The organism is Kribbella sp. NPDC004875 (assembly GCF_042873375.1).
In the GTDB taxonomy this organism is placed as follows: Bacteria; Actinomycetota; Actinomycetes; order Propionibacteriales; family Kribbellaceae; genus Kribbella.
In genome coordinates this window covers 263,562-378,279 of record NZ_JBIALI010000002.1, presented here as the reverse complement: position 1 = coordinate 378,279, position 114,718 = coordinate 263,562, and the positions used below count along the sequence as shown (strand labels likewise).

Genomic DNA, 114,718 nt, shown 5'->3' with positions numbered 1-114,718 from the left:
CTTCGCAGCACAAGGTGGTTCGGACGCCAGCCTCACGCCTGGGTACGTCGGTGTCTGGTCGTACCTGGAGCGCACATTCGGCCGCTGGACGATCGCAGGTGGATTCGGCGCGCTCGCGGACGCTCTGGTGCAGCGAGCGAGTGAACGGAAGATCACCGTTCGCACCCACGCGGAGGTGGTCGCCATCAGTACGTCGGACGGCGCAGTGACCGGCGTACGGCTCGTGGACGGTGAAGAACTGCCCGCGGACATCGTGGTGAGCGACGTCGATCCACGAGTGCTGTATGAGTCCTTCGTCGACGATCCGGCGGCGAGGAAGGTGCGCAAACGGATCCTGTCGACGCACCAGGCGCAAGCGGCGTACGTCGTCCATCTCGGGCTGAAGGACCCGGTGCCCGAGCTGCCGTTCGAGACCGTTCTGCACGGGACGCCGACCGTCGTCGTCCGGACAGGTGGCATCGCACCGGCCGGTCATCAGGCGTGGTCCGTGCTCGTCCACGGCTACCCGACGGACGACGTCCTCGACCTCCTGGTCGCGCGTGGCCTGCCGGTCCGGGAGAACGTGGTGTCCCGGCAGACGTCGCCGTCCTGGTGGGCCGGCGTGGCCTGGGAGGGCTACCGGACCGCCCGCCGCCGCGCCTCGAACGTCTCCCCCGTCAAGGGCCTGTACTGCGTCGGCGCGGGCGCGCACCCGGGTTCCGGCGTACCGTCCACGACGCTGGGCGCGGCGATCGTGGCGGACGCCATCGGGAAGGCCTGAGGCCCCGGTGGGGTTGGACACAGGAGCGAACTAAGATTGGTTGTTCCTGTGTTCTGAGTCGGGGCAGGCCCGGCCGTAGAGAGGACCTCGGTGGATCAAACCCCCACATCGGCCGATCACGACAACCACGCCGGCGGTGACACCAGTGACCGCAACGACAGCGTGGAGCGGGCTGAGCTGGCGGCTGAGCAACAACATGTCGACCGGGTGTACGGCCGGGTCGAGGAGGCCGCCCGGTCCGCGTCCCGGATCGCGGTCGAGGGCCACCAGCGTGGCCAGGCGCAGAACGTCGGGCGGGTCCGCGACGAAGAGCAGACCGGTCTGTACGAGCGGGACGTGCTGGTGTTCGCCGCCGCCCGCCGGATCGCCGAACTGGACGCCGAACACGAAGGCCTGGTCTTCGGCCGGCTGGACTCCGACCACGGCGACGACGAAGCCGCCGCCGGGTCCGCCGCCGAGCTCGAGAAGCTGTACGTCGGCCGGATCGGTGTCCGCGACGCGGAGTACGAACCGCTGGTGATCGACTGGCGCGCGCCCGCGGCGGAGCCGTTCTACCGGGCCACCGCGACCGACCGGCAGAAGGTCGTCCGGCGCCGCGTCCTGCGGAACAAGGGTTCGCGGATCGTCGGCCTCGAGGACGACCTGCTGGCGCCGGAGCGCGCGCCGGAGGACCTGCCGGTGATCGGCGAGGGCGCGCTGATGGCGTCGCTGTCCCGGGCCCGCGGGCACACGATGCGCGACATCGTCGCCACCATCCAGGCCGAGCAGGACAAGGCGATCCGGGCACCAGCTCGCGGAGTCACCGTCATCGGTGGCGGTCCGGGGACCGGTAAGACGGTCGTCGCGCTGCACCGGGCGGCGTACCTGCTGTACAGCGACCGCCGGCGGTTCGAGCGCGGCGGTGTGCTGGTCGTCGGCCCGTCGGCTGCGTTCATGGCCTACATCGAACGGGTCCTGCCGAGCCTCGGTGAGAACACCGTCTCGCTGCGGGCCGTCGGTGAGCTGGTCGACGGTGTGCGGGCCACCGCGGTCGACGAGGCCGAGGTGGCTGCGATCAAGGGTTCGCTGCGGATGCGCGGCATCCTGGCGCGGGCCGCCCGCGACCGCGTTCCGAACGCGCCGGCGACGCTGCGCGTCTTCCTCGGCGGCGCCGCGGTCGAGCTCGACGCCAACCAACTCGACAACGTACGCCGGAACGCGCTGCGCCGGACGGCACGCAACCGCGCGGCCGCCGAGGCGCGCAAGGGCCTGATCGCCGCGCTGTGGCAGCGCTTCCCCGAGGACCTGCGCAACGGTCCGCTCGGCGACCGTGAGGCCTTCGGCGATCGGGTCGCCGACACTCCGGCGTTCCGTACCTTCTTCAGCCAGTGGTGGCCGATCCTGACCCCGGAGTCGGTACTGCGCTGGCTCGGCGACCCCCGTCGGCTCCAGCGCTGGGCCCGGCACGATCTGACGCCGGCCGAGGTCGACGCGCTCGCCAAGGCGATCCGGACCACGGACGAGTTCACGATCGCGGACGTCGCGCTGCTGGACGAGCTGTCCACGTTCCTCGGTCGCCCGCCGCTGGTCGACAACACCGACGACGAGTTCGACTGGCTCGAAGGCCTGTCGGACGGCGTCAACGAAGTACTGACCAGCTCCGAGCGCCGGGCGCGTGCGCAGGCCGCGCGGGAGGCGGACGAGCCGGAGGAGTACGCGCACGTGCTGGTCGACGAGGCACAGGACCTGTCCCCCATGCAGTGGCGGATGGTCACCCGGCGCGGACCGCAGGCCAGCTGGACGATCGTCGGTGACCCGGCGCAGAGCTCCTGGCCGGACCCGGACGAGGCGCGTGCCGCGATGGACTCGATGCTGTCGCACCTGCAGCGGCACGCGTTCCGGCTGTCCACCAACTACCGGAACTCGGCCGAGATCTACTCGTTCGCCGGTGAGGTGATCCGGCAGTCCATCCCGGACGCCGACCTGCCGAACGCGGTCCGCAGTACCGGCGTGCAGCCCGAGCACCGGGTCTTCGACGACGGCAAGGTGGCCCAGGCCGCCGGTGACGCGGCCGCCGAGCTGCTGCAGTTGGTCGAGGGCACGGTCGGCGTCATCGTGCCCCCGGCGCTGCGGCCGGTCATCGACCCGGTCCTCGCCGAGCTCGACGACCCACGGGCCATCGCGGTCAGTCCGCTGGAGTCCAAGGGACTCGAGTACGACGCGGTGGTCGTCGTCGAGCCGGACCGGATCGTCAGCGACACACTGGGCGGCGTACGGGCGCTGTATGTCGTTCTCACCCGGGCGACCCAACGGATGATCACTGTGAACAGCACAACCGATTGGCTGCCCGGCCGCGCCTCTTGAGGCTCGCGGGCCCGGGGAGGATCTTGTGCCCGATTCGGGACAGGATCCTCCCCATCTGTCTGGGCAGATGGGGGGGAGCCAGCTGCCCGGGCGGGGTCAGCCGCGCGGGACGACGTACGAGACGAGGTCGGCGTCGTCGGCGGCCAGGTCGGCCCAGTGGGTGGTGAGGTGCAGGACCGCGAGACCGGTGGTCGGGTACTTCTGGGTGAGCTCGACGCGCTCCGGGCTGGTGCCGTCCAGCGTCAGTTCGTCGGCCAGCCACGGGATGCCCGGGGCGTGGCCGACGACGATCACGGTCCGGGCCTCGGCCGGGGCTTCGTGGATGACGTCCAGGATGCCTTCGGTGTCGGCGTTGTAGATGCGCTTGTCGTACCAGACGTCCTTGGCGGTGACGCCGGCCTCGGCGACGTACTTCCAGGTCTCGCGGGTCCGTTTCGACGGCGAGCACAGCACCAGGTCCGGTTCGATGCCCTGGGCAACGAGATACCGGCCGGCGGCGCTCGCGTCGGCGCGGCCGCGGTCCGCGAGCGGGCGCTCGAAGTCCGGCATCGTCTCCGGTGGCACCGCCTTCGCGTGCCGGAGCAGAACGAGAGTACGGTCGATCAACAGGTCCGACGGGTCAGCCATTGGGTCAGGATACGACCGACGACCGGAGGTTGAGGAACACCTGCCGGGTTGCCGTGGATCTGTTCAAGGTAATGAAATGAATGCCTGGTGCGCCGCCGGCAAGCAAACGTTCGCACAGCTCGGTGGCGATCTCGATCCCGACCTCACGGACCGCGGCCGGTTCGTCCTCGACGGCGAGCAGCCGGTCGGTGACGGCGGCCGGCAACGCCATGCCGGTGAGCTCGGCCATCCGCTGGATCTGCTTGATGTTGGTGACCGGCATGATGCCCGGCAGCACCGGCATCTCACAGCCGAGCGCGGCGGCGCGGTCGACCAGCCGGAAGTAGTCGTCCGCGCCGAAGAACATCTGCGTGATGGCGTAGTCGGCGCCGGCCTGGGCCTTCGCCGCGAGCACCTGGGCGTCGGCCTCCAGCGACGTCGCCTCCGGGTGCTTGTCCGGGAACGCCGCGACGCCGACGCAGAAGTCGCCGAGTGAACGGATCAGCTCGACCAGTTCGACCGCGTGGTTCAGGCCCTCCGGGTGCGCGACCCAGGGCTGGTTCGGACCGCCGGGCGGGTCGCCGCGCAGCGCGAGCATGTTGCGGACGCCGGCGCCGGCGTAGGCGCCGATCACCGAGCGGAGCTCGTCACGCGAGTGCGCGACGCAGGTCAGGTGACCGAGCGGGGTCAATGAGGTGTCCTGCGCGACCCGTTCGGTGACGCGGATCGTGCCGTCCCGCGTCGTGCCGCCGGCGCCGTACGTGATCGAGACGAAGGTCGGGCGGAGTTGCTCGATCTCCCGGATCGAACGCCACAGCACGTCCTCGGCCTCGGGGGTCTTCGGCGGGAAGAACTCGAACGAGAACGACCGGCCCCCGGACGCCAGCAGCTCACGGATGGTCGGCGCACCGCCGGGCAGCGTCGAGGGAAGTCCGTTCGCCATGGCGTTCAGGTTACCCGCGGTGGCGGCCGGCGTCTGCCCACCGACTACGCTCCGAGACGTGGACGGCGATGTGGATATTCCGGTCGAGATCCAGCGGGCGCTGAGTGGCTTCCTCGATCGGCAGGAGGCGCGGCTGGTGGCGATCGGGCCGGAGCTGGCCGAGGTCGTGCAGGCCGCGCGGGACGCGACGAGTGGCGGCAAGCGGTTGCGTCCGTCGTTCTGTTACTGGGGTTTCCGGGCCGCGGGCGGCGAACGGGACCTGCCGATCCTGACCGCCGCGGCGAGCCTGGAGATGCTGCACGTCAGCGCGCTGGTGCATGACGACGTGATGGATTCCTCCGACGTACGCCGGGGCGCGCCGGCCGCGCATCGCCGGTTCGAGGCGTTGCAGCGGGCCCGCACGGAGAAGACCGGTCACGGTGGCGATCCGGTCGGGTTCGGCGCCGGCGCCGCGATCCTGCTCGGGGACCTGTGTCTGATCTGGGCCGACGAGCTGCTGCACACGTCCGGTTTCGACGCGTCCGCGCTGGCGCGAGCGGAGCAGTACTTCGACGCCGTACGGGTCGAGGTGACGGCCGGGCAGTACCTCGATCTGGTGGCTCAGGCGAGTGGCACCTCGGACATGGACCTGGCGCTGCGAGTCCTGCGGTACAAGTCGGCGACGTACACGATCGAGCGGCCGCTGCACGTCGGCGCCGCACTGGCCGGCGGGGACTCCGCCCTGATCTCGGCCCTGTCCGGGTACGGACTGCCGCTCGGTGAGGCGTTCCAGTTGCGCGACGACCTGCTCGGCGTGTTCGGGGACCCGGCGCTCACCGGCAAGCCGGCCGGTGACGACCTGCGGGAAGGCAAGCGGACGGTCCTGATCGCGTACGCCGTGGATCACGCGTCGGAGGCGCAGCTGTCCGAGTTCGACCGGCTGTTCGGCCGGCCGGACCTGGACGACGACGAGATCCAGCTGCTGCGCGAGATCCTCCAGGACTCCCGTGCGGTCCAGGCCTGCGAGGACCTGATCACCGAACGGACCGAGGACGCACTCGACGCGCTCGACCGCGCACCACTGGCCGACGAGACCGCCCGCAAGGCACTGACCGACCTGGCGATCGCCGCGACGTCACGCGTGGTGTGACTGCTACTGGTCGGCCAGGAGGTTGATCAGCCGCAGCAGATCTGCCGTGGCCGGCAGGCTGCCGAGCACGATCACCTTGAGTACGGCGCGTTCCTCGTCGTAGATGGTCTCGGCCTTGAGGTGCACCGCCTCGGGCTGGTTGAGCGCGCCATGGATATGGGTGGTGAGGCGGTCGGCCGTCGCGCGGTCGACGGCGTCGATGTGCACGATGCTGGACGCTTCGACGTGTCGCGCGGAGCGATCGACCTCGACGACCGCGGCGGGCGCGCCGGTGAACGCCTCGAGATCCTCGCGGGTGATCCGGTACTGCTTCCCGATCCGGACGGCCTTCAGCCGCCCGTCGCGGACGTAGTTCCGGATGGTCCGAACGTGCAGGCCCAGGCGGTTCGCCACCTGCTCGACCGAGTACAGCTCCTGAGCCATCTGCTCAGCCTAAGGCCTTTCCTTAGAATTCCCTATAAATGCCCAGATAGGTACTCTTAGGGTATTTTGAGGAACATGGTGATGGTGGCTGGGGTTCAGGTCCATGTGAGTGACACGCCGCTCACCGAGGAGCGCGACGCCGTCCAGCAGATCGTCGACGCGTACTACGCGCACCAGGCCGAGTGGATCGCGTTCACGCCGGAGCAACTCGGCGACGAGTTCTTCGAACTGCGGACCGGGCGGGCCGGCGGGATCACGCAGAAGTTCGTGTCCTACCGGATGGGTCTCGCGGTGGTCGGCGACATCTCGGCGCGGATCGCGCGGAGCAAACCGCTGGCCGACTGGGTGCGGGAGAGCAACCGCGGCCGGAACCTGTTGTTCGCCAAGGATCTCGACGAACTGGCCGAGCACCTACAGCACAGGCAGTGAGCTCAGCAGGTCAGGTGTCGACGCTTCGTCGATGAGCACCCTGAGCTGTCCGGAGTTCGTGGTGTCCTCGGCGAAGATCTGCAGCGCGACGTCGACGGTGTCGTGGTCGTGCTCGAGCAGGTTCCGCAGGCCGGTCCAGAGCACGACCTCGGGTGATCCGGTCGACCGGTCACTCAGCGAGTCCGCCAGGGCGTCCCAGTTCCGGCCGAACCAGCGGGGCAGATCGAACGCGGTCGCACACAGGTCGAGGAAGCCGGCCTTGTCGTTGATCTCACTCGTGTCGAGCAACACGAACCCGAAGCCCTCGGCGGCGGCGTCCCGGCGTACCTCGTCCGCGGGGGGTGCCGACGGCCAGCGGTAGACGCCCGGGCGCAGTCCCTCGGCCAGCAACGCGCGCAGCGAGCTCATGACGTTCCCCCGTCCTCCGCGATCCGGCGGAACGACTTGTAGTGGTCATCGGTGTAGTACCGCTCCCCGGCGTTCCCGGTAACGATCCGGCGGGCACCACGGTCCTTCTCCCCCGGTGTCTTCACGGTGTACTCGTGGTAGTAGCCGCGGTCGTGCTTGGGCAGGATCTTCTCGAGATTGCCGAACACCACGCCGTCGCGGCTGTACGGGTACGGCCCACCCTGGTCGATCAGTTTCAGCGTGTCCTGAGCCTCCTTCGGGAGGTCCGCGACCGCGACGTACTTCAGGCCGCTCTCCTGATCGACAGCACCCGAACCGGTCTTCGTGTCCGCCGAGCACCCGAACAGCGACGCCGCGAGGGTGATCACCAGCATCGCGATCACCACGGCCGCGACGATCCGCGCGGCCTTCGGGTTGTTGATCACCCGGCCTCCCGCAGCCGCCGGGTGAACTCGGCAGCCGCCGCGCCCGGGTCGTCGGCCGCGGTGATCGCCCGTACGACGACCACTCGGGTCGCGCCCGCCTCGAGCACCTCGTCCAGCCGCTCCAGGTCGATGCCACCGATCGCGAACCACGGCTTCGGCTGCCGCCGACCCGCGGCGTACGACACCAGGTCCAGACCGGCCGCCTGGCGGCCCGGCTTGGTCGGCGTCTCCCAGGTGGGACCGACGCAGAAGTAGTCCGAGCCGACCTCGTCGACCGCGGCGTTCACCTGACTGAAGGAGTGGGTCGAGCGCCCGATGATCGGCGCCGGCCCGGTGATCGCGCGCGCGGCGTGGACCGGCAGGTCACGCTGCCCGAGGTGCAGTACGTCGGCTCCGGCCGCGAACGCGATGTCCGCGCGGTCGTTCACCGCCAGCAGCTTGCCGTGCCGCTTGCACGCGTCGGCGAACACCTCCAGCGCGGCCAGCTCGTCGGCGGCTTCCATCTCCTTCTGCCGCAGCTGCACGATGTCCACGCCACCGGCCAGCGCGGCGTCCAGGAACTGTTCGAGGTCGCCCTGCTTCTCGCGCGCGTCGGTGCACAGGTAGAGCCGTGCGTCGTTCAGCCGGTCGGTGTGCTCAGTCACACCGCACAGCCTGCCATGAGCCACCGGACGTAGGCTTTGGGCATGCCTGAAACGACGTCCGATGTGGTGGTGATCGGCGGCGGGCTGATCGGCTTGGCGACGGCGTGGCGGCTGGCCGCCGACGGTCTTCAGGTGGCGGTATGTGACCCGACTCCAGGCACCCAGACCTCCAACGTGGCCGCCGGCATGCTTGCTCCGGTCACCGAGGTGGAGTTCGGCGAGGACGACCTGCTGGCGCTCAACCTGGCCTCGGTCAACGCCTGGCCTTCTTTCGCAGCAGAGCTCGAGCAACTCACCGGACTGCCCGCGGGCCTGAACCAGACCGGCACTCTCGCGGTCGCGTACGACGTCGACGACGCAGCCGCACTCCGCAGGCTCGCCGACTACCAGCGTCGGCTGGGTCTCGAGGTGGAGGAGCTGTCCGGTCGTGACGCCCGTCGTCGCGAGCCACTCCTCGCCACAGGCGTCTCCGGCGCCGTCTGGGTTCCTGGCGACCACTCCGTCGACAACAGACAGGCAGTAGCCGCTCTCCTCCGCGCCGTGGACCTGTCCGGCGTCCAACTCATCCGTCAGCGCGTCACTCGCGTCATCACGTCCGGTACGACGGCAACCGGCGTACTGCTCGACAACGGTGACACCGTTCACGCCGGGCAGGTCATTGCCGCGACCGGGCCGTGGTCGTCGCAATTGGACGGCGTACCGGAGGAGTTCCGCCCGCCAGTACGTCCGGTGAAAGGTGAGGTACTGCGACTGCGGGTCCCCGAAGCGTACCGGCCGGCGCTCCGGCACACAGTGCGAGCGACCGCGCGCGGCTTCTCGGTCTACCTGGTGCCGCGGCCCGGTGGCGAGCTGGTGGTCGGCGCGACGACCAGCGAGCTCGGTTACGACACCCGTGTCCTGGCCGGCGGCGTGTTCGCGCTGCTGCGGGACGCGCGGACAGTGTTGCCGATCTCCGACGAGTTCGAGTTCGTCGAGGCGATCGCCGGACTGCGGCCCGCGACGCCGGACAACGCGCCGATCCTCGGCCCGTCCGGTCTGGATCGGTTGCTGTGGGCAACCGGACATTACCGGAACGGGGTGCTGCTGACGCCGGTCACCGCGCAGGTGCTCGCCGACATGGTGCGCACCGGCACCCTGCCGGATCTCGGGAAGCCGTTCCTCGCCGGCCGGTTCGCGCACTAGTTCACAGTTGCCCTCAGCAACCGGAACGCTTGTGAACGACAACAATGTAGTTCAGCCTTGAATTGTAAACATTGCATTACAGGCGTAACACCAACCCCAGTCGCCCCTGTTGTCACATCCGTACCAGCGCATACGGTCGGTTGACGTTCACACGGGGAGTTGGATGCGATGCGCAACGTCATACGAGTTCTGACCGGGGTCGCCGTACCCGTGCTGACCGCGGCCGTGATCACCGCCGGCTCACCCGGGTTCGGCGCGTACAAGGTCAAGCAGGGTGACACCCTCAGCCACATCGCGAACCGCCACGGCACGTCCGTCGCGCGGCTGGTTGCCCTGAACAACCTGCCCGGCAACGGCAACGCGATCTACGCCGGCGAGCTGCTCAAGGTCCCCACCCAGGGGCCGGCGACGACCAGCTCCCCCGCGAAGCGGTCCCAGCTCGGCCGGGTGACGTACGTCGTGAAGTCCGGCGACACCGTCTCCGGGATCGCGAAGCGCTTCCACTGCTCGCAGGCCAACCTGCTCGCCGCGAACGGGCTGAAGCCGAGCGACCACATCTACGCCGGCAAGCCGCTGCAGGTCCCGGTCAAAATCCGCCCGAAGGCGAAGCCGCGGACCGACAACACGTTCGCCGGCCGCACGTACGCCGACCACGTCGTCGCGCAGGCGAACCGCAACCGGGCGATCCTGAAGAAGCGCAAGCTGCCGACCCGGTCACACATGCGCTCACTGATCGTGTCCACCTCGAAGCGGTACGGCGTCGACCCGGAGCTCGCGCTCGCGGTGAGCTGGCAGGAGTCGGGCTGGAAGCAGCGGGTCGTCTCCCCCGCGAACGCGGTCGGGGCGATGCAGGTGGTCCCGTCGACGGGCAAGTACACCTCGGGCATCGTCGGCCGGAAGCTCGACCTGCTCGACCCGAAGGACAACGTCACCGCCGGAGTCGTCCTGCTGAGCCGCCTGACCGGCGCCGCCCGCCTCGACATCGCGGTCGCGGGCTACTACCAGGGCCTCGGCGGCGTGAAGAAGAACGGCGTCTACCCCGACACCAAGCTCTACGTCCAGAACGTCCTCCGCATCAAGGCGCAGTTGGAACGCGGGTGGGATCCGCTGCGGTGAGCCTGGCGCGGTGACGCTGAGCTGTTATCTACACTCTCTGGGCAGGACTGTTTGGGGAGAGGCGGCTCACCGCAAGTGACGGACGACGTGGACATGCAGGTCAGCGACCGCCTCGTCGGGCGAGTGCTCGACGGTCGCTACCGTGTCGGCGCGCGCGTCGCGAAGGGCGGGATGGCCACCGTCTACCAGGCGCTCGACATGCGTCTGGACCGGACCGTCGCGGTCAAGGTGATGCACGACGGGCTCGGTGACGACGCCCAGTTCACCCGCCGCTTCGTCGCCGAGGCCCGCGCCGCCGCCCGCCTCTCGAACCCGAACGTGGTCGCCGTCTTCGACCAGGGTGACGACGACGGCACGCTGTTCCTGGCGATGGAGTACGTCCCGGGCCGCACGCTGCGGGACGTGATCCGCGCGGAGGCTCCGCTCTCCCCCGCCCGCGCGCTGGACCTGCTGACGCCGATCCTGTCCGCGTTGTCGGCCGCGCACGACGCCGGCATCGTGCACCGCGACATCAAGCCCGAGAACGTCCTGATCTCCGACAAGGGCGCCGTGAAGGTAGCCGACTTCGGTCTGGCCCGTGCGGTCAGCGCGAGCGGCAACACCGCCACCCAGGGTCTCCTGATGGGGACGGTGTCGTATCTGGCGCCCGAGCTGGTCACCGACGGCAGTGCGGACGCCCGCTCGGACGTGTACTCGGCCGGCATCCTCCTGTACGAGATGCTCACCGGCAACAAGCCCCACTCCGGTGACACCCCGATCCAGGTCGCCTACGCCCACGTCCACGCCGACGTGCCCCCGCCGTCACTCGAGCAGCCGAACATCCCGCCGTACGTCGATGCGCTCGTGCAGCGCGCGACGGCGCGTGACCGGGACCTGCGGCCGACGGACGCCCGGGTGTTCAGCCGGCAGGTGCACCGGGTGCGCAGTGCGCTCGAGGAAGGGCTGCCGGACGACCCGGAACTGACCGGCGACCTGACCGTGCCGATCCAGCAGATCCGCCAGGACAGCGGGTACGACGACGGCTACACCCGCGGAGTCGCCGCTGAGCAGGGTGAGCTCCGCCACGACACAATCGTCGTACCGGTGGAGCAGGGACGCCCGACCGGCGGCCCGGCGACGACGGCACCGCCGCCCCGGACCCCACCGGCCGCACAGCAACCGCAGCAGCGCCGGTCCCGCGGACCGATCGCGCTGATCGTGATCCTGGCCGCGGCGATCGCCATCGGCACAGCGGCCTGGTACTACGGGATTCACCGCTACACGACGACGCCGGACCTGATGAACCTGTCGCCGGCCGCCGCGGCTGCCAGAGCCGGCGAGGCCGGTCTGCAGACCAGTCTGGACAACCAGGACTATTCCGAGGACATCAAACAAGGTGAGGTCATGCGGACCGATCCGGCTCCGGGCGACCGGATCCGGAAGGACGGTGACATCGGTCTCACCGTCTCCAAGGGGCCGGAGCGTTACCGCGTGCCACAGCTCGTCGGTCTGCAGCTCGACGCCGCTCAGCAGGCGCTGTCCCCGATCAAGCTGATCACCGGGCAGATCAGCGAGCAGTACAACGAGACCGTGCCGCAGGGCCGGGTGATCGCGATCAGCCCGAAGTTCAACACGGTTGTGAAGCCGGGGACCGCGGTGAATTTCGCGGTCAGCAAGGGTAAACGGCCGATCAGCGTGCCGGACCTGACCGGCAAGTCGTACCGCGAGGCGAACAAGGCGCTGCGCAAACTCGGCTTCACCGTCGCCCGCAGCACGCAGTACGACGAGAAGGTCGCCGAGGGCAACGTGATCAGCCAGAGCCCGAACAGCGGGACGTTGTTCGCCAAGGACAAGGTCTCGCTGGTGGTCTCCCTCGGGCCGCCGCTGGTCGACGTACCGGACGTGAAGCGGAAGACCACCGCGGAGGCGCAGAAGATCCTCGGGGACGCCGGGTTCGTGGTCCGGGTGGAGAAGGCGCCGTTCAACCTCGGCCTGAACATCGTCGCCGCCCAGAACCCCGGCGCCGGCAAGAAGGCGAAGCCCGGAAGCACGATCGTTATCACCGTGCTCTAAGTCACCGTTTTGCCTTTGGTGTAAGGCGTCTGGTGAGATGTCGGACGTGAACCACCCCCGCCTCGCCGTCCTGGCCCTGCTCGCGGTCGCGGCGGCCTGGGGATCGACGTTCTTCCTGACCAAGGACCTGCTCACCAGGATGGACGTCGCCGACTACCTGGCGTTGCGGTTCCTGATCGCGTCGGTCGCGCTGATCCTGGTCCACCCGCCCGCGATCGCGCGGTTGAGCCGCCTCGACCGCGGCCGCGCGGTGGCCCTCGGCGTCACCTACGGCATCGCCCAGCTGGTGCAGACCGAAGGCCTGCGGCACACGTCCGCGAGCGTCTCCGGCTTCGTCACCGGCATGTACGTCGTCTTCACGCCGCTGCTCGGCGCCGTGATCCTGCGGCACAAGATCGGTCGCTGGGCCTGGGTCGCGGTGATCCTCGCCACGGTCGGCCTGGGCGTGCTGTCGCTGCGCGGTCTCAGTCTGGGCAAGGGCGAGCTGCTCACGCTGGCCTCGGCGGGGCTCTATGCGTTGCACATCATCGGCCTGGGCGCCTGGTCGACCTCGCGGAACGCCTTCGGTCTGTCCTCCCTGCAGATGATCGTGATCACACTGGTCTGCGCGATCGGTGCGGTGCCTGGTGGGTTCTCCGTCCCGAGCACGGGCGGCGACTGGGTCGCAGTCGTGTACATGGCGCTGGTCGCCGGAGCGCTCGCACTGATCGTCCAGACCTGGGCGCAGGCACACCTCACTCCCACTCGCGCGGCGATCGCGATGACAATGGAGCCGGTGTTCGCGTCGGCGTTCGCGGTGCTGTTCGGTTCGGACAGTCTGACCTGGCGGATGCTGGTCGGCGGCGCACTGGTGGTGTCGGCGATGTATCTGGTCGAGCTGGCGCCACGGCATAAGTTCGAGGCGGAAGTGCAACACCTGGCCCAGTAGGAGTGCGAATGCGGGACGACAACGGGAGGCGCGGCCGGTGGTACCCGGTCGTCGTCATCGCGGTCCTGCTCGCGGTCCTGGCCGCCGGCGCGATCAGCAACCTCGTCGAGCACCCGCAGCCTCGCCTGGTCGCGGACGGCATCCCCGGTCGCCCGTCGGCGCTTCCAGCGTCGTCACGCAGTAGCGACAAGTACGACGACCTGGTCCGGCACGCACTGGCCGACCTCGACGGTCTCACCCTCCCGAACGGCGCCACGCTGGCCGGCTGGGACGGCCCATGGCGCTACGTCTGGCCGCGGGACGCCTCGTTCGTCGCCGTCGCTCGCTGCGCGACCGGCCAGTACGACGAGGCGCTCGCCGTACTGTCGTTCCTGGACCGCGTGCGGCCGTCGACAGGGCGATGGGAAGCGCGGTACACGGACAGCGGCGGTCAGGTCGGCGACGGTCGCGCGGCGCAGCTCGACGGCTCCGGGTGGGTGTTGTGGGCGACGTGGTTCTGCCGTGCGGGTGGCAAGTATTGGGATCTGGTCCAGGAGTCGGCCGACCAGATTGTCTCCGAGCTGGGCCCTGACGGGCTGCCCGCGCCGTCGCCGGACTACTGGGAGCGGCCCGAGAGGGAGCTGACGCTCGGCACGGTCGCACCGCTGCTGACTGGGCTCCGGTCGGCGGTCCGGATCGCCACCGACCAGCAGCACCCGGCTGAGGCCGCTCGGTGGCGGAGCGCCGCCGATACGTTGTCGAAAGCAACCGACCGGGTGTTCGGACCGGACTATCCGCGGACTCCGGCGCAGGCGACCAGCTTCGTCGAGCCGGGTGTCGAACCGATCAGCCTCGACGGCGGTGCGGATGCGATCGTCACGGTACTCGGTCCGCCGTTCGCTCCGGCGCGGACGGTCGTCACCACGGCCATCAACCGAGCTCACGCCGTACTGACACAGCCGAACGGTGGAGTGACGCCAGGCGAGGACTGGCGAGCCGACGGGGTGTCGTGGACACCGCAGACCGCGTTGTTCGCGCTGAGTGCGGCAGCACGCGGCGACAAGGCCACGGCGAACAGTCTGCTCTCGTGGCTCGATCAGCACCGGACGAAGACCGGTGCGCTGCCGGAGAAGGTCAATCGGGATCTGGAGCCGGCCGGCGAGGCACCTCTCGGCTGGACCGCCGCACTGGTCGTCCTCGCCGACACAGCTCTGCAGAACCCGCTGCCTATCCCCTAGTCAGCAGATCTCCATGACGTCGTGGGTCGGAGCCTCCGGGCGGGTGGTGCTCGTCTTGCCGGAGTAGAAGAACGCGGTCGACGAGATGTCGTCCTGCAGCGGCAGGTAGCGGCCGCCGGACCGCCAGCCGAGCGCCTGCACGTCGACGCGGAGCTTCTCCTTGAAGCGGATCGGGTCGGGCAGGTGGAAGCGGTACATGCCGAACCGCTGCTGGCTCTGGTACTGCCCGTCCGGCCGGATCACCTGCGGCATCCCGAGGTACGGCGTACTGAACTCGGTGTACCCACCCAGGTGGGGCACGTCGAAGTTCCACGCGCCACCGAAGTAGTCCTCGGTCCCGGTACCGCAGATGGTCGGGAACTCGTCGTCGCCGTCCAGGTAGAACTTCACCTCGCCCTCACCCCACCAGCCGGTGCTGTTGACGCCCCAGGCCAGGTAGGTACCGACGTAGTGACCAGGTCCCTCCACACCGTCCAGCAGCGTGTGCACCGTCGCGGACGGCAGTGGGTTGCTCCGCCGCCACTGCGTGTGCAGGTACGCCGACTTGTCGGGCACCGCGCCGAGCCAGTAGTCCACCTGGAAGTACACGACCACCGGCTCGTCGTGCGTGTTCTCCAGCGTCAGCGTCGCCTGCGACTGGAACGGCATCTCCCAGTAGCAGTTGAACCCGCCGTTCGGGTTCACGGCAACCGGGAGCGAGTTCACCTGGGCGAACTTGCCCCAGCCGGAGCAGAAGAAGTCACCGACCGGCGCCTCGATCGCCGGGGCGCTGTCACCGTCCCAGAACCCGCGCAGGACCAGGCGGCGCCAGTGGTCGACGTGCGTGGTGAGCCAGATGTGCGTGATACAGCCGGAGCCGGCGATGTCGGCCAGCGTCGCGGTCTCCCCCGGCCCGATCTCGATCGACGGCGAGACCTTCCAGCCCTGGCCGAGGTCCCGGGCCGCGCGCGCACCGGTCCCCTCGGTCCGCCGCCCACCCTGACCGGGCTCGCCGGTCGGGTTCTCCGCACTGATGGAGCGCGTCTCGACATCGGCGAGCGCGCTGATGCCGGTGAGATTCCCAAGAGTCATACCCGCGACCTTAGGCGCCACCAGGTCCCGCAAGAAATCGATTGCCCGCCAAGTGGACTCGGCGGCACGACGCCCAGACGGAGGAGCGGGTGGATCAGCAGGACCGGACCTTGGCAGTCAGGCCGGTGAAGGAGACGCAGGCCCAGGGGCGGCCCTGGTCGCGCTTGGCGCGGACGATGAGCGGGTAGGCGTCCGCACCGCGCACCTGTGGGTTCTTCTCGCTCGGCAGTGACCCCACCGCGCCCCCACGCCCCTCGGCCGCGGCCCGCACCTCGGCGACTGTGACGGCGCTCTCCGCTGCCTTCTCCGCCGCCTTCCGGGCATCTGTCGCGACCTGCAGGGCGAACGCGATCTCGGGCGGCTTCGACCACCTCGTCTGGGACACGGGGATGATCAGGCCGAACATCACCAAGCCGATCGCGGTGACGATCTGCCGGATCCGCCGGGTCTGGTCGGTCAGCAGCAGCCCGGCGCAGCAGATCGCCAGGAAGACCGTCAGCCCGCGCATCACCCAGTGCCGATCCAGTCGCCCGTCCACCGCGACTCCGGCCGCGACCGCGATCACCAGGCAGAGCACGGCCGCACCCAGCGCCCGGACCCGGGGAGACAGAGATTGCATGCCGCAGACGATAGACGGCAGGCCTTCAAAGGCCCTCAGGCGCCCGCCGTCCGCCGTACTGGACATGCGTCCAGGCTCCACCCCCGTTCTTCCAGAATCGCCGGCAGTCGGCCGCTGTCCCGCGACAGCCGTTCGGCGCAGGGTTGTGGCCGTTGGTCGCGGGACGCGCCGGTCAGGATCGTGCGACGCGGACGGTGCTGGCAGATTCGAATTGTCCCACCGCCCCCTAGGGAATGGATCCGGATCGTGGCTGATGACGTGACCGAGAACCCGGGCTCCTGGAGCATTTCGCGGCGTCGAGCACTGCAACTCGGCGGCGGTGCGGCCGCCGTCGGCGCCGTCCAGCTGCCGGCCCTGCCGGCCCTGTCGACCGGAGCCGCGCCCAGCGCGAATCAGGCCGTCCTCGCCGAAGGCACCAACTTCATGGTGTCGGTGTCGCCGGACGGGAAGTGGCTGGCGTTCGACCTGGTGACGGCGATCTGGGTGACGCCGGCCGCGGGCGGTACGGCGCGGCGCCTCACCGACGACCTGCAGGACGCGACCCGCCCACGCTGGTCGCCGGACGGCCGGTCCATCGTGTTCCAGTCGTACCGGGACGGGAACTTCCACCTCTGGTCGATCGCACCGGACGGTAGTGGCCTCCGGCAACTGACCTCCGGGCGCTACGACCACCGCGAACCCCAGGTCTCCCCCGACGGCCGGTCGATCGTCTTCTCGTCCGACCGCGGTGGCACCGGGAGCTACGGCGTACACCGGCTGGATCTTGGGAGTGGCGCGATCGTGGCGCTCACCGATGGCCCGGGGGAGGAAGCCGAGCCGACCTTCGCGCCGGACGGCCGCCGAGTCGCCTTCACCGTCGACACGAGCTCGATCGTGGAGCTCGACCTCGCGACCGGTGTGCGGACGACGGTGGTCGCGGCGCGGACGGGGATCACGGTGTTCGGGCCGTCGTACTCCCCCGCCGGGAAGCTGGCCTACGTACGGCTGACCGGGCCGACGTGCGATCTCGTGGTGGACGGTCAGCAGGTCACGACCGGCAAGGACGTGTTCGCACTCCCGCCGTCGTGGGTGTCCGCGACCGACCTGTTCTACAGCGCCGACGGTTCGGTGCACCGGTATCACGCCGGCGGCGGGCACACCGTCGTACCGTTCTCGGCGGCCGTTCCGGTGACGGCGAAGCGGCCGCGGCCGAAGGCGCCGGATCTCGAGTGGACGGCGAAGCGGCCGGTGCGCGGGATCGCGAGCCCGACCGTGTCGCCGGACGGGAAGTGGCTCGCGTTCCGGGCGCTGAACGCGCTCTGGCTGGCGCCGACCGACGGCAAGTCCCGTCCGTGGCAACTGGTCGCCGACGGCTACTTCAACTCCGATCCGGATTTCGCGCCGGACGGTAAGACGTTGCTCTACGCAAGCGATCGGGACGGTACGGCGGACCTCTGGCTGCACGATCTGGCGACCGGTAAGGACACCAAGGTGTCGGGCCTGCCCGGCGCCCAGACCGCACCGCGGTTCGCCCCCGACGGCGGGCGGATCGCGTACCAGGACCAGGACGGCATCGCCTGGGTCCTCGACCTCACGTCCGGGCAGGTCCGCCAGCTCACGCCGACGCTGTTCCAACCCGGCCGGGTCAGCTGGTCACGCGACGGGAAGACGCTCGTCCTGGCCGCGGTCAAGCCGTTCTCCAAACGCTTCCGCGAGGGCACCAGCCAGCTCCTGTACGTCGACGTCGCGACCGCCACCCTCGAGTACGCCGAGCCGATGCCGTTCCGCTCGCTCGCCACCCGCGGCGACGACGGGCCGGTGTTCTCCCCCGACGGCAGCCACCTCGCGTTCGTCGTCGAGAGCCTGTTGTACGTCGTACCCGTCGATGCCCGCGGCCGATCCACCGGCGAGCCGCGCGCGATCACCGACGAGGTGACCGACTCACCGGTCTGGCTGGACGACCGCACGCTGCTCTATCTGAACAGCGGAAAGTTGCGCCGGACAACGATCAACGGCGGGCGTCCGGAGACCGTCAAGCTCGATCTCCAGTACCAGCGGGCGAGCGTCAATCAGCACATCACGATCCACGCAGGCGCGATGTGGGACGGCCGGTCGACGACGCTCCGCCGGGAGGTGGACATCGTGGTCGACGGCGCGCGCATTGCCGCCGTACGCCCGCACGCCGGTCGCGCGGACGTCGATGCTTCCCAGCTGACCGTGATGCCCGGGCTGATCGACGCGCACAACCACTGGCATCTGCGCGGGCGGGCGTGGGGTGCGCGGCAGGGCAACCTGTGGCTCGCCTACGGGATCACCAGCACCCGCTCCCCCGGCGACCCGGTCTACCAGATGCAGGAGACGCGAGAGGCGCTCGCCAGTGGGGCGCTGCGCGGGCCGCGGTACTTCGCAACCGGCGAGGCGATCGACGGGTCGCGCGTGTACTACAACTTCATGCGGCCAACGCTTTCGATCCGGCAGCTCGCTCTGGAGCTCGATCGCGTCGAGGGGCTGGCGTACGACCTGGTGAAGACGTACGTGCGGTTGCCGATCGAGTACCAGCGGCGAGCGATCGCGTTCGTCCATCGGCTCGGGCTGCAGTTGTCGTCGCACTACCTCTACCCAGCGGAGCATCTCGGGATGGACGGGATGGAACACACCGGCGCGACGAACCGGCTCGGATACTCGCACACGGTCAGCCGATTGGGTCGCGCGTACGCCGACGTGGTCACGCTCTTCACCCGCGCCGGGTTGTCCGTGACCCCGACGCTGTTCAACTCGACGATGGCACACGTCGACGATCCCTCGCTGCTCACAGACCGGCGTACGACGGCGCTCTATCCGTCCTGGGAGTACGACGCACTGATCGCCGAGGTCACGACCGCGAAGGGACCGGCGGGCGTCACCACCCGCGAGCTCCTGCGTGGCAACGTCGACATGGTCCTCCGCATCCATCGCGGCGGCGGCCTGGTCATCTCGGGCACCGACACGCCGCTCGACAACATGGCGGTCTCCCTGCACGCCAACCTCCGCTCGATGGTCGCAGGCGGCTTCACGCCGTACGAGGCCCTCACCACCGCGACCCGGAACCCCGCCAAGTGGCTCGGGCTCGACGGCAAACTCGGCGTACTCCAACCGGGCGCCCAGGCGGACCTCTCCTTCGTCACCGGTGATCCGCTGGCCGACATCCGCGCGGCTGCTGCGGTTGATCGCGTGATGGTGGCGGGCCGCCTGCAGACGGTCGACGAACTGTTGGCGCCGTACGCGGCGGGCGCGCGAGTCCAGCCCGCCGTACACACCGCCGACGCACCACAACCGCTGACTCGCGCCGAGGCCCACGCCCACGACGCCGACTACTGGTGGCACGAACCCGAATGGCTCCACCGAGCCTGCTGCGAGGGCTAACCCGACGCCAGCGCGCGGCACGGCAGCGCGGGCGGCGCGACGGCGCGGGCGGCAGCGCAGCGCGGGCGGCAGCGCAGCGCGGGCAGTTGCGGTGGGCTTGGACAGTCAGCGGGGTCCGTGAACAGGTAATAACCTGTTCACGGACCCGGGTGCCTCTCCAAACCCCCGACCGCTGGTCAGACTCAGAACGGGAGTTTGGGTTGGGGTGGGGCGTGGGTGGGGTCTACGCCGTCGAAGAGGCTGCTGACCGATTCGCCGTCGTGGATGCGTTTGATGGCTTCGGCGAAGAGGCCGGAGACCGAGGTGACCTCGAGTTCGGGGAAGCCGTCGGGGCGGGGGACGGTGTCGGTGCTGATGACCTCGGTGATCGACGGGTGGCTGCGGAGGCGGTCGACCGCGGGGCCGGCGAACAGGCCGTGGGTGCAGGCGACGGCGGCCTGGGTGCAGCCGCGGTCCTTCAGACGGTCGAGCAGTTCGATGATCGAGCCGCCGGTGGCGATCTCGTCGTCGAGGACGATCGCACGCTTGCCGGCCACGTCACCGACGATGGTGTCGATCACGACCCGGTCGTCGGCGAGGCGGCGCTTGCTGCCGGCCGCGACCGGCGTGCCGAGCAGGCGGGCGAACTGGGTCGCGGTCTTGGCATTGCCGAGGTCGGGACTGACCACGACGGTGTCGGACAGGTCGCGGCCGCGGAAGTGGTCCGCGAGGACGCCGATCCCGGTGAGGTGATCGACCGGGACCGAGAAGAAGCCGTGCACCTGGGGCGCGTGCAGCGCCATCGTGAGCACCCGGTTGACGCCGGCGGTGGTCAGCATGTCGGCGACCAGCCGGCCGCCGATCGAGATCCGCGAGGAGTCCTTCTTGTCGGACCGCGCGTACGCGTAGTGCGGGATGACCGCCGTGATCTGCTGCGCCGACGCGCCGCGGGCGGCGTCGATCATCAGCAGCAGCTCCATCAGGTGCTCCTGCGTCGGCGGAACCAGCGGTTGCACGATGTACACATCTCGTTGCCGGCAGTTCGCCTGCAGTTGGACCTGCAGACAGTCGTTGCTGAAACGATGGATCTCGACCGGAGAAAGCGGTACGCCGAGATCTCTGCAGATCTGCTGCGCCAACTCGGTGTGGGCATTTCCGCTGAACACGACGATCTCTCGCACGGCTCTCCCCGAACGCTGCGAACCCGACAGCTGAACCCTAACCGATCAGTCGCGCGAGGATTTCCGCAGCACTCCGGCAGTCGGCCGTGGACGCGTCCAGATGCGTGACGACCCGCAGCTGCGTGGCCCCGACCCCACCGACCAGGACACCCTGGTCCTTCGCGCCGGCGACGACCTCGGCGACGGACTTGCCGGTCGCCGACAGGTTCGCGACGACGATGTTCGTCTCGACCTGGTCGGGCTTGACCGAGCCGGGCGCCGCGTCGGCGAGCACCTCGGCGATCAGGCGCGCGTTGGCGTGGTCGTCGGCCAGCCGCTCGATGTTGTGGTCGAGTGCGTACAGCCCAGCGGCGGCCAGTACGCCGGCCTGCCGCCAGCCGGCACCGAGGCGCTTGCGCCACACCCTTGCCTCGCGGATCAGCTCCGTGGAGCCGACGAGCACCGAACCGACCGGCGCGCCGAGGCCCTTCGAGAGGCAGACGCTGGCGGCCGCGGCGCGAGCGGCGTACGACGCCGCGGTGCGCCCGCTCGCAACAGCCGCGTTCCACAACCGGGCGCCGTCGAGGTGCAGTGGCAGACCGCGCGCTTCGAGTTCGTCGGCGAGGGCGTCGTACCCGTGCTGGATCGCGCCGCCGCCGAAGTTGTGGGTGTTCTCGACCGAGACAGCCGACGTGGTGACGAAGTACGGACCGAGGTCGGGGGCGATCAGGGCGCGGATCTGCTCGAGGTCGATCTGCCCGGCCGGGGCGCTCCACGTGCGCGTGGTGACACCGCTGACGGCCGCGTGCGAGCCGAGCTCGGCCCGCACGATGTGGGCGCTCGCCTCGCACAGCACCTCGCCCCCGCGCGGCACGAGCCCGCGGACGCCGAGCACGTTCGCGAGCGAGCCCGTGACGGTGAACAGCCCCGCCTCGTGCCCGAGCAGCTCGGCGACCCGCTCCTCCAACGCGTTGACCGTCGGATCCTCGCCGTACACGTCGTCGCCGACCGGCGCCGAGGTCATGGCCGCCAGCATCTCCGCCGACGGCCGGGTGACGGTGTCGGAGCGGAGATCGATGACCGTCACGCTCGGGCTCCTCGCAGGCGCTCGGCGACGAGGAAGGCGAGCTCGAGCGACTGGTGCCGGTTCAACCGCGGGTCGCAGGCGGTCTCGTACCGGTTCACGAGGTCCTCCGCGACCAGCGCCTCACCACCGCCGAGGCACTCGGTGACGTCGTCGCCGGTGAGCTCCATGTGCACGCCGCCCGGCCACGTCCCGACCTGCTGGTGCGCGTCGAAGAAGCCCTGGACCTCGTCCATCACGTCGTCGAAGTTGCGGGTCTTGTACCCGTTCGGCGTCTCGTAGGTGTTCCCGTGCATCGGGTCGCACACCCACGCGATCGGCGAGCCGTGGTCGCGGACCGCCTCCAGCAGCGGCGGCAGCGCCTCGCGGATCTTCCCGGCGCCCATCCGCGTGATGAACGTGAGCCGCCCCTCGACGCCCTTCGGGTTCAGCTTGTCGATCAGCGCCCGGATGTACTCCGGGGTCGTGATCGGGCCGATCTTGACGCCCAGCGGGTTCGACAGCGAGGCGAGGAACTCGACGTGCGCGCCGTCCAGCTGCCGGGTCCGCTCCCCCACCCACAGCAGGTGGCCGGAGACGTCGTACGGCTGCTCGGTCCGCGAGTCGATCCGGGTCAGGGCGTGTTCGTATTCGAGGATCAGCGCTTCGTGCGACGCGTAGAAGTCGACGGTCTTGAACTCGTCCGAGGTGGCGCCGCAGGCGCGCATGAACGCGAGCGCGCGCTCGATCTCCGACGCCAGCTGCTCGTAGCGCCGGCCGACCGGGGACGACTTCACGAAGTCCGTGTTCCAGGCGTGCACCTGGTGCAGGTCGGCGTACCCACCGGTGGTGAAGGCGCGGGTCAGGTTCAGCGTCGCGGCGGCCGCGTTGTAGACGCCGCGGAGGCGCTGCGGGTCCGGGATCCGCGACTCGGGGGTGAAGTCGAAGCCGTTCACAGCGTCACCGCGGTACGACGGCAGCGTCACGCCGTCCCGCGTCTCCTCGCCCGACGACCGCGGCTTCGCGTACTGACCGGCGATCCGGCCGATCTTCACCACCGGCACGCTTGCGGCGTACTGGAGTACGACGGACATCTGCAGGAGCACCCGGAGCTTGGCCCGGATGTTCTCCGCGGTGACGCCGGCGAAGGTCTCGGCGCAGTCGCCGCCCTGCAGGATGAACGCCTCACCCCGGGTGACGGCGCCGATCTTGGTGGTCAGGTCGTCGCACTCACCGGCGAACACCAGCGGCGGCAGCGTCCGCAGCTCGGCGATCACCTGGTCCAGCGGGGCCGACTCCGGCCACTCCGGCTGCTGCAACGGTTTCAAGGCCCGCAGCTCGTCGAGGGTCGGAACCCCCGGCACTTCCCCCGTCGTCAACGTCGCGAATTGCATGCGCCCACCCTAGTAGAGCCCCCATCACCCCCGCCTCTCCGTCTCACCACACCCAGGCTGGGGAGGATCCCGTACCCGATTTGGAGCGAGATCTCCCCAGGCAGCTGTCCACAGGCGGAGAGAGGTGCGTCCGCGGACAGCCTGACGAGTGCATGTTCAGGGCGTGGATGGAGCAGAGGAGAGCAATGACGGGTCATTCGTGGACTTGCGCAGGTCGCAGGCGGGGGCATTCACCCGGACGCAGGCGATGAGGTGCGGGATCAGTGACAAGGTGCTCGGACGGGGGGTCCGGGCCAGGCAGTTGCAGCGGATCCATCCAGGCGTGTACGTCGATTTCACCGGACCGCTGCCGTGGGAGACGAGGGTGTGGTGTGCGCTGCTCGCGTGTGGGCCGGGGACCGCGCTCACTGGACCGACCGCGCTGCGCAAGTACGGCGTCGACGGCGACTGGAGGGACGACCGGATCCATCTCGCGGTGCCGCACACCCGGCGACTCGATCGGAAGTCGAGTGTCGTGGTCAGCCGGCATCGTGACCTGCCGGCGATTCTGCACCGGACGCGCCGACCCCTGACGGTTCGCATCGAAGTCGCACTACTCCTCACCGCCGGTGCGCACCGGGACGTGTCGAGGCGTGCCGCCGTACTGCTGGATGCCTGTCGGCAACGCCGGACCACGCCGCACCGGATCCTCGCTGAGCTGCCCGCTCTGCCGAGCCTCGCCGGACGGAGCACTCTCCGGAGGATCCTGGCCGATGCGTCCGACGGGGTGCAGTCGTTCCTCGAGCATGCGTACCTGCGACGCGTCGAGCGAGCCCATGGCCTACCGCACGCCCGGCGCCAGGTCCGCGCGACGACCGAGCAGGGCGTCGTCTACCGGGACACGGAGTACGAGCCGTACGGCGTGATCGTCGAGCTCGACGGCCAAGCCGGCCACGCCGACTCCATCAGCCGCTGGCGGGACATGACCCGGGACAACGCGGCGGCGACAAGCGGCAAGGTGACGCTGCGCTTCGGGTACCAACTGGTCAGCGACCCATGCTCGGCCGCGATCCAGGTAGCTGCTGCCCTCCAGCACCGCGGCTGGCCCGGCCGACCCCGCCGCTGCTCCCCTGCCTGTCGGCTCTGACAGAAGCCTGGGGAGGATCGTCTGCCCGATTCGGCGCAGGATCCTCCCCAGCTCAGGCCAGGGAGCTCAGGTGAGGGAGCTGGGGTCGGGGGGTACGTCGACGGCGTGGGCTTGGAGGACGGTGAGGGGGACTGTTTCCAGGGCGCGGGAGTGGGTGGACGCGAGGACTACGGGGGCCGCGGCGCCGTCGTGGTAGGCCTGGAGCCAGCGGGCGGCCACGACGCACCAGCGGTCACCGGGCTCCAGCCCGGGGAAGTTGTACTCCGGGCGTGGCGTGATCAGGTCGTTCCCGGCCGACGCCTGGTGGGCCAGGAACTCGGCCGTCATCACCGCGCAGATCGTGTGACTACCGAGGTCCTCGGGGCCGCTCGAGCAGCAGCCGTCCCGGTAGAACCCGGTGACCGGGTCGGTCCCACACTCCTCCAGCGGCTCGCCGAGGACGTTCAAGTCGCTGTCCATGGCGACAATCCTCGCCGGACAGCGGGCGGAACGGGGTCAGCTGGCCTTCGTGTCGCCGAGCCGGATGTGCTCGTCGACCGATTCGCCCGCCTTGATCAGTTCCTTGGCCTTGTCCGCGTACATGTCGACGTACTCCTGGCCGGACAGGTCCATCAGCGCGTACATGATCTCGTCGGTGACCGAGCGCAGGACGAAGCGGTCCCGCTCCATGCCCTCGTAACGGGAGAAGTCCAGCGGCGTGCCGAACGCCACACCCGGGCGGACCAGGCGCGGCAGCAGCCGGCCCTTCTCGCGGTAGAACCAGTTCGGCCAGATCCGGCCCGGCGGCTGCAGCTTCTCGGTGTCGATCATCGCGACCGGGATCACCGGGACGCCGGCCACGATCGCCATCCGGGCGACGCCGGTCTTGCCCTTGTACAGCCGGCCGTCGGGCGAGCGGGTGCCTTCGGGGTAGATCCCGAACAGGCCGCCCTTCTCGAGGATCTGCAGCCCGGTGTTGAGCGCGGCCAGCGAGGCGCGGCCGCCGGAACGGTCGATCGGGATCTGGCCGACCGACCGGAAGAAGGTCGCGACCAGCTTGCCCTTCAGGCCGGGACCGGTGAAGTACTCCGACTTGGCGGGGAAGACGATCTGCCGCGGTACCGAGACCGGCAGGAAGATCGAGTCGCAGAACGCCAGGTGGTTGCTCACCAGCAGCGCCGGACCGTCGGTCGGCACGTGCTCCAGGCCGGTCACCTTCGGCCGGAAGAACAGCTTGATCAGAGGTGCGACCACGAACCGTCTGAGGAACATGTACAGCATCCGTCTCGACCTCCGTCACTTGCCCGACACGCTCACCCGACACCCACCCGACGACACCTTCCAGGCCATCGTCGGTCGTACCCTCGTCCGGCACCAGTGCCCGCCGGTGGCGGTCACGCGACATCTCCGGCGCGCCGACCGTTCCGGTGCGGACACTACGTTCCAGCTTCCCCCTCAGGCAATGTCACCGCCAGGAATGCGAGTGTTGCGCACCGTGTTGTCACCTGGATGCAGACTGGACGCAGCCCAGATGCGACGATTGACACGCGCCCTTGCCGGTACCGGTCCGGGCGCCAGTGAGGACCGACCGGCGAGGAGTCGAGCGTGCCAGTGCAAGCCCACGCGGAGGAGTTTCGCAGCCCCGGATCCGGGGAGAACGCCGCCGTCGGAGTCCTGCTGAGTCACGGTTTCACCGGCTCGCCGCTGTCGATGCGCCCGTTCGCGGAGCACCTGGCCGCCGAGGGGTACGGCGTGGCGGTGCCGCGCCTGCCCGGCCACGGGACCAGCTGGCAGGAGATGAACAAGACCGGCTGGCCGGACTGGTACGCCGTCCTGGACAACGAGCTGACCCGGTTGCGCAAGGAACACGACCAGGTGTTCCTCGTCGGGCTCTCGATGGGCGGCTGCCTGGTGCTCCGGCTGGCCGAGCAGCACGGCGCCGACATTTCTGGTCTGGTCCTGATCAACCCGTCCGTGCGGACCGACGACAAGCGGCTGGCGCTGCTGCCGGTGCTCGCGCGGCTGGTGCCGTCGTTCCCGGGCATCTCGAACGACATCAAGAAGCCGGGCGTCCAGGAGGGCGCGTACGACCGGATGCCGCTGCGCGCACTGCTGTCACTGTCGCAGTTGTGGAAGCTGACCCGGGCGGATCTCGCCAAGGTCACGCAGCCGGTGCTGCTGTTCCGCAGTACTGTCGATCATGTGGTGGAGCCGAGCTCGGGGCGCGCCGTACTGTCCTCGATCTCGTCCCGCGACGTGACCGAGACCCTGCTCGAGGACAGCTATCACGTGGCAACCCTGGACAACGACGCACCGCGGATCTTCTCCGACTCCGCGGCCTTCATCGCTCGGCTGCGCACCGCCCAGCCGGGTGCATCCCGGCTGAGCGAGCCCGCGGGTGGGCACGACGATGCGTGACAACGGACTGACGGCGGCGTCGTACACGTCGCTCGGGGGCATCGATCCGTTGGTCGCCGAGCCGGTCCTGGACGCGCTCAAGGCCGCCGGTATCGCGGCGTACTGCGAGAACCAGAACGAGGCCCGTACGCCGGAGGAGGCCGAGGAACCGGTCCGGATCCCGGTCGGGTACGACGAGATCTTCGTCGACGCCGAGGCGGTCGAGCGGGCCCGCCCGGTGATCGACCGCAGTACCGAGGACGCGGAGTGGGAGTCCCTCGTCGAGCAGTTCGGCAAACCGTCCGCCCCGGGTCACGACGGTGGCGACGACCCGGTGCCGCGGTGGCCGGCCAGCGAGGACGTCGACGACAGGTACGAGCCGCTGATCGACGTACCGACCGGGCTCTCGATCAAGGACGAGGCGCCGGAGGAGGACGCGAAGCCGGCCAGGAAGGACGACGACCCGCACGACCACTTCGTGCCGCCGGAGCCGCCCCGCGGACCGCGGCTGGACTGGATCAGCCGGGCCGCCTGGCTCGGGCTGATCGGCGGCCCGCTGCTGCTGATCGCGGCCGCGGTGCTCGACTTCGGGACCGGGCGGATCACCACGATCGCGGTGGCGGGGTTCATCGGCGGCTTCCTCACGCTGGTCCTGCGAATGAAGGACCGGCTGCCGCCCGGGGACGGCGGCGACGACGGGGCGGTCGTCTGAGTTAGCATGCGGATCGTCGGACAATCCGACATACCGTGCCGTTCTTTGGGCCGTTCTGTGGGAGGTACCCGTGCAGGTCACCGAGACCGTCGAGATCACCGGCCACCTGATGGACACCGGGCTGCTGTCCCGGGTCCTCGACGACATCCGCGGGTACGGCGGTGAGTACACGCTGGACAAGTTCGACCTCGGCTACGACAAGGACGACCCGTCCACGGTCCGGATGACGGTCGGCGCCGAGGACGAGGAGGCGCTGCAGCGGCTGCTGATGCGGATCCAGACCAAGGGCGCGAACCTGGTGAATCCAGGTGAGCCGGAGATCACCGAGGTCACCCAGGACGGCGTCTTCCCGGACGGTTTCTACTCGACCACCAACCTGCCGACCAACGTCCGGCTCGGTGGTCACTGGGTCGAGGTCGACAACCCGGAGATGGACTGCGGCCTGCTGGTCGAAGGCGGCGCGGTGCGCACGATCCCGATGTCCGACGTCCGGGCCGGCATGCGGATCATCACCAGCGCGCAGGGCGTCCGGGTGATCCCGCCGATCACCGAATCGACCGAGGGCGGCTTCGGCTTCATGGAGTCGGAGGTGTCCAGCGAGAAGCCGCAGCGAGTGCTCGTCCGCCAGGTCGCCGAGGGGATGCGCGAGGCGAAGGCGAACGGCCAGAAGGTGCTCTGGGTCGGCGGTCCGGGCATCGTGCACACCGGCGCCGCGCCGGCCATGGTCGCGCTCGTCGACGCGGGTTTCGTCGACGTGCTGTTCGCCGGGAACGCACTGGCCACCCACGACATCGAGTCGTCGCTGTACGGTACGTCGCTCGGCGTCGACCTGGACCGCGGGCGCGGTGTCGAGCACGGTCACGAGCACCACATCCGCGCGATCAACACCATCCGGAAAGCCGGGTCGATCGCCGCGGCGGTCGAGCAGGGCGTGCTCACGTCCGGGGTGATGCACGCGCTGGTGAAGAACGGGAAGCGGTTCGTCCTGGTCGGGTCGGTCCGCGACGACGGGCCGCTGCCGGACGTCTACACCGACGTCCTCGACGGGCAGCGCGCGATGCGCGCCGAACTCCCCGGCGTCGGGTACTGCCTGATGGCCGCCACCATGCTGCATTCCGTTGCGACGGGCAACATTCTGCCGGCGTCGATCCCGCTGACCTGCGTCGACATCAACCCGGCCACCGTGACCAAGCTGGCCGACCGCGGCTCGTCGCACGCCCGGGGGATCGTCACCGACGTCGGGCTGTTCGTCGAGCACCTCGCACGTGAGCTGTCTCCCACGTACGCCGACACGAAGTGACCGCAGCCCCGGCGTGACCCCGGCGCGGTTCAGGCTGGTGCCATGGTGACTGAGGACTTCGAGACGTTCCTGCGCAGGTTCGAGGAGGCCAACACCGCGTTCGTCAACGGGGATCCGTCGTTGTGGCTGCCGCTGGTGTCACGCAGCGAGCAGACGTCGATCTTCGGCGGGTTCGGCGGCCAGGAGGTCGGCTGGTCGGAGATCGGGCCGCGTTACGAGTGGGCGTCGGCGCAGTTCCGCGCCAGCGGTGCGGAGATCCGGTTCGAGTACCTGGACAAGCACGTCGGCGCGGACACGGCGTACACGGTGGCGATCGAACGCGGCACCGTCCACCACGTCACCCAGACCGAGCCGGTCCCGCACCTGCTCCGCACCACCATGGTCTTCCGCGCCGAGAACGGCCAGTGGAAGATCACCCACCGCCACGCCGACCCCCTCAACCCGAAGTCCACGCCGTCGGGCCCGTGAGGATGATTCAGCGCCCGCGGTCCATGCGGTAGTCGTGCGTCGGCGGGTTCCATCCCTGGGCCCTGTCGGTGGAAACGGCCGCATCGGCGCCACGGGTGGCCTGATCGCGGGACAAGCCGGCAGTGGCCTGCGGGCCGTGTTGCACGGTGCGTTGCAGTGCCTCGGCGAACTCGAGCGTCTTCGCAACCTCGGTCTCGATGCTGGTACGGGCGAGGCTCCGCGTTCCCCTGGACTCTCCGTCGTGCCGGAGAACCACAGCTTCGGTGTAGGTCTTACCCGGCTCGATGTAGGCATTCTCCCGATCGGGCGTCACGAGCAGGTTCTCAGCCGAGTCGTACGAGGTCCGGCCGACCATGTGCAGCCAGCCGTCGTCGTACTTCTTCGTCTCGGAGAACTCCGACCCGTTGGCCTCGCAGGTGGCCTTGACCGCGTCGATGAGCTGCGAACCCAAGATCGGCCGGTCGAACGTAATCGTCTGTTTGACCGGTGAGTCACTGATATCCATCGAGCGATCGTAGGGCGTCCCCGGGTTCACGCAGACCTGATCGCGGAACTCTTCTGCCGAGACCTCAACGCGTCTGCGAGCCGTCGCCGCGGCCGAACCGGGTCGGGTTCCCGTCGCGCTGCGGCGACCAGGCCGACGACTCCGACCTCGAGCCTGCGACGGGGTCCTGCACCGGCCGCGTGACCCCGGTGAGAGCGTTCGGGGCGAGGCCCTTCTGGAGTGCGGGTTCGGGTTGCTGGGCGACGGCTTGCGCGAGGTGCTCGCTGAAGTCGACGACCGACCGGATTTCCTGGTCGCGGGTGTAGGGACCGCTCTCGTCGTACATCCGTCCCTTCACCGGCTGGTCGTGCCGAACGACGACTGCCGACGTGTAGCTCGCGGCCGGGTCGATGGTGGCGGTCGTCTTGTCCGGCGTCACCAGCAGGTTGTCGCAGTCGTTCCAGCCGCGCCGGCCGACCAGGTACATGACGTCCTCGTTGAGGACCTTCTCCTTGTACGCACCACCGCCGGCCTGCTCGCAGGCTTTCTCGACCGCGTCCACCAGTTGCCGGCCGGTGATCGCCCGACCGAACTCGACGGTCTTCATCGCGGGCGAATCGCTGAGGTCGACCACGGCATTCTCCTTCTCTCACGGCTGTCGTTCGCCGGGTGGTTCAGCCGCGGCTCAGGTTGTCGCCGAGGCGGGTGCCGGGGGTGCGTTGGGGGCGGTCGAACGCCCCAAGTTCCGGGTCGTTCGACCCGGAACGGTCCGGGCCGGAGCCTCGGGCGGGTGAGCGGTCGAGTGCGAGGGATGCGAGGTTCTGCTGGCGGACGCTCCGGTCCAGTCGAGCGGCGAACTCGCCGACCGACTGGAACTCGTCCTCGACCGTGGAACGGACCGGGAAGCGGTGCTGCCACGGCACCGCGAGATGATGGTTCGCGACGATCGCGCCGGTGTAGGTGGCGTCCGGGTCGATGTACCCCTCCCCGCCGATGGGAATCACCACCAGACTCTTGTGCGCCAGACCGGAACTCTGCCCGGCGACGATCTGCGAACCGTCGGGGTTGGCCGCCTCGTAGTACTGCGTGCCGTACATGCTCTCCGGCACGCAGCACGCCTTGATCGAGGTGATCAGTTCCCTGCCGGTCGTCGGCCGTTCGAACTGGACCGCCTGCCGGGTGGCCGTCTCGCTCAGCACGACCGGCTGCACCGTGCGCTCCTGGTTCTGCCCCAGGTTCTGGTCTGCGCCGGACCCGACGTGCCGCTGCAGGTCGGCGCCGAACTCCTTCAGGGAGCCGACGACGTTCTGGATGTTCGCGTTCGCCGGACGGATCGTCGATCCGGCGTCCCACAGGTGATGGTGCGCGAGCACCACGGAGTCGTACGACTCCTCCGGATCCAGGTACGGCCGGGCGAGGTCCTGTGCGACGACGACGCCGCGCTCCAGGTGCTCGGAGGCCCGGCCGACCTCCACGACCCAGCCGTTGTAGTACGCCGCTTCCTCGTGGTGCACGTCACCGGACCGTTCGGTCGTGGCCTTCGCCGCGGCCACGATCTGCGCGCCGGTGGCCGGCGGGTCGAAGTGCACCACGTGCCAGGCGTTCGTGTCGCTGAGGTCGAGCATCAGTCTCCTCCGAGCGGGTCGTCGGGCGTCGATCCTAGTGACGGAAGGGGTCCCCTACGCGCCGGAACTGCTGCGCGGGCAGCGATGGGTGTTGGATGGGTTCCATGACCGAACTCGTGCACCTGGCAGTGGACGGCGGCGTGGCGACGATCACGCTCGACTCGCCGCACAACAAGAACGCGCTCTCGCAGCAACTCACCGGGGAGTTGCTCGAGCACCTGGAGTCGGCCGGTACCGACGACAGCGTCCGGGTGGTCGTGATCCGATCCGCGCTCGACGTGTTCTGCTCCGGTGCCGACATGTCCGAGGCGACGACGGTCGGGATGGGCGTCGGCGCGCAGCGGATGGTCGACGTGCAGCGCGCGATCGTCGCGAACCCGAAGCCGGTGGTGGCGCGGGTCGCGGGGCCGGTGCGCGCGGGCGGGATCGGGATCGTCGCGGCGGCCGACATCAGCATCGGTGGCGAGAGTGCGTCGTTCGCGTTGACGGAGGTCCGGCTCGGGCTGGCGGCGGCGACGATCTCGCTCACCGTGCTCCCCCGGCTGACCGACCGCGCCGCGGCGTACACGTTCCTGTCGGGCAACCCCTTCGACGCGCTGGAGGCCGCACGCCTCGGCCTGCTCACGCTGACGGTGCCCGACGACGAGCTGGACGCCTCGGTCGGGGCGCTGCTCATCTCGCTGCTGAAGGGCGTCCCGCAGGGTCTCCGCGAGACCAAGAAGCTCCTGAACCGCGAGCTGCTCGCCGACATCGATGCCCGCGGCAAGGATCTCGCCGAGCTCTCCGCCTCGCTCTTCGGCTCCCCCGCCGCGCAGGAAGCGATGCTCGCCTTCCTGAACCGCAAGAAGAACTAGCCAAGGCGTAATCCGTTTGCGGGTCCGCGGCACCACTGCTGGACTGGCCACATGATCACCGGCACCCAGCGGACGCAGTTCCGGGACCGGGGGTACGTCGTGATTCCCGGCGTACTGTCCGACGAGCAGATCACGCACGGCCGGCGGATCGTCGGCCGCATGCTCGACCGGGAACCGCCGGAGGGAGTCGGAGCACACTTCCTCTGGCCGCAACTGAGCGATGGTCACCCGCTGCTGGAGTTGTACCGGACGACCGGGATCGGCGCGTTGGCCGGCGAGTTGATCCAGGACGACCTCCGACTGCAAGAGCCCGATCAGGCGCAGGTCGCGACCACGATCCCGCCGTGGCCGCACGTGCCCGGCGGGCCGCACGTGGACGGCATCACGCCGACGCTCGAGGACGGTACGCCGGGAACGTTCACGATGCTCGCCGGCCTGTGGCTGACGCCGCACGACGAGGTCGACCGCGGCAACCTGTACATCTGGCCCGGCACGCACCTCCGCTTCGGCACGTACCTCGCGGAGCGTGGCGCCGACGCTCTTGCCAACGTCGCCGAACTCGACCCAGGACCGTACCCGGACATCCCGCTCGGCGACCCGATCCAGGCGACCGGCCCGGCGGGCAGTGTGCTGTTCGCGCACTATCTGCTGGCGCACAACATCGGCGGGCACTTCGGCAGCGCGGACGACGTACGCCGGGAGACGCTCTACTTCCGCCTGCGCACCGAGACCCACCGTGCGAACTGGCGCGCGATCGTCACCGACCCCCTGACCGAGTTCAGACGCTGATCTCGATCAGCAGCGGGAGATGGTCGGACGCGGCGGCCAGGTCCTCGCGGGTGGCGGGGACGTGGCGCAGGCGGCCGTCCAGGCCGGCCGACAACTCGGCCCCGTCGATGCGTTTGTAGGGGGTCGCCGAGTTGAAGGTGGGGCCTGCGTCGACGCCGAGATCACGCAGGCCTTCCTCGGACAGACGCTTCCAGATCGGGCCGTCGGGTTCCTCGTTCAGGTCACCGGCCAGGAGGTACGGCGCGTTGAAGGACCGGCACAGCGTGAGGACCTGGGCGAGTTCGTAAACCCGGCCGCGCGGATGCAGTCCCAGGTGACACACGACCACCGCCACGCCGCCGACGTGTCCGCCGACCGCGCCACCCGGCAGCTGGGTGGCGATGAAGTTCAGACGGCGGCGGAAGAACGGACGCCAGATCCGGCGACTCCGGATCCCGGTGATTTCGATGCCGTCGGCAACCAGGATCGCGTTCCGCGCGGACGCCGCGACGTACCGCATCCCGAAGGTCGCGGCCATCGCGCGGCGCTTACGCCGGGTGCCGAACCAGGTCGGCGCCTCCTGCACCAGCAGCACGTCCGGCGCGCAGGCCCGCACCACCCGAGCCAGCGCCGTACGGTCGTCTCCCCAGCGGTGCACGTTGTAGGACAGCACCCGCAGGGAGCCGGCGGTCATGCGTCGGTGTCGCCGTTCACGTCGGCGTGCTCGAACTCGGAGTCCGCCGAGCCCGCGCGCATCCCGGTACGGCGTCCCGCGGACTTCCGGGCCGCCCGGTCGAGACGGGTCGACCGGCCACGCGCGGCAGCCGTCTTCGCGGTCACGGCCGTGGTCTTCACCCGAACGCGACGCAACCACGTCGCCTCTTCACGCGCGAGGTCGGCGGCACCGACCAGACCGGCCTCCGGACCGAGCACCGCCCGGACGATCCGTGCCTCGGGCCGGAACCCGCGACCGGTCAGCGTCCGCTTGAACGCCTCGCGCGCCGGCGCCAGCAGCAGCTCGCCGGCGTCCGACACGCCACCACCGATGACGAACGTGCCCGGGTCCAGCGCGGCGGCCAGGTTCGCGAGGCCGATGCCGAGCCAGCGGCCGACGTCCTCGAGCAGCTCGACCGCGACCGGGTCGCCGTCCTTGGCCAGCTCGGTCACCATCGGGCCGTTGATCTTGCGCGGGTCACCACCCGCCGCGCGGAGCAGGTTGTGTGCCACGGGTGACCCGGACAGGGCCAGCTCACGTGCCTCCCGGGTCAGCGCGTTGCCGGAGGCGTACTGCTCCCAGCAGCCACGGTTGCCGCACTCGCAGCGATGACCGCCCGGCACCACCTGCATGTGGCCGAACTCGCCCGCGATGCCGAACTTCCCGCGCTGCAACGAGCCGTCGTTCAGGATCGCGCCGCCGATGCCGGTCCCGAGCGTGACGCAGACCAGGTGGCTCTCGCCCTGCCCGCCGCCGAACCGCCACTCCGACCAGGCGGCCGCGTTCGCGTCGTTCTCGACCACGACCGGCAGCCCGAGCCGGCGCTCGACCGCGTCCCGCAGCGGCTCGTGCCGCCAGGCGAGGTGCGGCGCGAACAGCACCGACGAGCGGGTCCCGTCGACGAACCCGGCGGCGCCGATGCCGACCGCGATCACGTCGTGCCGCGACTCCAGGTCGTGGACGATCTCCGCGATCGCGTCCTCGGTCTCCTTCGGATCGGTCGTCGGCGTGTCCCGGCGGACCCGGTCCAAGATGTTGGCCTCGGGGTCGACCACGCCGGCGGCCACCTTGGTGCCACCGATGTCGATCCCGATCGTCAGAGCCTGTGTCAGAGCCAAGGTTCGACCTTCCTCGTGACCCCCGCCGCAACGTCTCCAGTATCCCTGGTCAGGACAATCACCGGGACTTCTCGGGCGCCGGAGCGGGGCGGCGGGCCAGGTCGGCGGCACCGATCAGGCCCGCGTCGTTGCCCAGCTCGGCGAGGCTGAAGGACGCGTGCGGCCGGTTGGACTTCGCCGGCAGGTTCTTCTCGAAGGCCAGCTGCGCGGACCTCATCAGCAGCTCCTTCGCGGCGCTCACGCCGCCACCGATCACGATCTGTGTCGGGTCGAACATGGTCGCCAGGCTGGCCAGCCCCTCGCCGAGCCAGCGGCCGAGGTCCTCGAGCAGCTCGACGGCGCACGGATCACCCTGCATGGCCGCCTCGGTGATCATCGGGCCGGTCAGCTCCGCCGGGTCGGTGATCCCGCACACGCTCAGCATCTGCGCCGCGGCCAGCGACCCCGACTCGGCCCGCGCCTTGCCCTCACGCACCAGCGCCCGTCCGGACGCGTACTGCTCCAGGCACCCGCGCGCCCCGCAGCCACACCGATGCCCACCGGGTACGACGCGCATGTGGCCCAGCTCGGCCGCCACACCATGGGCACCGCGGAGCAGCTCACCGCCGATCACCACGCCGCCACCGATGCCGGTGCCGACCGTGATGCAGACCATGTGCTCGACGTCCTTGGCGGCGCCGAACGCGAACTCGCCCCACGCGGCCGCGTTGGCGTCGTTCTCCACCACGACCGGGACGTCCAGCTGCTTCGCGACCCGGTCGCCCAGCGGCTCGTCGCGCCAGGCCAGGTTCGGCGCGAACAGCACCGTCGACCGGTCCGACGAGACGAATCCGGCAGCGCCGATCCCGACGGCTTCCACGTCGTGGCCGGCGATCAGCTCGGCGGCCGCGTCGCAGATCGCCGCGGCGGTCGCGTCGACCGAGTCCGCCGGGGTGTCGCGGGTCGTCCGGGCCCTGATAGCCCCGTCCTCGTCGACCACTCCGGCCGCGATCTTGGTGCCACCTACATCGATACCGATCGTCAGTCCCATGGTTCCGGGTCCTCACTCACGTCGATCCGGTCCACCCGGGACCGGGTCGTCTCCTCCTCGGGTGCTGAGGCCCGCGACGCTGCGTCCTCCCGCGCCTGCCGGGCCGCGTCCGCCGCGGCCTCCAGCAGAGATCTCACCGAGCCCAGCACGTGCGCGGCCGCCGACGACAGCTGCTCGATCGTCTCGGGGCTGGTGTTCCGCACCCGGTGGATGAGCTGGCAGACCGGGCACCACACACAGTCCGGGCCGAGCTTGTGCTCGTGCTTCTCGCCCGCGGTCTCGTCAGCCGTCGCATCGGTCGCATCGCCAGCTGTGCCGTCTGCCGTCACGTCTGCTGCACCGTCTGCCGTGTCCTGCGCGGGCGGCGCAGTCGCGGCGGCGTGCTGCAATACGGCGAACAGCTTCGCGGCCTCCTCGGCGACCGAACCGATCGGTTCCTTGGTCATGGCCGGTCACCGATCGCCGCTTCCCGCCGGGCCAGCTGCTCGTGGTACTCCGCCGCCAGCCCCTGCGCGAGCTCCTGCGCGGACTCCAGCGGCCCCGACCCGCTCGGTACCTCGGCGCCCGGAGTGCGCCCGGCGTCGCGCGCGGCCTCCCGGGCCGCCTCGCGCGGCGCGAACCGCACCTGCAGCCGGCCGTCGTCCAGCCGCGCGCCCGCGACCACACCACGGGCCAGCGCCGCCGGCAACGGCAGCACCCGGCGGTACGACCCGACGGTGATGATCAGCTCGTCCCCGTGCCGCGCGAGCTCCAGCTCGTTGGCGGATGCCAGCGGCAACGGCATCGTCAGCGTGTACGTCCGGCCGTCGGTGTCGATGTGCCGGTCCACCCACAGCGACGTCTCGTCGGTGGCACGAGCGAACGGATCGTCCCCGCCGTACATCTCGACCGCGAACGCGGCCAGCTCCTCGACGCCCACCGGCTCACAGACCCGGTACGGCGACTCCCAGATCGGCAACGGCCGGAAGGAGTCGGCGACCTCCTCGAGGATGCCACGCTGCGCGGCGACCCACTGCCGCCGCCAGGTGTCGGCGCCGGCCGCCGGGAAGACCCGGTTGGCCACCACGCCGTCGACGCGGTACCCGTACAGCGACAGTCTCGTCAGCGAGCGCCGCGCCTCGGCGACCACGACCGCCTCCGGGGTCAGCACCAGCCGCACCGAGGCGTCCGGGCCGGCCAGCAGCGTGCGGATGTCGGCCAGGTCGCCCTGCAGCCGGCGGAGCGCGTCGAAGACGGTGTCGTCCGGCATCGGGATGCTCGCGCCGCGGTTGAGGAACGGGCGGAAGGTGCGCATCATCTTCCGCTCGGCGTTGAAGATCCGGTCGAGGTACCAGTTCAGCGCCTCGGGCAACGCCAGCAGCCGCAGCGTCTCCGCGGTCGGCGCGCAGTCGACCACGATCACGTCCCAGCGGCCGGACCGGACGTGGTCGCGGACTTCGAGCAGCGCCAGTACCTCGGCGGCGCCGGGCAGCACGGTCAGCTCCTCGGCCTCGATCGGGTCGACCCCGACCATGTGCAGCACCGAGCGCAGATAGGCCTGGATGTCGCCCCAGGAGCGCTCGAACTTGCGCTGCGCATCGATCTGCTGGACGAACAGCAGGTCGTCGATCTCGGTCGGTTCCGGACCGACCTCGGAGTCGAACGCGTCCGACAGCGAGTGCGCGGCGTCCGTCGACAGCACCAGCGTGCGCAGCCCGCGGAGCGCCGCGAGCGTGGCCGTACCGGCAGCGGAGGTCGTCTTGCCTACGCCGCCCTTACCTGTGTAAAGCAGAACCCGGGTCACTGGCTTACGACTCGACGCGCTTCTTCAAGCCCTTCAGGGCCGTGTCGATGATGACCTTCTCCGCTTTGCGCTTGAGCATGCCGATCATCGGGATCGCCACGTCGACGGCCAGCCGGTACGTCACTTCGGTCCCCGCTCCACCTTCCGCGCCCAGGTCCCGCAGAACGTAGGCGCCGTCCATCCCCTTGATCATCTTCGCCTCGACCAGCGTCCAGGTCACCTCGTTGCGGGACCAGACGTAGGCCAGCGTGTACTCGTCCGAGATCGCGCCGGCGTCGACCTTGAACCGCACCTTGTTCGGCCGGCCGGCCTCGTCGGTGGACAGCACCTCGGTCTCCCGCATCGAGTCGGCCCACTCCGGGTACGCCGCGAAGTCCGCGATCACCGCCATGATCTCTTTGGGGGTCGCGTTCACCTGGATGGTCGAGGTGGTCTGTTCCGCCATCGATTCACCTCTTCGCCGGTCGGGTCTGGTGCGTGTGACCGGCGGGCTGCTCGATCGCGGCGCCGGTGTCCTCCCCGGAGACTATCGCGGGTTCGGACCCGGTACGGCGTTCGCCCGCCGCGCGCCCTGCCTCGACCTCGTCCTTGAACCGCCACACCCGCTCCCGGTACGCCGCGACGTACCGCTCCTTGAGCCGGAGCAGGGCGCGGCCGTGGACCGGACGGGCCGGGTCGACACGGAGGTACCAGTGCACGACGACGCCGTCCCGAACGGACTCCAGCCACCACTCCGCCGTACCGATGGCTGCGCCGGTGACGGTCCAGCGGACGCCCTCCAGGCCGCGGCGTTCGGAGGCGGTCAGGGTGAGGTCCGGCCACCACTCGCGCCAGAGGGTGTCCGAACCGAGCCGCTCGGCGACGTAGGCTGGATCAGCAACGACCAGGTCGTCGCAACTGATGTCGAGCTGTGGCATGGCTAGAACCTAGTTCCGTGGGTCACATAATGGTGGCTACTTGTGGGTAGGTGACTGTAGCGTGCGCCGGAAGTCGACAATTCGTGACCGACTGAGGAGACGCGGATGCGTGAGTACACCGTTCCTGCTGTGACCGAGCCACCCACCGGGAGCCTGAGCGACCCGGTGTGGGCGAACGCGTCCTCTCATCCTGACACCGCGGTGTTCAGCCGCCGGAACGGGTCCGGCTGGACCGACGTCACCGCGGCGGAGTTCGCGCGGCAGGTGGCCGGCGTGGCCAAGGGCCTGATGGCCGCCGGCGTGAAGCACGGCGAGCGGGTCGCCCTGCTCAGCCCGACGCGGTACGAGTGGACGCTGGTCGACTACGCGATCTGGAGCATCGGCGCGGTCACCGTGCCGATCTACGAGACCTCCTCCCCCTCTCAGGTGCAATGGATCCTGACGGACTCCGAAGCTGTCGTGGCGATCGTCGAGAACGCCACCCACGGTGCGGTCGTCGAGTCCGCCCGCGCCGAAGCGCCGGCGCTGCAGGAGGTCTGGCAGATCGAGGCCGGTGCGGTCGACGAACTGACCGCGCTCGGCCAGGAGGTCAGCGACGCCGAGTACGACAAGCGCCGCTCCGCGGTCACTCCGGACGACCTGGCCACCCTGATCTACACCTCCGGTACGACGGGCCGTCCGAAGGGCTGCAAGATCAGCCACTCGAACTTCATGGACGAGCTCGGCCCCGCGGTGAAGATCCTCGACGGCCTGTTCGACACGACCGGCGCGAGCACGCTGCTGTTCCTGCCGCTGGCGCACGTGTTCGCCCGGATCATCCAGGTCGGCTGCGTGATGAAGCGGGTCAAGGTCGGCCACAGCGCCGACGTGAAGAACCTGGTGGACGACCTCGGCGCGTTCAGGCCGACGTTCATCCTGAGCGTTCCGCGGGTGTTCGAGAAGGTCTTCAACTCGGCCGCGCAGAAGGCGCACGCCGACGGCAAGGGCAAGATCTTCGACGCCGCGGCCGAGACCGCGATCGCGTACTCGCAGGCGCAGGACAAGGGCGGCGCGTCGTTCGGCCTGAAGGCCAAGCACCTGCTCTTCGACCGGCTGGTGTTCGGCAAGCTCCGCGCGGTCCTCGGCGGCCAGGTGCAGTACGCCGTCTCCGGTGGCGCACCCCTCGGGGACCGGCTCGGCCACTTCTTCCGCGGTATCGGCGTACCGGTCCTGGAGGGCTACGGCCTGACCGAGACCACCGCGGCGGTGTCGGTGAACCTGCCCGACGACATCCGGATCGGCACCGTCGGCCGGCCGCTGCCCGGTGTCACGGTCGCGGTCGCGGACGACGGCGAACTGCTGTTCAAGGGCGGCCAGGTGATGCAGGGCTACTGGAAGAACGACGAGGCGACCGCGGCGGCGATCGACGCGGACGGCTGGTTCCACACCGGTGACCTGGGCGAGTTCGACGTCGACGGGTTCATCAAGATCACCGGCCGGAAGAAGGAGATCCTGGTGACGGCCGGCGGCAAGAACGTCGCGCCGACACTGCTCGAGGACCAGATCCGGCTGCACCCGCTGGTCAGCCAGTGCATGGTCGTCGGCGACGGCAAGCCGTTCATCGCCGCGCTGATCACGATCGACCCGGAGACGATCGTGCCGTGGGCTACCGAGCGCGGCAAGCCCACCGACGTCGCGTCACTGACCCAGGACGCCGACCTGATCGCCGAGGTGCAGAAGGCGATCGACGACGCGAACGCCTCGGTCTCGCACGCCGAGGCGATCAAGAAGTTCTCGATCCTCCCGATCGACTGGACCCAGGAGACCGGCGAGCTGTCGCTGAAGCTGTCGCTCCGCCGCCACATCGTGATGAAGAACCACGGCAGCGACGTCGAGGCCCTCTACGCGAAGTGACACGTCGCCACGATTAGGGCGCGGGTACCGGAAGCGGTATGAAGCCACGCCCAAGACCTCAGGTGGTCCGCTCCACTCGCCAACCGGCGAGCGCGAGCGGACCTTTCGTTTGCAGCTGGAGTGCCGTGGGTGACTGCGCGGTCGTGCGGGTCGCCGGCGCGATCGACGTCGGTACGCTGACGACGCTCGCCGGTGAACTGCACCACGTGATCACCACCAAGCTTCCGCGTCTGGTCGTCGACCTGCGCCGCGTCACCAGGATGGAGGCCGCGGCCCTCGAGGTCTTCGCGGAGGCTCACGACCTGGCCGTCGAACACGGTGGCTGGCTGCGCGCGTCCGGCGCCGGGCAGTGGCTCGGTGATCTGCTCCGGGCCGCTCACACCGTCCAGCCGCTCGACCACTACCCGACGCTGGCCGAGGCGCTGCCGGCGTACCGGCCGGGGATCATTTCCCGCCCGTGAAGGTGATGCCGTTGGTGATCTGCTTCTGGGCGAGGAAGAAGATCAGCAGGCACGGGATCGTGATCAGCACCGACGTTGCCATCAGCAGCGGGGTGTCGGTGCCGTTGACGGACTGGAAGCCGGCCAGGGCCAGCGGCAGCGTCTTCCACTGGTCGGAGTTGATGTAGATCGCCGGGCCGAGGAAATTGTTCCAGTAGCCCATGAACAGCAGGATCGACACCGCGACCACCGCGGGCCGGGCCAGCGGCAGGTAGACGAGCAGGAACATCTTGAACCAGCCGCAGCCGTCGACGACCGCGGCGTCGGCCAGCTCGGACGGCATCCGGGCGAAGAACTGCCGGAACAGGAAGATGTAGAACGGCGACCCGAAGAACGCCGGCAGGATCAGCGGGTACAGCGTGTCGACCATGCCGAAGTTGTTGAACAGCATGAACTGCGGCACCATCGTCACCTCCCCCGGCAGCAGCATCGTCGCCAGGACGACGGCGAACAGGACGCCGGCGAACCGCACCCGCAGCCGCGCGAACGCGAACCCGGCGAGCGAGCAGGAGAACACCGTCCCGACGATCGGGATCAGCGTGGTCAGCACCGAGTTCAGCGCGTACCGCCAGAACGGGAACGATGTCACCGCCCGCACGTAGTTGTCCCACAGGAACTCGTGCGGTACGACGCTGGCGCCAGAGCTCCCCACTCCGGCCAGCGATCGCAACGAGGTCGCGATCATCCACAGGAACGGGTACACGAAGACGAGCGAGCCGAGCGCGAGGACGACGTACAGGCCGACGGTGCGGGGCAGGTTGCGGCGCCAGAACGGCCGGTCGGCCCGCAGCACGAGTGGTTCTGTCAGGGCGGTCATCGGCGCCTCCGCTTTCTCGACAGCTCGGTCTCGTAGTACACCGCGAACGAACTCCCGCGGAGCGTGACGCCGGTCAGCGCGAGGATCACCGCGAAGAGGATCCAGGCCAGCGCCGAGGCGTAGCCCATCCGGAAGTTCTGGAAGGCGTTGTCGTACAGGTAATAGACGAAGAACAGCAGCGAATCCTTCGGGCCCCCGTTCGCGATGAAGCCCTGGGTGAAGATCTGCAGCGAGCCGATGATGCCGGTCAACGCGTTGAACAGGATGATCGGCGACATCTGCGGCAGCGTCACGTGCCAGAACTGCCGCACCGCTCCGGCGCCGTCGAGTGCGGCCGCCTCGTACAGGTTCGACGGCACGTCCTTCAGGCCGGCCAGGTAGATCACCATCGCGCCGCCGACAGTCCACAGGCTCATCAGGATCACTGTCGGCAGCGCCCAGGACGCGTCGTTGAACCAGCCCGGCCCCGCGATGCCGAAGCGCCCCAGGACGTCGTTCATCAGGCCGTACTGCGGGTTGAACACCCAGAGGAACAGCACCATCTGAGCGACACCGGAGACGAGCGACGGCAGGTACCAGACGGTCCGGAAGAAGCGCATCCCCGGGAGGTCCGTGTTCAGCAGCAGCGCGACGAGGAACGCCAGCGCGGTCTGCAACGGCACGCTGATCACGGCGTACAGCAGGGTGACCTTGAGCGCCTGCGCGACCTTCGGGTCCCCGAAGGCCTCGGTGTAGTTGGCGAGGCCAACGAACTTCGGCGGAGTGATCAGGTCCCACGAGGTCAGGCTGACGTAGACCGACGATGCCATCGGGCCGACGGTGAACAGGCAGAACCCGATCAGCCAGGGCGAGACGAACAGCCAGAACGCGATCGTCTTGTCCGCCCGCGGCCACGTCCGCCGCGCCCCGTACGCCGCCAGTCCGATGACGGCGTACAGGACGATCAGCAGGAGCAGGAACGGGACCAGCGGCACCAGCGCGTGCGGGACACCCCAGGACTCGGCGAGGTTCCGGATCCAGCCAACGGTGGGATTCACTTCTGCAGCGCCTGCGTGCACTTCTCGGCGAGCTGCGGCAGCACCTTCGCGACGTCGTCCTTGCCGGTACCGAGCGCGGTGTAACTGGTCATGCCCTTCTCGGCGTCACCGGAGATCTGCGCCTCCTTCGGCACCGAGACGTCGACCACGCCGGTCTTCAGGGCGCTGGTGAACGCGGCCAGGTTCCGCTCGGGCGGCAGCACCTTCTCCAGGGTCGGCGCGGACGCCTCGATGATCGGTACGCCGAGTGCGGTGTTGCCCTGGATCAGCTGGTCCTGAGCATCCTTCTGCGTACTGGCGAACTCGACGAACTTCTTCGCGGTCTCCAACTGCTTCCCGCTCGCGGTCTTCGCGATCCCGAGCCCGTCGACCTCCATCGGGAATCCCTTGCCGGGCACCGGGACCAGCGACCAGTTCGGCTTGCTGATCTTGGCGAAGTCGGCGACCGTCCACGGCCCGAAGTCGCTGAACGTCGCGAGCCGGCCGGCCGCGAACCACTGGGCCTGGTCCTGACCCTGGATGTCGGTCGAGGTCGGCGAGTAGCGGTTCTTCTGCATGTCGACGACGTACTGCGCGGTCTTCACACCGGTCGGGTCGCCGAAGGTGCACGACGACGCGTCGGCGTTGTAGTAGCTACCGCCCGCGGCGGTCAGCCATCCGCGGTACCAGAGGTTGCTGGATCCGTAGACGCGCGCCTTGCCGTCACCGTGGGAGAGCTTGGCGCTGATCGTCTTGAACTCCTCCAGCGTCAGCGGCTTGGTTGCGTCCGGCAACGGTACGCCGCCGGCCTTGAACGCGTCGGTGTTGATCGCCATCACCTTCGGCTTGGCCGCGAACGGCATCGCGTAGTACTTGTCCTGGTACTTCATCGCGGCCGAGATGTTCGGCTGCACGTACTTGCCCGGGTCGACGGTCTGCTCGGCGAAGCTCGGCGCGAACCCGGCCAGGCTGGTGTTGCTGATCTCCATCACCGTCGACTGGGTGCCGGCCGCGATCGAGGTCTGCAGCTTCTGCTCGTAGTCGGACTGGATCCAGTTCGTGGTCACCTTGGTGCCCGGGTTCGCCTTCTCGAAGGCGGCGGCGATCGCCTTCAGCGAGGCGGCCTCCGAGTTCGTGCCCCAGAACGAGAAGCTGATCTCGGCGGTTCCGTTGTCGGTGCTGGACGCCGGGGCGTTGCCGGTCGCGCAGCCCGCGGCGAGCAGGACGGCCAGTGCGGCGGGGACGAGTTTCTTCATGCGGGGTCCTTGGGGTGCGTGACCCGGACGGTCCGACCGGGTGCGAGGGAGTGGGTCTCGGAGTCGCCTTCTGGCCCGACCGTCACGGTGAGCGGACCGGGTCCGCTGTGCACGGTGACTTCGGTGGTGTGCGTGCCTTCTTGGTGGATGCGCAGGTCCCAGTCGCCGACCGGGACGTGGTCGGCGGTGAGTACGCCGATCTCGGCGGGCAGGTGGGAGGTGATGGTCAGACCTGCGTTCGGTGCGTCCGGCCGCAGCCCGAGCAGCCCGGCGACGAGGTGCTCGACGACCGTGAACGAGATCTCCGGGTAGTCGTCGCGGCTGTCGATCAGGTGCTTGGTCCAGCGCCAGGCCGACTCGTCCCGGCCGTGGCCGAAGAGGAACTCGGGCCAGTAGCTGAACGACTCGATGTTCAGCGGCGGGCGGGACTCCATCTGCTCCTCGAGGTAGTCGAGGAACCGCTCGGTGCGCTCCCCCGCGCCACTCAGCCCGAACAGCGGGACGAGCGTGTGCGACTCCAGGCCCCAGTCGAAGTCGAGGCCGTCCTTGGTGATGCCGCGCGCGAAGTGGTCGCCGTTCCACCATTCGCCATACGTGGCCTGGATCTTGTCGGCTTCCGCGTGCCGGCCGAGTTTGCGGAGGGCGGCGTACTGCGTGGCGAGGCCGTCGCCCGCTCGCAGCAGTGGGGCCTCGCGTTCGTTGTACGTCGCCGTACCGAGGAAGATGTCGGCGGTCCCGGCGGCCTCGGGGATGCCGTCGCCGTCGGAGTCGTGGGCGGCCACGAACTCGCGGACGCTGTGCGCGTAGTACGCCGCCAGGTCGGGGTCGTCGATCCAGCGCCGGTCACCGGTCCAGTCGTACTGTTCCAGCGCCCGGTAGGTCAGGTCGAACACCGCGGGGATCTCCCGGACGAAGTGTTCGTCGCAGTGGTAGTCGAGGGCGGCGATCCGCCCGTCGAAGTGGAACGCCCAGATCGGGAACCACTTCCGGGCCGGCGTCGCCGAGCGGGCGAAGTGCCGGAACATCGCGAAGTTCTCCGCGTCCAGGCCGAGCAGGTGCGCACCGGCCGCCTGGTGGCAGACGTCGCGGGAGTAGAACATCGGCCGGGACGGGTAGCCGGCCCAGTAGGACGGCAGGTTCCCGGGGGCGGCGCCGGTCTGCACCCACGCCAGCGCCCGGTCGCGGGCCCAGCGGAAGGCGTCCTCGACGTACGCCAGATCGGAACTGACAGCCAGCACCAGCAATCTCCCATCAAGAGCACTTTAGCGGTAAAACTAGAGACGTCAGTCCAATTTCGTCAATACCTTGGGGCCGGTTGGTTTTACCGCTATAGTCCGGCTGGTGACGACATTTGAGATCCGCTCCGGTGACGGCCGCACGCGGCGTACCGGCTCGGTGTCAGGCGCCGCCGGGCTCTCCGGGCGAACGGACGTCGAGCCCGGGTTGCAGTACTTCGACGTGGTGCCGGACGGGCCGGTGACGCTGCGCTGGACGTGGCCGGCGGAGGATGCGGTGACGCTCTGGCGGGCGACCCAGGGATCCCGCCGTGAGCTGCCGACGGACTGGGGTTCGCACCGCGAGGTCCGCTCGGTCCGTTCGGCTCCGGTCGCGAGCCTGGTCGACGCCCGGGACCGATCGATCGCGACGATCTCGTTGTCGTCGAGCGTCCGCCGCTGCGACTTCGCGGTCGGGGTGAACGAGGAGACCGCCGAGCAGCTGATCGAGCTGACCGTGACCGATGTCGAAGGCGGCTCCTTCGCGCTGCGGATCGACACGCGTACCCAGCACTTCGCCGACGCGCTGCGTGGCGTGACCGCGGACTGGACCGCCGAGCTCGGCGATCGGATCGCGAGGGTGCCGCCGGTGGCGCGGGAGGCGATGTACTCGACCTGGTACAGCGACCATCAGCACGTGTCCGCCGAGTCCGTCGAGCGGCACGCCCGCGCCGGAGCGGCGTACGGGACGAAGGCGGTCATCGTCGACGACGGGTGGCAGACCGACGACACGCGGCGCGGGTACGCGTACTGCGGCGACTGGGAGCCGACCGGCGAGACGTTCCCCGACATGGCCGGCCACGTACGGCGGGTGCACGAGCTCGGGCAGCTCTACGTGCTGTGGCTCGCGCCGCCGTTGATGGGCGCGCACTCGAAGGCCTGGGCGAGACTGAAGGACCGGACCCTCGGGCAGGCCGACGCGAACGTGCGAGTGCTGGATCCGCGGTACCGCGAGGTCCGCGATCACCTTCTGGAGTGCGCGATCCGCCCGGTGCGCGACTGGGGTGTGGACGGGCTGAAGATCGACTTCATCGACTCGTGGGCGCGGGACGACGTACCAGCGGCGCCGGATGCGGACTGCGAGTCGGTGGACGAAGGCGTCGAACTGTTGCTGCAGGCCATCGCCGACGAGCTGAAGCGGCTCCGGCCGGAGGTGCTGATCGAGTTCCGTCAGGACTACGTGCACCCGCGCCTGTGGCAGTTCGGCACGTTCCTGCGGGCCGGCGACTGCGCGCTCGACCCGGTGGAGAACCGGGTCCGCACCATCGACTGCCGGCTGCTGGCCGGCGACCGCGCGGTGCACTCGGACATGCTGATGTGGAGCCCGTCCGCATCCGTCGAGAACGTCGCGCAGCAGTTCATCGGCGCACTGTTCAGTACGGCGCAGGTCTCGATGGAGCTGGACGCGTTGCCACCGGAGCACGAGCAGGTGGTTCGCTACTGGCTCGGGTTCCTGAACGACCACGCCGATGCGCTGCTGCACGGCGTACTGCTGCCGTCGCGACCCGATGCCCGCTACACGCAGGTGCGGGCCGTCGGTCAGTCGGAGACCGTGGTTGCCGTGTTCACGGACCCGGTTGTGCGGGTAGAGGACCCCTGCACGGTGATCGTCAACGGCAGCGCAGAGCCGCGGCTCTACGTCGAAGGCGCCGACGGTGGGCCCGTCGACCTCGTAGTGTCGGACTGCTCGGGCCACGAGGTACGGCGTGCGACCACGACGCCGCCCGCGGTCTGGGTGATCGACGTACCGGTCGGCGGGGTGGCCCGGATCGTCAAGAGTTGAGGGGGAAACGACTTGGCCGCAGAGAAACCACGGCGTACGACGGTCGCGGACGTCGCCCGGCTCGCCGGGGTGTCGGCGATGACGGTGTCGAACGTACTGAACGCGCCGCACCGTGTCAGTGAGCCGACCGTCCGGACCGTCCGCGCCGCGATCGACGAGCTCGGGTACATCCCGAACCACGCGGCCCGCGCGCTGTCGTCCGGTCGCAGCCAGGTGATCGGCCTGCCGCTGTACTTCGAGGACGGCTTCTCCGACGACGAGAACCCGGGTCTCGGCGGGTTCCTGCACGGCCTGCTGGGCGGCCTGGTGAAGGCGGCCGCGGTTTCCGGGTACGGCGTGCACGTCACCACCCCGACCGAGGGCGCGACCGAGATCGCGCTCTACGAGAAGCTGATCGCGGCCCGGCAGGTGGACGCGATCGTGGTCCTGGAGACGATGCCGCACGACCCGCGGATCGAGTTCCTCAGCCGGCGGCGGTTCCCGTTCGTCGCGTTCGGGCGGACCGGCGCGGAGCAGCGGCAGTGCTGGGTCGACGTCGACAACGAGACCTCGATGGCGGGCATCGCCGCGCACCTGCGCTCGACCGGCCGGGAGCGGGCGGTCTATCTCGCGACCGACAGCGCGCTGCCGTGGGTCCACCAGCGCCAGGACGGGTTCGTCCGCGAGTTCCCAGCGACGGTCGTGCGCTCGTTCGGTTCGCTGGACGCGGTGGCGGCGTACGTCGCGGAAGCCGAGACCCCGGACGCTTTCGTCGCCGACAACGACGCGTTCGCAGTGGTGGCGATGCGGTCGCTGCAGCGGCGCGGGATCGCGGTCGGCCAGGACATCGCGGTCACCGGGTTCAACGACTTCCCGTTCGCGAGCATGCTCGACACGCCGCTCACCACGGCCCGGATCCCGCTCCGGGACATCGCCACCTGCCTGTTCGACCGCGCGCTGCGGGAGATCAGCGGCGAGCCGGACGCGCCGGGCCGCCTCGTCACCGCGCCGCTGGTGGTCCGCTCGAGTGCCTGACCGCCGCCTCGACGAAGGCGGCCAGTTCGGCCGACCGGCTGCCGGCCGGCCAAACCACCAGCATCCGGTACGGCTCGACGTCGGCCACCGGCCGGTAGACGACGTCCGGGCGGACATTGCGCTCGGCCATCGACCGCGGGACCAGCGCGACCGCCTGCCCGAAGGCGACCACCTCCAGCAGCTGCGACGAGTCCTGCACGATCGGCCCGTCCACCGCGTCGTCCGGGTGTGCCGACCAGTAGTTGCGCTCGGCCACGTTGGACCGGCTCCACCGCGGCGCCGGGATCCCGGCCAGGTCGTCGGCCCGAAGGACGTCGTACGCCGCCAGCTCGTGGGCCGCCGGCAGCGCCGCCACGCGCGGCTCGGTGTAGAGCATCTCCATCTCGAGCCCGTGATCGTCGAACGGGCGACTCACCAGCGCGACGTCCGCGCGCCCGTCGCGCACCATGTCCGCCTGTTCCCCGAACCCGCTCACCACCACGTCGATCCTCGGCAGCTCGTCGCGGAGCTCGGTGACGATCCGGTGCAGCAGCTCGGTCGCGACCCCGGGCTTCGCGGTCACGATCAGCCCGCGCGCCGACGATCCCGCCCGCTGCGTCCGACGTACCGCCGAGTCGACGGCGTCGAAGACCGGGCCGGACTCCTTGAGCAGGGTCTCCCCCGCCGCGGTCAGCGCGAGCCGCGGACCGGAACGGTCGAACAGCTCGACGCCGAGCCGGTGCTCGAGCCGGCGCATCGCCCGCGACAGCGGCGGCTGCGCGATCCCCAGCCGTTCGGCGGCGCGGGTGATGTTCAGGTCCTCGGCGACCGCACGGAAGTACCGCAGCTCGCGGATCTCGGGTTCCGGCATACCTCCAGGGTATGGCGGACCACCTGATCGGTGTTGGTCCGCGGCGGGTTCGCGCGCTGGACTGGGTGCATGAATCAGAACGAAGTCGCCCTGGTGACGGGCGGAAACAAAGGCATCGGCCACGAGATCGTCCGGCAACTCGGCCGGCGCGGCCTCACGGTTTATCTGGCAGCACGCAACGCCGCCTTGGGCGGCGCCGCGGCAGCGGAACTCGTCGGCGAGGGTCTCGACGTACGGTTCGTGCAGCTCGACGTGACCGACGTGGAGTCGGTCGCGGCCGCCGCGAAGCAGGTCGACGCCGACTCCGGCCGGCTGGACGTGCTGGTGAACAACGCCGGCATCGTCGCCGAGTGGGGCACGCCGGTGGCCGACATCACGGCCGAGCAGGTACGGACGGCGTACGACGTGAACGTGTTCGGAGTCGTCTCGGCGATCAACGCGTTCGTGCCACTGCTGCGCCGGTCGCCGAACGCGCGGATCGTGAACATGTCGAGCGGACTCGGGTCGGTCAACCTGCTGTCGGAGCTCGACGGACGGCTCGCGACGCAGGGCCTGCTCGCGTACAGCTCGTCGAAGGCGGCGCTCAACGCGCTGACCCTGGTCTACGCGAGCGCACTGCGCGCGGACGGCATCAAGGTGAACGCCGCGACCCCGGGCCTCGTGCCGACGGACCTGAACACCGAGGCCTCCGTCCCGCGTGGCACCCGGACAGTCGAGGACGGCGCGGCGGTTCCGGTCGCGCTGGCGACCCTGCCGGCAGACGGCCCGACCGGCGTCTTCAGAGGGCCTGACTCACTGGCTGACGTGGCTCCGTGGTGAGCGCCTGACGGGCGATCAGCAGCGTGGTCGCCGTACCGAGGATGCCGGCGGCGGCGATCGTCAGGTTCGGTGCGAGGAACGAGCCGACGACACCGCCGAGGGCGATGCTGACGCCCTGGATCGCCATCAGGCCGCTGGTCTGTACGGTGAACAGCCGCCCGCGGTACGCCGGTTCGACCGTCTGCAGGATCAACGGGTCGACACCCTGGTTGAACGCGTACCCGGCGCCGGAGATCGCGAGCAGGACGGCCGCGACCGGGATCGGCGGCTGGGCGAGGAATGCGATCGCGGGAAGCTGGCTGGTCAGCAGGAACGGGACGACGAGCCGTCGCCGCACGGAAGGGGTGAACCGCGCGACGACGAGCTCGCCGGCCACACCGCCGACCGCGTAACCGGTGAACAGCGCACCGGCCGCCGCGGCCGCCGTACCGACCTGGTCGGTGTAGGCAACGGCGAGCCCGTCCGGGACGGACGAGAACGCCGGCGCCACCCAGGTCAGCAGGATCAGGTTGCGGAGCTTGGCGTTGGCGAACAGGACCTGCAGCCCCGACCACGAGTCGCGGACCGCGTTGCTCTTCCGCTCCCCCGCGGGCGTGGGCGGCGTCCCCGTGCCGATCAGGATCGCGCTCGACACGAACGTCACGACCTCCGCGACCAGCAGCCACCGCGCGCCGATCGCGGCGACCGCGATGCCGCCGAGCGCGAACCCGGTCAGCACCGCGATCTGACCAATTGCCCGCAGCAACGACCGGCCGACCGGGAACAGGTCCGGCGGAAGCAGGTGCGCGAGACTCGCCGCCCGGGCTCCGGCGAAGATCGGCGCGATCGCGCCGGTGCAGACCAGCAAACCGAGCAGGCCGCCGACCGGCATCCCCGGCAACAGCATGCCGGCCACGCACAGCGCGCTCAGCAGATCGCAGACCACCAGCACCCGGCGCGCCGGAAACCGGTCCGCCACCGAGGAGAACAGCACGCCACCGACGGCGTACGGGAGGAACGAGCAGACCAGCACCAGCGCGGACAGCAGCGGCGAACCGGTGCGCTCGAAGATCAGGATCGAGAGCGCGACCTGCGCGCCGACGGTACCGAGCATGGACACGGTGTGCGCGGCGTACACCGCCCGCAAACCCGGAACGCGGAGGACCGCACGATAGGACGTCACGGCGCGAGCGTGCCCGACGCCGTCCGGTCCGGCGTAGAGTTTTGGTTGTGGCCGAAAGTTCCCCATCATGACCGCACTGCCGTGACGGTACTGCGCTTCACCCAGGCTGACGCGTTGCGCTGCCGGTTCGGCGTCTCGCCGTTGTGGGAGACGATGTCCGCGGTGCGGGTGCTGAACGGGTCAAGGCACCGGCCGCTCTACACCGACTGGGTCGAGGCGAAGCGGGAGGCTGCCGCATCGGTCGACCTGCGCGGCCTGAAGGCCCTGCAGCCACGCGCCGGCTACACACCGGACTTCCTGACGCCACCACCCAAGGCCTCCCGGGCGAGGTTCGCGACCGAGATCGCCCGCGTCCGGAGTACGCCGCTCGAGCGCGTGCGCAGCGAGCTGGTCCAATCCCGTGACGAACTGAACAACCCGGCCGCGCCGGTGATCAATCGCATGCTGGACGACGTCGCCGGCACCCGGGAACGGCTCGCCGACGCGATCGAGAGCGCCTGGCAGACCCTGGTCGAACCCGACTGGCCGCTGATCAGCCGGGTGCTCGAGGACGACATCGCGTACCGCGGCCGGCAGCTCACGGACAACGGCCTCGCGGGCCTCTTCGACGACCTGCACCCGACGCTCACCTGGGAGGACGAGCGCCTGGTCGCCGCCCGGCACCGGGCCGAGGACCGCGACCTCACCGGCCAAGGCCTGCTCCTGGTCCCCGGCGTCTTCGCCTGGCCGTTCCTCGTCATCGTCGTCGACCCGGCCTACCACCCGACCCTCGTGTACCCGGCCCGCGGCGCCGCCCGCCTGTGGTCCGACGCGCCCACTCCCCCGGACTCGCTGGCCCGCCTCCTCGGCCGCACCCGCGCCACCCTCCTGGTCGCCCTCGATCCGCCCGCCACGACGAGCGCGTTGGCCGCGGACTACGGTCTCGCGCTCGCCACTGTCGCCGAGCACCTGTCCGCGCTGTACGACGCAGGGCTCGCGACACGTCGTCGTACCGGGCATCAGGTCCACTACCGCCGTACCGAGGTAGGACAGGCCGTCGTCGACGCCTCCCTCGGCTGAGCCGGATCGGGCGTCAGAATGCTGTGGTGAAGGAGAAGGTACACAGCACGCGTCACACTCGGCGATGGCCGGCCTCACTGGCTGTTGTCGCGGTCCTGGTCCTGCAATTACTGGTACCGACGCAGATCAACGGCCTACCCCGGTGGGTGATGCCGACCCTCGGTCTCCTGTTGTTGCTGCCGCTCGTCTGGATGAATCCGTTCCACCTGCGCCGCGACGAGCCGTGGCTGCGGTGGGTCGAGCTCATCCTGCTCGCGGTCATCGTGCTGGCCAACGTGTTCTACCTCGGCGGAATGATCTACTTCCTGAACCACGGCGCCGCGAACCAGGGCCTGGTGCTGGTGAAGGGCGCGCTCCTGATCTGGGTGACGAACGTCGTCGCGTTCGCGGTCTGGTACTGGGAGGTCGATGGTGGCGGCCCGTTCGCCCGCGCCCCGGAGCACGAACGCCCCGCCGAGCGCGCCGACATGCTCTTCCCACAGATGACCGTCGACCTGCCCGGCTGGAAGGGCTGGCTGCCCGGATTCACCGACTACCTGTTCGTCTCGTTCACTGCGGCGACCGCTTTCAGCCCGACCGACACGATGCCGCTGACCGCGCGGACGAAGACGCTGATGGGCATCGAGTCGGGTGTGTCGCTACTGACCGTGGCGGTGATCGCAGCCCGCGCGGTGAACGTCCTCTGAGATCTCTCTCGACAGCGGTGTAATGGGCGTGAGACCGTTATGGTCGTGTACAGCACGAAGTCGGTGGGGTTGGGGTTCGCGGTCTTCTCCGCGATCACGTTCGGAGGGTCGGGGCCGTTCGCCAAGGCCCTGATCGGGGCGGGCTTCACCCCCGAGCAGGCGGCCTGGTTACGGATCCTCGGCGCCGCCGCGCTGCTCGTACCGCTCGTGCTGGTGTTCCGCGGCCGCGCCGGTCTGCGCGCGGCGCGGGCGTCCTGGAAATCACTCGTGCTCTACGGCCTGACCGGGATCGCCGGGTGCCAGACGCTGTTCTTCGTCGCGGCCAGCCGGCTGCCGGTGGGCGTCGCGCTGATGCTCGAGTTCTCCGGGCCGGTGCTCGTCGTGGCGTGGCTGAAGTTCGGGCAGAAGGTCGCCGTACCGCGGTCGGCCGCGATCGGGGTCAGTATCGCGGTCGTCGGTCTCGCGACGGTGGCCGAGATCTGGTCCGGGTTGCGGATCGACGCGATCGGGCTGCTCGCCGGCCTCGGCGCGGCCGCGTGCCAGGCGACGTACTTCATCTTGATCGAGAAGCTGACCGGTGCCGCGGATCCGTTGGTGATGACCGCCGCGGGCAGTGTCGTCGGCGCGGTCGTCCTCACGCTGATCTCGAGCCCGTGGGGTGTTCCGTGGCACGTGCTGGTCGAGTCGACCGCGATCGGCTCCCGGCACGCGCCCGGCTGGCTGCTCGCGACCTGGCTGATCGTCGTCAGCACGGTCGTCGCCTACCTCGCCGGCGCCGCCGCGGTGCAGCGGCTGTCGGCAGCGATCGGCGGAGCGGTCGCGTACCTCGAGGTGGTGGCCGCCAGCATCTTCGCGCTGATCCTGCTCGGCGAGACGCTGCGGACCAACCAGATCATCGGCGGCGTGATCGTGCTGGCCGGCGCCTTCGTGGCCCAGTCGTCGGTCGGGAAGGTGGTGCCCCCGGAGATCCCGGACACCGACACTCCCCGCACCGACGTACTGGATCCGGTCATCTGAGCGAATCCACCAACTCGCGCGGCAGGCCGTGCGTGTCGTGCAGGTACTCGTAGTCGGTGTCGTCGAGCGACTTGTGGAAGCGCTCGTGGCTGAGCACCTTCCGGCCGCGGTCGAGCAGGTTGCTGAACCGGATCTCCTCGTCGATCAGGATCCGCCGGATCAGCGTCACCGTCTCACCCTGGTGGAAGTGGTTCAGGGTGTGCTCGAACAACTCGACCGGCACGTCGGACAGCGACCGGGACTCGTCGTCGCGCCAGAGCACCGTGAGCATCCGGCGGATCAGCCGGCGCAGCACGTACCCGCGGCCGGTGTTCGACGGGTGCACGCCGTCGCCGACGATCACGATGCTCGACCGCAGGTGGTCGATGACGATCCGCCGGGACCGCTCGTCCAGCTTCCACATCGACCCGATGATCCGCATCCACGGCTCGAACAGCGAGGTCTCGTACACCGACTGCTTGCCCTCGAGCAGCATCGTCAGCCGCTCCAGCCCGAGCCCGGTGTCGATGTTCTGCTGCTTCAGCGACTCGAGCGAGCCGTCATCGTACCGGCGGTAGCGCATCATCACGTGGTTCCACACCTCGACCCAGCGGTCGTCCGTGGTCGGCGTACCCTGCGGGTCGCCGTCGCCGGTCCAGACGAAGATCTCCGAGTCCGGGCCACACGGACCGGTCGGGCCGTTCGACCACCAGTTGTCGTCGGTCGTCAGCTCCACCGGCAGGCCGAGCTCTTGCCAGGTGGTCAGCGACTCCTGGTCCAGCGGCACCTGGTCGTCACCGCCGAACACCGTCACGTACATCTGCCGCGGGTCGAGCCCGAAGCGGGTGGTGAGCAGTTCGTAGCCCCACTTCAGGGTCTGGCTGCTCCCGTAGTCGCCGAGCGACCAGGACCCGAGCATCTCGAACACCGTCAGGTGCGTCGGGTCCCCCACCTCGTCGAGGTCGGTCGTGCGCAGGCATCGCTGAATGCCCACGAGTCTGCGCCCCAGTGGATGGGGTTCACCCTCCAGGTACGGCGTCAGTGGATGCATCCCGGAGGTCGTGAAGAGCACCGGATCGCCGAGCCGCGGGATGAGCGTGGACCCGGTGGTCGGGACGTGACCGCGGTCGCTGAAGAAGTCGATGAAAGTCCTGCTGATGGTCATGATTCTGTCCTTGGGAACTAGGACCGGAACCAGACCACCGGGCTACGGAAACAACAACACCGGCGAACCGTTTCCGGTCGCCGGTGGAGGTTTCGAGGATGTCAGGCAGCGGCAGCCGGGGAGCGGGAAGCTCGTACGGCTGCGGCAAGTCGGAACATCCGGTGCATGTCGGCCAGAGTACACGACAGCCGGCGTCAGATGTCCAGTAATTGCCTCAGCACGGCTCCGGAGCGTGTCCAGGTCCACTTGTCCCGCACCCACGCGCGGCCCGCGGCGCCGAGCGCTCTCGCCTGTTCTTGATCGGTCAGCAACTGCGTGATCCGCTCCGCGACCGCCACCGGGTTGTAGGGGTCTACGAGAAAACCCGTCTCGCCGTGCCGGACGGTGTCCGGCGTACCGCCCGAGTCGCCCACCACCACGGGTTTGCCGGTCGCGGAGGCTTCCAGCGTGACGATCCCGAGCGCCTCGGGCTCCAGACCGAAGCGCCGCGTCCGGCACGGCATCGCGAACACATCGGCCGCGTCGACGTACGGCGGGATGCCGGCCCAGGGCACCGCACCGGTGAACACGACCGACCCGGGCACCTCGGCGGCGAGTCCCTCCAACCGCTCACGATCCGGGCCCCCGCCGACCAGCAGCAGCTTGGCGGACGGCACCGCGGCGAGCACCCGCGGCCAGGCCCGGATCAACGTGTCCTGACCCTTCCGCGGGATCAACCGCGCGACACACACCACGACCGGAACGCCTTCCAGACCGAGCCCCTTGCGGATCTGCTCTCCCCCGCAGCCCGGGAAGAACCGGCTCGTGTCCACACCGGGAGTCAGGCGGCGCATCCGCCGTACGGCCTGCGGAGACAGCGCCGGGGCGATTCGGTCCGCACACCACGACGAGACCGTGGTGATCGTGTCGGCCGCGTCGCCGATGCGGCGCAGCGCCTGCCGAGCACCGGGTACGCCGGCCCACCACGTCTCATGTCCGTGGGTCATCGCGACGATCTTCCGCGCTCCGGCGCGCCGCAGCGCCGGACCCATCAGCCCGAGCGGCGCGGCGGCACCGAACACGATCCGGTCGGCATCGTGCGCCCGCATCAGCCGCACGGCCATCCTCGTGACGCGGGCTGTCGGCAGCAACATCGACGTCCGATCCCGAATCACCGGGAACGCCGGCGTCGCGTCGTACGCCGTGTCGCCTGGCTCGCGGGACGTGTAGACGACGACGTCCGGCAGTTCATCGCACAACGACCGGACGAACGACTCGATCCCACCCTGCCGTGGCGGGAAGTCGTTGGTGACGACCAGGACGGTCACCGTCGGACCAGCGGCGGGACCGGGCCCGAGTTCTGGGCCGCCCACGCCCGGCCCATCGCGATCCGCTCCGGCGGGGTCGGGTGCGACGCGAACATCCAGTACCGCCAGCGACTCGGGTCGAGACCGGAGATGTTGCGCACCGCCAGGTCGTGCTGCATCGCGACGAAGTCTCTCGGATCGTTCGTCAACCGGAGCGAGTGGTAGTCGGCGCGCGCCTCGATCTTCCGGCTGACGAGGTTCTGCACCGGGCTCGCCAGCGTCGTGGCGACGACGACCAGCGCCACGAACACGCCGACCTTCCGCGGATCAGCCATCCGCGCGCCGAGCAGCAGGTACAGCAACGTGACCCCGAATGCCGTCCCGAGCACTCCGATGAGTGTCCCGTGCAGTACGTCGTCCTCCGCGGCGTGCCCGAGTTCGTGCGCGACCACCAGCCGGATCTGGGCCGGCGGCGTGTCCTTCAGCAGCGTGTCGTACACGACCAGCCGGCGCGTCGACCCGAACCCGGACACGTACGCGTTCAGGGCCGTCGTCCGCTTCGACGCGTCCGCGACCAGCACATCCTGCACCGGTACGCCGTCCGCGTCCGCCAGCTTCAGGAAGTCGCTGCGCAGGGCACCGGCCGGCATCGAGGTGAAGTTGTTGAAGCGCGGCTCGACCAGCACCGGGTACGCGAACGAGACGCCGAGCACCAGCAGCGCCGCGACAAGTGCCCCCGGCAACCACCAGCCCTGCGGACGGCGTTTCGCCAACGCCATCAGGACGACCGCGATCACCGCGACCCCGAGAGACGTGAGCGCCCAGTTGACGCCGCGGTCCCAGACCCACAACCGCCAGTTCTCCACCGACAGCCCGTACTTCAGGCTGACCCGCTCCGCGAGTACGTCGGTCGGCACGGTGAGCAGGTTGGTGATCAAGGCGATCCCGGCGACCGTCACCGGTACGGCGAGGAACCACGGGCGGACCCGCAGAGCGTCGTACAGGCGGCGGCCCAGCGGGCTGAAGCCGATCACCAGCGGCACCACGACCGAGATCACCCAGGACGTGGTCGACCACGGCAGCATCTCGTGCCGGAACGCGTTCTGGCGGGCGATCTCGGCGGTGCTGAAGTCCAGCGTGGCATCAGGTTTCGGCAGGTCGATCAGGTGCCACGGCGTGGTGACGGCGATCGTGAAGACCAGCGCGAGCGCCAGCAGACCGCCGGCGGCGCGGGGCGCCCACCGGCTGGACGGCCTAGGCACCGGCGAGCCTCTTCAGGTACTTCTGCCACTCGACGACGAACTCGGCCTCGGTCATCCCGAGCACCGACGTGAACGCGTCCGCCAGCCCGGTCGACGACTTCGACGCGTGCACGGTCCGGTAGAACCTCACCAGCTTCGCCTGCCCGTCACGTTCCGCGATCAGCCGGCAGGCCAGCCACGCGGACTCGTACGCCTGCGGCAGCTCGGCCGCCGACGCCGCGAAGGCCTCCGTCGTCGGCAACGTCGCCGGCACCTTGCCGGCCCGCACGGCCTTGAAGAGCTCCTTGGCCGCCGAGTCGTCCTGCACCGGCACGGCGGTGAACGCGACATAGTCCGCGAAACCCTCGGCCAACCACAACGGTACCGGCGAGGCGGTCGCGGTCGACGCGACATGGGTGGTCTCGTGGGTCAGGACGATCCGGCGGCCCTGCTTGCCGAGCTCCTCGAACAGCTTCGGGTTCGCCACGATCCGCACCGGCGCGCCCACGGCCGGCTGGTCCAGCTCGGCGAAGGTCACCGCGGCGATCTGGGTGTACGTGTTCGGCTGCGCGCCGAGGACACCCTCCATCTGCGCCTGCTGGGCGGGCAGATAGACGATCACCTTCTGCCGCCAGCTCTTGCCCCAGACCTTGCTCACCGACTCAACCGCCCTGTCGGCGACCGAAACGTAACTCCGGGCCTCGGACTCGGAGTCGAGGCTGATCACCAGGCTGTGTTTGCCCTTCGCCACGTCCACCGGCCCGAGGGCCCAGATCGGCTTTCGTTGCCCGGCGGCGAACCGCTCGGAGAACGACGCGGCATACGTCTTCCCGTCCCGGATCACGAACGTCACCGGGAGGGTCTCGCGCGCGGGCTTCACGTCGTACCCCGTGAGTTGCCAGGAGACCTCGACCTGGGCCAGCCAGGACTGGCTGCCGCCGAGCTGACTCTGGCGGTCCGGGGTCAGGGCACCGATGTCGTCGCTCACGTAGCGCAGCTGGAACGTGCCGATCGGGAGCGTGGTCAAGTTGCTGAAGATCGTCCGCGCGCTGGCCCGGAAGCCCGTGGCCTTCGGGTCGATCGTGTTCAGGAACTCCGTGCGGTTGTCGTTCTCGACCGCGTCGGTCATCTTCTGCAGCACGGCCTCGCCGGCCACGGCCCGCTGGACGCCGGCCTGCGCCTGGTCGGGTGTCGACGCGCTGGACGCGGGCGGCCGGGCTCCGGGCGCGTTCGGGTCGGCCGGCGCGTTGGCGAGGTGCTGAAGTCCGGCGTACCCGGCTCCGGCGACCAGGCAGACGGCGACACCGAGGGCGACCTTCTTCAGGATCGGCGCGAACGGCGGGCGCTGCCTGTCATCCTCCTGTGGCGGCGGCCCGGCGTACGACTCCTGGCGGTGGTCGAGTGACTTCGGTACGTCATCAGACGATGGGACCACCGGCAACGGAACCGTGTCGCCGTGCTCGTCGATCACCTCGGCCCCTCGCTGCTCACCTGCCCCAGTCAGGCGGGACACCCGGCCTCCTCCGACACTACGGCATCACCACACAATGACTCGGCTCCGGGGAGAGATCCCCGGAGCCGCAGAGTATGTCAAAGGTCTCAGGTCAGCCCGGACGGACCATGCTGTTGATCGGCATCTCGTCCAGCGGGGCGATCTCGACGCTCTTGCCCGGACGCGGCGCGTGCACGATCCGGCCGTTGCCGAGGTAGATGGCGACGTGGCTGACCGGGCTGTAGTAGAAGACCAGGTCGCCCGGCGCGAGCTCGGAGCGGCTGACCCGGCGGCCCTCACCGGTCTGCGCCTTCGACGAGTGCGACAGCGACACGCCGGCCTTGCCCCAGGCGTACATGGTCAGGCCCGAGCAGTCGTACGAGCTCGGTCCGTCGGCGCCCCAGACGTACGGGTCGCCGAGCTGGGACAGCGCCGCGTTCACAGCGATCGCGCCGCGGCCGCTGGCCGGGATGTTCGGGATGTCCTCGCCGGTGCGGTCGCCGCTGCGGGTCGGGCGCTGCTTACGCGCCGCCTCCGCCTCCTTGGCGTTCTCTTCCTCGAGGCGCTTGCGCTCGGCGTCGCTCAACTTGTCGAGCACCTTCTGCGCGGCGTCCAGGTTGTCCTGGATCTGCTTCTTGAGCGCGTCCTGCTTCGACTGCACGGCCTGCAGCGCGGCCAGCTCGGTCTGCTCGCTGGCCTGCAGGTCGGTGAGCTTGCCCTGGGCGACCTGGTAGCGACGCAGTGCCGAGTTCTGCTGGCCGGCGAAGGCCTGCGCGGTCGAGGCCTGGCTGAGGAACTGGTCCGGGTTCGTCGACAGCAACAGCTGGGCCGTCGTGGAGATCCCGGAGGTCTGGTAGCCGGCGACCGCGAGGGAACCGATCTGCCGCTTCACCGAATCGACCTGCGCCTGCTGCTTGGCGATGCCGGCCTGCAGAGCCTTCACGCGGGCGCTCGAGGCGGTGATCTGACCACGCAGATCGTTCGCCGACTCGCCGATCGCGCCGGCCTTCTCCTGCAGCGCGGCGACCTGCTTCTTCGCCTGGTCCAGGGTGGGCTTGGGTTCGGCGTCGGCCGCCCCCTGGATGAAGAGCACACCCGCGGCGACAGCCGTGCTGGTGATGGCGGCGAGGGCGATTCCCTTGGTGCGGTTGATGCGTCCGATGGACACAGCCCGGTCGGTCCCTTCCTCTGCTCGCGCCGTCCCCGTTGATCAGGCCCACCGCGGACGTCACGCCCGCAGGATCCGCCGGATCACTCCCTCGGCTTTCCTGCTACCCGGTCGGCCGGAGCGGCCGACACCCTGAGGCAACGAGAGGTAACAGTAGTGACCGTTTCGTGACCAGTGCAATTCGCCCCTCGGGTTTGATCGAAAATTAACGAAGGCCGGTTCCGGCCAAACGGTCGTTTCGCCTTCCCATACAGGGGTTTCGGTCCCGGCGCGCGGCACCACCAGGTGGCATGGTCCGGACATGCCGTCGGCGTGTCAGCCGGTCTGTTCCTTCGGGTCGACGGTCGGGTCGACGCTGTTCACCGCGTGCACGAGGCGTAGCGGCGGGACCAGTCCGGAGTCGGCCAGGGCGTCCAGCGCGGCCTTCTCGTCGTCGTCGATCCGCAGGCTGCCGGACCGTTCGGCCGAGAACCCGAGCACCACCGTGACCACACAGTCCTGGCAGCCCGGACCCTTCATCACACAAGCGTCGCAGTCGATCAGCACAACATCCTCCAAGGGGGGAAGCACCCGGACTTGCATCCGGCTGAGAAGGACGCTAGAGACCCCCGCCGACAATTTCCGTTCGTCAGGTACGGGCGATGCGCGCGATCAGGCTGGTCGCGGAGAGTGCACGGGCTCCGAGCTTGATGATGCTCTCGGCAACTTCGCGGTCGGTGGAGACCACCACGACCGGGCGGCCCGGCGGCTCGGCGCGGACCAGTTGCCGGATCACCTCGTCGGCGATCACACCGGCCGGGCTGAACCGCACCCGCACGCCGCGCGGTGGATTCAGCTGCACCGGGCCGGACAGCTCGGCGCCGTCGAAGACGACGGTCACTTCGACGCGGCGTTGCGCCACCAACGCACCGAGTGCGGTGACGAGTCGCTGACGCTGCGAGTGCAGCGGCGAGTTCGGCCAGGCGGTCTTCGTCACGTTGTAGCCGTCGATGATCAGGTGGACCTGCGGCAACGCCAGCAACTCGTCGAACAACGCCGGGTCGTCCTCGGGCGCCGTACGCCCGACCGGGGCCGCCTCCGGCTCGGAGCCGGCCACCGTGTCGGCAGGCCGGAGCTCTCCCCCGGGTGGCAGCGCCAACTCGCGCCGTAGCCCGCTCGCTGCCTCCAGCAACGTGTCGAGCAGCAAGCGGGTCCGCGTCGAGGCGAGCTCCCGTTCCTGCCCTGCAGTACGCCGGGCCGCGTGCTCGACCGCCTCGAGCTCGGTGATCCGGGATCGCAGCTTGCGCAGCTCACGCTCAACTTCGGCACGGGCCGCCTCGACGCGTTCGTCGGCGGTCTCGGCCTCCTTGGTGCGTTGCTCGACTTCGCTCTGCAGACCGGCGATCCGCTGGCGTGCCTCGTTCAGCTTGCGGCGGAGCGTGACGTTCTCGGACTTCAGCTCGTTGACCTGTTCACGAAGCCGTTCGCGGACCTGCCGGGTCTCCGTGCGGGCCTGGTCGAGCTGGTCCGCGAGCCGGTCGACCGCCGCGGAGTCGGCGTTCGGGTTCTCCACCGGGACCTGGGCGGCGGCCGCGACGTGCTGCTCCCAGTCGTCCGGCCGGAGCAGATACGCGAGGGCGGCGACCTCCACCGGATCCGCCGCCGGGACCGCTACACCGTCCGCGACCGCGTCGCCGAGCTCCGGGTGCTCACGGCGTACCTCGAAGGCGGTCAGCCGGCGGAAGTGGTCGTCGGTCTCCAGGATCGGGCCGAGCACCGACGCGGACAGCTTCGCGCGTTTCGCCGGCGCGAAGCTGGCGAACCGGCGCAACGGCGCCGGGATGTCGGTCGCGGGAAGCTGGCCGAGGGCGTGCGCGGCGAGGGTCAGGACGCGTTGCCGGACCGGTTCAGGCAAAGTCGTAGTGGCGGAGCTCGCGGCGGTGCCTGCTTCAGTCACCGGTCCGCAGTCCGGCTGGAACGACGGCCTGGGAGCTGCTGCTCGGCCAGTGACGCAGACCACAACGAACGGGCGTCCGGCCCGGATTCGCGGTGATCGCCTGTGTACGCATACCGAGAGCCTAGTCGACTCGCAGGCGTGTCACCTGCGGAATTGTCGGTGGCCCCTCCTAGCGTCGTGGCCATGACCAGCCCAGGGCGTGCGCAGACCCCGGATCCGCAGCTGCCGATCCGCGGCGTCCAGCACAGCTTCGACGACCTGGGGACACCCCTGCGCGACATCACGTTCTGCGTGGTGGACCTGGAGACGACCGGCAATCCGCCGGGCGAGGGCGGCATCACCGAGATCGGCGCGGTGAAGGTGCGGGCCGGCGAGGTGGTCGGCGAGTTCCAGACCCTGGTGAACCCGTCCGAGGCGATCCCGCCGTTCATCGCCGTGCTGACCGGCATCACCAACGGGATGGTTGCCTCGTCACCCCGGATCGAGTCGGTGCTGCCCGCGTTCCTCGAGTTCGCGCACGGCTGCGTGATGGTCGCGCACAACGCGCCGTTCGACATGGGCTTCCTGAAACACGAGAGCCTCGTGCACGGGTACGACTGGCCCGACTTCGCCGTCGTCGACACCGCGCTGCTGGCGCGTCGCGTGATCACCCCCGACGAGGCGCCGAACTGCAAGCTCGGCACGCTCGCGAAACTGTTCCGGACCACCACCACGCCGAACCACCGCGCACTGTCCGACGCTCGCGCCACCGTCGACGTACTGCACGGGCTGTTCGAGCGGGTCGGGTCGTTGGGCGTCCAAACGTTGGAGGATCTGCAGACGTACTCGTCCCGGGTCGCGCCGGCGGTGCGGGCCAAGCGGCACCTGGCCGAGAGTTTGCCGCACGCACCGGGTGTGTACCTGTTCACCGACGACCGCGGCGAGGTGCTGTACGTCGGGAAGTCCAAGGACCTGCGGACGCGCGTCCGGTCGTACTTCACCGCGTCCGAGACCAGGAACCGGATCGGTGAGATGGTCGGTATCGCCACCGGTGTCCGCGGGATCGAGTGCGGCACGCCGCTAGAGGCCGAGGTCCGCGAGCTACGGCTGATCGCGGAGCACAAACCGCGGTACAACCGGCGGTCGAAGTTCCCGGAGCGGCAACACTGGCTGAAGGTCACGGTCGAACCGTTTCCGCGGTTGTCGCTGGTCAAACAGGTGCGCGACGACGACGCCGGGTATCTCGGGCCGTTCAGCTCGCGAAAGACCGCCGAGCGGGCGATGGCCGCGTTGCACGAGGCGTTCCCGATCCGGCAGTGCACCGCGCGGATGTCCCGGCACCCGCAACTGTCGCCGTGTGTGCTGGCCGAGATGGGCCGCTGTGTCGCGCCGTGCGACGGCCGCATCTCCGCCGACTCGTACGGCGAGTTCGTGTCCGCGCTGCGGGCCGCGCTGACCGACGACCCGACTCCGGTGGTCGACGCGCTGGACCGGCGGATCGACGTCCTGTCGGCGGACGAGCGGTTCGAGGATGCGGCCGTCCACCGGGATCGGTTGGGTGCGTTCGTGCGGAGTTCGGCGCGGATGCAGCGGATGGCGTCGGTGACCGGGTGCGCCGAGATCTGCGCCGCCCGGCGGACCGAGGACGGCGGCTGGGAGCTGCACGTGATCCGCCGCGGGCGGCTCGCGGCGGCCGGGTTCACCCCGCGCGGGACGGATCCGCGCCCGCACCTGGAGATGCTGCGGGCATCCGCCGAGACCGTGCTGCCCGGGATCGGCCCGGTCGCGGCCGCGTCGCCCGAGGAGATCGAGCTGATCCTGCGCTGGCTCGAACTGCCCGGCATCCGCCTGGTCGAGATGGACGGCACCTGGACCTGCCCGGTCAGCGGCGCCGGCCGGCACCTGACGCGCCTCGACAACGCCAACTCCGACCGGCACCAGCACCCCACCGAACGCCGCCGCAACCTCCGTCCGCTGGGGCCTGCCCGGGTCGGCTAGGCAGACACGCCCTACCCCTCGATGAACTGGTAGTCGGTGACGATCCGGCCGTCCGGACCGAGCAGCAGCAGATCGATGCCGATGGCAAGCGCCTCGCCGCCGCCGGCCGGCACCATCGCCCACCGCAGCTTCACCAGGTCCCGGAGCCCGGTGGCTTCGCCGTGCGGCACGAACTCGTACTGCCCGGGCGCGACGAACTCGTCGTACGCGCGGGTCACCCGGCGGACCAGCTCCGCGTGGCCGCGCGCCTCCAGCGTGGCGGTGACACCGATCTCGCCGGCGCGCTTGACGATCTCCTCCGGCGGCTCGAGCAGGTGCACGCCGTCGTCGGCCCACAGCCCCGCGACCGCCGTACGGCGGGCTTCGGCGTCGGGCTCGTTCCAGACTGCCACATAACGTTTCGCGAGCTCTTCAGCAGTGTTGTCGTTCACGTCCACGACCTTGCCGTGACGCCGTCGGCCGCTCAATTCCCCGGCAGGAATCGACTGTCGGTGGCATCCGCTAGAACACGGGTATGGAATCCGAGGTGGCGGTGGGGTTGCGGGCATGGCGCAATCGGCGGCGGGTGAGTCAGCTGGAGCTCGCGCTGCGCGCGGGGACGACACAGCGGCACGTGAGCTTCATCGAGAGCGGCCGGTCGGTGCCGGGCCGCGAGATGGTCATCCGGCTCGCCGAGTCACTCCAGGTGCCGCTGCGGGAACGCAACCAGTTGCTGGTGGCCGGCGGGTACGCCCCGGCGTACGACGAGACGCCGTACGCCGACGCGCAGCTCGGGGCGATCCGCACGGCGCTGACCGGGATCCTCGAGGGGCATCGACCGAGTCCGGCCGTCGTGGTGGACCGCCGGGGTGACGTGGTGCTCGCGAACCGGTCGTTCGAGGCGCTGTGCCGGGGCGTCGCGCCGTACCTGCTGGAGCCGCCGGTGTCGGTGCCGCGGCTGCTCCTGCACCCGGACGGGCTGGCGCCGCGGATCGTGAACCTCGCCGAGTGGTCGTGGCATGTGATCGACGGTCTGACCCGCGAGGCCGCGCTGGTGCCGAACCAGGCGGCCGACGTACTGATCGCGGAGCTGACCGAGCTGATCCCGCCGCGTCCGGAGGTGGGGCCGGACCACCTCGGGTTCGCCGTACCGCTGCGGCTGCGGTCCGTGGACGAGGAGCTGCGGCTGATCACCACGCTGACCAGGTTCGCGACCGCGCTCGACGTGACGGTGGCCGAGCTCCGGATGGAGGCGTTCCTGCCCGCCGACGAACGGACGGCGACGGCGTTGCGAGGCCTTGACCGCACTATGCTTCAGCGGGTTGGGGTGTGAGTAGTTTCTGGTGCTGAGTGAGTTCCGAGGAGAGGACGGCATGGTCACCGCGATCGTGTTCATCAAGGCCGACGTCGCACGGATCCCGGAGGTCGCCGAGCAGGTGGCCGCGATCGAGGGCGTCAGCGAGGTGTACTCCGTGACCGGTGGGCTCGACCTGGTCGCGCTCGTCCGGGTCGCGCGGCACGACGACCTGGCCACCGTCATCCCCGAGCACGTCAACCGGGTGCCCGGCGTCCTCAGCACCGAGACGCACATCGCCTTCCGCGCGTACTCCAGTCACGACCTGGAAGCCGCCTTCAGCCTGGGTCAGGAGGACGGTGTCTGAGGACCCGTCCGATTCGGTCCGGCTGACACGAGCTGAAGTTACGGTGAACACATGAACGTCCGGGGCCAGTTCAGTGCCGAGTCCGCCGCGGTCCGCACCGTCGTGCCGACCGCCGAGCGAGGACGCGGATGAGCAACCCGCCCGCCGGCTGGTACCCCGACCCCACCGGCCAGCCCAACACCATCCGCTTCTGGAACGGGGAGAAGTGGACCAACAAAACCGAGAAGGAGGACGCAGCCGCGCAGGAGGATCCCTCCCCGCAGCCGTCCCCCACTCCGGAGCCGTCCACTCCCGGCGACGCACAGCCGAGCAACGGCCCACACCTGCGCGCCGTCTCCCCGGACGACTCCACCCAGATCCAGAGCTACCCCGAAACCGCTCCTCAGCCGACCGGACAACCAACGCAGTCGACGGGTGCGACTGTGGTTGGCGAGCCGGGGCCGGGTGACGGGGCCGAACACACCGTGCCGTCGCCGGCCGAGCGGGCGAAGGCCACGTGGAACGCCCCGGAGATCGCGCCGGCGCCGTCCGAGCACTGGACGCAGCGTGAGATCACCGAGGCAGAGGCGGCAGCCGCGGCCGCAGCCGCCGTACAGGAGACGCGGCCGGCGGAGCAGACCAACGGTTGGACGCTGAAGCTCGCGCCGGATCCGTCCGACGCTTCGGATGATCCGGCCACCGAGTCCGGTGCCGCGACAGGTACCGCTTCGACCCAGGGTTGGTCCGACGTCAGCTGGACCGCGCAACCGAGGTTCGCGCCGACGCCGAAGGAGGACGTCGAGGCCGCCGGCGCGAACATCCCGCCGTCGACCGTCCCCTCCACACAGCCAACCTCCGAGTCGAACGCCTCCGAAGCGCAGTCCACCGGCACGGAGTCTGCGGGCACGCAGTCCTCCGTCGGCGAGGGTGTGCACTCGGAGGGTTTCGACGACGAAGGGATCACGGAGCTGCAGCCTGACTGGGGTAGCCAGTCGGGTGAGGCCGACAATCAGCAGGCCGGCGACGGGCCGTCGTGGGGTGTCGAGGCGCAGGACGAAGACGACCTGCAGACCCCCGAGAAGGCAGCACCGCTCTGGACCGTGCCGGCTGCGGACGATTCCACGCAACAGCAACCAGCCTGGGGCGCATCCAGCAATCAGCAGCCCGAGCCGGTGCAGCTGTGGGGCGACCAGCCGACGACCGGCCAGGGCCAGAGCTCGAACGACCAGCAATCCACCACGCAGCAGCCAACCACGCAGCAACCGACCACGCAGCAGCCGACCTGGGACAACGAGCAGACCACCGTACAGTCGACGAGCTGGAACGGCGATCAGTCCACCGGCGAGGACACCAGCTGGAGCAACCCGCAGGCGGGCGGACCGCAACCGAGCTGGGAGAACCAGCAGGCGGGCGGACCTCAGCCAAGCTGGGAGAACCAGCAGGGCGGTGGGCAAGGGGGCGGTTGGGGTCACCAGGAGTCTGGCGGTCAGGACGCCGGCTGGGGTGATCAGCAGTCGGGTGGGCAGGTTTCGCATGGCTGGGACGACCCGCATGCGGGTGAGGAAGGCTGGGGCGCGCAGCAGGGTGCGGCCGGGGCCGGTTCGCAGGCGGCAGACAACGGGTGGGGCGTTGGCGACCAGCACACCGCCGTACAGGAGTCTGGGCCTTGGGGTCAGCAGGCGACGGCGGATACGCAGAGCGGGCAGCAGGTCGACCAGTGGGGTGGCCAGAGCTGGCCTGTGCAGCAGAGTGACGACCAGCAAGGCAACGGCTGGGGTGACACTCACCAGTCCGGCCAGCAGAGCTGGGGTGCCACGCAGGAGACGGGGCAGTCTTGGGGCTCCGGTCAGCAGGGTGGCGACCAGGCGTGGGGCTCTGGGCAGCAGCAGGGAGGGCAGCCGTGGGGCGCCCAGCAGGGGCAGGGCTCTGGCGGTCCGCAGGCGCTGCAGCAGGGCGGTGGCCAGCAGGCGTGGGGCGATCAGCAGACTCAGCGCGCCTGGGGTGACGACGGCAACGACGCCTGGGGCGGCCAGGCCGACCTGAGCTCGGGGGTCGGCAAGGACAAGAGCAAGGGAAAGAAGCCGAAGGGGCCTGGCGGTGGCGGCGGACCGTTCGGTGCGAAGCTGCCGCTGATCATCGCCGGTGGTGTCGCGCTGGTGCTGGTGATCGCCCTCGCGGTGGTCCTGATCACCAAGGGCGGCGACGACAAGCAGGCCGGCCCGAACCCGACCGGTGCACCGACCCAGAGCACCTCCCCGACCGGGCAGCCGACGGGCGAGTCGAGTACCAAGCCGGGCCAGTCGAAGAACCCGAAGCTGCACGAGGGCTTCGGCCGGATCGCGTCCGACGCGATCTCGTTCCCACGCCGGAACCCGCCGTGGTCGGACCGCAAGCGACTTGTCCAGCAGCTGCTCAACTCGGCCGGCCAGCGGATCGTCCTGCAGGAGAACGCGAACGGTTCGGACGACTGGAGCGCGGACATCTTCGTCGGTGGTCTCGGGACCGGATCCGGGTTCAACGGTGACCCGAAGGCGACCGCGGCGACGCTGTCGGTGCAGCTGCGGAAGGACATGTACGGAACCATCCCGGTGACCTACACCACGATCGCGAACGGGGCAGTGAAGCGGTCCGGCAAAGCCGGCTGGTTCTTCCAGCAGACCGTGACCGCGAAGTCGGCCGCGGTGACCGATCGAGTGCTTACCCTGACGGTGGCCGTTTTCGACCTCGGTGACGGAACGGCGGTCGCCTACATCAGCGGAATCCCGAACAACCGGGCAGACCTGAAGGCGGCCGAGAGTCAGGCCTACAAGGGAATCAACGTTGGCTGAGAACGAAGACCAGAACCCGCCCCGGCACAGCGCTCCCCCGGGCGCCCCCGCCGATCCGGCACGCCCACCCACAGGCGACCCCCTCGCCGGCACCCCCCAAGCGCCCCCCTCCCCCGCCCATCAGCAGCCGGGGCAGCAGCCGGGGCAGGCGTCGTCGGACGGTTCCTCGGATGCGCTGTTCGGACAGTCGCCCGCGCCTGCGCCGCCGCCCCCACCGCCGACGCGCCCACAGCACGCGGCGCCACCCCAGCAACAACACTGGACCAGCCGGCCCGCACCTCAGCCCGGCCCACAAGAGCCAGGCGCACCGATGTGGGGCACGCAACCACAGCCGGGCCGGCAACAGCCCCGGCCACACCACGCCGGTTCCCAACACGGCACTCCCCAGCCGGGCACGCCGCAGACTCCGCAGTACGCCGACCAGCAGCCGAACCGCCCGCAGCCGGGCCAACCGCAGCCGCAACCGCAGTGGGGCCAGCCGCAGCCAAGTCAGCAGCAGGCTGGAGCCCCGCGATCGGGTCAACCGCACCCGTCACAGCCGCAGTGGGGTCAACCCCAGTCACCGCAGCCCCAGCCGACCCAACCGCAACCGCAGCCGGGTCAGCCGTACCCGCCGGGTCAGCCGTACCCGCCGGGTCAGTCGCAGTCGGCACAGGCACAGGCGGGTCAGCAACGCCCTGGACAACCACAGTCGCCGCAAGCCGGTCAGCCGCAAGCTGGGCAGGCCCAGGCGGGGCAGATGTGGGGTGGGCAGCCGCAGGCGCAGCAGCCCGGGCAGCGGGCGGCTGGGTGGCAGAACCAGGCGCTTGGGGCTCAGCAGAGTGGACCGGAGGCAGGTCAGCAGCGCTCGGCTGGTCAGCAATCGGGTCAGCCGTCGCCGGGTGGGCAGCACGCCGCTCGGCCGGGTCAGCCCGGGCAGCCGGGTCAGCAAGCCGGTCAGCCGGGCCTGCCGGGTGCAGGAGGGCAGGCGCGCCAGCAAGCCGGTCAGCACGCCGCTCAATCAGTGCAGCCCGGGCAGGAAGCCGGTCGGCCCGGGCCTCGGGTGGCGGGGGATGGTCGGGCGGCGTACGTCGGCGGGCTGTCTGCTGATGGTGGGCGGGGGCCTGGCAGTGACGGTGGTAACGGGACGCCGGTTGGGGTCAACGGGCGGGCTCGGATGATTGGTGCGCTCGTGCTGGTCGTGACCGCGTTGGCGGCGACCGGGCTGAGCGCGGGGTGGATCTGGACCAAAGCCGATGCCGTCACCCCGGTGGCGTTGCCGTCGGAGGGGAAGTCGATCGCGACCATCAGCCCCTCGGCGAAGCCGTCCAGTACGCCGACCCCGGTCGGCAAGGTGCTCGGTACCGAGATGCTTGCCGCCAACAATGACTCCATGCCGATCATGAGTTCGGCCTGGAGCAACAACTACGAGCGCACCGGGCTCTGGGGCGGCGCCGCGATCTGGCTGACCGTGCACAAGAACTACGACGGCAAGAGCGCGAGCTGGGGCAACTACGTCGCCTTCGGTCAACTGCCGCCGGACATCGCGTACAAGAACACCCCGGCCGGCCTCAAGGAGGCCGCGGTGCAGATCGGCGGCCGCGCGATCGTCAATTTGTACGACAAGGACGCCAAGGTGCTGCCCGGCACCACCCACAAGGCGATCAGCGTCGGTGGCCACCCGGGTCACGAGATCGTGGCGAAGGTCGCGGTGAAGGTGCCGAAGCTGACCGAGACCTACTCCACGGTGATGATCGCGGTGATCGATCGCGGCGACGGTACGGCGGACGTCTCGATCGCCGACATCGCCGGATCCACGCCCGCCTGGCAAAACGTCTGGCGCTACAAGGTCAGTCAGATCACTATGAAGTAACAGCAGGGGCCGGCGTGCAACCACCCGCCGGCCCCTGTTGCCATCACCTGACGATCAGGACGATCAGGACGATCAGCCGCGCACCTCGGCGCAGGCGGCGATCCACCGGTCCAGCACGTCCTTCGCGGCCCCGGAGTCGATCGCCTCGGCCGCCCGGTCCATCCCGACCCGGATCCGCGCCGTCACGGTGCCCTCCTCGGGCGTGTACGCCGCCAGCGCCGCCCCGGCGTTCAGCAGTACGACGTCTCGTACCGCTCCCGGCTCGCCCTCGACCAACGCCCGGACGACCTTGGCGTTGTACGTCGCGTCCGCGCCCTTCAGCGCCTCGGCCGACACCGGCTCGATCCCGAGGTCCCGCGGGTCCAGCGTGACCGGCCCCTCGACCTTGCCGCCGCCGACGGTCCACACCTGGGACGTCGTCCGCGTGGTCAGCTCGTCGAGCCCGTCGTCACCGTGGAACACCAGCGCGTCGATCCCGCGCCGCGCGAGTACGCCGGCCATCAGCCCGGCGACCCGCCCGTCGGCGACCCCGACCGCCTGCGCGGACGGGTCACCCGGGTTCGCCAGCGGGCCGAGCAGGTTGAACGTCGTCGGCACGCCGAGTTCCCGCCGCGGGACCGCGGCGTTCCGCAGCGCGGGGTGGAACGCCGACGCGAAGCAGAACGTGATCCCGGCCCGCTCCCCCACCTCGGCCACCTGCGGCCCGGTGAGGTCGAGCGGGATCCCGAGCTCCTCGAGTACGTCGGCCGCGCCGCACGCCGACGAGGCGGCGCGGTTGCCGTGCTTGACGACCTTCGCCCCGGCGCCTGCGGCAACGATCGCGGACATCGTGCTGATGTTCACGGTGTGTGCTTGGTCACCGCCGGTGCCGACGACGTCGAGCGTCCGGCCCGGGACGCTGATCCGGGTGGCGAACTCGCGCATCGTCTGCACGAGCCCCTCGACCTCGGACACCGTCTCGCCCTTGGACCGCAGCGCGATCACGAACCCGGCCAGCTGCGCCGGGGTGGCCGCACCGGACAGGATCTGCTCCATCGCCCACGCGGTGGCGGCGGCCTCCAGGTCCTCGTGCCGCAGCAGCGGACCGATGACCTGCGGCCAGGTGTAGGCGGCCACTGGGTCAGGCGGTGGTGGCGGGGAGCTTGGCCAGGCGGCGGCGGAGCAGCTCCGCGGTGACCTCGGCCATCTTGATCGGGTCGATCGGGTGCGAGACCGCGCCCTCGGCCCGCGACCAGGTCGCCAGCCAGGCGTCCTGCGGGCGGCCGGTGATGACCAGCACCGGCGGGCACTGGAAGATCTCGTCCTTCAGCTGCCGGGCGATCCCGAGACCGCCGGCCGGAACGGCCTCGCCGTCCAGGATGGCCAGGTCGATGCCGCCCTTGTCCATGGTCTTGATCACGGCCGGCTCGGTGGCGCACTCGACGTACTCGAGCTCGGGCAGATCAGCGGCGGGCCGCTTCCCGAGGGCCAGCCGGACGGACTCCCGCGTCGTACGGTCGTCGCTGTAGAGCAGGACCTTCAGCGGACGCTCTGAACTCATCGATCCATCCCAAGCTGTGTTCTGTGACGAGTGGACATGCGCATGTTACCGGGGTGCCTGGCCGGCCCGGCGAGCCTGTTCCTCCAAGCGGTCCAGGCGGCGGTCCTCGCGGCGTGCCTCACGCTGCGACTCACGCACCCACTGGACGAACAGGACGGCGAAGAACGCGACCCCGACGAGGTCGCCGGATCCCCACAGCAGACCGCCGGCGATGTACTGGTCGTGCAGCGGTGACGGGGGCCACGAGCGGCCGAAGCCGGTGTACCAGTCCTCGGCGATCAGCGTGTTCGCGGACATGATCGTGATCCCCAGGAACGCGTGGAACGGCAGCGTGAGGAACACCAGGATCAGCCGGAACGGGTAGATCACCCGGCCCGGCACCGGGTCCAGCCCGAGCAGCGGCCAGAAGAACAACGCGCCGACCAGGATGAAGTGCAGGTGCAGCAAGTCGTGCAGGACGGTCGAGCGGAGCGTCGCGTCGTACCAGCCGCTGAAGTAGAGCGCCCAAGGGCTCAGGACGAACAGCGTGAAGCCGACCAGCGGGAAGCACATCACCTTCGCGAACCGCGAGTGCAACACGGAGAGCAACCACTTCCGCGGACGCTGTGGCAGCGTCCGGAGCGCCAGCGTGATCGGCGCGCCGAGGGCCATCGCGAGCGGTGTCAGCATCGACAGGATCATGTGCTGCACCATGTGCACGCTGATCAGCACCGTGTCGTACGTGCCGAGGGCGGACTGGGTGGCGATCACGGCACTGCCCAGACCGACGCCGACGAAGGAGAACGTCCGGCCGCGGGACCATTTGTCACCGCGGGCGCGCAACTTGTGCACGCCGTACAGATAGACCGCGCCCAGCAGGATGATCACGCCGAGTAACACCGGCTCGAAGGTCCATGCCGTCAGCAACCGGACCGGCGTGAGCGGCTCGATCTGGTCGCCCGGTGTGGCGTGAAGGGGAAGCACGCTTCCACAGTAGAAAGCGCCAGTCGGCGACATGCACGGGGGTGGTCGTAGCGCCGACAGCGAGGACCGACATAATGACCGCGTGGCCACTGCAACCGCGCTCCCAGCGTCTCGTGAACACGGACACCACGACCGTCCCAGCATGGTCAGTGTCGGCACGATCGTCTGGCTCTCGAGCGAACTGATGTTCTTCGCCGCCCTGTTCGCGGCGTACTTCACGATCCGGTCGGTGACGACCGCTGCCGCCGCTCCGGGGACGGAGACGCTGTGGCAGGCAATGACGCACATGCTGGACGTGCCGTTCGCCTCGGTGAACACGTTCATCCTGGTCGCGTCGTCGTTCACCTGCCAGGCGGGCGTCTTCGCCGCCGAGCACGGCAAGGTGGGCCGGAGCGGCTCGCTGGCGAACATCCGCGGCTGGGGTATGCGTGAGTGGTTCATCCTCACCTACCTGATGGGCGCCGTGTTCGTCGCCGGGCAGGTGACGGAGTACACCGGGCTGGTCCACGAGGGCCTGACCATCTCGTCGAACGCCTACGGTTCGGTGTTCTACCTGGCGACCGGCTTCCACGCGCTGCACGTGACCGGCGGCCTCATCGCTTTCGTGTTCGTCCTGGCCAGGACGTACATGGCTCGTAAGTTCACCCACGAACAGGCCGTCTCGGCGATCGTCGTGTCGTACTACTGGCACTTCGTCGACGTGGTCTGGATCGCCCTGTTCGCGACCATCTACCTGCTCAAATGAGTGAGAAGAGACCTTCCTTGTCACCGGCGCGCTTTCTCTCCGCGCGACGACGGCACCGGTCCGCCGGCCTCGTCGTGCTCCTGTTCGGCCTCCTGGCAGTCGGCTCGGCGTACGCCGCCTTCGCCCCTGACGACGCGGCGGCGGACAACTCGGCCCAGTCCCAGCAGATCGAGGAGGGCAAGAAGCTCTTCGCGGTCGGCTGCGCCAGCTGCCACGGCCTGAACGCCGAGGGTGGCGGGAACGGCGAGGGCAAGATGGCCGGACCGTCGCTGATCGGCGTCGGCGCCGCCGCGGTCGACTTCCAGGTCGGGACCGGCCGGATGCCGGCCATGCAGCCCGGCTCGCAGATCCCGCGCAAGACCCCGGCGTACTCGCAGGAGGAGATCGAGGCCCTGGCCGCGTACGTCGCCTCGCTCGCCCCCGGTCCCGCGGTCCCGGCGTCGGAGTCGTACGACGTGAGCAAGGCCACCGACGAGCAGGTCACCCGCGGTGGCGAGCTGTTCCGCACCAACTGCACGGCCTGCCACAACTTCGCCGGCCGCGGTGGCGCATTGCCGAACGGCAAGTACGCGCCGTCGCTGATGGGCGTCAGTGAGAAGCACATCTACGAGGCCATGCTGACCGGCCCGCAGCAGATGCCGGTCTTCTCCGACCAGGTCATGCAGCCGGAGGACAAGCGCGACATCATTGCCTACCTGAAGGCGCTGCAGAACCAGAAGGACCCGGGTGGCTTCGGCCTCGGCCGGCTCGGCCCGGTCTCCGAGGGCCTCTGGGGCTGGTTCGTCGGCATCGGCGTCCTGGTGTGCGTAGCGGTCTGGATCGGCGCCAAGGGCGTCAAGGCCAAGGGAGCGAAGGCCAAGTGAGCGATGACAAGAACCTTCCGGCGGTGAAGGCCGAGGACGAGCACCACGGTGCCGTCGAGGTCGCCGAGCCGATCCCGGACCCGGGCATCGAGCCGCACGAGCCGCGGATCACCGACATCGACCCGAAGGCCGCCGACCGCGCCGAGCGGCAGGTGGCGACGATGTTCGGCCTGGCCACGGTGCTGGTGCTGGGCGCCTGCGTGGCGTACTTCGCGATTCCGCGGGACTCGCAGATCGTGTTCGGCCCGCTGTCCGGCAACGCCAACAACATGGTCATCGGCCTGTGCCTCGGCTTGGCCCTGTTCCTGATCGGCGCCGGTGCGATCCAGTGGGCCAAGAAGCTGATGGTCGACGAGGAGATCGCCGAGGACCGGCACCCTGCGCACTCCTCGCCCGAGCAGATCGCCGAGATCACCGAGGCCTTCAAGGAAGGCGCCGCCGAGTCCGGTTTCGGTCGCCGCAAGATGATCCGCAACTCGCTGATCGGTGCGCTCGCCGCGCTGGGCCTGCCGGCCATCGTGCTCCTCCGCGACCTGGGCCCGCTGCCGGGCCGGGCGCTGTACAACACGATCTGGGCGAAGGGCATCCGCGTCGTCAACGACGTCACGGACCGCCCGCTCAAGCCGTCCGACCTGGTCGTCGGCCAGCTGGTGAACGCGGCACCGGCCAACCTGGCGCCGCTGCAGGAAGAGAACCCGACGGAGTACCAGAACGCCAAGGCGAAGGCCGCGGTGATCGTGGTCCGGATCAAGCCGAGCGAGATCCGCACCCCACCCGGCCGGGAGAACTGGGGCGTGGACGGGATCCTCTGCTACTCGAAGATCTGCACCCACGTCGGCTGCCCGATCTCGCTGTACGAGCAGACCACGCACCACGTGCTCTGCCCGTGCCACCAGTCGACCTTCGACCTCTCCGACGGCGCCAAGGTCGTCTTCGGCCCTGCGGCCCGCCCGCTCCCTCAGCTACCTTTGGCAGTGGACGGTGAGGGCTACCTGGTAGCGCAGAGCGGCTTCCACGAGCCGGTCGGCCCGAGCTTCTTCGAACGAGGGTGACAACAGTGTCAACAAACACAGAGTTCCCTGGACCGGTCAAGTGGGTCGACGATCGCCTCGGCATCGCGAAGATCGGGAAGAAGAACCTGCGTAAGGTCTTCCCCGACCACTGGTCCTTCATGCTCGGTGAGATCGCGCTCTACAGCTTCATCATCCTGATCCTCACCGGCACCTTCCTGACCTTCTGGTTCAAGCCGTCGATGGCCGAGGTCGAGTACCAGGGCTCGTACAGCCTGCTCAAGGGCCTGCACATGTCGGAGGCCTACGCCTCGACGCTGAACATCACCTTCGACGTCCGCGGCGGTCTGCTGATCCGGCAGATCCACCACTGGGCGGCCGTGCTGTTCATCGCCGCGATGATGGTGCACCTGCTCCGGATGTTCTTCACCGGCGCGTTCCGCAAGCCGCGTGAGCTGAACTGGCTGGTCGGCTTCGGGATGCTGTTCCTCGGCATCATCGAGGGCTTCATCGGCTACGGCCTCCCCGACGACCTGCTGTCCGGTACCGGTCTGCGGATCACCAACGGCATGATCCAGGCGTCACCGGTGATCGGCACGTATCTGAACTTCTTCATCTTCGGCGGTGAGTTCCCGGGCGACGATTTCGTCTCCAGATTCTTCATCGTCCACGTGCTGCTGATCCCGGGCATCATCCTGGCCCTGGTCACGGTGCACCTGTTCCTGGTCGTGTACCACAAGCACACGCAGTACGCCGGTCCTGGCCGGACCCAGAAGAACGTGGTCGGCTACCCGCTGTTCCCGGTGTACATGGCGAAGGCCGGCGGCTTCTTCTTCGTGGTGTTCGGCATTACCGCCCTGATGGGTGCCCTGATGCAGATCAACCCGGTCTGGTTGTACGGGCCGTACAACCCCGCGGAGGTGACCGCGGGCTCGCAGCCGGACTGGTACATGGGCTGGCTGGAAGGCTCGGTCCGGATCTTCCCCGGCTTCGAGTCGACCTTCTGGGGCATCACGATCAGCTGGAACCTGCTGATACCCGCGTTGATCATCCCGCCGGCGTTCGTCACGCTGGTCGCGCTCTATCCGTTCATCGAGGGGTGGATCACCGGCGACAAGCGGGAGCACCACCTGCTCGACCGGCCGCGGGACGTCCCGACCCGGACCGGTATCGGGGTCGCGTTCATCACCTTCTACGGCCTGCTGTGGGTCGGTGGTGGTAACGACCTGATCGCCACCCACTTCGGTATCTCGCTGAACGCCGTGACCTGGTTCCTGCGGTTCGCGGTGATCCTGGGCCCGATCCTGGCCTTCTGGGTGACCCGCCGCTGGGCGATCTCGCTCCAGCGCGCCGACCGGGACCGGTTGCTGCACGGCCTGGAGACCGGTGTGATCGTGCGGGACGCGAACGGCAAGTACACCGAGAAGCACCAGCCGATCTCGACGTACGAGGCCTACTCGCTGACCGCACGGGACCGGCTCGTGCCGCACGAGATCGGTCCGGAGACCGATGAGAACGGTGTCCGCGCCCCGCGCCGGGCACTGAACAAGGCCCGGGCCGCACTGTCCCGGTTCTACTACGCGGACGCGGTCCAGAAGCCGACGGCCGAGGAACTCCGCGAGGCGCAGGAGCACGCTCACGACGCCGACGAGATCCACGAGCTGACCGAAGAGACCGAAACCTACCGCGAGGTCACGAGCGACCGCTCCTGACGTCGTACCGAACGAGAAGAGCCTCCGGCACTAGCCGGAGGCTCTTCTGTCTATCCGAGAGCGTCGGAAACGGCGGTCAGGTAGTCCTTGACGACGGTCTGGTCGAACCTGTCGAGGGTCTGCGTGGTGGTGATCAAGCGGTCGAGGAGAGGGCCGAAGAACTGCCAGCCGAGGGCTACGGCGGTGTCGGTGACCTGCAAGCGGGAGCTGCGACCGTCTGTGCGGCTTCTGAGGCGTTCGAGGTGGCCGGCGGTCTCCAGGCGGTGGATGACCGCGGTAGTCGCTTGAGAGGTCATACCGAGCTGTTGGGCTAGCCAGCTGGGCGTCGCGTCCAGTCCGGCGCGTTCGGCGTCCAGGAGGCGAACCAGCGCCCGTACGTCGGTGTTGTGCAGACCGGTCGTCCTGGCGAACTCCCCAACAGCCAGCTCGAGCCGCAACGCGACCTCGCGCAGCTGGTGCACCAGCCCCAGCGCCGCGGCACGGTCCGGGTCGGCCGGCGTCACTCCTTCTCGCATACCCTCAATTTACCTCACTCAGTGAGCTATTCTCGGGATCATGAGTTTCCAGGACGCGTACGACGCTCTGCTGGCCCGCTGGGACGTCCCGGTGGAGCACCTCGACCTCGACGGCACCCACGTGAACGTCTGTGGCCCCACCGACGCCCCGCCCGTCGTCCTCCTGGCCGGCCACGGCGCCACTGCACCGGTCTGGTTCGCGGTCGCCCCGCGCCTCGCCGAGCAACATCGCGTCTACGCCCCCGACCTCCCCGGCGACGCCGGCCTCAGCACCGCTCCCCCACCCCGCACCACCAGCGACCTCGTGAACTGGCTCTCCGGCGTCATGAAGGGCCTGGACGACCCCTTCCTGGTCGGCCACTCGTACGGCGCCTGGGTCGCCCTCACGTACGCGTTGCAGACGCCTGTACGGAAACTGGCCCTGATTGACCCCACGGACTGCTTCAGCGGCCTCAAACCGTCGTACGTGGCCAGAGCCCTCCCGATGCTTCTCAAGCCGTCAGAGCGCCGTCACGAGGCTTTCATCCGCTGGGAGACCCAGGGCCTGCCTGTACCCGAGGACTGGCTGCATCTGGCGGCTCTCGGCTCACTCGAGCCCACGACGCGCCCAGTGCGGCCGCGCCGCCCGACCGACCTCACCGGCTTGCCGCCGACACTCGTCCTCGTCGCTGACCGCAGCAAGGCTCATGACCCAGAGGCGGTAGCTCAGCGCGCGGAGTCCGCCGGCGCCACCGTCGTACACGTCCCCGACGCCAGCCACCACTCACTGCCTGCGCTGCATGCGGACGCGGTGGTGGACGCGCTCACCGGGTGATCACTTGGTGGCGAGACAGAGGATGCGCCAGCCGGAGCCGGACGCCACGGTGTACTTCGTGCCGGTGTCGGTGCCATCGGAGCAAGTGCGTTCGGCGGCGCCGTCGACCATCTCCGAGTTGCTTGCGTCCTGCACCGAGATCACGCGACGGTCGGCGGCCCCGTACCAGCACGGCACGACGCGGTAGTTGTCCGCCTCGTTGGTATCGGCCTTACCTGCGCAGTCACCCTTCGACGCGGTCACCATTCGCTCGGCGTTCGCCGGCGCTGTCGAGCTGAACAGCCCGCCGAGCTGGGGCTTGAAGTAGACCGCGGCAACGATCAGCGCGACCACGAGTACCAGTCCCAGCATGCCACCCGTGGTGGAGGACTCCTGCTTCTTCGCGCCCTTCGGCTCTGCACGCTGGCGGGGTGGCTCCGGCCGCTTGCGGGGTGGCTCTGGGCGCTTGCGGGGTGGCTCTGGGCGCTTGCGGGGTGGCTCTGGGCGCTTGCGGGGTGGAGCTTCCGGCAACTTCTTGGTGCGTACCGGGCTCGTGGTCGCCGACGAGTCGAGCAGCCTGCGGGCTGCTGCCAGATTGGGGCGCTCGTCAGGGTCCTTCAGCAGCAGTCCGTCGATCAGAGGCCCGAGCTCCCCCGCGTGCTGCGGCTCCGGCGGATCCTCCATCAGCACCGCGGCGATCGTCCCCTGGACCGTGTCGCGATGGAACGGCGCGACGCCCTCCACTGCCTCGTACAGCGTGGCGCCGACCGAGAACAGATCGCTCGCGGGCAGTCCGTCGGTACCGCGCAGGCGCTCGGGTGCGGCGTACTGCGCGGAGCCCATGATCGTGCCGACCGCGGTCAGGGTGGTGTCGGCGAGATGAACGGCGATCCCGAAGTCGGCCAGCTGCACGTCACCGTCGGAGCCGAGCAGGACGTTGCCCGGCTTCACGTCGCGATGCACGATCCCGGCGGCATGCGCTGCCTCGAGCGCATCGAGGAGTCCTTCCGCGATCCGCCGTACCTCGGGGATCGGGAGGCGGCCGCCTGCCTTCAGGCGATCGGCGAGAGATCGGCCGTCGACGAGCTGCATGACGATCCACGCCGTACCGCGGTCGGCCAGGATGTCGTGCACCCCGACCACGTTCGGGTGTGCGCGGAGCCGGGCCGCGTTCCGCGCTTCCCGCTCGGCCCGCCGGAGTACGTCGGCACGCGCCCGCTCGGAGAGCCCGTCCGGGAGGCCGATCTCCTTGATCGCGACGTCGACCGCGAGGGTCTCGTCCCGGGCCCGCCAGACCCGGCCGAACCCACCGGACCCGAGCTCGTCGATCAACCGGTACCGACCACCGACCAGCCGCTGCACACCGTCCGCCACGAACCACTCCGGAGTCCTCACCCAGCCACGGACACTCCGTGACCGCCGATCCCCGAGCGTAAACGCCACACCGGTTCTCCCGCCCCTCCCGGCCACATCAGGCCACATCAGGCCGGCGCTGAACCGGCCGAAGGGCGGCCCGATCGAGTCGGGCCGCCCTTCGGCGGTGTGCTAGTGGGGTCAGGACAGGGCGGAGCCGGCCTTGTACTTGGCCCAGGTGGTGTTCCAGTCGGTCCAGCCGTTGCCGGGCTCCATGTGGCGGGTGGTGCCGGTGACGATCACCGGGTCGCCGCGCAGGGTCTGGTTGAAGAACCACTGGGCGTCGGCGAGGCTCATGCCGACGCAGCCGTGGCTGACGTTGGCGCTGCCCTGGCTGCCGGCCGACCACGGGGCACCGTGGATGAACTCACCGGAGCTGGTGACGCGCTGGGCCCACTTCACGTTGCTGATGTTGTAGTACTCGGGGTCGCCGGGCTTGATGCCGACGGTCGCCGCGTCCATCCGCTTGGTGGTGAACTTCTCCATGATCACCTTCACCCCGCTGCGGGTGGTGAAGCCGTCCTTGCCGGCGGTGATCGGGATCGTCCGGGCCAACTTGCCGTTGATCGTCACCGTCATCGTGTGCTTCTTCACGTTGACGTTGCTGACCACCGACTTGCCGATGCTGAACTCGATCTTCCGGCTGGCGGTGCCCCAGGTGTTGTTGCCCGCGGCCACGCCCTGGGTGTCGATGTTCACCGTCACCTTCGTGCCGGCCGGCCAGTAGTCCTTCGGCCGGTAGTTGACCTGCTTGCTGCTCACCCAGTGCCAGCTGCCGTCGACCGGGACCGAGGTCTTCACCGACAGCCGCTTCTCGACCGCGGCACGGTCCTTGACCGGGTTGTTCCAGAAGATCTGGATCGGCAGCGCGACGCCGACGGTCTCACCGTTCAGCGGAACGACCGAGGCCTTCAGGCTCTTGGTCGCCTTCAGCGTCTTGAAGGACGAGCTGATCGGGACGCTGGCCCCGTCGGTGCCCTCGGCGGAGCCGCTCAGCGTGTACGACGCGCCGGGCTTGAGCTGCGGCACCGAGGTCCACTGGGTCTTGTCGGTGTTGAAGCTGCCGGTGACCTTGTCGCCGTCGTCGTCCTTCAGCGTCACCGCGGTGAGCTTGCCGGCCGTCGTGGTGACCGTGACCGGCTTGTCGGGCTGCACCGACGTGGCGCCCTTGGCAGGCACGATCGCGATGTTTGCCGCGGGAGTCGACTCCGACGGGGTCGACGACGGCGTGCCGGAGGCCCCCGGCGAGTTCTGCGACGTCGAGTTGCTCGGCGTCGACTGGCCGCCGCTGCCGCCACCATCGGCCTTCGTGTCGCTACACGCCGTGCCGGCCAGCAGCAGCACGCAGATCCCCGCCACGGCAAGGCCGTGCTTCCTCACCGAACTGCTCACCATTCCCCAGCTCTCCCCTGTTTAGTCAAACCGCGGTAAGGGTAACCTGCCGCACTGACATTTCCCTGCATAGCATCGCCACCGAACTGGTACGGACCGCAACAGTCCGTACCGTCGGCACTCCTTAAAGACGCACGAAAACGCCGACCGGTTCGTTCCCGGTCGGCGTTTTTCGTACGACTCTCAACTAGTGAGCGTGGTCCCCGCGGTAGTACTCGAAGATGAAACCGCTCAGGGTGACGATGCCGATGCCACAGCCGGCGATGAACAGCCACCAGCCGAACACGATGCCGAGCACCACCACCGACAGGGTCAGCGCGCACCACAGCGGCCACCACGAGTACGGCGGGAAGAAGCCGAGCTCGCCGGCTCCTTCGACGATCTCCGCTTCCTTGCGGTCCTCCGGCCGGGCGTCCATCCGCCGGGCGGTGACGCTCAGGTAGAACGCCACCAGCAGCGACAGGAAGAACACCATCACCAGCGCGGTGGTGCCGGTGGGGTCGCCGGACATCAGCCAGTAGATCGGCGTGACGACCACCACGAAAACGCTCAGGATCCCGAAGACCCAGGCTTCGACCTTCACGCCTTGTCCTTCCCTTCGGTCCCGGCATCGGAGCTGTCACCGGACTCGTCGAGCTGCTCTTTCAGGTGCTCGACGCGCCCCTGGTCGTCGCCCGCGTCCAGCAGGTTGTCGGCGCCCGCCCGGTTGTCCGGGTACTCCGCCAGCGCCAGGTCGGCGTGGTGCAGGTCGAACGCCGGCGACTCGGACCGGATCCGCGGCAGCTTCTCGAAGTTGTGCCGCGGCGGCGGGGAGCTGGTCGCCCACTCCAGCGAGCGGCCCCAGCCCCACGGGTCGTCGACGCCGACCAGCGGCGACTTCCGCGACTTGTATACGTTGTAGAAGAACGGCAGCATCGACAGGCCGAGGACGAAGGCGCCGACACTCGACACCTCGTTCAGCGTGGTGAAGCCCTCGTTGGCGCCGTACGACGCGTAGCGCCGCGGCATGCCCTCGACGCCCAGCCAGTGCTGCACGAGGAACGTGGTGTGGAACCCGATGAAGAGCAGCCAGAAGTGCAGCTTGCCGAGCCGCTCGTCGAGCATCCGCCCGGTGAACTTCGGCCACCAGTAGTAGAAGCCCGCGAACATCGCGAACACCACGGTGCCGAACACGACGTAGTGGAAGTGCGCGACCACGAAGTACGAGTCGGACAGCTGGTAGTCCAGGGCCGGCGAGGCCAGGATGATGCCGGTCAGGCCACCGAAGAGGAAGGTGGTCAGGAACCCGATCGACCAGAGCATCGGGGTGTCGAACGACACCGACCCGCCCCAGATCGTGCCGATCCAGTTGAAGAACTTCACGCCGGTCGGGATCGCGATCAGGAACGTCATGAACGAGAAGAACGGCAGGTTCACCGCGCCGGTGACGAACATGTGGTGCGCCCAGACCGCGACCGAGAGGACCGCGATACCGAGGGTCGCGCTGACCAGACCGATGTAGCCGAAGACGGGCTTGCGGCTGAAGACCGGGAGGATCTCGGTGATGATGCCGAAGAACGGCAGCGCGATGATGTAGACCTCGGGATGCCCGAAGAACCAGAACAGGTGCTGCCACAGCAGTGGCCCGCCGTTCGCGGCGTCGAAGACGTGTGCACCGAGTGTTCGGTCCGCCTCCAGGACCAGCAGCGCGCCGGCCAGGATCGGGAAGGCGATCAGCACCAGGATCGAGGTCACCAGGATGTTCCAGGTGAAGATCGGCATCCGGAACATCGTCATACCCGGAGCGCGCATGGTGATGATCGTGGTGACGAAGTTGACCGCACCGAGGATGGTGCCCAGACCGGCCATCCACAGACCCATGATCCACAGGTCACCGCCGACACCCGGCGAGCGGACCGCGTTGGACAGCGGGGCGTAGGCGAACCAGCCGAAGTCGGCCGCGCCGCCCGGGGTGAAGAAGCCGCTGATGGTGATCGTGCCGCCGAACAGGAACAGCCAGTAGCTGAACATGTTCAGCCGCGGGAACGCGACGTCCGGGGCACCGATCTGGATCGGCATGATCTCGTTCGCGAAGCCGACGAACAGCGGGGTCGCGAACAGCAGCAGCATGATCGTGCCGTGCATCGTGAAGAGCTGGTTGTACACCTCTTCGTTCACGATCTGCAGGCCCGGCTTGGCCAGCTCGGCGCGGATCAGCAGCGCCATCACGCCGCCGATCAGGAAGAACGCGAACGACGTGACCAGGTACATGTGCCCGATCAGCTTGTGGTCGGTCGTGGTCAGGTACTTGACCAGCAGCTGGCCCTTGCTGCGCCGCCGCGGTAGCGCGGTGGTGCTGCCGATGGCGCCGGTGCGCTCGGCGAAGTCCGTCACTTCTCGCCCTCCCCTGAACCGGGAATGGTGGTGGCGTCGGCGCCACCGGTTGCGGCGCCGGTCTGGCCCTTGGCGGCCAGTTCCTTCAGATGTGCGTCGTACTCGTCACGGGAGACCACCTTGACGCTGAACACCATCCGGCTGTGGTAGAGCCCGCAGAGCTCCGCGCACTTGCCGGCGAAGGTGCCGGTCTTGGTCGGGGTCAGCTCGAACTTGTTCGTCCGGCCCGGGATCACGTCGAGCTTGAAGTAGAACGACGGCACCCAGAAGGAGTGGATGACGTCCGGCGAGGTCAGGTCGAACTTGACCGACTCGTTCACCGGCAGCCACAGCGTGGCCGGCTTGTCGAGCGTGCCGGTCTCCCAGACGCCCTCCTTGCCGTCGACGGTGTCCTTGTAGTTGAAGGTCCACTGCCACTGCTGGCCCACCACGTTCACGGTGTGCTGCGGGTTCGCCGACATCGCGGTGATCTTGTTGCCGTGCTCGACGGTGTAGAAGAACAGCACACCGATGATCGCGAACGGCGCCAAGGTGTAGAGCACCTCGAGCGGCAGGTTGTACCGCACCTGCCGGGGGGCGTCGTCGTTGCGCCTGCGGTACCGCACGACGACCCAGAGGATCAGGCCCCAGACCATCACGCCGACGATCAGAGCGGCGATCCAGGCGCCGATCCAGAGGCTTCGGACCGACTCGGTCCGGTCGGACGCACCCTCGGGCAGACCGAGTCGTTTCCACTGCTCAGTGGTCGCCGACGAGCAACCGGTCATCAGCAGGGTGCCGAGCACCACTGCCGCACCGACCAGCAGGCGTCGCTTCGCCGGACGTGTGGCGCCGGCAGAACCTGCCGGTCGCTCGTCCACTCCGGGCGTGCCGTTCGAACCCACGGGGCGCCTTTCCCTTCCCAAGTGAGACTGACGACCAAACACTACTGGACACCTTCTGCGGTCCTGCGCATAGGTAGGGCTTAGCGTTTCCCGTGTGAGCGAGCGTACGTATCTGGACGCCGCGTCGGCGGAGCCGATGCATCCCGCGGCCCGGGAGATGTTGCTCTCGGCAGTGGATTCCGGATGGGCCGATCCGGTGCGTCTGCACCACGAGGGGCGGACCGCGAGACTGCTGCTGGACAACGCCCGCGCGGTGCTCGCCGACGCCGTCGGAGTACGCCCGGACGAGCTGTACCTGACCACCTCCGGCACGGCGGCCATCCGGTCCGGACTGTCCGCGGTCCGCGCCGCCAGACGCCGGATCGGTACGGCGATCGTGCACAGCGCGGTCGAGCACTCTGCAGTACTGCACACCGCCGGTGAGTCCGGAGTCGAGGTCGGAGTGGACATGCAGGGCCGGGTCGACCTCGAGGCGTTCACGCGGGCAGTCCAGGAGCCGGGTGTCGCGGTGGCTGCGCTGCAGTCCGCGAATCACGAGGTCGGGACCCGCCAGCCGATCGCCGCGGCAGCGGCGGCGTGTGGCGACGTACCGCTGTTTGTTGACGCGTCCGCTTCCGTCGGGCACGACGTCGTACCGGCGGGGTGGTCGGTGCTGGCGGCAAGTGCGCACAAGTGGGGCGGACCGGCCGGTGTGGGGTTGCTGGCGGTTCGGAAGGGCACGCGGATTGCTCCGGCCTGGCCGATGGATGAGCGGGAGGACGGCCTCTCCCCTGGTTTCCCGGACGTACCGAACACGCTGGCTGCCGCCGCCGCACTGCAGGCCCGGAGTGCCGAGCTGGCCGAGCTGGACAAGCAGCACCGGGCCTGGGTCGACGAGATCCGGCATCGGGTCGCAGCGGAAGTTCCCGACGTCGAGGTGGTGGGCGATCCGGACGACCGGCTGCCCCACATCCTCACCTTCTCCTGTCTCTACGTCGACGGTGAGGCACTGGTGACCGCGCTGGACGCCGAGGGCTTCGCTGTCTCCAGCGGCTCGGCCTGTACGTCGAGCACCCTGCGCCCCTCGCACGTGCTGGCCGCCATGGGCGTACTGACGCACGGCAACGTCCGTGTCTCCCTCAGCCGCGACACCACCCATGCGGACGTGCAGCGCTTCTGCTCGGTGCTGCCTGGGATCGTGGAGCGGATCCGCGCGGAGGTGGGGATGTGAACGTCGACCTGGACTGTCTCGGCCTGCTGTGCCCACTCCCGGTGATCAAGCTGGCCAAGACGCTACCGACCGTTGCCGTCGGCGACACCGTCACCGTGCTGGCGGACGACCCGGCCGCGGCGACCGATATCCCGGCGTGGTGCCGGATGCGCTCGCAGGACCTGGTGTCGGCCGGCGAAAACCGGTACGTCGTCCGGCGGGTCAGCTGAAACACTCCGCTCTGTGACCGACTTTGCGCACAAGCCCACACTCATCGGGGATCTGGTGACGCTGCGTCCCATGGAGGCGGGCGACTACGACGCGCTGCGCGCTGCCATCGACGACCCGGACGTCCGGCGGCTGACCGGCAGTCACGCCGAGATCGGTGAGGAGCAGGCCCGCGAGTGGATCCGGACCCGCAAGGACCAGACCGACCGGCTCGACCTGGTCATCGTCGACCGCGCGTGCGGTGCGGTCGTCGGTGAGGCAGTGCTGAACGACTGGGACCCCGACAACCAGTGCTGCAACTTCCGCATCCTGATCGGCCCGTCCGGTCAGGGCCGTGGACTCGGCACGGAGGCGACCCGGCTGATCGTCGGCTACGGGATCGAGCAGCTCGGCCTGCACCGGATCAGCCTTGGCGTGTACGCGTTCAACCCGCGAGCGCAGCGTGCCTACGAGAAGGCCGGCTTCCGGACCGAGGGCGTACTGCGGGACGCGCTCCGCTGGGACGGCGAGTGGGTCGACGAGGTGCTGATGTCCGTTCTGGCCACCGAATGGATACCGTCGGGGGTGTGATCGACGCTCTCAGGGACGCTGGACGCATCGCCGTACTGACCGGGGCCGGGATCTCGACGGCGTCGGGGATCCCCGACTTCCGGGGGCCGCAGGGGGTCTGGACGAAGGACCCGGCCGCGGAGGCGATGTTCGACATCGACGAGTACGTCGCCAGTCGGGAGGTGCGCGTGGCGACGTGGAAGCACCGCCTCGCCGTACCGGCGTGGACTGCTGAGCCGAACGCCGGGCATCTCGCACTGGTCGAGCTGGAGCGCCAGGGACGTCTGACCGGCCTGATGACGCAGAACGTCGACGGCCTGCACCAGAAGGCCGGATCGTCACCGGAGTTGGTCCACGAACTCCACGGGACGGTCTGGTACGTCGACTGTCTCCAGTGCGATCGGCAGATCCCGCTGGCCGACGTACTCCCCCGCCTCGAGTCCGGTGACGAGGACCCGGTGTGTGAGGTGTGTGGCGGCATCCTGAAGTCGGCCACGGTGTCCTTCGGCCAGTCGCTCGACCGGACCGTCCTCGAACGCGCCGCGGCGGCTACCGCGGAGGCTGAGGTCTTTCTGGCCGTCGGCACCTCACTGCAGGTCTACCCGGCCGCAGGTCTCTGCGACCTCGCGTTGAAGGCCGGCAAGCCGCTGATCATCGTGAACGCGCAGGCCACGCCGTACGACGAGGAGGCGACCGCTGTCGTGCGTACGCCGATCGAGACGACACTTCCGGACCTCGTGACCCGACCGTGACATTTGAGCCCTCCTCACGGTAAACGCCTGCCGCTACCGTCCCCCGCAGGTGAGTCGGCGGGAGGGGACCGCGATGCGCGGAGTGAAGCGTTGGACTGCAGGATTCACGGCGGCCGCGGTGGCCGTGCTGGGGCTGGGGATAGGGACTGCGACACCAGCACCGGCTCAGGTCGCGGCGGAGCGGGTGATCACGCTCGCGGGGTCGCTGCAGAGCGAGCTCGGCTGCGCGGGTGACTGGGACCCGGGCTGCGACGCGACCAGTCTGGGCGCGAGTGCGCCGTACACGAAGGTGTTCGACGTACCGGCTGGGTCGTACGAGTTCAAGGTCACGGTCAACAAGGGCTGGGACGAGAACTACGGCGCCGGCGGGGTACTGAACGGACCGAACATCCCGTTGCGGATCGAGGGTCCGGCCAAGCTGGAATTCAGCTACAACGACACCAGTCACAGTGTGACGGTGAAGCCGGTTGAGCTGGCCGGCCCGACGGTGACCGCTGCGGACAAGACGCTCGCGACACCGAGCCTACGCCCGGATCTTACCAAGGAGCGCTTCTACTTCCTGATGGCGGACCGGTTCGCCAACGGCGACAAGTCCAACGACGCCGGCGGTCTCACCGGCGACCGCCTGCAGACCGGACTGGACCCGACGGACAAGGGCTTCTACCACGGCGGCGACCTGGCCGGCGTGATGCAGAAACTCGACTACATCAAGTCCCTCGGTACGACGTCGATCTGGCTGACCCCGTCGTTCAAGAACCGCCCGGTGCAGGGCTCCGGCGCCGACGTGAGCGCCGGGTACCACGGCTACTGGATCACCGACTTCACCCGGATCGACCCGCACCTGGGCACCAACGCGGACATGAAGAAGCTCATCACACTCGCGCACGCGAAGGGTATGAAGGTCTTCTTCGACATCATCACCAACCACACCGCGGACGTGATCGACTACCAGTCGCACCAGTACGGCTACGTCCCCAAATCGGCTTCTCCCTATAAAGATGCCAATGGCAACGTCTTCGACGACAAGCAGTACGCCGCCGGCGACACCTTCCCGCCACTGGACGCTGCCACGTCGTTCCCGAACGTGCCGGTGTTCCGTACGCCCGCCGACGCGACCGTGAAGGTCCCGGCCTGGCTGAACGACCCGACGCTCTACCACAACCGCGGCGACTCCACCTTCGCCGGCGAGAGCGCGGAGTACGGCGACTTCGTCGGGCTGGACGACCTGTTCACGGAGCAGCCGCGGGTCCGGGACGGGATGATCGACGTCTACAAGACCTGGGCCGAGTTCGGTATCGACGGCTTCCGGATCGACACCGTGAAGCACGTGAACATCGAGTTCTGGGAGAAGTTCTCGCCCGCGATCCTGGCCGCCGCGAAGAGCGCGGGCTCGAAGAACTTCTTCATGTTCGGTGAGGTGTACGACGCGAACCCGCAATTCATGTCGACGTACACGACCAAGGGTGCTCTGCAGGCGACGCTCGACTTCGGATTCCAGCAGAACGCGGTCGCCTACGCCAAGGGCGATCCGAGTACGAAGCTGCAGGACTTCTACGCGGACGACGACTACTACACCGACACGGACTCCAACGCCTACGAGCTGCCGACGTTCCTCGGCAACCACGACATGGGCCGCGTCGGCACGTTCCTGCAGCAGAGTGGCGCGGCCGGTCCGGATCTGCTCGCCCGGGACAAGCTGGCGCACTCGCTGATGTACCTGACCCGCGGCCAGCCCGTCATCTACTACGGCGACGAGCAGGGGTTCACCGGCCCGGGTGGTGACAAGGACGCGCGGCAGGACATGTTCGCGACCAAGACCGCCGACTACGCGGACGACGAGGTCGTCGACGGCACCGGTACGACGAAGATCGGCAGCAAGGACCGGTACGACGTCAACTCGCCGATGTACAAGCACATCGCGGAGCTGGCGAAGCTGCGGGCCAAGTACCCAGCTCTGTCCGACGGCCGGCAGGTCCACCGGTACTCCTCGAACACCAACGGGCTCTACGCGTTCAGTCGACTGGGCAGTGACAACATCGAGTACCTAGTGGTGGCGAACAACTCGAAAACGGCGGCCTCTGCGACGGTTCCGACGTACGGGCCGAACACTTGGCTCCAGCCGGTCTATGGCGGCTCTAAGGCGGTCAAGACGGACCGTGAGGGTCGCGTGGTCCTCAGCCAGGGTCCCCTGTCCGTGACGGTGTACCAGGCGCAGACCAAGGTCCCGCCACGCGCCAAGGCACCGGCTGTGTACATGAGCTCGCCGGAACTCGGCGCCACGGTCGGTGGGCGCACTGAGATCGCCGCAGCGGTCCCGGAGAACACACCGGCGACTGTGACGTTCGGCTACCGACCTGTGGGTACGTCGGAGTGGAAGCGGCTCGGTTCCGACGACAACGCGCCGTACCGCGTCTTCCAGGACGTCATGGGTATGCCGAAGGGGACGCTGCTCGAGTACCGCGCCGTACTACGCGATGCCTCGGGCAACTACTCGGTCTCGGGGTCGTACGGCGTGGTCGGCGACGCTGCCGCCCCCGGTGGGGGTGGTGGCAGCACCGGTCCGGTCGTGCAGCCGGCCAATGTGTCGGTGCCGGGCGACCACAACTCGGAGATGGGCTGCGCGGCTGACTGGTCACCTGACTGCGACCAGGCGCAATTGACGCTCGACCCGAAGGACAAGGTGTGGAAGGGCACCTACACGATCCCCGCGGGTGAGCACGCCTACAAGGCGGCGATCAACAAGACCTGGGACGAGAACTACGGTGCCGGTGGCGCGCAGAACGGCGCCAACATCTCCTACACCGCACCGAACGGGCCGGTCACCTTCTACTACGAGCACGGGCGGCACTACGTCACGTCCAGCGCGCAGGGACCGATCATCACGGTGCCCGGGTCGTTCCAGTCCGAGCTGGGCTGCCCGGCCGACTGGGACCCGTCCTGCATGCGACCCTGGTTGACCGACGAGGACGGGGACGGCACGTACACCTGGTCCACCAGCGAGTTGAAGGCGGGCAACTATGAGGCGAAGGTCGCGCACAACCTGTCCTGGGACGAGAGCTATCCGGCGAACAACGTGCCGGTCGCGGTGCCGGCCGACGGTCTGGTCGTCACGTTCTCGTACGTGCTCGCGACCCACCAGTTCACGGTGACGACATCCAAGCCCGGTGCGCAGCCCGACCTCGGCCAGGCGAAGGCGTACTGGCTGAACCGAGACACCCTCGCCGTACCGGCCGTCGCCCACCCGGAGCGGTACCGCTGGCGCCTGCACTGGTCGGACACCGGCTCGCTCAAGGTGGACGCCGACGACATCGGCGGCTCCTCGGCCGGTCTGCGGTACGACCCCGCCGAGGTCAAGCCGGGCTACACCACGCTCCGCCTCGACCACGCTGACGCCCAGAAGATCCTCACCGGTCAGCTAGGACTCGCGCAGTACGACGGCACAGGCCGGCTGCTCGACGCGACGGGTGTGCAGATCCCCGGTGTGCTCGACGACGTCTACGGGAACGCCACTGGACGCTCGTACGGCGTCACGTGGAGCGGCGGTCAGCCGACGTTCACGTTGTGGGCTCCCACCGCACAGAGCGTCCGGCTGCTCGTTGGCTCTAGCGCAGTCGCCATGAAGCGCAACGACGACGGCTCCTGGTCGGTGCGTGGACCACGGTCGTGGAAGAACGCGTCGTACCGCTATGAGGTGACGGTCTACGCGCCCAGCACCCGCAAGGTGGAGACCAACGTCGTCACGGACCCGTACTCGGTCGCGTTGACCACGGACTCGGCGTACTCCGTTGCCGCCGATCTGAACGACCCGGCGGGCAAGCCGGCGCTGTGGTCGAGCACCCCGTCGCCGAAGCTCGCCAGAGGCGTCGACTCGACTATCTACGAGCTGCACGTCCGGGACTTCTCGATCAACGACAACACGGTGCCGACCGCGCACCGCGGTACGTATCTGGCGTTCGCTGACGAGGGTGACGGGACGAAGCACCTGCGGACGCTGAAGGCTGCTGGGCTCAACACGGTGCACCTATTGCCTACGTTCGACATCGCGTCGATCCCGGAGACCGGGCAGCAGACACCGGCGTGCGATCTCAAGGCGCTGCCGCCGGACTCCGAGCAGCAGCAGGCCTGTGTGACGTCTGTGGCCGCGAAGGACGGTTTCAACTGGGGTTACGACCCGTACCACTGGCTGGCGCCGGAGGGGTCTTACGCGACGCAGAAGGACGGTCTGGCTCGGGTGTCCGAGTTCCGCACGATGGTGGGCGGGCTGCACAAGTCAGGGCTGCGCGTCGTACTCGACCAGGTCTACAACCACACACCGGCAGCCGGTCAGGCGCCGACGTCGGTGCTGGACCAGATCGTGCCCGGTTACTACCAGCGGCTCAACGCCACCGGGACGGTCGAGAACTCGACCTGCTGCAGCAACATCGCGACCGAGCACGCCATGGCCGAGAAGATCATGGTCGACGGCACCGTGAGCTGGGCACGCAACTACCACGTCGACGGCTTCCGCTACGACCTGATGGGCCACCACACCAAGTCGAACATGCTGAAGATCCGGGCCGCGCTCGACAAGCTGACGCTCGCCAAGGACGGCGTGGACGGCAAGTCGATCTACCTGTACGGCGAGGGCTGGAACTTCGGCGAGGTGGCGAACGACGCGCTGTTCGTCCAGGCGCGGCAGGGCAACCTCGGCGGCACCGGCATCGGCACGTTCTCGGACCGGCTGCGGGACGCGGTACGCGGCGGCGGGCCGTTCGACGACAACCCGCGCGTGCAGGGCTTCGGCTCCGGCGAGGCGAGCGACCCGAACGGCGACCCGGTGAACGGTACGCCGGACCAGCGCGCGCAGCGGCTCGCCCACGACACCGACCTGGTGCAGCTCGGCCTGGCCGGCAACCTCCGGTCGTTCCGCTTCACGTCGGCGTCGTCCGGGGACGTGGTCCGCGGCGACCAGATCGACTACAACGGCTCACCGGCCGGGTACGCCGATCAGCCGGACGAGGTGATCACCTACGTCGACGCGCACGACAACGAGACGTTGTGGGACACGCTGACGTACAAGCTGCCGACGACGATGCCGATGGCGGACCGGATCCGGATGAACACGTTGTCGCTGGCAACGACCGCACTGGCGCAGACGCCGTCGTTCTGGCACGCCGGCGCGGACATGCTGCGCAGCAAGTCGCTGGACCGCAACTCGTACGACTCCGGCGACTGGTTCAACACGCTGGACTGGACCGGCGCCGACAACGGCTTCGGTCACGGGCTCCCGCCGAAGGCGGACAACGAGGCGAAGTGGTCGTACATCAAGCCGCTACTCGCCAACCCGGCCCTGAAGCCGTCACCCACCGACGTGGCGACGGCCTCCGGTGCGGCAGCCGATCTCCTCAAGCTCCGCTTCTCCACACCGCTCTTCCGGCTGGGCTCAGCAGCCCTGATCAATCAGAAGCTGACCTTCCCGCTCAGCGGCAAGACCCCCGGCGTCATCACCATGCGCATCGACGACACCGTAGGCCCGGACGTCGACCCCGCGCTGAAGGGCGCCCTGGTCGTCTTCAACTCCACCGCCTCAACGGTCACCCAAACCATCCCCGCCCTGACCGGCGCCAACCTGTCCCTCTCCCCCATCCAGTCCAACGGCACCGACCCAGTCGTCAAACAAACCACCTGGTCCCCCACAACCGGCACCACCACAGTCCCACCCCGAACCGTCGCCGTACTCCTCCAGCACTAGTGCCGCGTCAAGAAACCTTCGGGTTGTCAGGCCCTTGCCGTCCCTGACAGCGATGACCCCAGCCGGCTCTGCACGCGGCGCCGTGGCGCCGTGGCGCCGTTTGGGTGGTTCACCTCGGAAATGGTCCGTTCCCACGCGGCATGCCAACTGCACAGGGACAACATCAGGGGTGAACCGCTCGAATGCCTGGCCGGGGTGCCTGGCCGGGGTGCCCGGCCGGGGTGCCCGGCCGGGGTGCCTGGCTGGGGTGTCTGGCTGGGGAAACCGGGGGACGCGCTGAGCTGATGGACGACCTCAACGTTTCTTGTCACGGCACTAGCTCACAGGAACAGGTCGGCGAAGCGGGTGGCTGCTACGAAGGTGGCTAGGGCTAGGAGGACTGTGTTGGCGGCGGTGGATTTGGGTTCTTTGAGGGAGGAGTGGGAGGTGGCGGCGCCGATCATGACGACGGCCAGGCCGACGGCGGCGAGTGGCGTGAGGATGCGGGCGTGGTTGGTCAGCCAGGGGGCGAAGAGGCCTGCCACGGCGGCCAGTTCGCAGATGGCGACCAGGCGGATCAGGGGCATCGGGAACGGGGCGATGCCGGTTTGACCCGTGGCGATCAGGCGGGCGCGGGACATCGTGGCCTTGAGGATGCCGGAGATCGTGAAGACGACGGCCAGCGCGCCGCTGAAGATCCAGGTGATCGTGTTCATGTGGATTGCAGACGATCGAACGATCGCACCTGTGACACTGTCACTGAGGGACCGTCTCGATCGTCTGTGAAGGATGTGATGGAGGAACTCAGACCGCTGCTGCTCTCGATCGCGTACCGGATGCTCGGCACCTTCGGTGACGCGGAGGACGTCGTCCAGGAGGCGTACCTGCGCCTGCACCGGGAGCCCGAGGTGAGTTCACCGAAGGCGTTTCTGACGACCGTCACGACGCGGCTCGCGATCGACCAGTTGCGGTCGGCGCGGCGGCAGCGGGAGCAGTACTTCGGTCCGTGGCTCCCGGAGCCCGCCGTCGACGAGTACGTCGATCTCGCCGATCGGGCCGCGCTCGCGGACTCGTTGTCGACCGCTTTCCTGGTCGTCCTCGAGCGCCTCTCCCCCGACCAGCGGGCGGTGTTCCTGCTCGGCGACGTCTTCGGGTACTCCTACGACGACCTGGCCGGCATCCTCGGCAAGACGCCCGCCAGCTGCCGGCAGCTCGCCGTCCGCGCGCGCCGCCGGATCGCCGACAACCGGCCCCGCTTCGATCCCTCACCGCGGGAACGCGACGAGCTGGTACGCCGATTCGTCGCGGCCGCGCAGGAGGGCGAGTTGGAGGCCCTCGTCGCACTGCTCACGCCGGACGCGACGTTCACCGGCGACGGCGGCGGCAAGGGCGGTTTTCCGCGGCCCGTGCACGGCGCCGGCAATGTCGCGCGGATGCTGGTCGGTGCCTTCGGTAAGTTCGGTCAGCTGCGCACCGAGGGCGTACACGTCGGCGGCCAGCCCGCGCTCCGGATCCACGACGGCGCCAACCGCACCGTCGCAGTCTGGTCCTTCGTGGTCGCCGACGGCCGCATCAGCGCCATCCACGGCGTCGTCAACCCCGACAAACTGACCCACGTCCAGCCCTGACACCGCCGGCCCGGCCGTTACGGGACGCGAACGACGAGGGCTGCCGGGTCCACCTCCGCAACCAAGGACGTGCCCTCCGAGATCGCGTCGCCGTCGAGTTGGCGGCGTACCGGACGGTCGGCCCGGACCTGGATGCGGTGGCCGGTGAAGCGTTCGACGTGGCGCTCGCGCCAGGACTTGACGACCAGGCCGAGCGCAAGCCGCGGCCAGTGACTGATCCGCCGCGGCATGAGCACGACGACGTCGATCCGCCCGTCATCGGGTTCGGCGTCCGGAAGCAACGGGATGTTCGCCTGCAAGGTGCCGACGTTCCCGATCACCACGGTCCGCGCGCGGCGGCGTACCGGCGGCTGGTCGTCCACGGTGATCTCGACGTGCACGGACGGATGGTTCAGGTTCTTCAGCGTCGAGACGACGTACGCCGCCCACCCCACCTGCTTCTTCAGATCGTCGGGCGCGTCGTCGATGATCGCGGCGTCCAGCCCGAGACCGGCCATCACCACGAATCGATCCCTGGACAGCTCGTCGCCCTCGATCAGCACGCTGTCGATCCGCCGCTCCGACCCGTCGAGCAGGTCGTGCAACGCGACCTCGAGGTCGAGCGAGATCCCGAGGTTGCGGGCGAGCAGGTTCCCGGTGCCGCCCGGCAGCACGGCCGCCGGGACCTTCGTCCCGGCCAGCTCACCGCACACCACCCGGACGGTGCCGTCGCCACCCGCGACCAGCACCAGATCGACCTGCTCGTCGATCGCGCGCCGCGCCATCCCGACGCCGGCGTCGTCCGGGGTCGTCTCCAGCCACAACGGCTCGTCGAACCCCCGGTCGGCCAGCGCGGCCTCGACGGTACGGCGGAACGCGGCGCCGTCGACCTTGACGGGATTGACGATGACGGCTGCTCGCCTGGCAGAACTCACCTTATTTTTGTCCGTTCGGGAAGATAGCGTGCTCAGGGTGAGCAGACTTCCACGGAGTACGCCAGAAGCCCAGGGGTTGTCCGCCGCGGCGCTCGGCAGTTTTGTCGGAGCCCTCGACGCCGGCGACCCGGAGATCCAGACGATCATGCTGCTGCGGCACGGTCATGTCGTGCTCGAGGAGGCCTGGGCGCCGTACCGGTCGACGGACCGGCACCTGCTCTTCTCGGTCTCGAAGAGCTTCACGTCGACGGCGATCGGGCTGGCGATCGATGCCGGGCTGCTGTCGCTCGACGACCAGGTGATCTCGTTCTTCGACGCCGACGAGCTGCCGGAGACGATCAGCGACAACCTGGCCGCGATGAAGGTCCGGCATCTGCTGACGATGACGACCGGGCACTCGCAGGACACCGTCGAGGCGCTCAGCCGGGACCGCCGGATGGTGAAGATCTTCCTCGGCCTCGAGGTCAGGCACGAGCCGGGCACGGAGTTCGTCTACAACAGCGGCGCGACGTACATGCTGTCCGCGATCCTGCAGCGCCTCACCGGCGAGACCCTGCTGGACTACCTGCGTCCGCGCCTGTTCGAGCCGCTCGGCGCGACCGAGGCGACCTGGCAGGTGTCGAAGGAAGGGATCACCGTCGGCGGCTGGGGGCTCAGCATCGACACCGAGTCGATGGCGTGCTTCGGGCAACTGCTCCTCCAGCGGGGACAGTGGCAGGGCACACAGCTCGTGCCCGCCGAGTGGTTCGAGGCGGCGACGTCGAAACAGGTACCCAACGACAATGAGGAGAACCCGGACTGGAAGCAGGGCTACGGCTTCCAGTTCTGGCGCGGCCGCCACAACACCTATCGGGGTGACGGCGCGTTCGGCCAGTTCATCCTGGTGCTCCCGGAGTACGACGCCGCGCTGATCGTCACCAGTGCGACGACGGACATGCAGGCGATCCTGAACACCGTCTGGGAGTACCTGCTGCCCGCGCTCGAGGGCAAGGAGGTGCCCGCGGCGGAGCGCCCGGAGCGACTCGTGCTGGCGCCGCCGGCCGGTCCCGCGCCGGCCCCGGGCGACGGCACGACGTACCGCTTCAGCGCGAGCAACGCGACCGGCCTGACCGCGGTGCGACTGGACGTCGACGGCACCGGCACGTTCACGTTCGAGGACCTGCAGGGCCGGTCCCACGAGCTGGTCTGCGCGGCCGGCGACTGGCGGGAGCAGACCGCGACGGACCCGATCGACGACGCCGGTCCGGACACCGGTCCCGACACCGCTCAGCGGGTCCTGACCAGCGCGTACCAGGACGGTGACGCGTTCGTCGCGACGTTCCGCTGGGTCGAGACGCCGTTCGTCGCCCGGCTCGCCTGCCGGACCGACGGCGACACGATGACGATCGACGGCGAGCTGAACGTCTCGTTCGGCCCGACCGGCATCTCGCTGACCTCGGACAAGTGATCCAGGTCATGTCACAACGCTGGGGGTGGGCCGTGTCCTCCGGGTCGTAAGCACGCACGACGGAGGATGACATGAAGGTCTTGGTGGCAGGCGCGACCGGCGGAATGGGCCGGTCGCTGGTACCGCAGCTGCTCGCGGCAGGGCACGACGTGACCGGGATGACCCGGTCCGAGTCCGGTGCGGCCGGGGTGCGGGCGTTCGGCGCGGACGCCGTTCTCGCGGACGGTCTGGACGCTGCCGCGGTCCGTGCCGCCGTGGAGTCGGTGCGTCCGGAGGTCGTCGTCCACCAGATGACGGCGCTCAAGGGCGGGATCGACTTCAAGCATTTCGACGAAAGTTTCGCGACGACGAACCGGTTGCGGACCGAGGGGACCGACCATCTGCTCGCCGTCGCCCGAGCTGCCGGCGTACGACGGTTCGTCGTCCAGTCGTACGCCGGCTGGAACCTGCAGCACGGTGGATCCGCGACGAAGACCGAGGCGGTCCCGCTGGACCCGGACCCGGTGCCCGCGCAGCGGCAGACGATGGCCGGTATCAAGCACCTCGAGTCGGCGGTGACGGACGCCGGCGACATCGAGGGCGTCGCGCTCCGGTACGGGAGCTTCTACGGCCCGACCGGTGACATCGGCAAGGGCGGCTCGATGGTGGAGCTGATCCAGAAGCGCCGGCTGCCGCTGATCGGCAACGGCACCGGGGTCTGGTCGTTCATCCACTACGACGACGCGGCCGCGGCGACCGTGAAAGCGGTCGAGAGCGACGTCACCGGTGTGTTCCAGATCGCGGACGACGACCCGGCGCAGGTCGCGGTGTGGCTGCCGGAGTTCGCGAAGATCCTCGGCGCGAAGCCGCCGCGGCACATCCCCACCTGGCTCGGCCGACTCGCGGTCGGCGATGCTGGAGTGGCGGCATTCACCGAGATCCGCGGCGCGGACAACACGCTGGCCAAGCGCACGTTCGACTGGCAACCGCGGTACTCGTCCTGGCGCGAAGGCTTCCGTGACGGCCTCTGACCCTAAGGTTGGTGGGCATGAGCCTGACACCCACCGAACAGCAGGTGCTGGACCGGATCGACGAGGACCTGCTGGTCCGGATCACCACGGACCTGGTCCGGGCCCGCGGGCAGAACCCGCCCGGTGAGGAGGCCGCGACGGTGGCCGTCCTGACCGCGGCGGCCCGCGATCTCGGTCTCGACGTCCGGACGGCGGCCGTCGAACCGGACCGGGACAACGTCTCGATCACGCTTGCCGGCGGCAACGGTCCTGGGCTGTTGCTGCTCGGGCACACCGACGTGGTCCCGGTCGGCGACGGCTGGACGGTCGATCCGTTCGGCGGTCTGGTCCGGGACGGCCGGATCCACGGGCGCGGCGCGACCGATATGAAGGGCGGCCTGGCCGCGGCCCTCGTCGCGCTCGCCGCACTCCGCGGCAGCACCCTCGCCGGACCGGTCGAACTGGCCGCGGTGGTCGACGAGGAGGAGACCGGCAAAGGCATCCGCGCGTTTCTCAAGGACAACCAGGGCAGGTACGCCGGCTGTATCACCGCCGAGCCGACCGATCTGCAGACGATCATCGCGGCGCGTGGTGATTCCTATTTGCAGGTCTCAGTGCACGGCCGTGCCGCGCATTCCGGCCACCCGGACGACGGCGTCAACGCGATCTACGGCGCCACCGCGGTCGTCGCCGAGATCGAGCGGCTGCACGAAGAGCTGGCGAAGACCCCGCATCCCCTGCTCGGCCCCGCGACGTGGAGTGTCGGCCAGATCAACGGCGGCACCGGCGGTTCGATCGTCCCGGCCGACTGTGTCGTCGTCGCGGACCGCCGGCTGCTGCCCGGTGAGTCCCCCGCCGAGGTGCTCGCCGACCTCGGCCGCCGGGTCGCCGCGCTCCGCCTGGAAGACCGCGGCCTGACCGTCGAGCTCGCGATGCCGATGGAGATGCCCGCGTTCGAGACACCCGAGGACGACGACCTGGTCCGCATCACCGAGGCGGCCCGGTTCGACGCGGGTGGTGCGCCGATGCCGCTGGCCGGCTGGTCGGCTGCCTGCGACGGCGGGTACGTCGCGCGCGATCTCGGCGTACCGGTGGTTGTCGTCGGCCCCGGCTCGGTCACGTCGCAGGCACACCGAGCCGACGAGTCCGTCGCGATCGCCGAACTCGTCACGGCCGCCCGGACCTACGTCCTCACCGCGCTGCGGATGCTCGGGTGAGCCGGCGGATCCTGCTCCGCGGGGGCTCGGTCCTCGACGTCGACTCGGGCGCGGCGCGGCCGGCCGACGTCGTACTGGAAGGCGACCGGATCGTCGACGTCGGGATCGGGCTGGACGGTGACGAGGCAATCGACTGCGCGGGCGGTCTGGTACTGCCTGGCTTGATCGACTGTCACACGCATGTGTGCATCACGCAGACCCGACGCGACCCGTTCGGCCTGCCGCGGTCGGTCCGGCCGCTGTCCGCCGTACCGGTGCTGCGGACGCTGCTGCGACTCGGGGTCACCACTGTGCGGGACGCATGGGGTGCGGATGCCGGCGTACGGATGGCTGTGGAGAAGGGCTGGATCGACGGGCCGCAGATCCTTCTGAGTCTTCGGCAGGTCGGGACGACGGGTGCCATCGGCGACCTGTGGGCGCCGCGGACCGGGCCGCTCGACTTCTTCGACGACCCGTCGCTACCGGATCCGATCTTCGACGGGCCGGACGGCGCACGGGCCGTCGTACGGCGGATGGTCCGCGCCGGCGCGGACTGGATCAAGGCGACCGCCACCGGCTCGATGGCGATCGGGACCGGAGTTCACGACATCGAGCTCACCGCCGACGAGATGACTGCGCTGGTGGACGAAGCGCAGCGGCGCGGCGGGCGCAAGGTGATGGTCCACGCCCACGGAGCCCGGGCCGCCGAGCTCGCCGCGCGTTCCGGTGCCGGGAGCATCGAGCACGGGACGTTCCTCGACGAGACCGCGGTTCGGGCGATGGCGGAGTCCGGGACGTGGTACGTGCCCACGCTCTCCGTCACGCAGTCGGACCCGGAGCACGCGCCGGAAGGTGCTGCCGAGGCGCACCGCAAGTCGATGCGACTCGCCATCGACGCGGGTGTGCGGATCGCGATGGGCACGGACAATCCCGTCCGGCCGCACACCGAGGTGCTCTGGGAACTCCGGCACCTGGCCGACGCGGGACTGGGCGATGCGGGCGCGCTCCGAGCGGCGACGATCGAGGCGGCCCGGTTGCTCGGGCTGGCCGACGACCGCGGGGAGATCGCGGTCGGCAAGCGGGCCGATCTCCTCGTGCTCGCGGGCGACGCGGTCGACTGCGCCTCGATCGAGGAACGTCTCCAACGGGTCTTCCACAACGGGGTCGAGGTCGCGCGTTGACTCTCACACCGCAGGAGCCGCTCAGAGTCGATTGAAAGACAGCGTCTCGCCGCGGGCGCCCCCCATCCACAGGTCCTGACACGCAGCCGCGAACTCGTCGAGGTTCTCGGTGATCGCCCCGAACACGTTGCCCGGCACCCAGCCCTGGTCGCCGTTGATCAGCAGGTTGTTCCGCCCGTAGAACACCGCGAGGTCGACGATCGCGCCGGTCGTCCCGGTCCCGGTCGTGTTCTCGTACCCGTACGCCGGGTTGCCCAGGTCGTCGGAGTCGAACGAGAACCAGCACAGGTCACCCGGGATCGGCGTGATCGTGGTGTTCTCCTTCCCCGGGTCGGCCGGCGCGAACGCGGGCAGCAGCGTGTAGATCTCGTTCCGCGCGTACTTGCCGTGGAACACGGGCGCCGACAACGGCAGCGCGTCCCACACGGCCGCGCAGGTCCGCGGTGCCACGTCATCGAGCAGCTTCGCGACGCAGCTCACGCCGCGCTTGTCCAAACTGACGGTGATGAACTTACTCACGGTGTCGCTCACTGGGCCTCCAAAGTCGGGGTACGGCGATGCCAGTCGGTCAAGGCCTGGTACGCCTGCCCGACCCGCAGGGTCAGCGCGTCGTCATGCCGCCGACCGACCACTTGCAGACCGACCGGCAGTCCGGCCTTCGTGAACCCGCACGGCACACTGAGCGCCGGCTGCTGGGTGAGGTTGAACGGATACGTGTACGGCGTCCAGTCGGTCCAGTCCGGTGACGTCGATCCGTCCGGAACATCCTGCCCGACAGGGAAGGCGGTGATCGGCAACGTCGGCGTGATCAGCACGTCGTACCGCTCGTGGAAGCGGCCCATCAACGTCCCCAACTCCATCCGGACGTTGGTGGCGTCGAGGAAGTCCGAGGCCGAGTACGCCGATCCGAGCTCGGCGACCCGTCGCAGTCCCGGATCGACGCGGTCGTCCACGTCGTACGCCGAGAGCACCTTCGCGGCACCGGACCACCAGAGCACGTTGAACGCGTCGATCGGATCCGTGAACCCCGGATCCACTTCGGTGATCCGCGCCCCCGCGTCCGCGAGCACACCGACCGCCGCCCGGACCAGCGCCTCGACCTCGGGGTCGTTCCGGACGAACCCGAGGTCGGCCGAGAAGCCGACCCGCAGCCCGGCCACCCCGTCGTCGATCCCGTGCAGGAACGAGGTCGGCGGCGTCGGCATCGCCGACCAGTCGCGCGGGTCGAACCCGGTGACCACGTCGAGCAGCGCCGCCGCTTCGCGCACCGTCCGCGTCATCGGCCCCGCGTGCGACAAGGTCCCGAACGCGCTCGGCGGGAACAACGGGATCAGCCCGTACGTCGGCTTCAACGCGACCGTGCCGGTGAAGGCGGCCGGGATCCGGACGGACCCGCCGCCGTCGGTGCCGAGCGACCACACGCCCATCCCGAGCCCGACCGCGGTCGCCGAACCACCACTCGATCCGCCGGACGTCAGTCCCGGGTCCCACGGGTTGCCGGTCGCGCCGTACGTGGACGAGTCGGTGACGCCCTTCCACGAGTACTCCGGGGTGGTGGTCTTACCGAGGAAGACGGCGCCGGTCTCCCGCAGCCGCGCGACGGACGGAGCGTCCTCGTCCCACGGGCCGGCCGGGTCGATCAACGTGCTGCCGCGCAGGGTCGGCCAGCCCTTGGTCCACAGCGCGTCCTTGATGGACGTCGGCACCCCGTCGCCGGGCCCCAGTGGCTCCCCTGAGTGCCACCGGGCCTCCGACGCCTTCGCAGCGGCCAGCGCTCCCTCGGCGTCCACCAGGACGAACGCGTTCACCTGGCCGTCGTACCGCTCGATCGCGTCCAACGCCGCTTGCGTGGCCTCGACCGGCGAGATCTGCTTGCTCCGATACCCCTCGACCAGCTCGGTTGCCTGCGTCATCGATCTCCTGTCGGGATGTAGCCGAGTTTCTTGTCCACCACGTTCAGCAGCGGTTCGCCGGCCAGCCAGCGCCGGACGTTGCCGGCGAACTGCGCCGCCAGGGTGTCGCGCCAGCCGATCACGTCACCGGACATGTGCGCGGTGACGGTGACGTTCGGGGCGTCCCAGAGCGGGTGGTCCGGCGGCAACGGTTCGCGGTCGAAGACGTCCAGGGTGGCGGCGATCCGGCCGTCGGCGACGGCCTCGAGCAGCGCCGCTTCATCGACGATCGGACCGCGGGCGACGTTGACGAGATGCGTGCCCGGCCGCATCGCCGCGAGGACGCCGGCGTCGACGAGACCGCGGGTCGCGTCGGTCAGCGGGGCGGCGAGGACCAGATGGTCGGCCCACTCCACCTCGGCCGCCAGATTGCCGCTGGCAACGACCTCGCCGAAGTCCGGGTCGCCGGATCGCGTCGTACGACCGGCGCCGCGCACCTGAAGGCCCGCCGCGCGGAGCAGGCGGGCGGTCTCGCGCCCGATCGCGCCGGTGCCGACGACGAGCGCCTTCGCGCCGAGGATGCTTCGGGTCTCGCGGTGCCGCCACTGGTGACCGCGCTGCAGGTCGAAGCTGCGGAGGCTGTCCTTGGCGTGCGCGATCACCGCGCCGAGCACGTACTCGGCGATCGGCCGGTCGAACACGCCGTGCGCGTTGGTGACCACGACCGCGGAGTCCCGCAGCTCGTCGAAGAGCAGCGTGTCGACACCCGCCGCGGTGACGTGAATCCACTCCAGCGATCCGGCGTCCGGCCAGACGTCCCGGACCGCCGTCGAGAAGAAGTCCCACAGCATCAGCACCTGCGCGCCCTGGACCGCCTCGGGCAGTCCGTCGGCGGCGCAGTACCGGAAGTCGACCGGCAGGTCGGCGAGGCCCGGCGGGCGGTCCGTCGCGCGCTCACAGAGCACCGCGACCACGGGGCGTTGGGGGGTGGCTGGCACGGCTTCGAGGCTAGGAACTCGCTAGTAGGATTGTCAACAATCTCTACGAGGTCGCACACTGACTCGCATGAGTTCGCGTCCCTCCACTCACCCCCTGCCGGCGGCGGTGCCACCACTGCTGCAGACCGGCATCGGGGTTGTCGCGCCGTACGACTTCGCGCTCGACCGGGAACTGTGGCGCTGGGTCCCCGACAACGTCACCCTGCACTGCACCCGGACGCCCTACGCCCCGATGGCCGCCACCGTCGAGATGGCCGTGCACATCTCGGATCCGGAAATGGTCGCCCGGACCACCTACAACGTGCTGTCGGTGGCTCCGCTGGCGGTCGCCTACGCCTGTACTTTCGGGAGTTTCGTCGGCGGCCTGGCCGGCGAACTCCGGCTCGTCGACGCGATGATCGGCGCCGGCGCTCCGGCGGCGGTGACCACGAGCGGTGCGCTGCTGCTCGCACTGCGCCGCCTCGGGATCACCCGGATCGCCACCGTCACGCCGTACACGAACGACCTGACCGCGGGACTGAGCGCGTTCCTCGCCGAGTCCGGGGTCGAGGTGGTAGCGACCGCCGGGCTCGGACTGATCGCGCAGATCTGGGCGGTCCCCTACGAGACGACCGTCGAGCTGGTCCGCAGTGTCGACAGCGACGCGGTCGAGGCAATCTTCATCAGCTGTACGAACCTTCCGACGTACGACGTCATCGCCGGGCTGGAGGCCACCTTGGGAAAGCCGGTACTGACCGCGAACCAGGTCACGATGTGGGCGGCGCTGGAGCTCGCCGGCCACACCGGGATCGGGCCGGGACAACACCTGATGAGCGCCGGATGAACGCCGCCGAGTACGCCGTCCGGCTGGCCCGGGTGCGCGCCATCCTGACCGAGCGCGGGCTCGGCGCACTGGTGGTCAGCGACCCGGCGAACATCTTCTACCTGACCGGGTACGACGCGTGGTCGTTCTACACACCGCAATGTCTGCTGGTCCTGGCCGACGGTGACGCGCACCTGTTCGCGCGGGCGATGGACGCGGCCGGGGCGGCGTACACCTGCAACCTGGGGCCCGACCAGATCCACGGGTATCCCGAACGGCTGGTGCACCGCCCGGACGTCCATCCGTTCGACTGGATCGCGAACGGGTGCCGCGAGTTGGTCCCGGCGGGCGCCGACATCGCGGTCGAGACCGACGCGCACTTCTTCAGCGCGCGCAGCTACCTTGCCCTCAGCAACGGTCTGCCCGGTCACCGGCTCGTCGACTCGGGTGAGCTGGTGAACTGGGTCCGGCTGGTGAAGTCGCCGTACGAGGTGGAGCAGCTGCGGATCGCCGGCACGATCGCCGAGCAGGCGATGCGGGTCGCGCTCGAGCAGCTCCGGCCGGGTCGCCGGCAGTGCGATCTGGTCGCCGAGATCCTCGCCGCGCAGACCTCCGGCACCCCCGAGCACGGCGGTGACTATCCCGCCATCGTGCCGATGCTGCCGACCGGCGACGCGGCCGGTACGCCGCACCTGACCTGGACCGACCGCCCGTTCGTCAACAACGAGGCGACCACGATCGAACTGGCCGGCGTGTTCGGCCGGTACCACGCCCCGCTCGCCCGCACCGCGATGCTCGGCGACCCACCGCACCGGCTCCGGGAGACCGCCAAGATCGTTGCCGACGGCATGCAGGCCGCGCTGGCGGCGATCCGTCCCGGGGTCACCGGGAGCGGGGTGCACGCCGCGTTCAACGACGTGATCGCGGCGCACGGGCTGGTGAAGGAGTCCCGGATCGGGTACTCGATCGGCATCGGGTACCCGCCGGACTGGGGGGAACGCACCGTCAGCCTGCGCCCCGAGGAGACCACCGTGCTGACCGCGGGGATGGCGTTCCACGTGATCCTCGGCATGTGGATGGACGGCTGGGGCTACGAGCTGTCCGAGCCCGTGGTGGTCACCACCGACGGAGTGGAACGTCTGACCGGACTGTCCCACGAACTGACGATCAGGAGGTAACCCCTTGACCGCACGACCCGCACTGCCGTACGCCGCACGTGCCGCCGGACTGGTGGGATCGGTGATCGACTCGAGTACGTCGCTCCTGCACAAGCAGACCCATGACATCGTCCGCTTCGCGATGGGATCGCCGGCGGCCGAGGCGGTCCCGGCCAAGCTCCTGTCCGCGATCGCCGCCGGCGAGCTGAGTCAGCCGGCCGCCTACGACTACGCGGCCACCGAGGGCGACCCGCCGTTACACGCCGCACTCCTCGAGATGCTCCGCGGCACCAGCGACGAGACGACGCCGGAGCGGCTCACCGTCACCGCGGGCGGGATGCAGGGGCTCGACCTGTTCTGCAAGATCTTCGTCGACCCGGGTGATCTGGTCGTCGTCGAGTCCCCGACGTACACGAACGGCAGCGCGACCGCGCTCTCGTACGGCGCCGAACTGCTCGAGGTGCCGGTCGACGACGACGGGATGATGGTCGACGATCTGCCCCGCCTACTCGGCGACCGCCGGCCAAAGGCGATCTACACGATCCCGACCTTCCAGAACCCGTCCGGCGCGACGCTCTCGCTGGAGCGCCGGCACCGGCTGCTCGAACTGGCCCGGTCCTGGGGATCGATGGTGATCGACGACGACCCGTACGGGCTGTTGCGGTTCGCCGGCGACCCGTTGCCGACGCTGCGTGCGCTCGGCGCGGGCGATCCGCTGGTGTTCTCCGTGCGTACGTTCTCGAAGATCGTCGCGCCCGGTCTGCGCGTCGGCTGGGTCGACGCGGACCCGCAACTGCAGCAACTGCTGATCAACGCCAAGCAGGCGATGGACACGTGTACCAACCTGCCCGCGCAGAAGCTGCTCGCCGGGTTCCTGACCGGCGGTCATCTCGAGGAGCACCTGGCGACCCAGCGGGCGGAGTACAGGCGCCGCAAGGAGGCGATGCACGCCGCGCTCACCGAGCACTTCGGGGACATCGCGCGGTGGACCGATCCCGAGGGCGGCTTCTTCCTCTGGGTGACGCTGGAGAACGGCGTGAGCACCGAGGAACTGTTCGAGATCGCCCTGGCCGAAGGCGTCGCGTTCATCCCCGGTCCCGCCTTCTCCCCCACCGGCCGTTTCACCGACGCCTTCCGCGTCTGCTTCGCCTCGACCACCCCGGACCGCATCCACGAAGGCATCACCCGCCTCCGCCGAGCGGTCGACAAGCTAGCGGGGTAGCCCGTCGGCGAGGAGTTCGGCGAGGTGCCTCGCGCGGCGCGTCGTACCCTGCGCGATCTGGGTACGGCAACTGAATCCGTCCGCCAGTACGGTCGTTGTCTCGGGCAATGACCGTACGGCGGGCAGCAGTGACTGCTCGCCGACGGCCTGCGAGATCTCGTAGTGGTCGCGTTCGAAACCGAAGTTGCCCGCCAGCCCGCAGCAGCCGGGATCGGCCATGCCCGCGTCGATGCCGGCCGCCGCCATCAGGTGACGATCGGAGTCGAAGCCGAGGACCGCGTGCTGGTGACAGTGCTGCTGGACGTACGCAGCTCCCCCGACCTGCGGTGGCTTCCAGCCGGCCTCGACGAGCAGCTCGGAGAACGTGCGCGTCGTCGCGGCGGCCGCGGCGGCCAGCGGGTTGCCGGACAGCAGGTCTGGTGCGTCGTGGCGGAGGGCCGCCGTACAACTCGGTTCGAGGCCGACGATCGGCGTACCGGCGGTCAGGTGCGGGGCGAGCGTGTGCAGGGAACGGTCGAGGACGCGGCGGGCCGTCGACAATTGACCGGTCGACACCCAGGTCAGTCCACAACAGACCGGCTTGTCGGGGAGCACGACCTCGAAACCCGCGGCCTCCAGCACGGTGACCGCGGCACGGCCGATCTCCGGCGCGAGGTAGTTCGTGAAGGTGTCCGGCCAGAGCACGACCTTCTTCTCACCGGTCGACCCGCCCCGCCGCGTGAACCACTGGGTGAAGCTCTCCCGAGCGAACGGCGGCACGTCCCGCTCGGCCGCGATCCCACCGAGCCGCTTCGTCAACCGCAGACCGGCGAACGCGTTCGCGAGCTTCGGCGCCCGCGACGCGAGCCGCGACCACAGCGGCAGCCACCCCATCGACCAGTGCGACAGCGGCCGCGCCCACGGCCGCCGCGCGTAGTGGTGATGCGTGAACTCGGCCTTGTACGTCGCCATGTCGACGTTCACCGGACAGTCGGACAGACATCCCTTGCAGGACAGGCAGAGATCGAGCCCGTCCCGCACCTCGGTGGACCGCCAGCCGTCCGTGACGACATCACCCTGCAACATCTCCCACAGCAGGTGCGCCCGGCCGCGCGTCGAGTGCAGCTCGTCGCGGGTGACCTGGTAGCTCGGGCACATCACGCTGCCCGAGCTCTGCCGGCACTTCCCGATCCCGACACACCGGCGCTGCGCCTGCGCGAAGTCGTGCCCGTCCTCGGGATAGTCGAACATCGTCAGCAGCTTGCGGCCCTTCGCCGGGCCGTCGTGCCGGATCCCGGCGTCGAAGGGCGGCGGGTCGACGATCATGCCCGGGTTCATCACATCGGCCGGATCCCACAGCCGCTTCAGCTCACCGAACAGCGCGAGACCGTCCGCGCCGTACATCTTGCCGAGCAGCTCACCCCGCGCGCGCCCGTCACCGTGCTCGCCGGACACCGAACCGCCGAGCTCCACCACGAGGTCCGCGGCCTGTTCGACGAAGTCGCGGTACGTCGCGAGGCCGCGCGCACTCAGCAGATCGAAGTCGATCCGCATGTGCATGCAACCTTCGCCGAAGTGCCCGTACGACGCCCCCGACAACCCGTGCCGCCCGAGCACCTCGTCGAGCCCGCGCAGGTACGCGCCCAGTCGCTCCGGCGGTACGGCGGCATCCTCCCAACCGCCCCACGCCTCCGCCCCGTCCGCGCGACGTGTCGCCAGGCCCGCGGCGTCCGTACGGCAGCGCCACAGAACCGCCTGCGACTTCGGGTCGGTGACCAGCGACGCGGTCGCGGGCGAACCGGAGTCGCGCAACTCCTCGAGCATCAGGCGCGCCGACGCCGCGGCGAGCGCCTCGTCGTCGCCGCCGATCTCGACGAGCAGCCACGCGTTCCCGGCCGGCAGTCCGGCACGGACCGCGGCGTCGCGAACCTCTGTCGGCAACCGGTCGACGAGCTCGCTGTTGATGGACTCCATCGTCAGCGGCCCGTGCCGGAGCACGACGGGCACACAATCAGCCGAGGTCACCGAGTCGGCGAACCCCAGCGCACAGAGAACCTTTGCCTTGGGCAACTCGGTGAGCTGCACCGTCGCACGCAGCGTCGCGGCCAGACCGCCCTCGCTGCCGGAGAGCAGACCGGCGACGTTGTAGCCGTGCTCGGGGAGCAGCCGATGCAACGCATAACCAGAGATCTGCCGGGTGAACTGCCCGAACCGTCGCCGGATCAGCAACTCGTTCCGATCGGTGAACGCCTGCAGCGCGCGGTGCAACTCGCCCTCGCGCCCCGGGCGCGCGGCGGCGGCCGCCCGATCAGCCTCCGAAGCGACCGTCAGACGCGTGCCGTCGGCGAGCACGACGTCGAGCGAGCGGAGATTGTCGGCCGTCGTCCCCCAGGCGACCGAATGTGCACCGCAGGCATTGTTGGCAATCATCCCGCCCAGCGTGGCCCGGCTCGCGGACGACGGGTCCGCACCGAACGCCAGCCCGTGCGGCCGCGCGGCCGCCAGCAGATCGGTGAGTACGACGCCCGGCTCGACGACCGCGGTTCGGGACGCCGGGTCGAGCTCGACGATCCGGTTCACGTGCCGGGACGCATCGACGACGACTCCACCGATCGCATTGCCGGCCATCGACGTACCGCCGCCCCGGACCACCACCGGCGCGCCGGCCGCCGCGGTCGACGCGACGGCGATCGCCAGCTCGTCGGCGTCCGCCGGGACCACCACCAGGTCGGGTACGGCGCGGTAGTTCGACCCGTCGGTGGCGTACAGCGCGCGGGTGCGGGCGTCGTCGGCCACCACGCCGCTCAGCTCCCGGCGCAGGACCGTGGCCAGCCGCGGGACGTCGTACTCAGCGGGTCGGGTCGCGGGGCGGTCTGGGGTTAACATTGTCGACAATCTACCCATTTCGGTGCGCGACAGCCAGGAGGTCCGATGGTCACGGTAGGGCTGCTTTACCCGGGACACAGCGCGGAGGACGACTACCCGGCGCTCGAGGCGCGGTTGGACGGATCCGTAAAGCTGCCGGTCGTCATCACCTCGGTCGGTGAGGACGCGCACCGGGTGGACGCGCTCCTCGACCTCGGCCGCGCGGAACGGCTGGCCGAAGGCGCCGCCGAGTTGGCGCCGTCCCGGCCGGACGCGGTGATGTGGGCCTGCACCTCGGGCAGCTTCGTGTTCGGGCGGGAGGGCGCGAACATCCAGGCGGCCGGCGTCGCGCAGGCGCTCGGTGTGCCCGCGTCGTCGACCTCGATCGCGTTCGTCGACGCCTGCCGGGCGCTCGGCCTGCACAAGGTCGCGGTCGCCGCGTCGTACCCCGAGGACGTCGCTCAGCACTTCGTCCGCTTCCTCACCGGCGGCGACGTCGAGGTGGTCTCGATGGGCAGCAACGGGATCATCACCGCCGCCGAGGTCGGGACGCTCACCCCGGACCAGGTGGTCGCGATGGTGAAGGCCGCCGACCACCCGGACGCCGAGGCGATCCTGGTGCCGGACACCGCGATGCACACGCTGGCGATCATCGACGAACTGGAGACCGCGGTCGGCAAGCCGGTACTCACCGCGAACCAGGTGACGGTCTGGAAGGGCCTGCAGCTGGCCGGAGCGGTACCGTCTCTGCCAGGTCTGGGGACCCTGTTCGCGACAAGGGGGATATCGGAGTGACCAACTACATCGAGCCGCTGGCCCAGGAGTCGACGCCGAGCATCATCGCCGACAAACTGCGCAAGGCCATCGGTCACGGGGAGCTCAAGCCGGGCGCCCAGCTCGGGGAGGCCGACCTGGCCCGCAAGCTGGGCGTCAGCCGCGGCCCGTTGCGGGAGGGCATGCAGCGGCTGACGCAGGAAGGGTTGCTGATCTCGATCCGCAACCGCGGGCTGTTCGTCGTCGACATGACCCCCGACGACGTCCGCGACATGTACCTGGCCCGGGAGGCGATCGAGCGCGCCGCGGCCCGGAAGATCCTGCACGGCGACCCCGAGGCGGCCGGCGCCGTGCTGCTCGAGATCGTCGACCGGATGGCCGTCGCCGAGGGTGACCCGGCCGCGGTCGGCGAGCTCGACATCGCGTTCCACGAGCGGCTCGTGCAGCTGGCCGGCAGCCCGCGGCTGTCGCGGATGCACCAGACGTTCATCACCGAGACCCGGATGTGCATCCACGCCCTGGAGGAGACGTACTCCGCCTCCGACGTCCGCGTCCGCGAGCACTACGCGCTCGCGGAGGCGATCCGCACCGGCAACGCCGAGTCCGCCGACCGCCTCCTGATCGCGCACATGGACGACGCGATCGTGCGCCTCACCACCCGCTGACCAGCCGCTGACCAGCCGCTGAATCAGACCGCGATCCCGATGTACTTCGTCTCCAGGAACTCGTCGATCCCGATCGAGCCGCCCTCGCGCCCGAGCCCGGACTGCTTGACCCCGCCGAACGGCGCGGCCGGGTTCGAGACCACGCCTTGGTTCAGCCCGACCATGCCGGTCTCGATCGACTCCGCCACCCGCAGCGCCCGCCGCAGATCGTTGGTGAACACGTAGGCGACCAGCCCGTACTCCGTGTCGTTGGCCGCCGCCACGACCTCCTCCTCGGTACTGAACGGCGTCAGCGGAGCCACCGGCCCGAAGATCTCCTGGTCGGCCATCGCCGCCTCCCGCGGTACGCCGGTCAGCACCGTCGGCGGGTAGAAGTACCCGTCCCCCTGCGCGACCTCTCCCCCGGTGAGCACGGTCGCGCCCCGTTCGACGGCGTCCGCCACCAGCGACCGCACCTTCTCCCGCCCGGCTTCGTCGATCAGCGGCCCGACCTTGACGTCCGGCTCGGTGCCCCGCCCGACCGTGAGCGCCGCCATCCGGTCCGCGAGCCGGCGGCCGAAGTCGTCGATCACCGACGCGTGCACGAAGATCCGGTTGGCCGCCGTACAGGCCTCGCCCATGTTCCGCATCTTCGCCGCGATCGCGCCGGTCACGGCCTCGTCCAGGTCCGCGTCCTCGAAGACGATGAACGGCGCGTTGCCGCCGAGCTCGAGGGACGTCCGCAGCACCTTCTCCGCGCACTGCTCGAGCAGCACCCGGCCGACCCGCGTGGACCCGGTGAACGACAGCTTCCGGGCCAGCCCGGACCGGATCAGCGGCTCCATCACGCCACCCGCGTCCATCGCGGTCACACAGTTGACCGCTCCCGCCGGTACGCCGGCCTCGGTCAGGATCCCCATCAGCGCGAGCATCGAGAGCGGCGTCTGGTGCGCGGGCTTGATCACGCTCGTGCAGCCGGCCGCGATGGCCGGCCCGAGCTTGCGGGTCCCCATCGCCATCGGGAAGTTCCACGGGGTGATCAGCAGGCACGGACCGACCGGCTGCTTGGTGATCAGGAAGCGCGCGTTCCCGGCCGGCGCGGTCTGGTACCCGCCGTCGATCCGCAGCGCCTCCCCGGCGAAGTGCCGGAAGAACTCGGCCGCGTACGCGATCTCTCCACGGGCCTCGGGCAACGGTTTGCCCATCTCCAGCGTCATCAGCAGCGCCAGGTCGTCGGCCCGCTCCATCAGCAGCTCGTACGCCGCCGTGAGCATGTCGGCGCGTTCGCGCGGTGCGGTCCGCGCGAAGTCCGGCTGCGCCGCGACCGCCGCCTCGAGCGCGGCCCGCCCGTCGGCCGGCGACGCGTCGGCGACGGCGCACAGCACCTTGCCGGTCGACGGGTCGACGACGTCGAACGTCGCGCCCCGGGTCGCCGGGGTCCACTTCCCGTCGATGAACAGTCCCTTGTCGACCGCCTCGATCACCCTGGACTCGTCGTGCACGCTCATTCGCACCCCTTCACCGGCCTCGACACGTGAGATACGCTGATTGTCGACAATCTACCATTCAACCGACCATTCAACACTGGAGGGGAAGGTCCGTGGCGGAGCTCTCGCAGATCCTCAAACAGGCGACCGGCGTGGTCGCCGCTCGTGGGACCGGTGTGCAACTGTTCGACGAGGACGATCGCCGGTACCTGGACTTCACAGCCGGCATCGGTGTCACGTCGACCGGGCACTGCCACCCGCGCGTGGTGGCGGCCGCGCAGGAACAGGTCGGCCGGATCATCCACGCGCAGTACACGACGGTGATGCACCGGCCGCTGCTCGACCTGGTCGAGCGGCTCGGCGAGGTGCTTCCCCGGGGCCTCGACCGGATGTTCTTCGCGAACTCCGGCAGTGAGGCGATCGAGGCGGCGCTGCGGCTCACCCGGCAGGCGACCGGACGGCCGAACGTGATCGTGTTCCACGGCGGCTTCCACGGCCGGACCGTGGCGGCGGCCTCGATGACGACGTCCGGCACCAAGTTCCGCTCCGGCTTCAGCCCACTGATGGCCGGCGTGCATGTCTCGCCGTTCCCCGACCCCGGCCACTTCGACTGGCCGGTCGAGCAGGCGACCGACTTCGCACTCAACCAGCTGGACTACGTGCTGCAGACCCTGAGCACGCCGGCCGACACCGCGGCGTTCTTCGTCGAGCCGGTACTCGGCGAGGGCGGGTACGTCCCCGCGAACGAGCGCTTCTTCGCCGGCCTCCGCGAACGCGCCGACAAGCACGGGATCCTGCTCGTCGTCGACGAGGTACAGACCGGCTTCGGCCGCACCGGCAAGTTCTGGGGCGGCGACCACTTCGGCTCCCGGCCCGACGTACTCGTCACCGCGAAGGGCCTCGCCTCCGGCTTCCCGCTGTCCGGGATCGCCGCGTCGTCGGAGCTGATGGAGAAGGCCTGGCCCGGCTCGCAGGGCGGCACGTACGGCGCGAACGCGGTCGCCTGCGCGGCGGCGCTGGCAACGCTCGACGTGATCCAGGACGAAGGTCTCGTGCAGAACTCCGCCGACCGCGGCGCCCAGCTCAAGCAGGCGCTGCAACTGGTCGCGGACAAGCACGAGCAGATCACCGATGTCCGCGGGCTCGGCCTGATGATCGGCAACGAGTTCCGGGACGCGGACGGCAAGCCCGACCCGGTGACGGCGGCCGCGGCCCAGCAGGAGGCCGCCCGCCGGGGCCTGCTGCTGCTCACCTGCGGCGCCTGGGGCCAGGTCGTCCGCTTCATCCCGGCCCTGGTCGTCTCCCCCGACGAGATCGACGAGGCCGCCGGCATCTGGTCCGACGCCGTGGCTGCCGTCATCGGCTAGCGCACACGACACAGCAGAAGGCCGGTCCGCGGGATTCGCGGACCGGCCTTCTGCTGTCACTACGCCTTCGCGGGCTCAGCGTCGAGCGCCACCGGCGGCGGCGCCTCGTCGGTCCCCGGGATCTCGGTGCCGTTCAGCGGGCACCGCGTCGTCTCCGGGACCTTGGCCAGCGCGATGGCACCGACCACGCAGGCCGCCATCATGTAGTACGCCGGCACCAGCGAGTCCCCGGTCTTCGCCGTCAGCCAGTCGTTGACCGCGGGCGCCGTACCACCGAACAGCGAGGTGGAGACGTTGTACGCGATCGCGAACCCGGCGTACCGGACGTGCGTCGGGAACATCGCCGGGAAGGTCGCCGAGATCGTCGCGAGCTGCGGGACGTAGAGCAGACCCAGGACCGCGAAACCGACGATCGCCCCGGCCAGGTTCGTCCCCATCAGCAGGAACATCGGTACGCCGAACACGAACAACCCGGCCAGCGACGCCCACCACAACGGTTTCCGGCCGACCCGGTCCGACATCCGGCCCGCGAACGGGACGAAGACCATCATCGCCAGCATGCCGATGATCGGCACCACCAGCGACAGATCGGAACTCATCCCGATCTCCTTCTCCAGGTACGTCGGCATGTACGTGAGCAACGTGTAGTTCACGACGTTCAGCGCGATCACCATGCCGCCGAGCCGCAGGATCGGGCCCCAGTAGCCGGACAGCAGGTCCTTGAACTGCGTTGAGGTCTGCTCCTCCTTCTGGCCCTTCGCCTCGAGTTCACGGAAGACCGGCGTGTCCTCGAGCCGCGACCGGAGGTAGACCCCGACCAGACCGAGCGGCGCGGCGACCAGGAACGGCAGCCGCCAGCCCCACGCGTGCATCGCGTCGTCGCCGAGCACCAGGGAGAAGAACAGCATCAGCAAGGCACCGAGCGAGAAGCCGGCGAGCGTCCCGAACTCGAGGAAGCTGCCGAGGAACCCACGCTTGCGGCTCGGCGCGTACTCGGCCATGAAGGTCGCGGCACCGCCGTACTCACCACCGGTCGAGAAGCCCTGGATCATCCGGAGCAGCACCAGCAGCACCGGGGCCCAGTAGCCGATCGTGTCGAACGACGGTACGAGTCCGGCGAGCAGGGTCGCGCCGGACATCATGATGATGGTGATCGCCAGCACGTGCTTGCGGCCGAGCCGGTCACCGAGCGGACCCCAGACCAGACCGCCGAGCGGGCGGACCAGGAACGAGACGGCGAACGTCATCAGCGCGAGCAGGGTCTGGCTCTCGGTGTCGCCCGGGAAGATGGCGGCCGAGATGTAGGTC

106 protein-coding genes (2 of these 106 only partly in view) are annotated in these 114,718 nt (G+C 69.5%); 51 read left to right on the top strand and 55 right to left on the bottom strand.

Features of this window, described 5'->3' with window-relative positions; genetic code table 11:
• Positions 1-760, top strand: the 3' portion of a protein-coding gene (locus ACFYRH_RS12910) for a phytoene desaturase family protein (protein ID WP_387772783.1). The gene continues 548 nt to the left of window position 1, outside the view; only the last 760 of its 1,308 coding nucleotides appear in the window; its start codon lies off the left edge, out of view; it ends in the stop codon at positions 758-760.
• Positions 761-850: 90 nt separating this feature from the next.
• A complete protein-coding gene (locus tag ACFYRH_RS12905; RefSeq protein ID WP_387772780.1) occupies positions 851-3,103 on the top strand; it encodes a HelD family protein in 2,253 nt (750 codons plus the stop codon).
• Positions 3,104-3,199: 96 nt separating this feature from the next.
• Here ACFYRH_RS12905 and ACFYRH_RS12900 read toward each other — a convergent pair whose 3' ends face one another.
• Both ACFYRH_RS12900 and metF read right to left on the bottom strand, forming a co-directional pair.
• Entirely contained in the window at positions 3,200-3,730 is a 531-nt protein-coding gene (locus ACFYRH_RS12900) for a SixA phosphatase family protein (protein WP_387772777.1), read from the bottom strand.
• 4 nt (positions 3,731-3,734) lie between these two features.
• Entirely contained in the window at positions 3,735-4,652 is a 918-nt protein-coding gene (gene metF, locus ACFYRH_RS12895) for a methylenetetrahydrofolate reductase [NAD(P)H] (RefSeq protein WP_387772774.1), read from the bottom strand.
• Positions 4,653-4,710: 58 nt separating this feature from the next.
• Between metF and ACFYRH_RS12890 the strand changes: the two genes are divergently transcribed.
• Positions 4,711-5,781, top strand: coding sequence for a polyprenyl synthetase family protein (locus ACFYRH_RS12890; protein ID WP_387772771.1), 1,071 nt, complete (start codon positions 4,711-4,713; stop codon positions 5,779-5,781).
• 3 nt (positions 5,782-5,784) lie between these two features.
• Here the strand turns inward: ACFYRH_RS12890 and ACFYRH_RS12885 are convergent, their stop codons facing one another.
• Positions 5,785-6,204, bottom strand: coding sequence for a helix-turn-helix domain-containing protein (locus ACFYRH_RS12885; protein WP_387772768.1), 420 nt, complete (start codon positions 6,202-6,204; stop codon positions 5,785-5,787).
• Between the two features lie 75 nt (positions 6,205-6,279).
• On the opposite strand from ACFYRH_RS12885, the gene ACFYRH_RS12880 reads away from it, so the two are divergent.
• The gene (locus tag ACFYRH_RS12880; RefSeq protein WP_387772765.1) at positions 6,280-6,633 is read left to right on the top strand and encodes a DUF4180 domain-containing protein; all 354 of its coding nucleotides are present in this window, start codon (positions 6,280-6,282) and stop codon (positions 6,631-6,633) included.
• Here the strand turns inward: ACFYRH_RS12880 and ACFYRH_RS12875 are convergent.
• Genes ACFYRH_RS12875 through thiE form a run of 3 tightly spaced genes read right to left on the bottom strand, consistent with a single transcriptional unit; the run spans position 6,616 to position 8,110 of the window.
• Entirely contained in the window at positions 6,616-7,041 is a 426-nt protein-coding gene (locus tag ACFYRH_RS12875) for a barstar family protein (protein ID WP_387772762.1), read from the bottom strand. The genes ACFYRH_RS12880 and ACFYRH_RS12875 overlap by 18 nt on opposite strands.
• Positions 7,038-7,466, bottom strand: a complete 429-nt coding sequence (locus ACFYRH_RS12870) for a ribonuclease domain-containing protein (protein WP_387772759.1) — start codon at positions 7,464-7,466, stop codon at positions 7,038-7,040. Before ACFYRH_RS12870 ends, ACFYRH_RS12875 begins: the two co-directional genes overlap by 4 nt.
• The gene (gene thiE / locus ACFYRH_RS12865; protein WP_387772756.1) at positions 7,463-8,110 is read right to left on the bottom strand and encodes a thiamine phosphate synthase; all 648 of its coding nucleotides are present in this window, start codon (positions 8,108-8,110) and stop codon (positions 7,463-7,465) included. The genes ACFYRH_RS12870 and thiE overlap by 4 nt, the downstream gene beginning before the upstream one ends.
• A 42-nt stretch (positions 8,111-8,152) precedes the next feature.
• On the opposite strand from thiE, the gene thiO reads away from it, so the two are divergent.
• The 5 genes from thiO (at position 8,153) to ACFYRH_RS12840 (ending at position 14,605) form a co-directional block, all read left to right on the top strand.
• Positions 8,153-9,292 (top strand): glycine oxidase ThiO, encoded by a 1,140-nt coding sequence (thiO, locus tag ACFYRH_RS12860; RefSeq protein ID WP_387772753.1) that lies wholly within the window; start codon positions 8,153-8,155, stop codon positions 9,290-9,292.
• Between the two features lie 168 nt (positions 9,293-9,460).
• On the top strand, positions 9,461-10,408 hold the full coding sequence (locus ACFYRH_RS12855; RefSeq protein WP_387772750.1) for a LysM peptidoglycan-binding domain-containing protein: 948 nt from the start codon (positions 9,461-9,463) through the stop codon (positions 10,406-10,408).
• A gap of 75 nt (positions 10,409-10,483) precedes the next feature.
• A complete protein-coding gene (pknB, locus tag ACFYRH_RS12850) occupies positions 10,484-12,460 on the top strand; it encodes a Stk1 family PASTA domain-containing Ser/Thr kinase (protein ID WP_387772747.1) in 1,977 nt (658 codons plus the stop codon).
• A 46-nt stretch (positions 12,461-12,506) separates the two neighbouring features.
• Positions 12,507-13,388 (top strand): DMT family transporter, encoded by an 882-nt coding sequence (locus ACFYRH_RS12845; protein ID WP_387772744.1) that lies wholly within the window; start codon positions 12,507-12,509, stop codon positions 13,386-13,388.
• Positions 13,389-13,396: 8 nt separating this feature from the next.
• Positions 13,397-14,605, top strand: coding sequence for a glucoamylase (locus ACFYRH_RS12840; RefSeq protein ID WP_387772741.1), 1,209 nt, complete (start codon positions 13,397-13,399; stop codon positions 14,603-14,605).
• Here ACFYRH_RS12840 and ACFYRH_RS12835 read toward each other — a convergent pair whose 3' ends face one another.
• Together ACFYRH_RS12835 and ACFYRH_RS12830 are read right to left on the bottom strand one after the other, a co-directional pair.
• Entirely contained in the window at positions 14,606-15,676 is a 1,071-nt protein-coding gene (locus tag ACFYRH_RS12835; RefSeq protein ID WP_387772738.1) for a glycoside hydrolase family 172 protein, read from the bottom strand.
• A gap of 94 nt (positions 15,677-15,770) precedes the next feature.
• On the bottom strand, positions 15,771-16,295 hold the full coding sequence (locus ACFYRH_RS12830; RefSeq protein ID WP_387772735.1) for a hypothetical protein: 525 nt from the start codon (positions 16,293-16,295) through the stop codon (positions 15,771-15,773).
• Positions 16,296-16,541: 246 nt separating this feature from the next.
• Between ACFYRH_RS12830 and ACFYRH_RS12825 the strand changes: the two genes are divergently transcribed.
• Positions 16,542-19,676 carry a DPP IV N-terminal domain-containing protein gene (locus ACFYRH_RS12825; protein ID WP_387772732.1) on the top strand — a complete coding sequence of 1,045 codons (3,135 nt, stop codon included), beginning with the start codon at positions 16,542-16,544 and terminating at the stop codon, positions 19,674-19,676.
• Positions 19,677-19,858: 182 nt separating this feature from the next.
• On the opposite strand, the gene ACFYRH_RS12820 is transcribed toward ACFYRH_RS12825, so the two are convergent.
• The 3 genes from ACFYRH_RS12820 to ACFYRH_RS12810 are packed head-to-tail and all read right to left on the bottom strand — an operon-like array spanning position 19,859 to position 23,272.
• Positions 19,859-20,836, bottom strand: a complete 978-nt coding sequence (locus ACFYRH_RS12820) for a ribose-phosphate diphosphokinase (RefSeq protein WP_387772729.1) — start codon at positions 20,834-20,836, stop codon at positions 19,859-19,861.
• 37 nt (positions 20,837-20,873) lie between these two features.
• Positions 20,874-21,902: a threonine aldolase family protein gene (locus ACFYRH_RS12815; RefSeq protein ID WP_387772726.1), complete on the bottom strand. Its 1,029-nt coding sequence runs from the start codon at positions 21,900-21,902 to the stop codon at positions 20,874-20,876.
• A complete protein-coding gene (locus ACFYRH_RS12810) occupies positions 21,899-23,272 on the bottom strand; it encodes a class II 3-deoxy-7-phosphoheptulonate synthase (RefSeq protein ID WP_387772723.1) in 1,374 nt (457 codons plus the stop codon). The genes ACFYRH_RS12815 and ACFYRH_RS12810 overlap by 4 nt, the downstream gene beginning before the upstream one ends.
• Positions 23,273-23,420: 148 nt before the next feature.
• Between ACFYRH_RS12810 and ACFYRH_RS12805 the strand changes: the two genes are divergently transcribed.
• On the top strand, positions 23,421-24,398 hold the full coding sequence (locus tag ACFYRH_RS12805) for a type IV toxin-antitoxin system AbiEi family antitoxin domain-containing protein (RefSeq protein WP_387772720.1): 978 nt from the start codon (positions 23,421-23,423) through the stop codon (positions 24,396-24,398).
• Between the two features lie 66 nt (positions 24,399-24,464).
• Here ACFYRH_RS12805 and ACFYRH_RS12800 read toward each other — a convergent pair whose 3' ends face one another.
• Positions 24,465-24,857, bottom strand: a complete 393-nt coding sequence (locus ACFYRH_RS12800; protein ID WP_387772717.1) for a DUF2237 family protein — start codon at positions 24,855-24,857, stop codon at positions 24,465-24,467.
• A 36-nt stretch (positions 24,858-24,893) separates the two neighbouring features.
• Positions 24,894-25,658: a lysophospholipid acyltransferase family protein gene (locus tag ACFYRH_RS12795; protein WP_387772714.1), complete on the bottom strand. Its 765-nt coding sequence runs from the start codon at positions 25,656-25,658 to the stop codon at positions 24,894-24,896.
• 324 nt (positions 25,659-25,982) lie between these two features.
• On the opposite strand from ACFYRH_RS12795, the gene ACFYRH_RS12790 reads away from it, so the two are divergent.
• From ACFYRH_RS12790 to ACFYRH_RS12775, 4 genes are all read left to right on the top strand, one after another.
• Positions 25,983-26,795 carry an alpha/beta hydrolase gene (locus tag ACFYRH_RS12790; protein WP_387772711.1) on the top strand — a complete coding sequence of 271 codons (813 nt, stop codon included), beginning with the start codon at positions 25,983-25,985 and terminating at the stop codon, positions 26,793-26,795.
• A complete protein-coding gene (locus ACFYRH_RS12785) occupies positions 26,788-27,486 on the top strand; it encodes a hypothetical protein (protein WP_387772708.1) in 699 nt (232 codons plus the stop codon). Before ACFYRH_RS12790 ends, ACFYRH_RS12785 begins: the two co-directional genes overlap by 8 nt.
• Positions 27,487-27,556: 70 nt before the next feature.
• Positions 27,557-28,786, top strand: a complete 1,230-nt coding sequence (locus ACFYRH_RS12780) for a TIGR00300 family protein (RefSeq protein WP_387772705.1) — start codon at positions 27,557-27,559, stop codon at positions 28,784-28,786.
• 42 nt (positions 28,787-28,828) lie between these two features.
• Complete coding sequence (locus ACFYRH_RS12775; protein WP_387772702.1) at positions 28,829-29,254, top strand: YybH family protein; 426 nt, start codon at positions 28,829-28,831, stop codon at positions 29,252-29,254.
• Positions 29,255-29,261: 7 nt separating this feature from the next.
• On the opposite strand, the gene ACFYRH_RS12770 is transcribed toward ACFYRH_RS12775, so the two are convergent.
• The 3 genes from ACFYRH_RS12770 to ACFYRH_RS12760 form a co-directional block, all read right to left on the bottom strand.
• Complete coding sequence (locus tag ACFYRH_RS12770; RefSeq protein WP_387772699.1) at positions 29,262-29,759, bottom strand: hypothetical protein; 498 nt, start codon at positions 29,757-29,759, stop codon at positions 29,262-29,264.
• Between the two features lie 64 nt (positions 29,760-29,823).
• Positions 29,824-30,372 (bottom strand): hypothetical protein, encoded by a 549-nt coding sequence (locus ACFYRH_RS12765; RefSeq protein ID WP_387772696.1) that lies wholly within the window; start codon positions 30,370-30,372, stop codon positions 29,824-29,826.
• A 40-nt stretch (positions 30,373-30,412) separates the two neighbouring features.
• Positions 30,413-31,363 carry a hypothetical protein gene (locus ACFYRH_RS12760; RefSeq protein ID WP_387772693.1) on the bottom strand — a complete coding sequence of 317 codons (951 nt, stop codon included), beginning with the start codon at positions 31,361-31,363 and terminating at the stop codon, positions 30,413-30,415.
• Between the two features lie 104 nt (positions 31,364-31,467).
• Here ACFYRH_RS12760 and ACFYRH_RS12755 point away from each other — a divergent pair, with 104 nt between their 5' ends.
• Positions 31,468-32,217, top strand: coding sequence for an enoyl-CoA hydratase-related protein (locus ACFYRH_RS12755; protein WP_387772690.1), 750 nt, complete (start codon positions 31,468-31,470; stop codon positions 32,215-32,217).
• Positions 32,218-32,268: 51 nt separating this feature from the next.
• Positions 32,269-33,006 carry a hypothetical protein gene (locus ACFYRH_RS12750; RefSeq protein ID WP_387772687.1) on the top strand — a complete coding sequence of 246 codons (738 nt, stop codon included), beginning with the start codon at positions 32,269-32,271 and terminating at the stop codon, positions 33,004-33,006.
• On the opposite strand, the gene ACFYRH_RS12745 is transcribed toward ACFYRH_RS12750, so the two are convergent.
• The 7 genes from ACFYRH_RS12745 to ACFYRH_RS12715 are packed head-to-tail and all read right to left on the bottom strand — an operon-like array spanning position 32,996 to position 38,548.
• Entirely contained in the window at positions 32,996-33,679 is a 684-nt protein-coding gene (locus tag ACFYRH_RS12745; RefSeq protein WP_387772684.1) for an endonuclease/exonuclease/phosphatase family protein, read from the bottom strand. The two genes, ACFYRH_RS12750 and ACFYRH_RS12745, sit on opposite strands and share 11 nt — an antisense overlap.
• Positions 33,676-34,818 carry an ROK family glucokinase gene (locus ACFYRH_RS12740; RefSeq protein WP_387772681.1) on the bottom strand — a complete coding sequence of 381 codons (1,143 nt, stop codon included), beginning with the start codon at positions 34,816-34,818 and terminating at the stop codon, positions 33,676-33,678. Before ACFYRH_RS12740 ends, ACFYRH_RS12745 begins: the two co-directional genes overlap by 4 nt.
• Before the next feature lie 58 nt (positions 34,819-34,876).
• Complete coding sequence (locus ACFYRH_RS12735; RefSeq protein ID WP_387772678.1) at positions 34,877-35,848, bottom strand: ROK family glucokinase; 972 nt, start codon at positions 35,846-35,848, stop codon at positions 34,877-34,879.
• Positions 35,839-36,294: a hypothetical protein gene (locus ACFYRH_RS12730; protein WP_387772675.1), complete on the bottom strand. Its 456-nt coding sequence runs from the start codon at positions 36,292-36,294 to the stop codon at positions 35,839-35,841. Before ACFYRH_RS12730 ends, ACFYRH_RS12735 begins: the two co-directional genes overlap by 10 nt.
• A complete protein-coding gene (locus ACFYRH_RS12725; protein ID WP_387772672.1) occupies positions 36,291-37,631 on the bottom strand; it encodes an ArsA family ATPase in 1,341 nt (446 codons plus the stop codon). The genes ACFYRH_RS12730 and ACFYRH_RS12725 overlap by 4 nt, the downstream gene beginning before the upstream one ends.
• Before the next feature lie 4 nt (positions 37,632-37,635).
• A complete protein-coding gene (locus tag ACFYRH_RS12720; protein ID WP_387772669.1) occupies positions 37,636-38,076 on the bottom strand; it encodes an SRPBCC family protein in 441 nt (146 codons plus the stop codon).
• A gap of 4 nt (positions 38,077-38,080) precedes the next feature.
• Complete coding sequence (locus tag ACFYRH_RS12715) at positions 38,081-38,548, bottom strand: hypothetical protein (protein WP_387772666.1); 468 nt, start codon at positions 38,546-38,548, stop codon at positions 38,081-38,083.
• A gap of 105 nt (positions 38,549-38,653) precedes the next feature.
• On the opposite strand from ACFYRH_RS12715, the gene ACFYRH_RS12710 reads away from it, so the two are divergent.
• Both ACFYRH_RS12710 and ACFYRH_RS12705 read left to right on the top strand, forming a co-directional pair.
• Complete coding sequence (locus ACFYRH_RS12710) at positions 38,654-40,441, top strand: AMP-dependent synthetase/ligase (protein ID WP_387772663.1); 1,788 nt, start codon at positions 38,654-38,656, stop codon at positions 40,439-40,441.
• A gap of 125 nt (positions 40,442-40,566) precedes the next feature.
• Positions 40,567-40,902, top strand: a complete 336-nt coding sequence (locus ACFYRH_RS12705; protein ID WP_387772660.1) for an STAS domain-containing protein — start codon at positions 40,567-40,569, stop codon at positions 40,900-40,902.
• On the opposite strand, the gene ACFYRH_RS12700 is transcribed toward ACFYRH_RS12705, so the two are convergent.
• The 4 genes from ACFYRH_RS12700 to ACFYRH_RS12685 are packed head-to-tail and all read right to left on the bottom strand — an operon-like array spanning position 40,886 to position 45,268.
• Positions 40,886-41,758 carry a carbohydrate ABC transporter permease gene (locus tag ACFYRH_RS12700; protein ID WP_387772657.1) on the bottom strand — a complete coding sequence of 291 codons (873 nt, stop codon included), beginning with the start codon at positions 41,756-41,758 and terminating at the stop codon, positions 40,886-40,888. The two genes, ACFYRH_RS12705 and ACFYRH_RS12700, sit on opposite strands and share 17 nt — an antisense overlap.
• Positions 41,755-42,795 (bottom strand): carbohydrate ABC transporter permease, encoded by a 1,041-nt coding sequence (locus ACFYRH_RS12695; protein WP_387772654.1) that lies wholly within the window; start codon positions 42,793-42,795, stop codon positions 41,755-41,757. The genes ACFYRH_RS12700 and ACFYRH_RS12695 overlap by 4 nt, the downstream gene beginning before the upstream one ends.
• Positions 42,792-44,030, bottom strand: coding sequence for an extracellular solute-binding protein (locus ACFYRH_RS12690; RefSeq protein ID WP_387772651.1), 1,239 nt, complete (start codon positions 44,028-44,030; stop codon positions 42,792-42,794). The genes ACFYRH_RS12695 and ACFYRH_RS12690 overlap by 4 nt, the downstream gene beginning before the upstream one ends.
• The gene (locus ACFYRH_RS12685) at positions 44,027-45,268 is read right to left on the bottom strand and encodes a hypothetical protein (RefSeq protein ID WP_387772648.1); all 1,242 of its coding nucleotides are present in this window, start codon (positions 45,266-45,268) and stop codon (positions 44,027-44,029) included. The genes ACFYRH_RS12690 and ACFYRH_RS12685 overlap by 4 nt, the downstream gene beginning before the upstream one ends.
• Before the next feature lie 103 nt (positions 45,269-45,371).
• Between ACFYRH_RS12685 and ACFYRH_RS12680 the strand changes: the two genes are divergently transcribed.
• Together ACFYRH_RS12680 and ACFYRH_RS12675 are read left to right on the top strand one after the other, a co-directional pair.
• The gene (locus ACFYRH_RS12680; RefSeq protein WP_387772645.1) at positions 45,372-47,087 is read left to right on the top strand and encodes a glycoside hydrolase family 36 protein; all 1,716 of its coding nucleotides are present in this window, start codon (positions 45,372-45,374) and stop codon (positions 47,085-47,087) included.
• A gap of 12 nt (positions 47,088-47,099) precedes the next feature.
• On the top strand, positions 47,100-48,101 hold the full coding sequence (locus tag ACFYRH_RS12675; RefSeq protein ID WP_387772642.1) for a LacI family DNA-binding transcriptional regulator: 1,002 nt from the start codon (positions 47,100-47,102) through the stop codon (positions 48,099-48,101).
• On the opposite strand, the gene ACFYRH_RS12670 is transcribed toward ACFYRH_RS12675, so the two are convergent.
• On the bottom strand, positions 48,067-48,951 hold the full coding sequence (locus ACFYRH_RS12670; protein WP_387772639.1) for a LysR family transcriptional regulator: 885 nt from the start codon (positions 48,949-48,951) through the stop codon (positions 48,067-48,069). The genes ACFYRH_RS12675 and ACFYRH_RS12670 overlap by 35 nt on opposite strands.
• Before the next feature lie 69 nt (positions 48,952-49,020).
• Here ACFYRH_RS12670 and ACFYRH_RS12665 point away from each other — a divergent pair, with 69 nt between their 5' ends.
• Complete coding sequence (locus ACFYRH_RS12665; protein WP_387772636.1) at positions 49,021-49,770, top strand: SDR family NAD(P)-dependent oxidoreductase; 750 nt, start codon at positions 49,021-49,023, stop codon at positions 49,768-49,770.
• Here the strand turns inward: ACFYRH_RS12665 and ACFYRH_RS12660 are convergent.
• Complete coding sequence (locus ACFYRH_RS12660; RefSeq protein ID WP_387772633.1) at positions 49,730-50,932, bottom strand: MFS transporter; 1,203 nt, start codon at positions 50,930-50,932, stop codon at positions 49,730-49,732. The genes ACFYRH_RS12665 and ACFYRH_RS12660 overlap by 41 nt on opposite strands.
• An 81-nt stretch (positions 50,933-51,013) precedes the next feature.
• Between ACFYRH_RS12660 and ACFYRH_RS12655 the strand changes: the two genes are divergently transcribed.
• Genes ACFYRH_RS12655 through ACFYRH_RS12645 form a run of 3 tightly spaced genes read left to right on the top strand, consistent with a single transcriptional unit; the run spans position 51,014 to position 53,694 of the window.
• Positions 51,014-51,991 carry a DUF5937 family protein gene (locus ACFYRH_RS12655; protein ID WP_387772630.1) on the top strand — a complete coding sequence of 326 codons (978 nt, stop codon included), beginning with the start codon at positions 51,014-51,016 and terminating at the stop codon, positions 51,989-51,991.
• A gap of 26 nt (positions 51,992-52,017) precedes the next feature.
• A complete protein-coding gene (locus ACFYRH_RS12650) occupies positions 52,018-52,677 on the top strand; it encodes a hypothetical protein (protein ID WP_387772627.1) in 660 nt (219 codons plus the stop codon).
• 45 nt (positions 52,678-52,722) lie between these two features.
• Complete coding sequence (locus ACFYRH_RS12645) at positions 52,723-53,694, top strand: DMT family transporter (RefSeq protein WP_387772624.1); 972 nt, start codon at positions 52,723-52,725, stop codon at positions 53,692-53,694.
• Here ACFYRH_RS12645 and ACFYRH_RS12640 read toward each other — a convergent pair.
• The 7 genes from ACFYRH_RS12640 to ACFYRH_RS12610 form a co-directional block, all read right to left on the bottom strand.
• Positions 53,687-54,838 carry an alanine--tRNA ligase-related protein gene (locus ACFYRH_RS12640; RefSeq protein ID WP_387772621.1) on the bottom strand — a complete coding sequence of 384 codons (1,152 nt, stop codon included), beginning with the start codon at positions 54,836-54,838 and terminating at the stop codon, positions 53,687-53,689. The two genes, ACFYRH_RS12645 and ACFYRH_RS12640, sit on opposite strands and share 8 nt — an antisense overlap.
• A gap of 194 nt (positions 54,839-55,032) precedes the next feature.
• Positions 55,033-56,145: a glycosyltransferase family 4 protein gene (locus tag ACFYRH_RS12635; protein WP_387772618.1), complete on the bottom strand. Its 1,113-nt coding sequence runs from the start codon at positions 56,143-56,145 to the stop codon at positions 55,033-55,035.
• Positions 56,142-57,386 (bottom strand): M48 family metallopeptidase, encoded by a 1,245-nt coding sequence (locus ACFYRH_RS12630; protein ID WP_387772615.1) that lies wholly within the window; start codon positions 57,384-57,386, stop codon positions 56,142-56,144. Before ACFYRH_RS12630 ends, ACFYRH_RS12635 begins: the two co-directional genes overlap by 4 nt.
• Positions 57,379-58,878: a hypothetical protein gene (locus ACFYRH_RS12625; protein WP_387772612.1), complete on the bottom strand. Its 1,500-nt coding sequence runs from the start codon at positions 58,876-58,878 to the stop codon at positions 57,379-57,381. The genes ACFYRH_RS12630 and ACFYRH_RS12625 overlap by 8 nt, the downstream gene beginning before the upstream one ends.
• Positions 58,879-58,969: 91 nt before the next feature.
• Positions 58,970-60,025, bottom strand: coding sequence for an NlpC/P60 family protein (locus ACFYRH_RS12620; protein WP_387772609.1), 1,056 nt, complete (start codon positions 60,023-60,025; stop codon positions 58,970-58,972).
• Positions 60,026-60,340: 315 nt separating this feature from the next.
• Positions 60,341-60,544, bottom strand: coding sequence for a hypothetical protein (locus tag ACFYRH_RS12615; RefSeq protein WP_387772606.1), 204 nt, complete (start codon positions 60,542-60,544; stop codon positions 60,341-60,343).
• 109 nt (positions 60,545-60,653) lie between these two features.
• Positions 60,654-61,919 carry an NYN domain-containing protein gene (locus ACFYRH_RS12610; protein ID WP_387772603.1) on the bottom strand — a complete coding sequence of 422 codons (1,266 nt, stop codon included), beginning with the start codon at positions 61,917-61,919 and terminating at the stop codon, positions 60,654-60,656.
• A 225-nt stretch (positions 61,920-62,144) separates the two neighbouring features.
• Between ACFYRH_RS12610 and ACFYRH_RS12605 the strand changes: the two genes are divergently transcribed.
• A complete protein-coding gene (locus ACFYRH_RS12605) occupies positions 62,145-63,938 on the top strand; it encodes a DEDD exonuclease domain-containing protein (protein WP_387772600.1) in 1,794 nt (597 codons plus the stop codon).
• 11 nt (positions 63,939-63,949) lie between these two features.
• Here ACFYRH_RS12605 and ACFYRH_RS12600 read toward each other — a convergent pair whose 3' ends face one another.
• The gene (locus ACFYRH_RS12600) at positions 63,950-64,369 is read right to left on the bottom strand and encodes a hypothetical protein (protein WP_387772597.1); all 420 of its coding nucleotides are present in this window, start codon (positions 64,367-64,369) and stop codon (positions 63,950-63,952) included.
• Between the two features lie 83 nt (positions 64,370-64,452).
• Between ACFYRH_RS12600 and ACFYRH_RS12595 the strand changes: the two genes are divergently transcribed.
• The 3 genes from ACFYRH_RS12595 (at position 64,453) to ACFYRH_RS12585 (ending at position 68,385) form a co-directional block, all read left to right on the top strand.
• Entirely contained in the window at positions 64,453-65,250 is a 798-nt protein-coding gene (locus ACFYRH_RS12595) for a helix-turn-helix domain-containing protein (protein ID WP_387772594.1), read from the top strand.
• 40 nt (positions 65,251-65,290) lie between these two features.
• Positions 65,291-65,578 carry an Lrp/AsnC family transcriptional regulator gene (locus tag ACFYRH_RS12590; protein ID WP_387772591.1) on the top strand — a complete coding sequence of 96 codons (288 nt, stop codon included), beginning with the start codon at positions 65,291-65,293 and terminating at the stop codon, positions 65,576-65,578.
• 128 nt (positions 65,579-65,706) lie between these two features.
• On the top strand, positions 65,707-68,385 hold the full coding sequence (locus tag ACFYRH_RS12585; protein ID WP_387772588.1) for a DUF2510 domain-containing protein: 2,679 nt from the start codon (positions 65,707-65,709) through the stop codon (positions 68,383-68,385).
• Between the two features lie 559 nt (positions 68,386-68,944).
• On the opposite strand, the gene ACFYRH_RS12580 is transcribed toward ACFYRH_RS12585, so the two are convergent.
• Positions 68,945-69,376, bottom strand: coding sequence for a hypothetical protein (locus tag ACFYRH_RS12580; RefSeq protein ID WP_387772585.1), 432 nt, complete (start codon positions 69,374-69,376; stop codon positions 68,945-68,947).
• 180 nt (positions 69,377-69,556) lie between these two features.
• Between ACFYRH_RS12580 and ACFYRH_RS12575 the strand changes: the two genes are divergently transcribed.
• Complete coding sequence (locus tag ACFYRH_RS12575) at positions 69,557-70,237, top strand: hypothetical protein (RefSeq protein WP_387772582.1); 681 nt, start codon at positions 69,557-69,559, stop codon at positions 70,235-70,237.
• Between the two features lie 72 nt (positions 70,238-70,309).
• On the opposite strand, the gene trpD is transcribed toward ACFYRH_RS12575, so the two are convergent.
• The 3 genes from trpD to ACFYRH_RS12560 are packed head-to-tail and all read right to left on the bottom strand — an operon-like array spanning position 70,310 to position 72,740.
• Entirely contained in the window at positions 70,310-71,353 is a 1,044-nt protein-coding gene (trpD, locus tag ACFYRH_RS12570; RefSeq protein WP_387772579.1) for an anthranilate phosphoribosyltransferase, read from the bottom strand.
• 4 nt (positions 71,354-71,357) lie between these two features.
• Positions 71,358-71,777, bottom strand: a complete 420-nt coding sequence (locus ACFYRH_RS12565; protein ID WP_387772576.1) for a hypothetical protein — start codon at positions 71,775-71,777, stop codon at positions 71,358-71,360.
• A gap of 45 nt (positions 71,778-71,822) precedes the next feature.
• Positions 71,823-72,740 carry a cytochrome c oxidase assembly protein gene (locus ACFYRH_RS12560; protein WP_387772573.1) on the bottom strand — a complete coding sequence of 306 codons (918 nt, stop codon included), beginning with the start codon at positions 72,738-72,740 and terminating at the stop codon, positions 71,823-71,825.
• 82 nt (positions 72,741-72,822) lie between these two features.
• On the opposite strand from ACFYRH_RS12560, the gene ACFYRH_RS12555 reads away from it, so the two are divergent.
• Genes ACFYRH_RS12555 through ACFYRH_RS12540 form a run of 4 tightly spaced genes read left to right on the top strand, consistent with a single transcriptional unit; the run spans position 72,823 to position 77,070 of the window.
• Positions 72,823-73,485 carry a heme-copper oxidase subunit III gene (locus ACFYRH_RS12555; protein ID WP_387772570.1) on the top strand — a complete coding sequence of 221 codons (663 nt, stop codon included), beginning with the start codon at positions 72,823-72,825 and terminating at the stop codon, positions 73,483-73,485.
• On the top strand, positions 73,482-74,348 hold the full coding sequence (locus ACFYRH_RS12550; protein WP_387772568.1) for a c-type cytochrome: 867 nt from the start codon (positions 73,482-73,484) through the stop codon (positions 74,346-74,348). Before ACFYRH_RS12555 ends, ACFYRH_RS12550 begins: the two co-directional genes overlap by 4 nt.
• Before the next feature lie 23 nt (positions 74,349-74,371).
• A complete protein-coding gene (locus ACFYRH_RS12545) occupies positions 74,372-75,400 on the top strand; it encodes a Rieske 2Fe-2S domain-containing protein (protein WP_387775251.1) in 1,029 nt (342 codons plus the stop codon).
• Entirely contained in the window at positions 75,397-77,070 is a 1,674-nt protein-coding gene (locus ACFYRH_RS12540) for a cytochrome bc complex cytochrome b subunit (RefSeq protein WP_387772565.1), read from the top strand. The genes ACFYRH_RS12545 and ACFYRH_RS12540 overlap by 4 nt, the downstream gene beginning before the upstream one ends.
• Positions 77,071-77,120: 50 nt before the next feature.
• On the opposite strand, the gene ACFYRH_RS12535 is transcribed toward ACFYRH_RS12540, so the two are convergent.
• Positions 77,121-77,585: a MarR family winged helix-turn-helix transcriptional regulator gene (locus ACFYRH_RS12535; RefSeq protein WP_387772562.1), complete on the bottom strand. Its 465-nt coding sequence runs from the start codon at positions 77,583-77,585 to the stop codon at positions 77,121-77,123.
• A 40-nt stretch (positions 77,586-77,625) separates the two neighbouring features.
• On the opposite strand from ACFYRH_RS12535, the gene ACFYRH_RS12530 reads away from it, so the two are divergent.
• Positions 77,626-78,399, top strand: coding sequence for an alpha/beta fold hydrolase (locus tag ACFYRH_RS12530; RefSeq protein ID WP_387772559.1), 774 nt, complete (start codon positions 77,626-77,628; stop codon positions 78,397-78,399).
• Here ACFYRH_RS12530 and ACFYRH_RS12525 read toward each other — a convergent pair whose 3' ends face one another.
• The 5 genes from ACFYRH_RS12525 to coxB all read right to left on the bottom strand — a co-directional run bounded on the left by ACFYRH_RS12525 (position 78,400) and on the right by coxB (position 84,440).
• Entirely contained in the window at positions 78,400-79,773 is a 1,374-nt protein-coding gene (locus ACFYRH_RS12525) for a serine/threonine-protein kinase (RefSeq protein WP_387772556.1), read from the bottom strand.
• A gap of 159 nt (positions 79,774-79,932) precedes the next feature.
• A complete protein-coding gene (locus tag ACFYRH_RS12520) occupies positions 79,933-81,171 on the bottom strand; it encodes an Ig-like domain-containing protein (RefSeq protein ID WP_387772553.1) in 1,239 nt (412 codons plus the stop codon).
• A gap of 199 nt (positions 81,172-81,370) precedes the next feature.
• Positions 81,371-81,766: a cytochrome c oxidase subunit 4 gene (locus ACFYRH_RS12515; RefSeq protein WP_387772550.1), complete on the bottom strand. Its 396-nt coding sequence runs from the start codon at positions 81,764-81,766 to the stop codon at positions 81,371-81,373.
• On the bottom strand, positions 81,763-83,433 hold the full coding sequence (ctaD, locus tag ACFYRH_RS12510; protein ID WP_387775248.1) for a cytochrome c oxidase subunit I: 1,671 nt from the start codon (positions 83,431-83,433) through the stop codon (positions 81,763-81,765). The genes ACFYRH_RS12515 and ctaD overlap by 4 nt, the downstream gene beginning before the upstream one ends.
• Positions 83,434-83,552: 119 nt before the next feature.
• Entirely contained in the window at positions 83,553-84,440 is an 888-nt protein-coding gene (gene coxB, locus ACFYRH_RS12505; protein WP_387772547.1) for a cytochrome c oxidase subunit II, read from the bottom strand.
• Positions 84,441-84,534: 94 nt separating this feature from the next.
• On the opposite strand from coxB, the gene ACFYRH_RS12500 reads away from it, so the two are divergent.
• From ACFYRH_RS12500 to pulA, 5 genes are all read left to right on the top strand, one after another.
• Positions 84,535-85,650 (top strand): cysteine desulfurase family protein, encoded by a 1,116-nt coding sequence (locus ACFYRH_RS12500; RefSeq protein ID WP_387772544.1) that lies wholly within the window; start codon positions 84,535-84,537, stop codon positions 85,648-85,650.
• Positions 85,647-85,859 (top strand): sulfurtransferase TusA family protein, encoded by a 213-nt coding sequence (locus ACFYRH_RS12495; RefSeq protein ID WP_387772541.1) that lies wholly within the window; start codon positions 85,647-85,649, stop codon positions 85,857-85,859. The genes ACFYRH_RS12500 and ACFYRH_RS12495 overlap by 4 nt, the downstream gene beginning before the upstream one ends.
• A gap of 13 nt (positions 85,860-85,872) precedes the next feature.
• Entirely contained in the window at positions 85,873-86,427 is a 555-nt protein-coding gene (locus ACFYRH_RS12490; RefSeq protein WP_387772538.1) for a GNAT family N-acetyltransferase, read from the top strand.
• Entirely contained in the window at positions 86,424-87,158 is a 735-nt protein-coding gene (locus ACFYRH_RS12485) for an NAD-dependent deacetylase (RefSeq protein ID WP_387772535.1), read from the top strand. Before ACFYRH_RS12490 ends, ACFYRH_RS12485 begins: the two co-directional genes overlap by 4 nt.
• Before the next feature lie 73 nt (positions 87,159-87,231).
• Positions 87,232-92,889 (top strand): pullulanase-type alpha-1,6-glucosidase, encoded by a 5,658-nt coding sequence (gene pulA, locus ACFYRH_RS12480; protein ID WP_387772532.1) that lies wholly within the window; start codon positions 87,232-87,234, stop codon positions 92,887-92,889.
• A 320-nt stretch (positions 92,890-93,209) separates the two neighbouring features.
• Here the strand turns inward: pulA and ACFYRH_RS12475 are convergent, their stop codons facing one another.
• On the bottom strand, positions 93,210-93,584 hold the full coding sequence (locus tag ACFYRH_RS12475) for a DoxX family protein (protein ID WP_387772529.1): 375 nt from the start codon (positions 93,582-93,584) through the stop codon (positions 93,210-93,212).
• A 78-nt stretch (positions 93,585-93,662) separates the two neighbouring features.
• On the opposite strand from ACFYRH_RS12475, the gene sigJ reads away from it, so the two are divergent.
• The gene (gene sigJ, locus ACFYRH_RS12470; RefSeq protein ID WP_387772526.1) at positions 93,663-94,496 is read left to right on the top strand and encodes an RNA polymerase sigma factor SigJ; all 834 of its coding nucleotides are present in this window, start codon (positions 93,663-93,665) and stop codon (positions 94,494-94,496) included.
• Between the two features lie 17 nt (positions 94,497-94,513).
• Here the strand turns inward: sigJ and ACFYRH_RS12465 are convergent, their stop codons facing one another.
• On the bottom strand, positions 94,514-95,410 hold the full coding sequence (locus tag ACFYRH_RS12465; RefSeq protein WP_387772523.1) for a diacylglycerol/lipid kinase family protein: 897 nt from the start codon (positions 95,408-95,410) through the stop codon (positions 94,514-94,516).
• A gap of 37 nt (positions 95,411-95,447) precedes the next feature.
• Between ACFYRH_RS12465 and ACFYRH_RS12460 the strand changes: the two genes are divergently transcribed.
• From ACFYRH_RS12460 to ACFYRH_RS12445, 4 genes are all read left to right on the top strand, one after another.
• Complete coding sequence (locus ACFYRH_RS12460) at positions 95,448-96,857, top strand: serine hydrolase domain-containing protein (RefSeq protein WP_387772520.1); 1,410 nt, start codon at positions 95,448-95,450, stop codon at positions 96,855-96,857.
• Between the two features lie 71 nt (positions 96,858-96,928).
• Positions 96,929-97,867 carry an NAD-dependent epimerase/dehydratase family protein gene (locus ACFYRH_RS12455; RefSeq protein WP_387772517.1) on the top strand — a complete coding sequence of 313 codons (939 nt, stop codon included), beginning with the start codon at positions 96,929-96,931 and terminating at the stop codon, positions 97,865-97,867.
• A 17-nt stretch (positions 97,868-97,884) separates the two neighbouring features.
• The gene (locus tag ACFYRH_RS12450; RefSeq protein ID WP_387772514.1) at positions 97,885-99,063 is read left to right on the top strand and encodes an ArgE/DapE family deacylase; all 1,179 of its coding nucleotides are present in this window, start codon (positions 97,885-97,887) and stop codon (positions 99,061-99,063) included.
• Entirely contained in the window at positions 99,060-100,223 is a 1,164-nt protein-coding gene (locus ACFYRH_RS12445; protein ID WP_387772511.1) for an amidohydrolase family protein, read from the top strand. Before ACFYRH_RS12450 ends, ACFYRH_RS12445 begins: the two co-directional genes overlap by 4 nt.
• A 21-nt stretch (positions 100,224-100,244) precedes the next feature.
• Here ACFYRH_RS12445 and ACFYRH_RS12440 read toward each other — a convergent pair whose 3' ends face one another.
• The 3 genes from ACFYRH_RS12440 to ACFYRH_RS12430 are packed head-to-tail and all read right to left on the bottom strand — an operon-like array spanning position 100,245 to position 103,113.
• Positions 100,245-100,754, bottom strand: coding sequence for a DUF3830 family protein (locus ACFYRH_RS12440; RefSeq protein ID WP_387772508.1), 510 nt, complete (start codon positions 100,752-100,754; stop codon positions 100,245-100,247).
• Positions 100,751-102,136 (bottom strand): amidase, encoded by a 1,386-nt coding sequence (locus tag ACFYRH_RS12435; RefSeq protein ID WP_387772505.1) that lies wholly within the window; start codon positions 102,134-102,136, stop codon positions 100,751-100,753. Before ACFYRH_RS12435 ends, ACFYRH_RS12440 begins: the two co-directional genes overlap by 4 nt.
• Positions 102,133-103,113 carry a D-2-hydroxyacid dehydrogenase gene (locus tag ACFYRH_RS12430; protein WP_387772502.1) on the bottom strand — a complete coding sequence of 327 codons (981 nt, stop codon included), beginning with the start codon at positions 103,111-103,113 and terminating at the stop codon, positions 102,133-102,135. The genes ACFYRH_RS12435 and ACFYRH_RS12430 overlap by 4 nt, the downstream gene beginning before the upstream one ends.
• 67 nt (positions 103,114-103,180) lie before the next feature.
• Between ACFYRH_RS12430 and ACFYRH_RS12425 the strand changes: the two genes are divergently transcribed.
• From ACFYRH_RS12425 to ACFYRH_RS12415, 3 genes are read left to right on the top strand one after another with little or no spacing between them, the layout of a single operon-like run.
• Positions 103,181-103,936, top strand: a complete 756-nt coding sequence (locus tag ACFYRH_RS12425; RefSeq protein ID WP_387772499.1) for an Asp/Glu racemase — start codon at positions 103,181-103,183, stop codon at positions 103,934-103,936.
• Entirely contained in the window at positions 103,933-105,093 is a 1,161-nt protein-coding gene (locus ACFYRH_RS12420; RefSeq protein WP_387772496.1) for a M24 family metallopeptidase, read from the top strand. The genes ACFYRH_RS12425 and ACFYRH_RS12420 overlap by 4 nt, the downstream gene beginning before the upstream one ends.
• Positions 105,094-105,097: 4 nt before the next feature.
• Entirely contained in the window at positions 105,098-106,294 is a 1,197-nt protein-coding gene (locus ACFYRH_RS12415) for a PLP-dependent aminotransferase family protein (RefSeq protein ID WP_387772493.1), read from the top strand.
• On the opposite strand, the gene ACFYRH_RS12410 is transcribed toward ACFYRH_RS12415, so the two are convergent.
• Positions 106,283-109,159 carry an FAD-binding and (Fe-S)-binding domain-containing protein gene (locus tag ACFYRH_RS12410; protein WP_387772490.1) on the bottom strand — a complete coding sequence of 959 codons (2,877 nt, stop codon included), beginning with the start codon at positions 109,157-109,159 and terminating at the stop codon, positions 106,283-106,285. The two genes, ACFYRH_RS12415 and ACFYRH_RS12410, sit on opposite strands and share 12 nt — an antisense overlap.
• A 45-nt stretch (positions 109,160-109,204) precedes the next feature.
• On the opposite strand from ACFYRH_RS12410, the gene ACFYRH_RS12405 reads away from it, so the two are divergent.
• Positions 109,205-109,933, top strand: a complete 729-nt coding sequence (locus tag ACFYRH_RS12405) for a maleate cis-trans isomerase (protein ID WP_387772487.1) — start codon at positions 109,205-109,207, stop codon at positions 109,931-109,933.
• Entirely contained in the window at positions 109,930-110,577 is a 648-nt protein-coding gene (locus ACFYRH_RS12400) for a GntR family transcriptional regulator (protein WP_387772484.1), read from the top strand. The genes ACFYRH_RS12405 and ACFYRH_RS12400 overlap by 4 nt, the downstream gene beginning before the upstream one ends.
• Positions 110,578-110,600: 23 nt before the next feature.
• Here ACFYRH_RS12400 and ACFYRH_RS12395 read toward each other — a convergent pair whose 3' ends face one another.
• Positions 110,601-112,064: an NAD-dependent succinate-semialdehyde dehydrogenase gene (locus tag ACFYRH_RS12395; protein WP_387772481.1), complete on the bottom strand. Its 1,464-nt coding sequence runs from the start codon at positions 112,062-112,064 to the stop codon at positions 110,601-110,603.
• Between the two features lie 92 nt (positions 112,065-112,156).
• Here ACFYRH_RS12395 and ACFYRH_RS12390 point away from each other — a divergent pair, with 92 nt between their 5' ends.
• Positions 112,157-113,410, top strand: a complete 1,254-nt coding sequence (locus ACFYRH_RS12390) for an aspartate aminotransferase family protein (protein ID WP_387772478.1) — start codon at positions 112,157-112,159, stop codon at positions 113,408-113,410.
• A gap of 59 nt (positions 113,411-113,469) precedes the next feature.
• On the opposite strand, the gene ACFYRH_RS12385 is transcribed toward ACFYRH_RS12390, so the two are convergent.
• Positions 113,470-114,718, bottom strand: the 3' portion of a protein-coding gene (locus ACFYRH_RS12385) for an MFS transporter (RefSeq protein ID WP_387772475.1). Its footprint extends 185 nt past the window's final position; 1,249 of the gene's 1,434 nt are visible here — the last part of the coding sequence; its start codon lies off the right edge, out of view; its stop codon occupies positions 113,470-113,472.

Excerpts from the sequence above, each read along its gene's own strand:
- metF (WP_387772774.1), bottom strand. The coding sequence starts at position 4,652 with ATGGCGAACGGACTTCCCTCGACGCTGCCCGGCGGTGCGCCGACCATC.
- ACFYRH_RS12760 (WP_387772693.1), bottom strand. The coding sequence starts at position 31,363 with ATGCTCGACCTCAGCGACACGAACGCCTGGCACGTGGTGCACTTCGAC.
- ACFYRH_RS12665 (WP_387772636.1), top strand. The coding sequence starts at position 49,021 with ATGAATCAGAACGAAGTCGCCCTGGTGACGGGCGGAAACAAAGGCATC.
- ACFYRH_RS12875 (WP_387772762.1), bottom strand. The coding sequence starts at position 7,041 with ATGAGCTCGCTGCGCGCGTTGCTGGCCGAGGGACTGCGCCCGGGCGTC.
- ACFYRH_RS12425 (WP_387772499.1), top strand. The coding sequence starts at position 103,181 with ATGAGTTCGCGTCCCTCCACTCACCCCCTGCCGGCGGCGGTGCCACCA.
- ACFYRH_RS12755 (WP_387772690.1), top strand. The coding sequence starts at position 31,468 with ATGACCGAACTCGTGCACCTGGCAGTGGACGGCGGCGTGGCGACGATC.
- ACFYRH_RS12770 (WP_387772699.1), bottom strand. The coding sequence starts at position 29,759 with ATGGATATCAGTGACTCACCGGTCAAACAGACGATTACGTTCGACCGG.
- ACFYRH_RS12405 (WP_387772487.1), top strand. The coding sequence starts at position 109,205 with ATGGTCACGGTAGGGCTGCTTTACCCGGGACACAGCGCGGAGGACGAC.
- ACFYRH_RS12720 (WP_387772669.1), bottom strand. The coding sequence starts at position 38,076 with ATGGCGGAACAGACCACCTCGACCATCCAGGTGAACGCGACCCCCAAA.
- pulA (WP_387772532.1), top strand. The coding sequence starts at position 87,232 with ATGCGCGGAGTGAAGCGTTGGACTGCAGGATTCACGGCGGCCGCGGTG.
- ACFYRH_RS12395 (WP_387772481.1), bottom strand. The coding sequence starts at position 112,064 with ATGAGCGTGCACGACGAGTCCAGGGTGATCGAGGCGGTCGACAAGGGA.
- ACFYRH_RS12565 (WP_387772576.1), bottom strand. The coding sequence starts at position 71,777 with ATGAGTTCAGAGCGTCCGCTGAAGGTCCTGCTCTACAGCGACGACCGT.
- ACFYRH_RS12840 (WP_387772741.1), top strand. The coding sequence starts at position 13,397 with ATGCGGGACGACAACGGGAGGCGCGGCCGGTGGTACCCGGTCGTCGTC.
- thiO (WP_387772753.1), top strand. The coding sequence starts at position 8,153 with ATGCCTGAAACGACGTCCGATGTGGTGGTGATCGGCGGCGGGCTGATC.
- ctaD (WP_387775248.1), bottom strand. The coding sequence starts at position 83,433 with ATGTACCTGGTCACGTCGTTCGCGTTCTTCCTGATCGGCGGCGTGATG.
- ACFYRH_RS12735 (WP_387772678.1), bottom strand. The coding sequence starts at position 35,848 with ATGGGACTGACGATCGGTATCGATGTAGGTGGCACCAAGATCGCGGCC.
- ACFYRH_RS12450 (WP_387772514.1), top strand. The coding sequence starts at position 97,885 with ATGAGCCTGACACCCACCGAACAGCAGGTGCTGGACCGGATCGACGAG.
- ACFYRH_RS12795 (WP_387772714.1), bottom strand. The coding sequence starts at position 25,658 with ATGCTGTACATGTTCCTCAGACGGTTCGTGGTCGCACCTCTGATCAAG.
- ACFYRH_RS12750 (WP_387772687.1), top strand. The coding sequence starts at position 32,269 with ATGATCACCGGCACCCAGCGGACGCAGTTCCGGGACCGGGGGTACGTC.
- ACFYRH_RS12595 (WP_387772594.1), top strand. The coding sequence starts at position 64,453 with ATGGAATCCGAGGTGGCGGTGGGGTTGCGGGCATGGCGCAATCGGCGG.
- ACFYRH_RS12690 (WP_387772651.1), bottom strand. The coding sequence starts at position 44,030 with ATGAAGAAACTCGTCCCCGCCGCACTGGCCGTCCTGCTCGCCGCGGGC.
- ACFYRH_RS12885 (WP_387772768.1), bottom strand. The coding sequence starts at position 6,204 with ATGGCTCAGGAGCTGTACTCGGTCGAGCAGGTGGCGAACCGCCTGGGC.
- ACFYRH_RS12410 (WP_387772490.1), bottom strand. The coding sequence starts at position 109,159 with ATGTTAACCCCAGACCGCCCCGCGACCCGACCCGCTGAGTACGACGTC.
- ACFYRH_RS12615 (WP_387772606.1), bottom strand. The coding sequence starts at position 60,544 with ATGAAGGGTCCGGGCTGCCAGGACTGTGTGGTCACGGTGGTGCTCGGG.
- sigJ (WP_387772526.1), top strand. The coding sequence starts at position 93,663 with ATGGAGGAACTCAGACCGCTGCTGCTCTCGATCGCGTACCGGATGCTC.
- ACFYRH_RS12785 (WP_387772708.1), top strand. The coding sequence starts at position 26,788 with ATGCGTGACAACGGACTGACGGCGGCGTCGTACACGTCGCTCGGGGGC.
- ACFYRH_RS12585 (WP_387772588.1), top strand. The coding sequence starts at position 65,707 with ATGAGCAACCCGCCCGCCGGCTGGTACCCCGACCCCACCGGCCAGCCC.
- ACFYRH_RS12550 (WP_387772568.1), top strand. The coding sequence starts at position 73,482 with ATGAGTGAGAAGAGACCTTCCTTGTCACCGGCGCGCTTTCTCTCCGCG.
- ACFYRH_RS12640 (WP_387772621.1), bottom strand. The coding sequence starts at position 54,838 with ATGACCATCAGCAGGACTTTCATCGACTTCTTCAGCGACCGCGGTCAC.
- ACFYRH_RS12715 (WP_387772666.1), bottom strand. The coding sequence starts at position 38,548 with ATGCCACAGCTCGACATCAGTTGCGACGACCTGGTCGTTGCTGATCCA.
- ACFYRH_RS12530 (WP_387772559.1), top strand. The coding sequence starts at position 77,626 with ATGAGTTTCCAGGACGCGTACGACGCTCTGCTGGCCCGCTGGGACGTC.
- ACFYRH_RS12455 (WP_387772517.1), top strand. The coding sequence starts at position 96,929 with ATGAAGGTCTTGGTGGCAGGCGCGACCGGCGGAATGGGCCGGTCGCTG.
- ACFYRH_RS12830 (WP_387772735.1), bottom strand. The coding sequence starts at position 16,295 with ATGCAATCTCTGTCTCCCCGGGTCCGGGCGCTGGGTGCGGCCGTGCTC.
- ACFYRH_RS12775 (WP_387772702.1), top strand. The coding sequence starts at position 28,829 with ATGGTGACTGAGGACTTCGAGACGTTCCTGCGCAGGTTCGAGGAGGCC.
- ACFYRH_RS12535 (WP_387772562.1), bottom strand. The coding sequence starts at position 77,585 with ATGCGAGAAGGAGTGACGCCGGCCGACCCGGACCGTGCCGCGGCGCTG.
- ACFYRH_RS12730 (WP_387772675.1), bottom strand. The coding sequence starts at position 36,294 with ATGACCAAGGAACCGATCGGTTCGGTCGCCGAGGAGGCCGCGAAGCTG.
- ACFYRH_RS12710 (WP_387772663.1), top strand. The coding sequence starts at position 38,654 with ATGCGTGAGTACACCGTTCCTGCTGTGACCGAGCCACCCACCGGGAGC.
- ACFYRH_RS12670 (WP_387772639.1), bottom strand. The coding sequence starts at position 48,951 with ATGCCGGAACCCGAGATCCGCGAGCTGCGGTACTTCCGTGCGGTCGCC.
- ACFYRH_RS12800 (WP_387772717.1), bottom strand. The coding sequence starts at position 24,857 with ATGGACAGCGACTTGAACGTCCTCGGCGAGCCGCTGGAGGAGTGTGGG.
- ACFYRH_RS12420 (WP_387772496.1), top strand. The coding sequence starts at position 103,933 with ATGAACGCCGCCGAGTACGCCGTCCGGCTGGCCCGGGTGCGCGCCATC.
- ACFYRH_RS12835 (WP_387772738.1), bottom strand. The coding sequence starts at position 15,676 with ATGACTCTTGGGAATCTCACCGGCATCAGCGCGCTCGCCGATGTCGAG.
- ACFYRH_RS12745 (WP_387772684.1), bottom strand. The coding sequence starts at position 33,679 with ATGACCGCCGGCTCCCTGCGGGTGCTGTCCTACAACGTGCACCGCTGG.
- ACFYRH_RS12605 (WP_387772600.1), top strand. The coding sequence starts at position 62,145 with ATGACCAGCCCAGGGCGTGCGCAGACCCCGGATCCGCAGCTGCCGATC.
- ACFYRH_RS12475 (WP_387772529.1), bottom strand. The coding sequence starts at position 93,584 with ATGAACACGATCACCTGGATCTTCAGCGGCGCGCTGGCCGTCGTCTTC.
- ACFYRH_RS12590 (WP_387772591.1), top strand. The coding sequence starts at position 65,291 with ATGGTCACCGCGATCGTGTTCATCAAGGCCGACGTCGCACGGATCCCG.
- ACFYRH_RS12810 (WP_387772723.1), bottom strand. The coding sequence starts at position 23,272 with ATGCAATTCGCGACGTTGACGACGGGGGAAGTGCCGGGGGTTCCGACC.
- ACFYRH_RS12880 (WP_387772765.1), top strand. The coding sequence starts at position 6,280 with ATGGTGATGGTGGCTGGGGTTCAGGTCCATGTGAGTGACACGCCGCTC.
- ACFYRH_RS12435 (WP_387772505.1), bottom strand. The coding sequence starts at position 102,136 with ATGACGCAGGCAACCGAGCTGGTCGAGGGGTATCGGAGCAAGCAGATC.
- ACFYRH_RS12900 (WP_387772777.1), bottom strand. The coding sequence starts at position 3,730 with ATGGCTGACCCGTCGGACCTGTTGATCGACCGTACTCTCGTTCTGCTC.
- ACFYRH_RS12700 (WP_387772657.1), bottom strand. The coding sequence starts at position 41,758 with ATGACCGCCCTGACAGAACCACTCGTGCTGCGGGCCGACCGGCCGTTC.
- ACFYRH_RS12855 (WP_387772750.1), top strand. The coding sequence starts at position 9,461 with ATGCGCAACGTCATACGAGTTCTGACCGGGGTCGCCGTACCCGTGCTG.